The following is a 115,343-nucleotide window of genomic DNA, read 5'->3' as shown; positions in this document are numbered from 1 at the left end:
CACGCGGCGCCTGCCGACGGCGCTCGCGCCGTTCTACGTGCGGCGCGTCGAGGAATACATTCGCGCGCATCTCGACGAGCCGCTGACGATCGAACGGCTCGCCGATCTCGCCGGCGTCAGCCCGAGCACGCTGTTCGCCGGCTTTCGCAATCGCCACGGCATCACGCCGATGGGCTTCGTGCGGCAGTTGCGGCTGCAACATGTGCGCGACGAACTGCTGGCCGACGATACGCCGGGGCTCGCGTCGGTCACCGATATCGCGCTGAAATGGGGTTTCGCGCACCTCGGGCGGTTCGCGATCGAGTACAAGCGCGCGTTCGGCGAATCGCCGTCGGCGACGCTCAGGATGCGGCGCGTGCGGGGATGAACGCGACGGCGGGCGCGATGCCCCGCCGTGGCGACGGTCCATGCGGCTGCGCCCGGCCCGGCGGGCGTGCCGGGCGCAGCCGCTGGCCGGATCGTCTACGTCACACCGTGCCTTTCTTCAGATCGTCGATGCACGGGATGCCGGCGCGCCGTTTCGGCCGCAGGAATTTCGGCACCGAGGGCGCCTGGCCGACGCCTGCGTGACTTTGATCGGTCCTGGGCTTCAATGCGGCCGGCTTGACCTTGCGCGGCATCCGGCAGCCGCCGGCCGGCAGGTCGCCGTACGGATCGTCGTCGACGGCTGCCGCGGGGGCCGTCGGCATCGCCGGGGCGGCTGCCGCGACCAGCATCGGCGCGAACGGCAACGCATGCATCCGCTCGCCGGTCAGGACGAACGCACCGTTGGCCACCGCCGGTGCGATCGGCGGCACGCCGGCGTCGCTCAACCCGGTCGGATGCGCGTCCGACGGAACGAAGAAGACATCCACCGGCGGCGCTTCCTGCATGCGCACAGGTGGATAGTCGGCGAAACCGGCGTTGCGCACCGCGCCATGGTCGACGTCGATCGCGAAGCCCGGCTTCGTCGTCGCGAGGCCGAACAGCGCGCCGCCCTGGATCTGCGCTTCCGCGCCGGTCGGGTTGACGATGCGGCCCGCATACACGCCGGCCGTCACGCGATGCACGCGCGGTTGCTGCGCTTCGATCGAGACCTCCGTCACGTAAGCCACGACCGTCCCGGCCGATTCGTGCATGGCCGTACCCCATGCGTGCCCGGCAGGCAGCGTGCGCGTGCCGTAGCCGGATTTGTCGACGGCGAGCGCGAGCGCCTGGCGATGGGGCGCGTGCTCGGGACCGGACAGCCGTGCCATCCGATACGCGACCGGGTCCTGTCGCGCTGCGTGCGCGAGCTCGTCGACCAGCGTCTCCATCACGAATGCCGTATGCGTATGGCCGCCCGAGCGCCACGACTGGACCGGCACGTCCGCGTCCGTCTGATGGACCGACACCTGCATCGGAAAGCCGTACGGGCTGTCGGCGACGCCTTCGGTCAGCGCGGGGTCGACGCCACCCTTGCGAATCGTCGTGCGCTCGAGCGGCGAACCCTTCAGCACCGACTGGCCGACGACGACGTGCTGCCAGTCTCGCACGGTGCCGCTGCCGTCCACGCCGATGTCGACGCGATGCAGCACCATCGGGCGGTAATAGCCGCCGCGCAGATCGTCCTCGCGCGTCCAGATCGTCTTGACCGGGCCGAGGTGGCCGGCCGCCAGATAGGCGGCGGATACGCGCGCGGCTTCGACCACGTAGTCCGACGTCGGCGTCGAACGCCGGCCGTAGTCGCCGCCCGACGTCAACGTGAAGATCTGGACCTTGGCCGGCGCCACGCCGAGCGCCTTCGCGACCGCGGCGCGATCGGCCGTCTGCAGCGACGATCCGCCCCAGATCTTGATCCCGCACGCGCAGCTCGCCGGGCCGACGTCCACCGTACAGCTGAGCGGCTCCATCGGCGCATGCGCGAGATACGGAAATTCGTAATCCTTCTGAATTCGTGTTGCCGGGGGCGGCGCACTGCCGCTCGACGCTGTCCGCACCACGGTGCCGGGCGAGGCGGCGAGCTGCTTGTAAGCGCGTATCTGTTCCGCTGACGACACGCTCGACCCGCTGTCTTTCCATGTGACCTGCAGCGCATCGCGCCCGAGTTTGGCCGGCCAGTACCCATCGGCGATGACGGCCACGCCGGTGCCGCCGCGGTCGACCGGGATCTCGACGACTTCCACCACGCCCTTGACCGCCCGGGCCGCGGCCGCGTTGTAGCTCGCGACCTGCCCGCCGAAGCGTGGCGGGCGGGCGACCACGGCCACCTTCATGTCCGGCAGGCGCCAGTCCATCCCGTACTTGAGCGTGCCGTCGAGCATCGCGCGTGCGTCGATGCGCGGGGTCGGCTTGCCGATGATGCGGAACTGGTCCGGCGATTTCAACGGCACCCGCTGCGGCACCGGCATCGCCATCGCGTCGGGCGCCAGTTCGCCGTAGGTCGCGCTGCGGTTGCCGGCCGTCACGACACCGTTCGCGGTGCGGCACGCGGCGGGATCGACGTTCCAGCGCCGCGCGGCCGCGGCGACGAGCATCGCGCGGGCGGACGCGCCGAGTTCGCGGTATTGCGCGAACGAGTGATTGACCGACGTCGCGCCGCCGGTCATCTGGATGCCCGTCACCGGGTCCTTGTACGGCTCGCCGGCCGGTGCGAGCACGGTGCGTACGTTGCGCCAGTCGGCATCCAGTTCGTCGGCCAGTGCCATCGGCAGCGCGGTGCTGACGCCCTGGCCGGATTCCGTCCGGTTGACGGCGATCGTCACCGTGTTGTCCGGCGCGATGATCAGGAATGCTTGCGGTGGCGAAGACGGAAGGGCTTTGCCGGCTTCGGCCGTGGCCCGGTTCGGAGCGAAGCCCAGTGCAAGGCAGCCGCTCGCCGCCATCGTGAGCTTCAGGAAGCCGCGCCGGCCGAGCGACGGAGAACCTGTTCCGGCGACCGGCGAAGCGTCGGGGTGGGGGGCGTCGGTGCTCGCCGGGCGCCCGGCAGTGCGAATACGCATGGTCAAAGTCTCCCGGCAGGCTCAGGCAAGCGCGCTGGCCGCATCGTGAATCGCGGCGCGGATGCGCTGGTAGGTCGCGCAACGGCACAGGTTGCCGGCCATCGCGCGATCGATGTCGGCGTCGGTCGGTGCCTTGTTGCCGCGCAGCAGGGCGGCCGCGCTCATCATCTGACCGCTCTGGCAGTAGCCGCATTGCGCGACGTCGTGCCGGAGCCACGCGTCGAGGACGGCCTTGCCGAGCGCATCGTCGGCGAGATGTTCGGACGTCGTGATGCGCGCACTGCCGACCGCCGACAGCGCCAGCGTGCAGCTTCGGGCCGCCCGGCCGTCGACATGAACGGTGCAGGCGCCGCAGTCGCCAGTGCCGCAGCCGAACTTGGTGCCGGTCAGCCCGAGGTTGTCGCGCAGCACCCAGAGCACCGGCGTCGACGGATCGGCATCGATCTCGGCCGGCCGGTTGTTGATGTTCAACGTCACCATCGTGAAGTTCTCCCTTGGACACCTCGTTATCGCCCGCGAATCGGAAAGGCAATGCGGCGGATCTGAATCAATTAAAGCAGATCCGGTAAAAAGTCGGCATCCGGGAATTTGATTTTTTTGCCTTTCTTAATGATTTGCGTGATTTACTTAAAGAGAATCATTTTCATCTCGGGGGAAAATTAGTTAATCGAGATGAAAGAATGTTGAGATTTGCCAAAAAAATATCCGGCCCATGGAAAACGTTTGCGAGTCGAGCCTATATTTGTCTCGCGATCACGCCTGGAGACATGAGAATCGGACGGCAGGTACTGACGAACGGGTAGGCGGGGCGACGGCGGTACGGTTGTCCGACCGGGCAGGTCCGGCGTTTGATTGTCGGGCGGAAGGCTTCATACATACGGGATTTCGGCGGGGAGGCGGTGTTGGCCTGCAGGGACGAACGGGGCTCGACTGTGCTCCCCGGGGCAGTGCTTCCGGCTATATGAAAACAACTGTTTCTGATTAGCGAAAAACTTACCGGGTGACGAAGGGGACTTAAAAGTAAAATATGCCGATTCAATAATTCTCATCGATTCATTCTCATTTGTTTTTAATCCAGCCAACCACTCCGGATTGGTGGCGGGGCGGTATTTTTCGAAAAAAACATCGAATAGCGAATTCCAGTATTTGTCTTCGGCATTTTAAATGCGTCGAGGCAATACCCGGTGTCGTCGATTCTCTTATGGGAAGGTGTGATTATGCGTATGCGCATGGGCTCGAACAAAAAGCGCGCGGAAGCACGTCCGAAACTCCTCGTCCCGACCGGCATGCTGGTCGCGCTGGTCGGCGCCGGGATCGTCCCCGTTGACGCGCTGGCCGCCTGCACCGGAACGACGACCGTCAGTTGTACCGGAGCCACCACGTCCTATTCGAACGGCACCAATAATCTCAACCTGACCGTTGCGCCGCTCGCGACCGTATCCGTGGTGCCGTTGCTCGGCGGCACCGCGCTGTCGCTGACCGGCAGCGGCGTCACGCTGACCAACAACGGCAGGATCGACCCCGCGTTGTCCGGGTTGAGCCTCGTGTCGAACGGCACGGTGGTCGGCAATATCGGGTCGGCGAGCACCGTCAACGTCACGAACGCCAGCTCGGGCGTGATGATGGGGTCGACGAGCTCGCTGCTCAACGGGCCGGCGTTGACGGTATACAACGGCACGGGCGGCACGACGAACATCACGAATGCCGGCACGATCGGTACGACCGGCTTGCTGGGCTTCAGCGCCGGCCCGACCGCGCAGGTCGTGACCACGTCGGGCGGCGCACAGGTCAACTTCACCAACGCGAGCGGCGGCGCGATCAACGGTTCGGTGGTGCTCGCGCCCAGCGGGACGCCGGGCGCGGGGAACACGTTCACCAACGCCGGCACCGTCACCGGCAACGTGTCGCTGGGCGCGGCCCTCGGCACGTCGAACACGTTCAATGCGCAGACCGGGTCGTCGGTCGGGCTCGGCGTCGATGCCGGGCTGGGCGGCAACAACACGCTCAACCTGCAACTGAACACGACTGTCGGCAGCCCGGCGAACGGCACCATTGCAGTCGATACGTACGGCAACTTCAACAACCTCGGCGTGCAGGGCGGCACGTGGGACCTCACCGGCGCATCGACCGCGACGAACGCGTCGCTGACCGGCGGCACCGCGATCGTCCACGACGCCGGGGCCCTGGGCACCGGCACGATCGTCGCCGGCGGCGGCACGCTCGAGGCCGGCACGGCCGGCGTGAACCTCCTCAACAACGTGGCGCTCGGCACGAGCCTGACGGTCGACGGCGCGAACGGGCTCGCGTTGTCGGGCACGATCGGCGGCGGCGGTGCGCTGAACGCGAGCGGCACCGGCACGCTGACGCTGAACGGCGCCAATTCGTTCACGGGCGGAACGAATCTGACGGGCGGCGGCGGGCTCGTCGTCGGCACCGGCACGGCGCTCGGCACGGGCGCGCTGAACGTGAGCAGCGCGGGCGGCACGCTCGGCACCAGCATCGGCGGCACGTTGCTCGGCAATGCCGTGAATATCGACGCCGGCGTGACGCTCGGCCTGAACGGTTCGGCCAACCTCGGCCTCGGCGGCACGATCGCCGGCAATGGCGGTCTTGCGCAAACCGGCGCGGGGACGACGACGCTGCTCGGCGCGAACACGTTCTCGGGCGGCACCGCGCTGAGCGGCGGCGGGCTGATCGCCGGCACCGGCGCGGCGCTCGGCACCGGCGCGCTGCATGTGACCGGCGCGGGCGGCTCGCTGGGGACCAACGTCGGCGGCACGCTGCTCGGCAATGCGGTGAATCTCGATGCTGGCGCCACGCTGGGCCTGAACGGCGCGGCCGGCCTGAGCCTCGGCGGCACGATCGCCGGTAACGGCGGTCTCGCGCAAAGCGGCACGGGCACGACGACGCTGCTCGGCGTGAACACGTTCTCGGGCGGCACCGCGCTGAGCGGCGGCGGGTTGATCGCCGGCAATGGCGCGGCGCTCGGCACGGGGGCGCTGAACGTATCCGGCGCGGGCGGCACGCTCGCGACGAGCGTCGTCGGCACGCTGCTGGGCAATGCGGTGAACCTCGGCGCGGGCGCGACGCTCGGCCTGAACGGCGCGGCCGACCTGAGCCTCGGCGGTGCGATCGGCGGGAGCGGCAGCCTGGCGCAAACCGGTGCCGGCACGACGACGCTGCTCGGCGCGAACACGTTCTCGGGCGGCACGGCGCTGAGCGGCGGCGGGTTGATCGCCGGCAACGGCGCGGCGCTCGGCACGGGCGCGCTGAACGTATCCGGCACGGGCGGCACGCTCGCGACGAACGTCGCTGGCACCGTACTCGGCAATGCAGTGAATCTGGGTGCGGGCGCAACGCTCGGTCTGAACGGCGCCGCCGATCTCGGCCTGAACGGCGCGATCTCGGGCGCGGGCGGCCTGGCGCTCGGCGGTACCGGCGCGACGACGCTGTCCGGCGCGAACACATTTACGGGCGGCGCGAGCCTGACGGGCGGCGGCAGCCTGATCGTCGGCGGCAACACGGCGCTCGGCGTGGGCGGCGCGTTGAACGTGAGCGGCCTCGGCGGTTCGCTGAGCGCGGATCTGGCTGCCGGCGCGGCACTCGCGAACGGCATCAACCTGAACGGCGCATCGCTGACGCTGAATGGCGCGAACGACCTCGGCCTGAGCGGCGCGATCGGCGGCACCGGCGGTCTCGTGCTGAGCGGCACGGGGACGACGACGCTGTCCGGCGCGAACACCTTCGGCGGCGGCACGACGCTGAGCGCCGGCACGCTGCTCGCCGGCAGCAATACGGCGCTCGGCAGCGGCGCGCTCAACGTCGCCGGCGCGGGCGGTGCGCTCGGCGCGAGCGTGAACGGCATCGCGCTGGGCAACGCGATGAACCTCGGCGCGGGCGCGACGCTGTCCTTGACCGGCACGCACGATCTCGGCCTGAACGGCGTGATCGCCGGGAACGGCGGTCTCGCGCAAATCGGCTCGGGCATCACGACGCTGACCGGCGCGAACACGTTCTCGGGCGGCACGACGCTCGCCGGCGGCGGCATCCTCGCCGGCAACGGCGCGGCACTGGGTACGGGCGCGCTGAACGTGACCGGCGCGGGCGGCTCGCTCGGCACGACCGTCGGCGGTACGGTGCTCGGCAACGCGATCCAGCTCGGCGCGGGCGCGGCGCTGACGGTTGGCGGTGCGAACGATCTCGGGCTGGGCGGGATCATTTCCGGTAGCGGCGGCCTGTCCGTGAACGGCCCGGGTAGAACGACGCTCACCGCGGCCGAAACGTTTACCGGCGGCACCACGATCGGCAGCGGCACGCTCGCGATCGGCGCGGGCGGCAGCCTTGCCGCGTCGAGCCCCGTCAACCTGACCGGCGCCGGTGCGCAGTTCAATATCAGCGGTGCGACCACGCCGCAGTCGATCGGCACGCTGTCGGGTGTCGCCGGTTCGACGATCGATCTCGGTGCGAACCACCTGACGCTCGCGGGCAGCGGCAGCGGCGTCTTCGCGGGCAACATCGGCGGGGCGGGCGGGCTGACGCTTGCCGGCACCGGCTCGCAGGCACTGACCGGCAACAACACGTATGCGGGCGGCACCGCGCTGACGGGCGGCGGCCTGGTCGTCGGCAGCGGCGCGGCGCTCGGCCTCGGCGCACTCGACGTCAACGGCTCGGCGTCGCTCGGCGCCAGCGTGCCGGGCGTGACGCTCGGCAATGCGGTCAATCTCGGCGCCGGTGTCACGCTGGGGTTGAACGGCGCGAACGATCTCGGCCTGAGCGGCACGATCGCCGGCAACGGCGGGCTCGCGCAAACCGGCACCGGCACGACGACGCTGCTCGGGGCGAACACGTTCTCGGGCGGCACGACGCTGAGCGGAGGCGGACTGATCGCCGGCACCGGCGCGGCGCTCGGCACCGGCGCGCTGAATGTGAGCGGGGCGGGCGGCACGCTTGCCACGAACGTCGCCGGTACCTTGCTCGGCAACGCGGTGAACCTCGGCGCGGGCGCGACGCTCGGGCTGAACGGCGCGGCCGATCTGAGCCTGGGCGGCGTGATTGCCGGCAACGGCGGCCTCGCGCAAACCGGCAGCGGCACGACGACGCTGCTCGGGGCGAACACGTTCTCGGGCGGCACGACGCTGAGCGGTGGCGGCTTGATCGCCGGCAATGGCTCGGCGCTCGGCACGGGCGCGTTGAACGTGACCGGCGCGGGCGGCTCGCTCGGCACGAACGTCGGCGGCACGGTGCTCGGCAACGCGGTGAATCTCGGCGCGGGCGCGACGCTGACGGTCGGCGGCGCGAACAATCTTGGCCTCGGCGGCGCGATTTCGGGCGGCGGCAATCTGTCGGTCAGCGGCCCGTCGATCACGACGCTCACGGGGCGGGCAGCTACACCGGCAACACGACGATCGGCAACGGCAGCACGCTCGCGGTGGGTGCCGGCGGCAGCCTGTCGGGCGGCAGCCTGTTCGATCTGGCCGGCGCGGGCGCGACGCTCGACCTGAGCGCGGCCACGTCGCCGCAGACGACGGGCGGGCTGGTCGGTACGGCCGGCGCGGCGGTGAATCTCGGCGGCAATACGCTGACGCTCGGCGGCTCCGGTAACGGCACGTTCGGCGGCACGATCGGCGGTGCGGGCGGGCTGACGCTCGCCGGCACCGGCACGGAAACGTTGACGGGCACCAACACCTACACCGGCGGCACACTGATCAACAGCGGCACGCTGGCGATCGGCGCGGGAGGCAGCCTGGCGGCAGGCGGCGCGGTGAATCTGGGCGGCGCCGGCGCGACGTTCGACCTGAGCGGCGCGGCGCTGCCGCAGGCGATCGGCACGCTGTCGGGGGTGGCCGGTTCGACGGTGAACCTCGGCGGCAACGGCCTGACGCTCGGCGGCGCCGGCAGCGGCACGTACGGCGGCACGATCGCGGGCGCAGGCGGCAGCTTGACGCTGTCGGGCACGGGCACCGAAACGCTGAACGGGGCCAACACGTACACGGGCGGTACGAACCTCGCCGGTGGCGGCACGCTGGTCGCGGGCAACGGCTCGGCACTCGGCACGGGCGCGTTGAACGTCGCCGGCGCCGGCGGCACGCTGGCCGCGAGCATCGCCGGCACGACGCTGAACAACGCGGTGAATCTCGGCACCGGTTCGTCACTGACGCTCGGCGGCACGAACGACCTGGGCCTCGGCGGCATCATCGCCGGCGGCGGCAGTCTCGCGCAAACCGGCAGCGGAACGACCGCGCTCACCGGCGCGAACACGTACACGGGCGGTACGACGCTCGGCGCCGGCGGTCTGTCGGTCGGCAGCAATACGGCGCTCGGCACGGGCGCACTCACCGTCACCGGCAGCGGCGGCGCGCTCAGTGCGAGCACGGCGAACCTGCTGCTGGCGAACGCCGTCGATCTGGGCATCGGCTCGACGCTGCATCTCGGCGGCGGGTTCGACTTCGGCCTGAACGGGACGATTTCCGGCGCGGGCGGCGTGGTGCAGTCCGGCGCGGGCACGACCACGCTCGGCGGCGCGAACACCTACGGCGGCGGGACGACGCTGAACAGCGGCGGACTGAGCGTGGGCAGCAATACGGCGCTCGGTTCCGGCGCGTTGAACGTGACCGGCAACGGCACGCTGAACGCCAGCGTGAGCGGCACGACGCTCGGCAACGCGGTGACGCTCGGCGCGGGTGCGACGCTCGGGCTGAACGGCGCGAACGATCTCGGCCTGAGCGGCACGATTTCCGGCAGCGGCGGGCTTGCGCAGACCGGTGCGGGCACCACGACGCTCACCGGCACGAACACCTATGACGGCGGCACCACGTTGAGCGGCGGCGGGCTCATCGCTGGCAACGGCAGCGCGCTGGGCTCCGGCGCGCTGAACGTGACGGGCGCGGGTGGCTCGCTCGGCACGAGCGTGGCCGGCACGACGCTCGGCAATGCGGTGAATCTCGGCGCGGGTTCGACGCTGACGGTTGGCGGTGCGAACGATCTCGGGCTGGGCGGCGGGATTTCGGGCAGCGGCGGTCTGTCGGTCAGCGGCCCGTCGACGACGACGCTCACGGGCGTGAACACCTACACCGGCAACACGACGATCGGCGGCGGCAGCACGCTGGCGGTGGGCGCGGGCGGCGGCCTGTCGGCGGGCAGCGCGCTCGACCTCGCGGGCACGGGCGCGACGCTCGACATCAGCGCGGCGACCACGCCGCAGACGAGCGGCATGCTGTCCGGCGTAGCGGGCACGAACGTGAACCTCGGCGGCAACACGCTGACGCTGGCCGGCGCCGGCAACGGCAGCTATGCGGGGACGATCGGCGGCACCGGCGGGCTGACGATGGCCGGTACGGGAACGGAAACGCTGACCGGCACCAACACGTACACCGGCGCGACGACGATCAACAGCGGCACGCTGGCGATCGGCGCAGGCGGCAGCCTGTCAGGCAGCAGCCCGGTGAATCTGGCCGGTGCGGGCGCGACCTTCGACGTCAGCGGCGCGACCACGCCGCAGACCACGGGTACGCTGTCGGGCGTGGCCGGTTCGACGGTGAACCTGGGGGCAACAACCTGACGCTCGGCGGCACGGGCAGCGGCACGTACGGCGGCACGATCGCGGGCGCGGGCGGCAGCCTCACGTTGTCGGGCACGGGTACCGAAACGCTGACGGGCAACAATACCTACACGGGTGGCACGAATCTCACCGGCGGCGGCACGCTGATCGCGGGCAGCGGCTCGGCGCTCGGCACGGGCGCGCTGAACACGAGCGGCGCAGGCGGCACGCTCGGCACCAGCGTGGCCGGTACGACGCTGACCAACGCGATCAATCTCGGTTCGGGCTCGACATTGACGGTTGGCGGTGCGAACAACCTGGGTCTCGGCGGCGCGATCTCGGGCAGCGGCAACCTCGCGGTGAATGGTCCGTCGACGACGACGCTCACCGGCGCGGGCACGTACACCGGCAACACGACGATCGGCAACGGCAGCACGCTGGCGGTCGGCGCGGGCGGCAGCCTGTCGTCGGGCAGCGCGATCGATCTGGCCGGCGCGGGCGCGACCCTGGACGTGAGCGCGGCCACGTCGCCGCAGACCACGGGCACGCTGTCGGGCGCAGCCGGTTCGGCGGTGAACCTCGGCGGCAACACGCTGACGCTCGGCGGGTCGGGCAACGGCACGTTCGGCGGAACGGTCGGCGGCACGGGCGGCTTGACGCTGTCGGGCACCGGCACGGAAACGTTGACGGGGACCAACACGTACACCGGTGCGACGACGATCAACAGCGGCACGCTGGCGATCGGCGCGGGCGGCAGCCTGTCAGGCAGCAGCCCGGTGAATCTGGCCGGTGCGGGCGCGACCTTCGACGTCAGCGGCGCGACCACGCCGCAGACCACGGGCACGCTGTCGGGCGTCGTCGGTTCGACGGTGAACCTCGGCGGCAACAACCTGACGCTCGGCGGCACGGGCAACGGCACGTACGGTGGCACGATCGCGGGCGCGGGCGGCAGCCTCACGTTGTCGGGCACGGGCACCGAAACGCTGACCGGCAACAATACCTACACCGGCGGCACGACCCTGAGCGGCGGCGGCACGCTGGTGGCGGGCAACGGCTCGGCGCTCGGCACGGGGGCGCTGAACACGAGCGGCGCAGGCGGCACGCTGGCCGCGAGCACGCCCGGCACGACGCTCGGCAACGCGGTGAATCTCGGCGCGGGTTCGACGCTGACGGTTGGCGGTGCGAACAATCTGGGTCTGGGCGGCGCGATCGGCGGCAGCGGCAACCTCGCGGTCAATGGTCCTTCGACGACGACGCTGTCGGGCGCGAATACCTACACCGGTAGCACGACGATCGGCGGCGGCAGCACGCTGGCGGTCGGCGCGGGCGGCAGCCTGTCGTCGGGCAGCGCGATCGACCTGTCGGGCACGGGTGCGACGCTCGACCTGAGCGCGGCGACTTCCGCGCAGACGACCGGCGCGCTGTCCGGCGGCGCGGGCACGAACGTCAACCTGGGCGGCAATACGCTGACGCTCGGCGGCGCGGGCAGCGGCACGTACGGGGGCGTGATCGGCGGCACGGGCGGGTTGACGCTGTCGGGCACCGGCACCGAAACGCTGACGGGCACCAACACCTACACCGGCGCGACGACGATCAACAGCGGCACGCTCGCGATCGGCGGCAACGGCAGCCTGTCGTCGAGCAGCCCGGTCAGCCTGACGGCGGCCGGCGCGACGCTCGACCTGAGCGGCGCCGCGTCGCCGCAATCGACCGGCGCGATCTCGGGTGTGGCCGGCTCGACGGTGAACCTGGGCAACAACAACCTGACGCTCGGCGGGTCGGCCAGCGGTACCTATGCGGGCAACATCGCCGGCACCGGCGGCGTGACGATGTCGGGCACCGGCACGGAAACGCTGACGGGCAGCAATACGTACACGGGCGCCACCACGATCAACAGCGGCACGCTGGCGATCGGCGCGGGCGGCAGCCTGTCGGGGACGACGCCGGTGAGCCTGACGGGTGCGGGCGCAACCTTCGACCTGAGCGGCGCGACCACGCCGCAGACGACCGGCACGCTGTCGGGCGTGGCCGGTTCGACGGTGAACCTGGGCGGCAACAACCTGACGCTCGGCGGGTCGGGTAGCGGTACTTACGACGGCACGATCGCGGGTGCTGGCGGCAGCCTGACGCTCGGCGGCACGGGCACCGAAACGCTGACCGGAGTCAACACGTACACGGGCGGCACGAGCCTGACCGGTGGCGGCACGTTGATCGCGGGCAATGGTTCGGCACTGGGCACGGGCGCGCTGAACACGAGCGGCGCGGGCGGCACGCTCGGCACCAGCGTGGCCGGCACGACGCTCGGCAACGCGGTGAACCTCGGCGCGGGGTCGACACTGACGGTTGGCGGTGCGAACAATCTCGGCCTGGGCGGCACGCTCTCGGGCAACGGCAATCTGGCGGTGAACGGCCCGTCGACGACGACGCTCACCGGCGTCGGCACGTACACCGGCAACACGACGATCGGCAACGGCAGCACGCTGGCGGTCGGCGCGGGCGGCAGCCTGTCCGGCGGCAGCGCGGTCGATCTGGCCGGTGCAGGTGCGACGCTCGATCTGAGCGCGGCCACGTCGCCGCAGTCGACGGGTGCGTTGTCGGGCGTCACGGGGTCGACCGTGAACCTCGGCGGCAATGTGCTGACGCTCGGCGGCTCGGGCAGCGGCACGTACGGCGGCACGATCGCCGGCACGGGCGGCAGCCTGACGCTGGCGGGCACGGGTACCGAAACGCTCAACGGGACGAACACGTACACGGGCGGCACGACCTTGAGCGGCGGCGGCACGCTGCTCGCCGGCAACGGTTCGGCGCTCGGCACGGGCGCGCTGAACACGAGCGGCGCGGGCGGCACGCTCGGCACCAGCGTGGCCGGCACGACGCTGACCAACGCGATCAATCTCGGCGCGGGTTCGACGTTGACGGTTGGCGGTGCGAACAATCTGGGCCTGGGCGGCGCGATCGGCGGCAGCGGCAACCTGGCGGTGAACGGCCCGTCGACGACGACGCTCACCGGCGCGGGCACGTACACCGGCAACACGACGATCGGCAACGGCAGCACGCTGGCGGTCGGCGCGGGCGGCAGCCTGTCGGCCGGCAGCGCGGTCGATCTGTCGGGTACGGGCGCCACGCTGGATCTGAGCGCGGCCACGACGCCGCAGACCACGGGCGCCGTGTCGGGCGTGTCGGGTTCGACCGTGAATCTCGGCAGCAACACGCTGACGCTGGCCGGTGCCGGTAACGGCACGTACGGCGGCACCGTGGCCGGCACGGGCGGCTTGACGTTGTCGGGCAGCGGCACGCAAACGCTGACGGGCAACAACTCGTACACCGGTGCGACGACGATCAACAGCGGCACGCTGGCGATCGGCGCGGGCGGCAGCCTCTCCGGTAGCAGCCCGCTGAGCCTGACCGGTGCGGGCGCGACCTTCGACGTCAGCGGCGCGACGACGCCGCAAACGACAACCGCGCTGTCGGGCGTCGCCGGTTCGACGGTGAACCTGGGCGGCAACAACCTGACGCTCGGCGGGTCGGGCAGCGGCACGTTCGGCGGCACGATTGCCGGCACGGGTGGCAGCCTGACGTTGGGCGGCACGGGCACCGAGACGCTGACCGGTCCGAACACGTATTCGGGCGGCACGAACCTGACCGGTGGCGGCACGCTGGTCGCGGGCAGCAACACGGCGCTCGGTACCGGCACGCTCAACGCGAGCGGTGCGGGCGGCACGCTGGCAGCCGGCACGCCGGGCACGACGCTCGCCAATGCGGTGAACCTCGGGACGGGGGCGACGCTGACGGTGAGTGGCCCTAACAGCCTCGGCCTGACCGGCGCGATCTCGGGGAGCGGCACGCTCGCGGTCAACGGTCCGGCGACGACGACGCTGTCGGGGGCGAACACCTACACCGGCGGCACGAGCGTCACCGGCGGCGGCACGCTGCTGGCCGGCACGCCGACCGCACTCGGCAGCGGCACGCTGAGCGTCGGCGGCACCGGCGGCACACTCGGGGCCAGCGTCGCGGGCACGACGCTCGGCAACGCGGTGAATCTCGGCACGGGCTCGACGCTGACGGTCGGCGGCGTGAACAACCTCGGCCTGAGCGGCCCGATCTCGGGCGGGGGCAACCTGGCGGTGAGCGGCCCGTCGACGACGACCCTCGGCGGCGCGAACGTGTACACGGGCAACACGACGATCGGCAACGGCAGCACGCTGGCGATCGGCGGCAACGGCAGCCTGTCGGCGGGCAGCGCCCTGACGCTGGCCGGCAACGGCGCGACGCTCGACGTCGGCGCGGCCACGACGCCGCAGACGGCGAGCGCGTTGTCGGGCGCCGCCGGTTCGACCGTGAATCTCGGCGGCAATACGCTGACCGTGGCCGGTCCGGCGGGCGGTTCGTTCGGCGGCACGATCGCGGGCACCGGCGGCTTCGCGGTGCAGGGCGGCGGCACGCAGACGCTGACCGGCGCCAACACGTACACCGGCGGCACGACGATCGGCAGCGGCAGCATGCTCGCGCTCGCCGGTGCAGGCAGCCTCGCGCCGACGAGCCCGGTGATCCTCGCGGGCAGCGGCGCGACGCTGAACCTGGCGGCCTCGGCCGCGCCGCAGTCGATCGGCACGCTGTCGGGTACGACGGGTTCGACCGTGAATCTCGGCGCGACGCCGCTGACGGTCAATACCGCCGGCACCAGCTCGTTCGCGGGCACGCTGTCGGGTACCGGCCCGCTGACGCTGGCCGGCACGGGCGCGCAGGTGCTGAGCGGGACGAACACGCTGTCCGGGCCGACGAACGTGACGGGCGGCACGCTCGCCGTCACCGGTTCGCTGGCCAGCTCGCCGGTGACCGTCGGCAGCGGCGCGACCGTCACCGGGACGGGCACGATCGGCGGCCTGGTCGTGTCGGGCGGCGGTACTGCATCGGTGCTCCAGCTCGGGCAGCCGCTGAAGGTCGCGGGCAACGCGACCTTCCAGCCGGGCTCGACGCTGCAGGTCGGCGCCACGCCGCAGCAGAGCGGCGGCCTCGACGTGACCGGCTCCGCCACGCTCAACGGTGGGTCGGTGCAGGTCGTCGCGGCGACCGGGCAATACCAGCCGGGCAAGCTCTACACCATCGTGAATGCCGGCGCGGGCGTGCAAGGGCAGTTCAGCGCGGTGAACTCGACGTATGCGTTCCTCACGCCGACGCTCACGTACAACCCGGCGCAGGTACTGATGTCGCTGGCGCCGAACGGCACGCCGTTCTCGTCGGTGGCGACCACGCCCGACGGGCAAGCGGTGGCGGGCGCGGTCGGCACGCTCGGCGCCGGCAACCCGCTGTTCGATACGGTGCTGACGTCGGATGCGACGACCGCGAACCGCGCATTCACGCAACTGGCCGGCGATCTGTATCCGAGTACGCGCAGCGTGCTGCTGTCGGACAGCCGCTACGTGCGCGACGCGGTGCTCGATCGCGCGCGGCTCGGTTCGCAGCCGGGCGGCGCGTTGTGCGGATGCGAGGCGCCGGTGTCGGCGGACGACCATGCGGCGGCGCTCGACCGGCGCATGGCCGCGGAGAACGGCTGCACGCCGGCCAAGTCGTACAAGCCCGCGGTGTGGGGCCGGCTGTACGGCTCGCATAGCCGGTTCAACGGCGACGGCGTCGCGTCGATCGATCGCAACCTGTACGGCTTCATCGTCGGCACGGATGCGGAAGTCAGCAGCCACTGGCGCGTCGGTATCGCGGGCGGCGCGTCGCGCAGCCAGCTCAATACCGACCAGAACGAGTCGGCGAAGGTCAACGGCGGGACGATCGCGCTGTACGCCAGCGGCCGATACGACGCGTGGAACGTGCGCGGTGGCGTGTCGCAGTCGTGGTACCGCGTGCATAGCGAGCGCAATCCGTCGTTCGGCAGCTTCGCCGACCACGATACCGCCAGCTACGACGCGAACGCGACGCAGGTGTTCACCGAGATCGGCTACTCGACGGCCATTCGCAACGTCTCGCTCGAACCGTTCGTCGGGCTCGCGTTCGCGAGCCTGCACACCGGCGGTTTCAAGGAGAACGGCGGCGCGGCGGCGCTGCAGGGCGATTCCGACACGACGGGCCTCGGCTTCTCGACGCTCGGCGTGCGGGCCTCGACCGACGTCGCGGTCACGACGAAGGGCAAGGTCACGGCGTTCGGCACCGTCGGCTGGCGGCATGCATTCGGCAATACGCAGCCGGCGTCGACGCTGTCGTTCGCGAGCGGCGGTTCGCCGTTCAGCGTGACCGGCGTGCCGGTCGCGCGTGATGCCGCGGTGCTCGAGGTCGGCGTCGATGCGGCCGTGACCAAGAACCTGTCGCTCGGCCTGTCGTATAGCGGCCAGCTTGGCGGCCACATCAGCGATCACGCGTTGTACGGCAATCTGTTGTGGAAGTTCTAAAGGGAGGGGCGACGGCCGCTCGCGATGAAGTCGTCGTGAGCGGCCGATCGTTTATCGATGGTTATTGGTGGTTTGTTTTCAGATTCGTATTTCAGAAACTTCGTGATGCGAATCGTTTTCATGAAGCGCGTCACGCGGTGTTTGGTATCCCGTTGCATCGGTCTGTTCGAACTTGTTTCAACGCTTTGCCGTATCGGGCATTCCGCCAACGATTCGTGCCGCCTTCGGGCGACAGGGTCCACGCGTCATCGCTCGAGCTGTTCCGCGGTTGTCCAACCGAACTGAGGTTACTCATGAAAACGAAAATGAACGTGAAATTGACGGGTATCGCCCTGTCGGTCGCGGCTGTGTTCAGCCTGGCCGCCACGGCGTCCCAGGCGGTGGTCGTGACCGCCGTGCCGGGAAGTCTCAGCAACACCGACGGCTGGATCATCGAAGGCGCGTCGCCGGCGCCCGGGGGACTCGTCGGCACGGTGACGGGATGGGGGAATGGGGCGGTGACGGTCGGCAACCCGAATGCAGGCGGTATCTCGATCGGGCTGGCCGGGACGGGGACGGGAAGCGCGGCCATTGGTATCGGTAGCGGATTGCTCGAGCCGGTCGCGGGTGTGGCCGGTACGGTGACGGGGGCGCTGGGTGGTCTCGGCGGAAGTGGCGGTACGACCGGCGGGCTTGGTGGTGTCGTCGGGACGGTGGCGAACGCGGCCACCGGCGCGGTCGGTGCCGTGACGGGCGTGTTGGGTGGCATTGGTGGCAGCGGCGGTGCGACCGGTGGTCTCGGTGGCGTCGTTGGCACGGTGGCGAACACGGCGACGGGCGCAGTCGGGACGCTGACGGGCGCACTGGGGGGTGTTGGCGGCGGGACCGGCGGTCTCGGCGGCATTGTCGGGACGGTGGGCAACGCGGCAAGCGGCGCAGTCGGCACGGTAACGGGTGCATTGGGCGGTGTCGGCGGTGTCGGCGGTGGCGGGACCGGTGGTCTTGGTGGCGTGATTGGCACGGTAACCGGTGCACTGGGTGGCATCGGTGGTGGCAACCCGACTGGCGGTCTCGGTAGCGTCGTCGGCACGGTGGCGAACACGGCGACGGGAGCAGTCGGGACGCTGACGGGGGCGCTGGGCGGCGTCGGCGGCGGGACTGGTGGCCTCGGCGGCATTGTCGGGACAGTGGGCAACGCGGCAAGCGGGGCAGTCGGTACGGTGACGGGTGCGTTGGGCGGTGTCGGCGGTGGTGGCACTGGTGGTCTTGGTGGCGTGATTGGTACGGTAACTGGTGCGCTGGGTGGCATCGGTGGTGGCAATCCGACTGGCGGCCTTGGTGGCGTCGTCGGCACGGTAGCAAACACGGCAACGGGCGCAGTCGGGACGCTGACCGGCGCACTGGGCGGTGTTGGAGGCGGGGCCGGTGGTCTCGGTGGTGTTGTCGGGACAGTGGGCAACGCGGCAAGCGGCGCAGTCGGTACGGTGACGGGTGCGTTGGGCGGTGTCGGCGGTGGTGGCACTGGTGGTCTTGGTGGTGTTGTCGGCACGGTAGCAAACACGGCAACGGGCGCAGTCGGGACGCTGACCGGCGCACTGGGCGGTGTTGGAGGCGGGACCGGCGGTCTCGGTGGTGTTGTCGGCACGGTAGCGAACACGGCAACGGGCGCAGTCGGAACGTTGACTGGCGCACTGGGCGGTGTTGGAGGCGGGGCCGGTGGTCTCGGTGGTGTTGCCGGGACAGTGGGCAACGCGGCAAGCGGCGCAGTCGGCACGGTAACGGGTGCATTGGGTGGTGTTGGCGATCCGACCGGCGGGCTTGGTGGTGTGGTCGGTACGGTAACCGGCGCACTGGGTGGCATCGGAGGCGGGGCCGGCGGTCTCGGTGGTGTTGCCGGGACAGTGGGCAACGCGGCAAGCGGCGCAGTCGGCACGGTGACGGGTGCGTTGGGCGGTGTCGGCGGTGGCGGGACTGGTGGTCTTGGTGGCGTCGTCGGCACGGTAGCCAATACGGCAACGGGCGCAGTCGGAACGCTGACCGGCGCACTGGGTGGCGTTGGAGGCGTGACCGGCGGCCTCGGTGGCGTCGTTGGCACGGTAGCAAACACGGCAACCGGCGCAGTCGGAACGCTGACCGGCGCACTGGGTGGTGTTGGAGGCGGGACCGGTGGTCTCGGCGGCGTTGTCGGCACGGTGGCGAACACGGCGACCGGCGCAGTCGGAACGCTGACCGGCGCACTGGGCGGCATCGGTGGCGGGACCGGCGGCCTCGGTGGCGTCGTCGGCACGGTAGCCAATACGGCAACGGGCGCAGTCGGAACGCTGACCGGCGCACTGGGTGGCGTTGGAGGCGGGACCGGCGGCCTCGGTGGCGTCGTCAGCACGGTGGCGAACACGGCAACCGGCGCAGTCGGAACGCTGACCGGCGCACTGGGTGGTGTTGGAGGCGGGACCGGTGGTCTCGGCGGCGTTGTCGGCACGGTGGCGAACACGGCGACCGGCGCAGTCGGAACGCTGACCGGCGCACTGGGCGGCATCGGTGGCGGGACCGGCGGCCTCGGTGGCGTCGTCGGCACGGTAGCGAACACGGCAACGGACGCAGTCGGGACGCTGACCGGCGCACTGGGTGGCATCGGAGGGGGGACCGGTGGTCTCGGCGGCGTCGTCGGGACGGTAGCGAACACGGCCACGGGCGCAGTCGGAACGCTGACCGGCGCACTGGGCGGTGTTGGAGGGGGGGCGGTGGTCTCGGCGGCGTCGTCAGCACGGTGGCGAACACGGCAACGGGCGCAGTCGGAACACTGACTGGCACACTGGGCGGTGTCGGTGGCGCGACCGGCGGTCTCGGCAACATCGTCGGCACGGTAGCCAACACCGGCACGGGTGTCGTCAACGCCGTCACCGGTGTCGCGGGCAACGGCGGCGCGCTGATCACGCCGATCACGAGCATCGTCGGCAATCTCGGCGGATCGCTGCCGGTCGGTGCCGCCACCGGCGCGATCGGCGCAGTGTCCGGCGCGGTAACCGGCGTCGCCGGCAGCGGCACGGCGGCGATCACGCCGCTTGCATCGGCCGTCACGTCGTTGCTCGGATCGGCCACGAGCGGCGCGGGCGGCATCGCCGGCACCGGAACCGGCGTTCTCACGGGCGCAACCGGCGCGGCCGGCTCCCTCGCGGCGGTCACGACCGGCCTGACGGGTACGCTGGCGAACACCGTAACCGGCACGACGGGCGCGATCGCAGGCACGCTTCCGGCACTGAGTGTCGCGCTCAACGGCGGCACGGCGGCCGGTGCGGTCGGCGGCGCGACCAATGCAGTCGGCGCGCTCGTCTCCGGCGGCGCGACGATCGCCAACGCGGCGGTGCATTCGGTCGGTTCGGCTGTCGGATCGGTGGCCGGCGTGCTCCCGGCGCTGGCGGTTTCGCTGAACAGCGATTCCGCGCAAGGGGGCAGTGCCGGGGCAGGCGGCGGTCTGCTGGCGCCGGTGACGTCGCTCGTCAGCTCGCTGACCGCGCCGCTGCCGAGGAAGTAAGCGACGTGAGCGCCCGGCCGCCGCAGTCAATGGGTGGCCGGGAACATTCGGGCGCGTCACGTACGAGCACGGCGGGATCACGATTCGGGATTCCCGCTTGCTTGTTTCGCTGACGCGCCGCTTTGCATTCGACTGCAGATCGCCACCGTAGCGATGACGCACGACGTCCCACGCTAGATCGACCATCAGCGTAAGGAATGCGAAGAATCGGATTGACGCTCGCACGTCGAACCCGACGCAACGAGCGACTGCCGGCGCGCGACGCGCCGTGACACTACGACCGGTCGCGATTCCGGGCGCGCGTCGCGCCGGTGATGACCGCGATGCCGAACAGGATGACGGCCACGATCTCGATGATGTGCTGAGAGACGTGCAGCGTCATCAAGCCCCAGGCGACGCCGCCGATGAAGATGATCCATCCGACCAGATAGATAAGCAGGGTCATCGTTTTTCTCCTTGCAGTACTGGCCCATGATGCCGGTTGCCGGTCTTGCAAAATTTACCGGCGCGCGGCGAGCGCGATGAGGGGTAATCGTCCTTTTCGTGCAAAATCTGGCGGTTTCGCGTGAGAGTCTTGTGTAGCAAGGCTCCGCGACTGATTCCGACTATCGTCTGCAGTCTTGGCCGTGGTCTGAGGTAAGCTACCTGCCCGCAATTTTCAATTGCGACCGCGACGGGAGGCAGCAAATGCCAGGCCTGGAATTTCGGTATGTGGGCAAGATCGCTTGCCCGCGCGACTGTCGGAGTTCGACGTCGAGCGTCTGCAGGGCTACTGGCACGGCATCGTGACTCGCTGCCGCCATCCGCTCAATACCAGCATCGTTGAAGGCATCACAACACCATCAAGGTCATCAAGCGTCGAGCTTACGGGTACCGCGACGGCGAATACTTCTTCCTCAAGATTCGCGCCGCGTTCCCCGGTAATCCTCGATGAACCAAATTAAAGTCGGGATAGTAAGGACTATGTTCCCATTCATTTCGGATGTTCCCTGAACACGTGGATCGGATTGTCGACATGCGTGATTCAAGGCTATTAAGACAGGCGTTGCCCTTCTTTGCGCAAAGATCCTGTCAGATGACGAAGTTCGTCCAGCAGTTTGACGGCGGGCGTGGGTAGCGTGCCTCGCCTGCGCCGAAACGCCGTCAGAGTGCGTTGCGCATCCAGGCCTTCGATATCCAGGGCGTCGATGACGCCGGCTTTGCTTTCAGTGTCGTACATGGGTTCGGCCATCCAGGAGACAAAGCCACATCGTGCTACGAGGCTTTTGAGCACGGTGACCGAACGGGTCTCGACCGCGATGGCCGGCATCGGCAGACCGCGGGCCTTGAAGGTTTCCTGCATGTGGGCATAAGGTCCGGTTCCCTTGGGCGTGAGTGCCCACCGTTGTGTCAATGTGTCATCGAGTCGAAGACCGCGCTTCGCGCGTAGCGGATGATCGGGTGCCGCGACCACGAAACTCCTGTCGGTCCATGAACAATCGGAGAGCGCAGCGACATCCTCGGTTTCCACTCCCGATGTGCATAGCGCCAGGTCGATTTCATAAGCAAGCAAGCCCTCGACGAGACGATCCCACACGCCTTCGATCACCTCGACGCGCAGATTGGGCCATTTCTCGAGCACACATGCGATGGCCATCGGTAAGACGAGGCTCGCTATGCTGCCCACCGCGCCAACCTTGATCACCCCCTTCGCCAGGCCCCGCATCGCGTCCAGTTCCTCGCGCGCCTGTTCAGCCTCCCTTTGCAGCGACATCGCATGCGGCATCAATGCTTCGCCGAGCGCGGTCAGTTGCATCCCTTTGGTGTGGCGCTCGAAAAGCGGCGCCCCGACGGATTCCTCGAGCCGCTTGATCGATCTGCTCAGCGCCGGCTGCGTCATGTTCAGTATGGTCGCGGCTCGTCCCAGGCTACCCGCGGAGACGATCGTGGTGAACATCATCAACTGCTGCAGATTGAAACTCATCGTGGCGCACCAGATTCAAAGAAGGCAAAGGGATTGAACGAGATTCCGCGCTGTCCGGCGCCAGCTAGAGATCTTCCCTGAAAGGAGTCGCCGAGCCCGCTCGCTGCGGCTACAGAGGAGCCCGTGATGACGGCGGAGAGCCTTGTACAGCAGGGCTTCCGGGCGAAATCGGCCCATCCGGCAACATGATCGAATCATGCCGAAATGTAATGACTTTTGGCATATTTGGCAATTTTCAAACAAGGCATCGAATCCCATACTGCGGTTCATCCAGTCACCGCCAGCCTGAGTGGCGAACCGCAGAGGATTCGAGATGCAACGAAACACAAGTGGGCAGCCGACCGTTCGCGATGCCGTCGTGGACCTGATGCGGCGCCTCGAATTGACGTCCGTATTTGCCAATCCCGGCTCGACCGAACTGCCGATGTTCCGCGACTTCCCGGCGGACTTCCGGTACGTGCTCGGATTGCAGGAGGCAGTGGTGGTCGGTATGGCGGACGGGTATGCCCAGGCGACCGGCAATGCGGCTCTGGTCAACCTGCATTCGGCGGCTGGGGTCGGCAACGCGATGGGCAACATCTTCACGGCTTTCAAGAACCGGACGCCGCTGATCGTCACGGCCGGCCAGCAGGCCCGTTCGATTCTGCCGTTCGATCCGTTTCTGTCGGCATCGCAAGCCACCGAGCTGCCGCGGCCCTACGTGAAGTGGAGCATCGAACCGGCCCGTGCCGCGGATGTGCCGCTGGCGCTCGCCCGTGCTTACCACGTGGCGATGCAGGAGCCGCGTGGCCCGGTGTTCGTTTCCATTCCGGTCGACGACTGGGATCAGCCGGCGGACTTCGTCGAGGTGACACGGGTCAGCACCCGGTTCCGCCCCGATCCGGTACGTGTTGCGGAGATCGGTGACGCGCTGGACGCCTGCAAACGGCCGGCCATCGTCGTCGGCGCGGAACTCGATCGTGCGGATGCCTGGAGTGAGGCCATCCAGCTGGCAGAGCGCCACAACGCGCGGGTGTATGTTGCGCCGATGTCGTCACGCTGCAGCTTCCCTGAAGATCATCGACTTTTCGCCGGTTTCCTGCCGGCGATGCGCGAAAAAATCGTTCGGATGCTGAACGGGCATGACCTGATCTTCGCCGTCGGGGCGCCGGCGTTTGCGTATCACGTCGAAGGCAGTGGGCCGCATGTGCCCGATGGCGCGGCGTTGTACCAGCTCATCGACGATCCGGCTACCGCTGCTTGGACCCCGGTCGGCACGTCGGTGGTGGCGAACGTTCGCCTGGGGCTCACGGACCTGCTCGCCCGTCCCGCACCGCATGGCCGGCCTCTGCCGGCTCCTCGTGAGGTCGTCAAGCGAGCCGAGTCCGCGGCAGTCATGTCGGTCGCCTATGCGTTGCAGACGCTGTCCGAGGTTCGCGACGCAACGGATATCGTGGTCGAGGAGGCGCCCAGTTCGCGTCCCGTCATGCAAGGTTATCTGCCGTTCACGCGCAGCCAGACGTTCTACACGATGGCAAGCGGCGGTCTGGGCTACGGCATGCCCGCCGCAGTGGGCGTGGCTTTGGGCAAACCTGGCAGCCGCGTGATCGGCCTCATTGGTGACGGCTCGGCGATGTATTCGCCGCAAGCCATCTACAGTGCGGTCCAGCTCGATCTCCCGATCACATTTGTAATCCTGAACAACGCGCGCTACGCAGCGTTGCAGGAATTCGCGCCCGTATTCGGCTTCTCTGCGTCGGAGCCGGTACAGGGCACCGACCTCCCGGGGCTGGACTTCGTCGCTCTGGCCAACAGCATGGGTTGCAAAGGGATTCGGGTGAGCGACGCGCTGCTGCTGAAGCCCGCGCTGGAAGACGCGCTGTCTTCGGGCAAAACACGCCTCGTAGAAATCGTCGTGGCCTGATCGTGAGTCGGTGATTCGACAGGCTGGCTTTTCAAGAATATTCAAGGAGACGGTAATGAACCAGGTATCGATGCTGATCAACGGCGAGCGTACGATGGCTCGCGATGGGGCGATATTCGAGCGCCGCAACCCACTCGATGACACGGTTGCCTCGACGGCGCCGGCCGCGACTGTCGCCGATGCACAAGCGGCGGTGCAAGCGGCGGCCGCCGCGTTTCCCGCATGGTCGGCGATGGGCCCCGGCGAACGACGCGCGCTACTGAATCGGGCCGCGGATGCGCTCGAAGAAAAAGGCGACGCTTTCGCGCTAGCCATGGCAACCGAAACGGGCGCATCCCGCCTGTGGGCGGATTTCAACGTCAAGCTTGCGGCCGACGGGCTGCGTGAAGCGGCTGCGATGATCACGCAGATTTCGGGCGAGGTGATTCCGTCGGACGTGCCGGGCAGTCTCGCGCTCGGCGTGAGGCAGGCCGCTGGCGTCGTGCTCGGGATCGCACCGTGGAACGCGCCCGTCATCCTCGGCGTGCGTGCCATCGCATTGCCGCTGGCGTGCGGCAATACCGTCGTGCTCAAAGGTTCCGAAACCTGCCCCGCGACCCACGGCCTCATCATCGAGGCGCTGCAGGATGCCGGACTGCCGCGCGGCGTCGTGAACTTCGTCACGAACGCGCCGGCGAATGCGGGCGACATCGTCGAAGCGATCATTGCCGAGCCGGCGGTCAGACGGGTGAACTTCACGGGTTCGACGCGCGTCGGCCGCATCGTCGCGACCCAGTGCGCGAAATATCTGAAGCCTTCGGTACTCGAACTCGGCGGAAAGGCGCCGTTTCTGGTGCTTCACGATGCCGATATCGAAGCTGCCGTTCAAGGCGCGGCATTCGGGGCGTTCGCCAATTCCGGCCAGATCTGCATGTCGACCGAACGCATCGTCGTCGACACGAAGATCGCCGATGAATTCGTCGCGCGACTGGCGGAAAAGGCACGAAGCCTGCCGCTTGGCGATCCGAGAAAGGGGCCGGCCGTGCTGGGCTCCGTCGTGGACATGGCGACCGTCAGGCGGTGCAACGACCTGATCGAGGACGCGCTGGCGAAAGGCGCGACGCTGGTATGCGGAGGGAAAGCCGAGACCACGCTGATGCCGGCCACGTTGCTCGATCACGTGACGGCGGACATGCAAATCTACCGGGAGGAGTCGTTCGGGCCCGTCAAGGCGATCGTTCGCGTCAATGGCGACGAAGAAGCCATCGCATGCGCAAACGACAACGAATATGGTCTGTCCGCGGCAGTCTTCAGCCGTGACGTCGCGCGGGCGTTGACGGTAGCGAAGCGTATCGAGTCCGGGCTTTGCCACGTCAATGGCCCGACGGTTCACGACGAGGCGCAAATGCCGTTTGGCGGGATGAAGTCCAGTGGTTTCGGGCATTTCGGCGGCAAGGCGGGAATCGCGGAATTTACCGATTTGCGCTGGATCACCGTGCAAACGACGCCTCGTCACTATCCGTTCTGATCGTTGACGCGGCCCGCGCGCGTGTTTCGCCGTGGAAGCGATGAGCTTCCTGACGGTGGGCGCGAACAAAATAACAACCCTATATTGTTGGAAAGCCTTCGCTCCTGGAACGACGAGCGATCGGCTCAAGGAGACTGCAATGCCTGTCGTCAATGCCGAGTCGTCGCTCGATCGCACGCGGTTCGAGTTTGATCATCACGTTGGAAGGTGGATTAATCAGGACTGCAATTTTGAATTCGCCGATCCGGTCGGGGGAGCGAAATGAACGATCGCAATCCGCGTCTGCCGACCGTAGACATCGGCCGCACACTTGATGATGGACCGTTCTCGGCGTTCCAGCGAATGGTCGTCCTGCTCGCCGCGCTCGCGATCGTGATGGATGGATTCGATGGGCAACTCATCGGATTTGCCATTCCCAGCCTGATCAAGGAATGGGGCATCACGCGCAATGCATTTGCGCCCGCCGTTGCCGCCGGTCTTGTCGGCATGGGTATCGGCAGCGCGTTCGCCGGGCTTTTCGCGGACCGGTTCGGTCGGCGCTGGGCAATCATCGGGAGCGTGCTGGTATTCGGCCTGGCGACGAGTTCGATCGCGCTATCTCCGGACGTCATGACCATTGCGATCCTGCGTTTCTTCGCAGGACTGGGTATCGGCGGCGCACTGCCGAGCGCGACGACCATGACGGCGGAATTTACGCCTGCTCGCCGACGAACGCTCGCCGTGACCGCAACCATCGTTTGCGTACCGTTGGGGGGCATGCTTGCCGGGTTGTTCGCGAGCGTCGTGCTGCCTCATTATGACTGGCGCGGCCTCTTTCTGATTGGCGGCACGCTTCCCGTCGCGCTGGCGTTCCTGCTGTATTTCGTCATGCCTGAATCGCCACGTTATCTGGCCCGCCGTCACGAACGTTGGAACGAACTGCGTCACCTGCTGACCCGCATGTCCCGCTCGATTCGGCCGGACGCCGTGTTCGCCGATCAGAAGGAGCAGAAGGCAGGGCAGCGTCCAGGCTTTCGCGCGCTGTTCGCCGACCATCAGGGCCGAGACACGCTTGCGATCTGGGTCGCTTTCTTCATGAACCTGGTTGCGGTCTACAGCGCATTCAGCTGGCTGCCGACGATGCTTGCAGGCGAGGGGCTCAGTCCTTCGGTGGCGGGTTCGGGTCTTACCGCCTACAACCTCGGCGGCGTACTCGGCGCAATGGGTTGCGCGGTGGCGATCGGTCGATTCGGGTCGCGATGGCCTTTGCTCGTGTGCTGCCTGATGGCATCCGCGAGCGCGCTTTTCCTGCGCGGTCTCGACGTTTCCGCCCACACGACGCTGCTCGTGTTCGGCATCGGTTTGCACGGTCTGTTCGTCAACGCGGTTCAGTCGACGATGTATGCCCTTTGCGCGTATGTCTATCCCACTGAGATTCGCGCGACCGGGACCGCATCCGCGCTCGCGTTTGGGCGGCTCGGCGCGATTCTCAGCGCGTTCGCGGGGGCCTTCGTGATCACGCAGGGTGGAGCGTCTGCGTACCTGGGCATGCTGGGTGGAGCGATGGCGATGGTCTTTATCTGCCTGATGATCGTGCGTCGCCATATTCCGCCCATCAAGGGCGTCTGAGATTAGTGTCGAGGGCGACATATGTTACGAGCTCCGCGCAGAGCACGTAACGACGTCGCTCATGTTCAACCGAATGACGGAAAGCGTCTGACAGTACCTTCAGTTGGAGATAGCATGCGCACTCAAGTAGGCATTATTGGCGCCGGTCCTGCCGGCCTCCTTCTCTCTCATCTTTTGCATCTGAAAGGTATCGAGTCCGTCGTGCTCGAAACCCGCGGACGCGAGCAGATCGAATCGACGATCAGGGCGGGTGTACTCGAGCAGGGGACGATGGACCTGCTTGAAGCGTCTGGTGTCGGTGAACGAATGAAGGCGGAAGGTGCGTTGCATCACGGCTTTGAACTCGCGTTCGACGGAAAGCGGCGGCGCATCGACCTCAAGGCGTTGACCGGGCGGGCCATCACCGTCTATGCGCAGCACGAAGTCATCAAGGATCTGGTGGCGGCTCGCGTTGCTGCGGGCGGCTCTATCCTGTTTGGTGTCGCGGATGTCTCGATTCACAACATCGACACGCCAGCCCCGTCGATACGGTTCATGCATCAAGGGCAATCGCATACGCTGAACTGTGATTTCGTGATCGGATGCGACGGTTCGCAAGGGGTGTCCCGTTCGGCGATTCCCGAGAGCGTTCGGCGCGATTTCGAGCGCGTCTATCCCTTCGGCTGGTTCGGCATTCTGGTTGAAGGTGCACCGTCCGCCGACGAACTGATCTATGCACGTCATGATCGTGGCTTTGCATTGGTCAGCACCCGTTCGCCGACGGTTCAGCGTATGTATTTCCAGTGCGACCCGAAAGATTCCGTCGATATGTGGTCCGACGATCGGATCTGGGCCGAAATGCATGCACGCGTCGACTCCGCCGATGGTCAGCGCGTTGTCGACGGGAAGATTTTTCAGAAGAATATCGTCGGCATGAGAAGCTTTGTCTCGACGACGATGCAGCATGGCCGGCTGTTTCTTGCCGGCGATGCCGCTCATATCGTTCCGCCCACCGGAGCAAAAGGTCTCAACCTGGCGGTCTCCGACGTACGGACCCTGAGCGGTGGACTGGACGCCTATTACCGGACTGGCGATGAAGCGCAACTCGCTGCGTACAGTCAGTCCGCGCTGAAGCGGATCTGGCGCGCGGAGCATTTCTCCTACTGGATGACCCGCATGATGCATCGCCTCGACGATGCCTCGCCGTTTGAACAGCAGTTGCAGGTTGCCGAACTCGAACATGTGACTACGTCCGAGACTGCGGCGAGGTCCATGGCGGAAAACTATGTCGGCAGCGTTGTCGTTTAGCTTTCGACATTTGTGCCGTTGCTCGGTCGTCTTCCGGCTCGGACGGTCGACCGAGACGCGCGAAACCGGCGTGCAGCGCGTCTCGTGCTTTTTGCATCACGATTTACTCTGACAGTACTCCAATCATGACAACAGGATTTCCCGGAATTTTCTCCGTCAGCGACTATCGTGACGAAGCCAGACGGCGGCTGCCGCGCATGGTGTTCGACTATCTGGAAGGCGCGGCGGACGATGAATCGGGATTGACGCATAATCGTTCGGCGTTCGACAGGTTGCAGTTGTTGCCGCGCCGGCTGTCGGATGTCAGCACACGAGAGCAGTCGGTGCCGCTTTTAGGGCGGCGGATTCCATTACCGCTGGTGATCGCGCCGACGGGCCTCAATAGCACGTTCTGGCCGAAGGGCGACCTCGCACTTGCGCGCGCAGCGGGCAAGGCCGGTATTCCGTTTGCGCTATCGACGGCTTCCAACATGTCCATCGAAGAGGTGGCAAAAGGGGCCGACGGAGACCTGTGGTTTCAGCTGTACGTCGTTCATCGCAACCTCGCGAAGAGTCTGGTCAATCGTGCCCGTTCGGCTCGCTATTCGACCTTGATCCTCACCGCCGATGTTGCGGTGAACGGCTTTCGCCGACGCGATCTTCGCAATGGCTTTGCCATGCCGTTCAAGGCAAGTGCACGTGCGGCAGTCGACGGACTGTCGCACCCGCGCTGGCTTTGGTCCTATCTGATGAACGGCATGCCGGAGTTGAAGAATTTCGCCACGGACGATGCATCGGACACGGCCTCCCAGGCGGCGATTCTTCGCCGGCAGATGGATGCGAGCTTCAGTTGGGACGACCTGCGCCGTTTGCGGGACGAATGGCCGGGCAAACTCCTCGTCAAGGGCATCGTGACGGCCGACGATGCCGCGCGGTGCGTCGCGCTCGGCGCGGACGGCGTCATCGTTTCGAACCACGGCGGCAGGCAACTCGCCGACCTGCCCGCGACGGCCGACGTGTTGCCGGATATCGTCGAGCGCACCTCGGGCTCGACGGTCATTCTCGACAGCGGCATCCGGACGGGGACCGACGTCGTCAAGGCGGTCGCGCTGGGGGCCCACGCCGTGATGCTGGGCCGCGCCACCTTGTACGGGCTGGCTGCCAGAGGGGAAACCGGCGTGAGCGATGTCATCGACATGATCAAACGGGAAACTGACCGGACGCTCGCGCTCATCGGTTGTCGCTCGGTGGACGAGCTCGATCGCAGCTATATTTCGAAGCGGCCATCATAGGTAACTGCGCATTGACGGCGGATTCTGGATGCGCAATTGTTCGGGGTAACACTCCCGCGTATTTGCCGCCGGAACCTTGTGCCATGAATCAAGTGACGACCACGGATCATTACCATCGCGACGACCGGCTTTTGGCATGGGCGGATCAGGTCCGGGCCAGTTGCGTCCCCATGGTTTTCAGGACCAAATCCGATCAGGGATTTCGTGGCGAGATTTCCAGCGTGAACACCGGCGGAGTGTGTGTGTCGCGGATCTCGGCGGTCGATCACGTCGCGGCTCATGACTGGGACGACGTGCGGCGCACGGCGGACGACTACCTGCTCGTGTCGATACAGATCGAGGGGCGAGGTGCACTCGAGCAGGATGCCCGCACCGCGTTCGTCGACCCTACAGACATGGTGCTGTTCGACTCATCGCGCCATTTCGTCTGGCATTTTTCCGGACAACACTACACGATCCGCTTTCCCCGCCAGGCGCTGGAGAAACTGGTGCCGTGCGGCCGGCAGCACACCGCGGTGCGTATTCCTGCGGCCACCGGGATACGCCGTATCGCCGCGGACCATATCGCGTCGCTGCACCGAGTGCTTTCGTCAGACAAAGGCGCGATGACCGCTTGCGAGAGGCTTGGCGATGTGTCCGCCAACCTGGTCGCGCTGGCGTTGGCGGATTATTTCAACACGGTTCCGCTGCCCAGATCCAACGTGAAAGAGATGCATCTGCTTCGGGCACGTGCGTTGATCAAGGACCGGATTCACGAACCGGAACTGGGACCCGAACGGATCGCCGATGAACTGGGGGTGTCCAGCCGTTACCTCTACCGGCTGTTCGCCGAGGTCGGGGAGTCGATCGGCGAGACCATCTGTACGGCCCGGCTCAACGGGTGCGGCGAGTGGCTTCGGCAACGTGCGTACGCAAACCGCTCGATTACCGATATTGCGATGGCATGGGGTTTCAATAATGCATCGCATTTCAGTCGCACGTTTCGACGTCACTTCGGCATGTCCGCGCGCGACTACCGTGCGAAGCACCGCAGCGCTATTTGAATCGCCGCCGAGCGGGTTGCGCGGCGATCCCGCCTGCTGGCAGCATAAGTAAAAATCCTGTTCTGTCAGAGTCAAGCGTCCGCCATATTGACCCGGGACACTTTCTCTACAACGTTGCGGGCGCCCCGTCCCGCGAGTCGTGGAGGAGTATCTTGGCTCTCAACCATCCCCAATATAAGGCGGCTGTCGTGCAAGCCGCCCCGGCGTTCCTTGATCTTCAAGCCGGAATCGAAAAGTCCATACGCCTGATTGAAGAGGCGGCGCAGGCCGGCGCCGCCCTGATCGCATTCCCTGAAGTGTGGCTGCCGGGCTACCCGTTCTACATCTGGCTGGGTACACCGGCCTGGTATATGAGCAAAGGCTATGTTCAGCGATATTTCGACAACTCGCTGAGCTACGACAGTCCGGAAGCCGATGCACTGAGGGACGCGGCGAGAAAAAACCGTATCACGGTGGTGATGGGACTCTCGGAGCGCAAGGGCCATTCGTTGTATATCTCCCAATGGATCATCGGCCCCGACGGAGAAACCCTCCTGCAACGACAGAAACTCAAACCTACCCACCTCGAGCGGACGGTCTTCGGTGACGGGGAGGGCAGCGGCCTGACCGTAATCGACAGTCCGTTGGGAAAGCTCGGCGCGCTGTGCTGTGCCGAACACGTGCAGCCTTTGACCAAGGCCGCAATGTATGCGCAAGGCGAACAGGTCCACGTTGCGGCCTGGCCAAGCTTCTCGCTCTATGAATTTGCCAGCGCATTGAGTCACCAGGTGAACAACGCGGTTTCGCGGACGTATGCCGTCGAAGGAGGTTGCTTCGTCCTCGCGCCTTCGACAGTCGTGACCCAGGAAATGGTCGAGAGCCTTTGCGACACCGAGGACAAACGTCAGCTGTTGCGGGCAGGCGGCGGCCATAGCGTGGGATACGGGCCCGACGGGGCGGAACTGTTCGACAAGATCGACGAAACCGCGGAAGGCCTGCTCTACGCCGATATCGACCTCGGCCTGCAATCGCTGTCGAAGTGCGTGTTCGATCCGGTGGGGCATTACGCCCGGCCTGACGTTCTGCGTTTGCTGATCGACCGGCGACCGCGCCCCCTGTCGCCGAGATTTTCGACAGAGCGCCTGGGGAGGAGGTTGCCGATGATCAAACTGCATCGGACAACAGCTGCCCGTCCGAGCCAGCGAGAAGTGGCGGAGATCGGTAGTGGGATCGCCGGACTCGCCATGTCATTCGATGGCGAGCCGGTTGGAGACTTCGTGCCGCTGCCGTGTGGGCTTGATGCCGATCAAGGTGGGATGGCTATTCTTCGAAGCGATGACCATCCAGTCAAGACGATATAGTTAGGATATCGATATGAACTACAAAGAAAATAGAAGCTACGAATGGAAGATGGTTGTCTTGCTTGCGGTGCTGTTCGGCATCGTCGGTCTCGACCGTCTGGTCATCGTGTACCTGTTCCCGGTTCTTCTGCCGGAGCTCAAGCTGAACAACACGCAGGCCGGCGCCATCGCGTCGGTTCTCGCGCTGACCTGGGCCATTTCGACTTGGGTGCTCGGGAGTCTGTCCGACCGCCATGGGCGTCGCAAGATTCTTCTTGGGTCGTCAATCTTCTTTTCGGTGATGACCTCCTTTACCGGCGTCGCCAAGTCGTTCCACAGCATGCTGCTCGTGCGAGGCCTCCTTGGCGTGGGCGAGGGTGGCGTGTTCAGCGCCAGCGTTGCGACCATCGACGAAATATCGACGCCGAGCCGGCGCGGCCTGAATCTGGGCATTCATCAGTCGTTTTTCCCGCTTCTGGGTATCGGCCTCGGGCCGATCATCGCTACCCAGCTCGTGATGCACATGCACTGGGAGTGGGTGTTTTTCGTGCTCGGCATCCCGGGGCTTTTGCTGACGTTCCTGATCGGCAAGACCATGCGCAAGACGGAGGCCGGTCGCGACAAGCAGGTCCGATCCGCATCGGGCGGCCCGTTGACCGTGCTGAGATACAAGAACATCTGGTTGACCACGGTCATCGGATCGCTGTTCCAGACGGGCCTGTTCGTGTTCTCGACGTTCGTCGCGCTCTATCTGACCAAAGTGGTGGGCCTCAGCCTCGGTACGGTCGGCCTGATCATCTCCGGATGGGGTTTCGGCGGGTTCATCGGGATGATCGCCGTTCCGGCGATATCGGATCGGCTCGGGCGCCGTATCGTGCTCGTCGTCTCCGCGACCTGCTATGGCCTCCTGATGTTGGCGTTCGTGCTTTGTCACGCTTCCCCGATCGTGATGTTCGCCAACCTCTTTGCTGCCGGGATTTGTGGCTTCGGGATCGCGCCGCTCTTTCTTGCCGTGATTCCTTGCGAATCCGTACCCTCGACGCTGACCGGCTCCGCCGTGGGCGTTCCAACCGCTGTCAGTGAACTCATTGGCGGGGTCCTGATGCCGGTGGTGGCAGGCGGGCTCGCCGACACGTTCGGCCTGGGTTATCCGATGCTGATCGTCGGGTGTGTGTCGTTGGTGAGCGCGTTCGTCGGGATGTTTCTCGACGAAACGGTGCCCGTCGCGACGTCGAAGCATGCCGTCTCGAACGTCGACGCGGCCTGAACGTCCGGCGATGAGGCGACGCTGGCAGGGTTGGCTGCGTCGTCGTCATTTCTGACGATGCGCGACAAAAATGTCGGCGCGCAATCTACGAAGACCGACATGCACAAGAGACGTAGATGCCAACCCTGCCGCAGCTTTCAGTCGTCGACGCAAAAGGCGCGATCGATCGACGCGAGATTTCCTGCCTGGAATACGTTCAGGCGCTGGTCGATCAACAGGCCAGAACCGAGTCGCTGAACGGGTTCGTGTATTTCAACGCCGAGGCGCTGTTGCAAGCAGCGCGGGCGCACGATGAAGCGCTCGCAGCCCGAACCGGCCGGATGCCACTTGCCGGCATTCCGTTGGCCATCAAGGACAACATCGACTGTGCGGGCATGCCGACAGCCGCTGGAACGGCAGCGCTCCGCCACGCCGTACCGCGAGCGAACGCGCCGGTCGTGGCACGCGTGATCGAGGCCGGTGCGCTGGCAGCCGGCAAAGCCAACATGCACGAACTCGCTTTCGGCTGCACCAACGACAACGGATGTTTTGGCCCGGCCCGGAATCCGTATGACCCGTCCAGAATTCCCGGCGGAAGCAGCGGTGGGTCTGCCGTGCTGGTGGCGAGCGGTGCGGTGCCGGCGGCGCTCGGCACCGACACGGGCGGATCGGTACGGATACCGGCGGCGCTGTGCGGACTGGTCGGCTTTCGTCCTACGCATGGACGCTATCCGTCCGGGGGCGTCGTACCGATATCGCCCACGCGTGACACGGTCGGCCCGATTGCCCGCACCGTCTCCGACGTGATACTGCTGGACGAGATCCTGTCGGGAAGTGGTTCAGCGCTTCCCGTGATCGACGGCGAACGTGACTTTCGCCTGGCAGTCCCGTACTCGACGATGTGGGAGGGGCTGTCGCCCGATGCCCGGCCGGTACTCGAACGTGCGCTCCAGCAGCTCGAGGAAGCCGACTTCGAACTGGTCGACGTGGACCTGCGACGTTATCCGTTTTTCCGTGCGAAGAAGAACGCCACCATCCCTTTCTTCGAATTTGCCGGTGCCGTGGCGCGCTATCTGGAAGCAGGCGGCGTAGCCGTGACGTTCCCGGAGATCGTCGCCCGCATCGAGAGCCCGGATGTGGCCCGAATCGTCGGCCACATCCTGGGGGGCGGTGCGATTTCCGCGACCGAATACGCCGAAGCGCTTCTCGCGCGAGAGCAGTCGCGCACGTCGTACGTGGCGTGTCTTCGCGAAGTGGACGCAGACGCACTGCTGTTTCCCACAGTCCTGATTCCGGCCTGCAGCATCGGCGCTGAAACGGTGGTGGTCGGGTCCGAAGCGCTCGATGTCTTTGCCGCATACACACGAAATACCGAACCGGGCAGCAACGCAGGGGTACCCGGCATCACCGTGCCGGCAGGTCTGACCCAGGATGGGCTCCCGGTTGGATTGGCGCTGGACGGTGCTCCGTATTCGGATCAGCGAATTCTGCAGATCGGCAAGGAAATGGAGCGTGTCCTGTGTGCCGCGACGTTCCCGCGTCTCGACGCACCCGTTTGAACCATCCGGCAACGGCTTAACGAGAAAGGCAAGCAAATGAATCGTCGAAATGTCCTGAAGAGTATTGCGCTCGGTGCTGCAAGTGCCGCGGTGGGCGTTGGCGGGCTCGTGCCGGCATCGGCACGCGCGGCAAATCAGCCGCTGAAGCTGGCGCTGATGGCGCCAATGAGCGGGCCGGCCGCATTCTTCGGCCAAGCCTGCAAAAACAGCGCAGCGATGGCAATCGCGGAGATCAACGCGCGCGGGGCGTGTTGGGGCGCCCGCTCGAGTTGCTGGTGGGCGACGCCGGCGCAGCACCTTCCGAGTCGGCGCAGACGGCGCTCCGCCTCTGGAAGCGCGACAAGGCGGAGGTCTTCGTCGGATCGCACGACAGTGCCGTGCGCACGGCGCTGGAAAGTCTGTTCCGAGGCCTGGTGCCTTACTTCTATACGCCGATGTACGAGGGGGGCGATTGCGCGAAGGGGACGTTCTTCGTCGGCGAGACGCCCGCGCAGCAACTGACGCCGGTCATTCCGTGGCTGACCGCCCAACACCAGATCAAGCGCTGGTTCCTGATCGGCAACGACTACATCTGGACGCGCAAGTCGAACGAAGTGGCGAAGAAGGCGATTCAGGGTGCCGGCGCGACCGTGGTCGGCGAAGAGTACGTGCCGTTCGACGTCGACAACTTCGACGCGGTACTCGGCAAGATCCGGGACAGCAAGGCAGATGCGGTGTTCATCACGCTGGTGGGCGGCTCGGCCGTCACGTTCAACAGAAGTTTTGCGAGCTTCGGTCTCAGCGACAAGATGATCCGTTTCGGCACGATGATCGAGGAAAACACGTTGATCGGCATCGGTGCGTCCAACGCCAGGAACCTCTACTCGGCTTCCGGCTTTTTCTCGACGCCGACCGCCACGTCCGCGCAGTTTCTGGAGCGCTATCACAAGCAGTTCGGCGCTTCGGCGGTATTGAGCAGCATTGGCGAGTCGACATACGAAGGCATCCTGATGTATGACGCGATGGCCAGGAAGGCGAATGCCGTGTCGATCGGCGAGCTGACGAAGGCGTCCGATGGGGCCAGTTACAAAGGCCCGCGCGGCGTGGTGACGATGAAGTCCCGCAACGTGACGGCCGACATCTTCCTCGCGAAGGCATCGGGCGCCCGCTACGACATCGTCAAGACGTTCTCGCAACTCGGCTCGGCCGAGACCTGTGCGAGCGGAGCGGGTGCGGGTTAACGTCATGCTGCTTTCCTATCTTCTCAATCTCGGGTACGCGTGTGCGGCCCTCGCGCTCACGACGATAGGCCTGGCCATCGTGTTCGGCCTGCTGGGCGTGCTGAACATGGCGCATGGCGAGTTCATCATGCTCGGCGCGTACTCGGTTGTCGTCGTGCAGCGTCTCGGGTTACCTGCCTTGCTTGCCATACCTTTGGCGATCGTCGTATGCGCCGCCGTCGGATGGATCGTCGAACGCCTGCTGGTGCGTCCTTTGTATCAGCGGCCATTCGATACCTTGCTCGCAACCTGGGGCGTTTCGATCCTGCTGCGCGAAGGCGTGGTCGCATTGTTCGGAAAGGGTTACCAGGACGTGGCCGGTGTGGATGGCGCATCGATCGATGTCCTGGGCACGCCGTATCCGGCATTCCGACTCGCGATGATGTTCGCGGTGGGCCTCGCATTCGCCGGGCTCGCGGCATGGTACAGCCGCAGCCAGACGGGCGCGCGGATCCGGGGCATGGTCGCGAATCCCCTTCTTGCGAAGGCGGCCGGCATCAACACGACGCGACTGGCCAGCGGCACTTTCGTCACGGGTGTGGTGCTGGCCGGACTGGCGGGGGTACTGCTCGCACCGATCGTGCGGGTCGAGCCGTACATGGGCCTCGACTATCTGCTCAATTCGTTTTTCGTGCTCGTCGTCGGTGGCCTGGGCAGCTTGCTCGGTCTCGCGGTAGGCACGTTCGTCATCGGTGGAACGCAGGTCGCGGTGTCGAGTTTCATCGATCAGACGTCGGGTTATACGGCTGTTCTGATCCTGTCCATCTATTTCTTGTGGAGTCGCCCAAATGGCCTCGTCTCGCGCCGTTGAAACGGCCCTCCAGGTTGCCACGGCGGCGATTCTTCTGAGCTTGCCGCTGTGGGCCGGCGACTACAGCGCAAACCAGATCGGGCTGCTGTTGCTGTATGGAATGGCGACGCAAAGCGTTGCCTTGTGCTGGGGGAATTCGGGTTTCTTGCCGCTCGGCCAAAGTCTGTTCTTCGGGCTGGGCGCGTATGTCAGCGCGTTTGTATTGCGCTCCGCGGGCGCGGCCGGCGGCGAATGGCAGATCATTCTGCTTCCGCTTGCCATAGCGGCGCCGGCGGCGCTGGCCTATGCGATCGGATTCATCGTCTTTTCGCGCCGGATCGACAGCGGGCCGTTTTTTTCGTTGATTACTCTCGCGTTGTGCATGTTGGGGTTTCTGCTGGCCAATCAATGGAGCAGCGTGACCGGCGGTTTCAACGGGCTCACCGATATCCCCGATCTGCCGATGACCGACCGGTATGGAAATCTGTATTACGTGATCGCAGCGGCTGCGGTCGGGGTCACGGCACTGATCACTTGGCTGAACCGCAGACCGATCGGGACGCTCTGGGCAGCGATCTCGGAGAATGAAGATCGCCTCCAGTTTTTTGGATTTGCGACGCACAAGCTGAAGGCGGCCGCTTTCGGCCTCTCGGGCGCGATCGCGGGTTTGGGCGGCGCCCTGTATGCGCCGCACGAGGGTCTGGTCGGTCCGCAGGCGGTCGGCGTGGCATTGTCGGCGCAGTTCGTCATCTGGGCGGCCGTCGGCGGAAAGCGCAGTCCATTGGGCGCGCAACTCGGCGCCGTCGTGATCGGACTGCTCGCCGCGACGTGGCGTGACCTGTTCACCTATTGGGAAGTGCTGGTCGCGCTGATTTTCATCGGTGTGGTGCGGCTCTTTCCCGATGGCCTGGCCGGCGCGGCGGCCGCGCTTGCGCGCATGGCCGGTCTGCACGTCGCGAACCCCATTCCGGAGAAACGGATCGATGCGCACGACATCGCGACGATCGACCTGCGACCGGCTCAATCCACGCTGCTCAGTTTCAGGAAGGTGGAAGTCAGCCAGGGCGGCGTCAACATTCTCAACGGGCTTGATCTCGAGGTGGGAGCAGGGGGCGTCAATTGTTTCATTGGTCCCAACGGCGCAGGGAAGACGTCGACGTTCAACGCAATGACGGGCCGCTTGCCGGTTCGTTCCGGTGAAATCCACTTTCGCGGGGCCGAGATTTCGTCCTCGCCGGCGTGGCAGGTCGCCCGACTGGGCGTCGGCCGCAAGTTCCAGATTCCGTCGGTTTTTGCGCAGTTGTCCGTCAACGAGAATCTTCAGATCGCGCTGTGGGCGAACCGGATCCGTCCTCGAGAGATGATGGCCGCGGCGCCGCTGCATTGGAATTCGCTTCAACGCGTTCGCACACTCGAAAAATTCGGATTTCTCGAATCGAATATGGCCGTTCGTGCGGGGGATCTTTCTCAAGGGATGCGCCAGATGCTGGAGTTCGCGATGGTGGCGATCACCGAGCCGCGTCTTTTGCTGCTCGACGAACCGTGCGCCGGTCTCTCGGCGCACGAAACCCGTCACATGATGGACGCGATCACGTCGACCGTGAGCGAACTGGACGCGTCGGCCATCGTGATCGAGCACGACATGAGCGCACTCGAAAAGATCGCCGACAACGTGGTGGTCCTGCATCAGGGCAGAAGCCTCGCGGTCGGATCTTTGGCACAGGTCAAGATGTCGGAAGACGTCAAGGCCGTCTACTCGGGAGGAAGAAAGTGAGCGAGCGCCGGGGAGAAGCCATGCTGAGGTTTTCGTCGATCGTCGCTGGCTACGGCGACACGATGGTGCTCAAGGGGATCAGCGGCGAGGTGGCCGCAGGTAGCGTACTGGGCGTATTCGGCCGCAACGGCGTGGGCAAGTCGACGCTCATGCGCGCTTTGGCCGGCATCATCCAGCCCGCGTCCGGTACGGTCACCGTCAACGGCGGCGAAGTGGGCAAAGTGCCGTCGCATCAACGGCGACGTTTGGGGATGAGCTATGCGCCGCAGGAGCGGGTCGTCTTCGACAATTTGAGCGTCGCGGACAACCTGACACTCGGATTCAAGACCCGAAGCCTGGACGCATACGACGATCTCTTCCGGATTTTCCCGCGGCTGAAGGAACGCTTGTTCCAACCGGCCGGGAAGTTGAGCGGTGGTGAAAAAAAGTTACTTTCCTTCGCCAGGGTCATCGCAGAGCGTTCGCCTCTCACGCTGATCGACGAGCCGTCGGAAGGTGTTCAGCAGGAGAATCTGGAGCGGATGGTGTCGGTCATCCGGTCTCGAATCGCGGACGGAGCGGCGTTCGTGGTCGTCGAGCAGAATCTGACGTTTCTCACGTCGATCGCCGACCATTTCATCGGTCTGGATCATGGAGAGGTCGTGCTGTCGGGCGACTCGATTGATATGTCTCGCGACCGGCTCGAAGCCGTGTTGGCGGTTTAGTCTCCCGTTATCGGACGACTTGCCGCGTCGTGCGTACGTGGCCGTCGACCGCGCCGTTCAATCGTCATGACGGTGCGGTCGTTCCGGCCGCGGCGACGCAGGCAGCAAGCTCCGCGCGGTTGGAGAATCCCTTCTTGTCCATGATCCGCCGCAAATGGGTGCGCACGGTCGACAGGCTGATGCAGAGAAGACGGCCGATATCCTGATCGGTACAACCCTTTGCAACGAGTTGGGCGATCTCGCTCTCACGGTCCGTGAGCCCTGTCGTGCTGCCTGCCCGACGTTTGATCGCGCGGCAAAGGAACGGCTCGATCGCATCGAGCACGAGTTTGTCGCGCATCTCGAACTCAGGCCGATTCCTCGTTCGCCAGATTCTCAGGTCGCTGAGTTGGCGCTCGCCGTCGAAGACAAACACGTTGATCCCGTGATGCAAACCATCCTGCGCGAGAAACTCGTTGTAGAACTCGCTTTTCTCCAGTGCGGGCCGGTCCATCACTTCCTCCACCAACGTGGCCCTGCGTCTCTTGCAGAGCTGCGCCGTCATCGGGTCATTGTGCTGGTACCAGCTCGTGTAGCGACGCACGTGATCCGAGTCGACGTTGACCGCGATCGGGTCGACATAGGCTCCTTTTTCGGCATCCCAGTTGTAGGAGACGCAGAAATCGGATCGCAGCAGCCGGGTCAAGTCTGACAAAACGACGCGCCTGACGTCCACCACCGGTCCGAGCTCTTCGAGCCGTCCGATGATGTCGCCGAAAAGTCGGAGTTCGTCGAGCGTGAGATCGTGAACTTGTGGCTTCAAGGGTGCCTCATCGGTGGGAAGAATCAGGAGACAGCATGCGTGACAGCCTTGAAAGACTGGTTCGCATTACACACCAAGCATAGCAGCGCAAAAATTCCTGATCAGCAACGAACTTCGCTGCCTCTGTCCGTCCGTTGTATTCATGCCGCAGTCAGGTCCACTGCCTATTGCAGATCGAAAGGGATGCGGACCTCTGAGTGTCGTGAGCGCGGGCTCAGGCCAAGGTTTCCCTGTCGATATTTCTAACGATGGGGCTCAAAAAACGCTGCCCATAGAGTAGACGTGCAGTGGGAAGCGGACGTGCTGAGACGGTTCGTTGTAGCGAGGCAAGCGGGAGGATTCCCCGGAGACGCCTGCCCATTGACCAAACGATTCCGATGCATTTCCGGCGGGACGTTTTCCTCAGTCATTTTCGTCAACGAAAGCTACGCCATAAAATTAGGAAAACTATATGAATACGGTCATCAAGCGAAGCATGGTGGTGTGCGCCGCGGTTGGGTGTGGCGTGGCACATGCGCAGTCGTCAGTGACGCTGTACGGGCTGATGGATGCCGGCATCACGTACACGAACAATGCGAAATCGAGCACCGGACATGGTGCGCTCGTGCAGTTTACGTCTGGGTCCTCGCAGGGAGATCGTTGGGGGCTGACGGGTAAAGAGGATCTGGGTGGCGGGCTTAAGGCGATCTTCACGCTCGAAAGCGGTTTTCAACTTTCCAACGGCGCGTTGGCGCAGAGCGGGCTGTTGTTCAATCGCGCAGCCTTCGTCGGCCTCGATGGGCGCTTCGGCACGCTGACGCTCGGGCGGCAATACGACTTCATCGGCGATATTTTCCCGGCATACTCGATTGCGGGCAACACGGCGGCGGGCATTTTGGGCTGGGGAATCCCGGCGTATGCGGCTGGCGGGTATACGCTCGATAACCGACTGTGGGGCGACAACATCAATAACTCGGTGAAGTATCTGTCGCCCACGATTTCGGGTTTCAGTGTCGGCGCCATGTATGGTTTCGGCAATGTCGCCGGCTCGTTGGGCACCAACAGCTCGATGAATTTTCTGCTGAACTACAGCCAAGGCGGGCTCGCCGCATCGCTGTCGTATTTCAAGCAGCATAACGCGACGACTTCCGCGAATTTGACCGAGTACGCCGGTGGCGCAACTTACAGCCTGGGGAAAGCCCAGATATTCGGTGTAGTGACCGATGTCCAGCTGAGCAGCGGGACCCAGGCGCGGGCTCTGACCTATGACGGCGGCATGACTTACTTTGTCAGGCCCGATATCTCGCTCGGAGCAGGGTTCCAGTTTCAACAGCGCAACAACGGGGTTGGCAGCGCGAATCAGATAACCGTCGGCGCGGACTACTTCATTTCCAAGCGAACGGACGTTTATTTCGTTGGCGCGCTCGCACACGATCATGCACACGGCGCTCAAATCGAGGCAGCGCTTGGGTCGCCGTCCAGCACGAGTTTTCAGACCGCGGCGCGGATCGGCATTCGGCACAAGTTCTGACGGTTGCGGGTCGAGAACGATGGCGAACAGCGTGGGGCGCCGACTGGGATGTCGTGCGGCGGCTGATCGAACTCGGTGCCCGCACCGATACGCCCAAGGCAGCGGTCGGGCTGGTCGGGATATTCAAGAGTCCCCGCGCCACCTTGCCGGACAGCCCGATATACCCCTTCAAAGTGAAGGTATGGTTGGTCTCGATGGCGCGCCAGGACGAAGCGCCAGATTTTGCACCCGAAGGACACGGTTCCGCGAAATCAAAAACTTACTATGCCATTGATTCGCAATGAAATTTGTGACGAAGCCGCCCGATTTTGCACGAAAAGGACGATTACCCCGATGAAGGGCACGATCCGCGAGTGCAGGAGCATATTGCGCGCCTGCCCATGCGGCGGACGACATTCCCGATGGTCACAGCCTGCCGAGCGTTTCATTGCGGCGCCGCATCGTGTGTCTGCAGCCTGAGCCGATCCATCAGCCGCCCGGCGTCGAACGGCGCCTGCGTTTTCGTGTCGTTGTCGAAATAGCAGTACACGTCGCGCGTCGCGGCGCGCGGCGGTTGCAGCGCCGGCGCGGCGAGACGCGCATCGTCCGGCTGCGTGCCCCGGCTCCACGCTTCGATTCTGCGCGCCCATCGTTCGAGCGCCGCATCGGCGTATTCGCCCGAATACTTCGTTTCGGTGCCGTGCAGCCGGATGTAGACGAAGCGTGCGCTCAGATCCTCGAACTGCGGCCACGCCTCGGTCGAATCCGACACGACGAGCGCGACCTTGTGGCGGCGCAGCAGCTTCACGAACGCCGGGTCCACGAAGCTGTCGTGCCGCACTTCCACCGCATGACGCAACGCTCGCTTGCGGTCGATCTGCAGATACGGTTCACGCACTCGCGCATCGTGCCGTCGAGCGAGCGCGAGCGCCGCTTCCGTGTCGGGCGGCAGCAAGCTCAGGAAGCGTTCCATGTGCGCCGGATCGAAACGCAGCGACGGCGGAAATTGCCACAGCAGCGGCCCCAGCTTGTCCTTCAGTGCGAACAGCCCCTGAGCGAAAAAATTCGCGCACGCGGTCGTGGCCGTTTCGCCGCGAAAGCGCAGCATGTGCGTCAGGTAGCGCGAGCCTTTCACGCTGAACACGAACCCGGGCGGTGTGTCGGCGTACCAGCGTCGCCAACTGTCAGGTGCTTGCAAGCTGTAATGCGTGCCGTTGATCTCGATCGTCTGCATGCGGCCCGATGCATACCGCAGCTCGCTGGCCTGCTTCAGGTCGGCGGGATAGAACGTCCCTCGCCAGCCGGGGTAGCGCCAGCCTGAAATGCCGATGTGAATCCTGCCGGATGTGCGTGTCACGTCGATGCCCGGCTGCGCCGGGTCCCTGATAGCGGTCCGGGCGACGAGCAATCTGCGTGCCTCCGCCTTCGTCGATTTGATTTTTTTAAAGACCGCGCCACGTTCGGCCGGTATGATCGCTGCGCTCGCGAACGGCGCGACAGGACGGTGCATCCCGACGCTCCACGCATCACTGCCTTCGCCAGCACGGCAATCACGACACCACCGGACGGACCCCGGCGACCCATGGTCCGCCGATCCGGCCGAACGGGCCAACCCAGCACGACGGAGTATCGAAACGATGTGGATGGAGACAGGGACGGGGCGGCGCGCGCGGGCGATCGCGGCAGGCGGAGCGTGGTGTATGGCCGCCGCGGGCGCGGCGCACGCGCAGGCATCGGCGCCGGGCGCGGCGGTGGCGGTGCTGCCGACCATCGACGTGCGAGGTCCGGCCGATGCTGCTTCGTCCATCGGGCTGGTCGGGCGGCGCACCGCCACCGGCACCAAGACCGACACGCCGGTCGACGAGATTCCGCAAACGCTCAACCTCGTGACCGCGCAACAGATCGACATGACCGGCGCGGCCGACCTGAACCAGGCGTTGCGCTACGTGCCGGGTTTCGCGACGTTCGGCGCCGACAGCCGCACCGACTGGTATGCGGCGCTGCGCGGCTTCACGCCGACGCTGTACGTCGACGGACTGCCGGCGCCGAACACGGCCGTGATCGCGAACTGGCGCGTCGATCCGTACACGATCGACTCGATCGCGGTGCTGCGCGGGCCGACGTCGGTGCTGTACGGCGCGGGCGAGCCGGGTGCGATCGTCAACGCGCATACGAAGCTCGCCGACGGCGAGCGCGTGCGCGAAGCCGGCGTGCAGATCGGCAACGATGCGCGCAAGCAAGCCATGCTCGACGTCGGCGACAGGCTCGATCCGGATGGCAAGTACGCCTACCGATTCGTCGGCGTCGCGCGCGACGGCAACGCGGTGACCGGCCCGAACGGCGACCGCCGCGTCGCGCTCGCGCCGTCGTTCCGGTGGCGGCCGAACGCCGACACGTCGCTGACGCTTTCCGCGACGTTCCTGCAGGACAGCGGCGACATCTCGTCGAACTTCCTGCCCGCATCGGGCACGGTACTGCCGAACCCGAACGGCCGCCTGTCGCAGGACCTCTACATGGGCGACCCGTCGTTCAACGACTACCGCAAGAAGCAATGGTCGCTCGGCTACGCGCTGGAACACCGCGTGAATGCGATCTGGTCGTTGCACCAGGACGTGCGCTGGTCGCACCTGTCGCTCGACGATGCGACGGTGTTCGGCAACGGCCTCGCGCCCCGCAGCACGACGAACATGATGCGTTTCGCGGGGCTGTTCCAGCTCAACTACAGCCGGTTCGACATCGACAACCACGCGCAGGCGCGCTTCGGCACGGGGTCGCTCGAACACACGCTGCTGTTCGGCGCGCAGTTCGACCGGCAGACGACGACCAACAGCGTATGGCTCGCGCTCGCGCCGTCGCTCGACCTGTACCACCCCGTCTATCGGCCCGTGACGGCCGCGATCTTCGCCGGCCCGACGTCGCTCGGCCACGTCGATCAGTACACCGCGATGAACGGCGTCGGCGTGTACGCGCAGGACCAGATCCGCTGGCAGCGCTGGACGCTGACGCTCGGCGGCCGCGAGGATGTCGTGAATGCGCGCTTCGACGACCGCACCGCCGGCACGCACGCGCAGCAGGACGTCAGTGCATTCTCCGGACGCGTCGGGCTCACCTATCGCGGCGACGCCGGATTGTCGCCTTACGTCAGCTATTCGACGTCGTTCGATCCCGTCATCGGCGTGCGGATGTTCGGCGGCGGCTTGCCGAAACCGACCCGCGGCACGCAGACGGAGGCCGGGCTGCGCTGGCAGCCGCCCGGCCGGAACCTGATGCTGAACGCGGCCGTGTATCAGATCGACCAGACCAACGTCGTGACGCCGACGCCGGTCAATCTCGACCCGACCGCCACGACGTCGGTGCAGACCGGCAAGGTGCGCTCGCGCGGCATCGAGCTGAGCGCGGTCGGCAAGGTGACGCACGGGCTGTCGATCGTCGCGTCGTATGCGTATCAGGACGTCAAGAACGTGCAGGCGAACGACGTATCGCTGAATCACTGGCCGGTGTCCGTGCCGCTGCCGCGGCAGATGGCGTCGATGTGGGCCGACTGGACCTGGCATACGGGCGCGCTGGCGGGCCTCGGCGTCGGCGGCGGCGTGCGCTACCAGAGCGCGTCGGCGGGCGCGCCCGACAATTCGCTGACGGTGCCGAGCGTGACCCTTTACGACCTCGCGATCCATTACGACCTGCCGCGCTGGCGTTTCGCGGTGAACGTCGCGAACCTGTTCGACCGGCGCTATGTGAGCGGCTGCCAGTCGTACGCCGTGTGCGTGTTCGGCAACGAGCGGACCGTGCTGGCCAGCGCGAAATACAACTGGTAAGCGCACTCGTGTTGCATCGGCCTACGCACGGCGTTGCGGCTGCCGGGCCGCGGCGCGCGCGCCCGCGTGGCCCTGGCGGCGCCATTCGGTCGGCGTGATGCCGAACCGTTCGCGAAAGGCGGTCGCGAAATTGGCCGGCGTGGAAAAGCCGATTTCCTTCGCGATGCTGGCGATGCTGAGCGAGGTGGAATCCAGCAGATCCTGCGCGATCCGCAGCCGCTCGTAGCGCAGATACTCGAACACCGTCTGGCCGAGATTGTCGCGAAACGCACGCGACAAGCGTTTTTCGTGCGTGCCGACCGCACGCGCCAGTTCTTCCACCGTCGGCGGATCGTTCAGCGTGCGCGACAGGTGGCGGATCGCCGCGCGCACGATGATGTCGTCCTCCTTGCCGCCCGCGGGCGAGCCTTCCGCCGGTTCCGCCGCGGCCGGCCGTTCGCGTTTCGTGCGCGAGAGCTGCACGCGAATCCGCGCGATCACTTCCGCCGGCTCGAACGGTTTCACCACATAGTCGACGCCGCCGATCTCGAGCCCTTCGAGCCGCTCGTGCAATGCGTCGGCCACGGTCAGGAAGATGACCGGGATCGCGCACGTCAGCGGATCGGCGGCGAGCAGACGGCATGCGGTGAAGCCGTCCATGCGCGGCATGCGCACGTCCATCAGGATCAGGTCGGGCATCAGCGCCTGCGCGCGCTGGCACGCCTGCGTGCCGTCGAATGCGATGCTGATCCGGCATCCCGTGCTGCGCAGGATGTCGATCAGCAACCGTAGCTGGTCGGGTTGATCGTCGACGATCAGGATATGTGCGTCGCTTAATGCGGAGATCGATGAAGACATCGTGCACCTGTTGTGAAAAGGCGGTTGACTGCGTTTCCGCGGGTGGCCTGCCCGGTGCGGAGGAAACGTCGGAAGCCGCTCTGTGGCGATGCATCCATTGCATCGCATGCTCGCATCGAATCCGTACAGGGCGGAACCGCGCGGCAGGCAATCGCTCGGCGCATCGCACGGCTTTCGTTGTTTTGATCGCCGAGCCGGTCAAGACGCGAGGGATTGCCGTGCTCGCGTGGAAATGATCGCGACTGCCGGAATCGGTGCGAGCGGAATTGTAGGAGCATATTTCGAATCCGGCCAGACATGGCGGCCCTATTCGCACGATTCACCCTTCACGATTATCGAAAATGGCGGTTTGCGACAGGAGCGTGAAGCGTCGATGTGCGTCAATGCTCGTGGTTTACGCGTATATCCGGCGTAAAAGCGCCGAGTCGGCCGGTTTCGAGGTTGTCTTTTTCAGAAAGTTTTTTAATCGAATCCGCTTTGGCAAAGTATTTATCCGCCCGGTAAAAGATTTTGAATAACGGCGCGGGTGCGAAATCGTTTGCGAGATGAGTGTATTTTACGTAAGTCATTGAATATTTTAGATTTTACAATCTATAAAGAATGTCGGCTTTAATAATTTAATCTCGTGTCTCATAATTCGTCCGAACTTTGAATGACGGGTGGAGCAGGGCAGCGGAAGTGCCGCAAGCGGCGACGGACGTTGTCAGACCCGGGGCCTGCGCATCAATTGATGCTCGTCCAGGCACATGCTCGCCGCAGGGAAATGGAACCCGGTTGCCGGGGATGAAATAAAAGAAGCGTGGTGGGTCGCGGTCGGCGCGACGACAAATCGGGGATGTTCATGACGACGGGTTGAATCTCCGGATTCAGCCGGGGGAAGACTCGTCCATAAGAATCAATACGTATTCCTAATGCAATAGCCGGATTAGCGGAACGGGACGTCGAACCGACGGCATGCCCCGGGCTTTCGAACGCCCTGTCGAAACGAGCGTGCGCGATACGTGTCGTCTCGACAGGGCTTGTGTCCGGGCCGTGGAATTCACTTCCGAGAGAAGTCGCAACCGTAATCGAAGTCGAAGCTGTCAATAAAAGTAAGTAGTCCGTATTCAAACCAGACGCTACACAACGGAGCAGAAGACCATGAAGAGGAAGCAGATTTCGGCGCTCGCCGCCGCGATGTTCGCGGGTGCGGGTGTGCTGATCGCCGGCGCCGCCCACGCGGACAATTTCGTCGACCGCGGCAACCCCGACAACGCGCTGAACGGCCAGTGTATCGACGGCACCAACCCGCTATGCGTGGCAACGAAGAACGGCAGTTACGTGGCGGTCAGCACCGCGAACGTGACGCAGGGCACCAATGCGAAGGCCGGCACCAGCGGCATCGCGATCGGCGACCAGTCGAATGCGAGCAGCAAGGGCGGCACCAGCAGCGGCGGCGCGATCGCGATCGGCGTCGGCTCGCAGGCGCTGGCGAATTCGGCCACCGCGATCGGCACGGTGGCGGTCGCGCAGGGCAATACCGCGCTGGCGATCGGCCGTCAGTCGGCGGCGGTCGGCGATTTCTCGATGGCGCTCGGCAACGTCGCGGATGCGCACGGCACGAGCTCGATCGCGCTCGGCCACTCGGCGCTCGCCAGCGGTGACCGCTCGGTCGCGATCGGCGGCGCGAACCCGACGTCGAGCGACGGCGTATCGGCCGGCGCATCGTATGACGCGGCGACACAGACGCGTGCCGCCGGCACGCAGTCGGTGGCGATCGGCGCCGGCGCGCAGACGAACGACAACAATCAGGTGGCGATCGGCTCGGGCAGCGTCGGCGCGAACAACGGCGGCACGCCGGTGTTCGGCGGCACGGCCGCACCGGTCGGCGGCGCGGTATCGTTCGGCGCGCTCGGCAGCGAACGCCAGCTCAAGAACGTCGCGGCGGGCGCGGCCGATACGGATGCCGTCAACGTCCAGCAACTGAAGAACGTGAACAGTACGCTGAGCACGGGCGTCGGCAATGTCGATGCACGCGTGACGTCGGTCGGCAATTCGTTGTCGACCACGATCTCGAACGTCGACCAGCGCGTGACCAGCGTCGGCAACAGCTTGAGCACGAGCATCGTGACGGCCACCCGGAACGTCGTCAAATACACCGACGACTCGCATGCGGCGATCGCGCTCGACGGCGCCGCCGGCACGACGATCGGCGGCGTGGCAGCCGGCGTGGCCGATACCGACGCGGTCAACGTCGGCCAGTTGAAGGGCAGCCTCACGCCGCTGCAAACGTCCATTTCGACGGCGGCTTCGAACATCACGAACCTGCAGAACAGCGTGACCGGCATCAACGGCTCGCTGAGCACGGCGGCATCGAACATCGCCGGCCTGCAGGCGGCCGATACGCGCAACGTCAAGTACGACGGCGCGAGCGGCTTCGACTCGGTGACGTTCGCCGGCCCCAACGGCACGACGCTGCACAACGTCGCGGACGGCAAGGACACGCACGACGCCGTGAACGTCGGCCAGTTGAACGGCGGCCTTGCATCGCTCAGCACGAGCGTGACGAACAACCTCAGCACGACGCTCGGCAACCTGAGCACGTCGATCACCAGCCAGATCGGCAACGCGACGAAGAACGCGGTGCAGTACGACGACGATGCGCATGGCGGCGTCACGCTCGGCGGCAAGGGCGCAACGGCGCCGGTCGGCCTGCACAACGTCGCGGATGGCGTGGCGGCGGGCGATGCCGTGAACGTCGGCCAGCTCGGCAAGGCGACCGACGCGCTCAACCAGTCGATCACGACCGTCGGCAACCAGGTGACGACGAATACCGGCAACATCGCGGCGCTCCAGCAGGACGCGCTGCAATGGAATCCGGGCCTCGGCGCGTACGATGCGGGCCACGGCGGCCATGGTCCGCAACTGATCAGCAACGTCGCGGCCGGCAAGAGCGGCACCGACGCGGTCAACGTCGATCAACTGAACGCGGCGATTCACGACGGTACGAGCCAACTCGACGCGCTCGCCGTGAAATATGACGATGCAAGCAAGCAGCAGGTATCGCTCGGTGCAGGCAACGGCGGCAATCCGGTGCGCGTGACCAACGTCGCGGCAGGCAACGTCGCGGCCGGCAGTACCGACGCGGTGAACGGCGCGCAACTGCGGCGCGCGACCGACGGCACCGCGGCCGCGCTCGGCGGCGGCGCGACGGCGAACCCGGACGGCTCGATCGGCGCACCGAACTACAAGATCGGCGGCAGTGCGTTCAACAACGTCGGCGACGCGCTGACGAACCTCGACGGCCGGGTCGGCAGCAACACGACGACGCTCGCGAATCACGAAACGCGCATCGACAATGCCGAAACGAATATCGCGGGCAACACGGCGGCGATCGCCGGGCTGCAACAGGATGCGCTGCAATTCGACCCGACGCTCGGCGCGTTCAACGCCGCGCGCGGCGGTGCACCGACGAAGCTGACCAACGTGGCCGACGGCAACGTCGCCGCGGGCAGCACGGATGCGGTCAACGGCGGCCAGTTGTCGGGCGTGAAGACCGCACTCGAACAGCAGATCACCAACGTGTCGAACCAGGCCGGCGAAGCGGTGAAGAACGTCGTCAAGTACGACGTCGACGCGAGCGGCAACCGGCTGAATTCGGTGTCGCTCGTCGGCGGCGACGCCACCTCGGCGGTCGTGCTGAAGAACGTCGCGGCCGGGACCAGCGATACCGACGCGGTGAACGTGAAGCAGTTGAAGGACGTGCAGTCGAACCTGAACCAGCTCGGCGCGCTCGCGGTGCAGTACGACGACAGCTCGAAGAGCACGATCACGCTCGGCGGCGCGGGCGGCACGCGCATCACCAACGTGCAGGCCGGCACGCTGAGCGCCACCAGCACCGATGCGGTGAACGGTTCGCAGCTCTACGCGACCAACCAGCAGGTGTCGAAGAACACGACCGACATTTCCAGCCTGCAAGGCAGCGTGACCAACATCGCGAACGGCAAGGCCGGCCTCGTGCAGCAGCAGGACCCGAACGGCGCGATCACGGTCGGCAAGGATTCGGGCGGCACCAGCGTGAACTTCTCCGGCACGGCGGGCGACCGCGTGCTGACCGGCGTCGCGGCGGGCGTGAACGCGAACGACGCGGTCAACGTGGGCCAGTTCAACGCCGCGCTGCAGAACGTCGCGGCCAACGACAAGATCCGCGCGGCCGCGACCGATGCGAACACCACGTGGATCGCGCGTGCCGATGCGGGGGCGATCGGCTCGACGGCGACCGCGACCGGCAAGAATGCGGTGGCGGTCGGCCAGGGCTCCGTCGCCGATCGCGACAACTCGTTCTCGGTCGGCGCGAAGGGCAGCGAGCGCCAGATCACGAACGTCGCGGCCGGCACGGCGCCGACCGACGCGGTGAACGTGCAGCAGTTGAACGACAACCTCGCGACGGCATCGACGCAGGCGAAGGGGTATACCGACCAGCGCATCGGGCAGGTGTACAACTCGTTCAACGACCTGAAGAAGGACATGTACGGCGGTGTCGCGTCGGCGATGGCGGTGGCGGGCTTGCCGCAGCCGACCGGCGCGGGGCGCTCGATGGTGTCGGCGGCGACGTCGAACTATCACGGCCAGCAGGGCTTCGCGGCCGGCTACTCGTACGTGACGGAGAGCAACCGCTGGGTCGTCAAGGCATCGGTGACGGGCAACACGCGCTCGGACTTCGGCGCGGTGGTCGGCGCGGGTTATCAGTTCTGATGCAGCTCGCGCAGCGTTGAGCGATGCGCGGGTGCCGGGCAACGCATGTCATGTCCGGCACCCGCGGTCGAGCGGTGGCCCGGGGTTCGTTTGCGAATCCCGGGCCGTCGTCGTTTGGCGCCTTCGGCCGACCGGTCATTCCGTATCGACGGCGCCTGTCGCGAATGCGAGTGGCGCCGTCCGCCGCGATCGCCTTCATCGCTCGACTGCCGGCCCCGCAAGGGTTTCGCCCGCGTCCGGCGCAACGTCCAATGCGAGTTGTTGAATGTGAGCCCGCGCTCGTATTCTGAAGTCCTCGGGCGGCACGGCATGGGGCCTGAGCCCACCACCGCATCGGAGAGCACGACCATGACCGAAACGATACCCACGATGAAGCTCAACCACCTGAGCTTCCCCTCTGCCGACACGCTGGCGACGGCCCGATTCTTCGAGCGATACCTCGGCTTCACGATCGCGGGAAGCTGGGACAAATCCTGGATTCTCAAGCGCCCGGGCTTCGACGTCGTGATCGATCACGTCGGCGACGGCGTGCCCGCATGGCCGACCAATTTCCACGTCGGCTTCGAACTGCCGAGCCTCGATGCCGTGCACGCATTGTTCGCGCGCTTCAAGGAAGAGGGCGTTGCAATGGAGACGGACGTGTTCAACAACGGGCGCGGCTCGCGCTTCTTTTGCCGCGCGCCGGGCGGCGTGATGTTCGAACTGAACACGCGTGCGGATGCCGCGCCGGAATATCAGGGCACCTTCGACGATTGACGCGAGGTGGCCGTTGTCGTGCCGCGCTCAGCCGCAGAGGCCGGTGCGGGCCAGCATCTCGATGACTGCGCGGGTACGCGACGGCTTGGTGATTTCCATCCATTTCAGATGCGCGTATTTCGGGTCGTCGCGCAAACCGGCGAACTTGACGCGGTTTTTCGTGAACGTCGTGTACGACCACAGCAGCACCGAGTCGCGCGAACAGAACGCCATCCGCAGCGATTCCCGGTTGCCGTGAGAGAGCCGGGTGCGCATCAGCCCGCGGCCGATCGTGCGCCGCAGCACACGGGAAAACACCGTCCATCGGCCGAAGTTGAGCCACACGACGTGCGTGGCCCGCGACCACAGCACGTCGCGCACCGCGCTGTAGTTTCCGTCGGCGACCCAGCGGTCGCCGGCCGTCACCGCCAGCACCGCATGTTCGAACTGCGCGGGCGGCACGGCGGTCCAGCCCGGGCCCCAGTAGAGCCGATCGAGTTCGATGTATGGGCACGCTGCGGCGGTTGCCAGCGCGCTGGCGAAGGTGGATTTTCCCGATCCGCTCGTTCCGACGACGATGACACGCATGAGTGTGACCACCGGCAAAAAGGTGAGGGCGCGTATTGTGCCCGATGCGCGTGGATGGCCTCGCATCCGTAGCGGGAAAAGGCGCACCGATCAATCGAGCGGCGGCACCATACCATCCCGCAACATCGTGACGAGCCTTGCGCGCCGCTTCTCGAGATCGGCGATCTGGCGGTCGATCGCTTCGAGGCGTTCGCGCTGGACGTCGGTGATCTGATCGCACGAACGCGCACCTTCGATCAGCAGCATGCAGTCCGGAAAACCGCGAATGTCGTCGAGGGTGAAACCGGTCGCGATCATGCGCTGAATCTGCTTGACCTGCGTCACGGCCTTGTCGGGAAACAGGCGATAGCCGTTGTCCGCGCGCACCGACGCGAGCAGGCCGTGCTCGTCGTAGTGCCGGATCGAGCGCACGCTCGCGCCGGTGAGCTGCGCGAGTTTGCCGATGGTCAGCAGCGGCTGGGTAGGCGGATTTTTCATGAAGGGCAGGTTAGCACGATTCGCTTGACTCTCACATCAGTGTGAGGGTTGAGACTGAGCGTCCGTTCATGCCTGGAGGAAAGAACCCATGACTACCCGAGTACTGATCCGCTGGCTGATTGCCGTGATCTGGTGGGCGACGCCGTTCGCGTTGGCGTACGACGCGGCCGCCGCGCCGCTGACCTATACCGTGACGTCGACGGACGGCGTGAAGCTGGCCGTTCAGGAAAGCGGCGACCCCGACGGCGTGCCCGTCATCCTGATCCACGGCCTGCTCGGCAGCCGCCTGAACTGGGACGCGCAAGTCCAGAGCCCGGAACTGCGCGGCTTCCGGATCATCACGTACGACCTGCGCGGCCACGGGCTGTCGGACAAGCCGTCCGGCGCGCAGCCGTATCGCGACGGAACCCGCTGGGGCGACGATCTCGCCGCGGTCATCGACGGCGCGCATGCGCGCAAACCCGTCGTGGTCGGCTGGTCGCTCGGCGGCGTGGTGATCTCGAACTACCTCGCCAGGTACGGCGATCGCGCGATCGCGGGCGCCGTGTATGCCGACGGCGTGGTCGAGCTTGCGCCGGGCCAGATCGTCGATCATCCGGACGTGTATCGGGACATGAACGCGCCGGATCTGAAAACCCATCTCGACGGCGAGCGCACGTTCGTCGGCCTGTGTTTCAACCGTCGGCCGGACGCCGCCACGTTCGAGCGCTTGCTCGCGAACGCCGCGATGGCGTCGTGGGACATGCAAAAGGCCATCCCGACGATGTCGGTATTCGCCGCCGCGGGGCTCGGCCACGCGCGCGTGCCGTTGCTCTTCATCTACGGCGGTCGCGATGCGCTGGTCGATACGCACGCGACGCTGGCTCGCGCGGCCGAGCTGAACTCGCGCGTGGTCGGCAAGGTGTATGCGGAGTCGGGACACGCGCCGTTCATCGAGGAAGCCGAACGGTTCAATCGCGATCTGGCCGCGTTCGTCCGGTCGGCGTCCGCGCGATGAAGTGGCGCTGTCAGGCCGACGTGACGGGGATGCCTGCCGGGTCGCCCGCCGCGCGATCGTGAAAGCGCTGGAACGCATCGAGTAGCCGTGCGCGCTGCGCGGCCAGCGCCGGATCGCGCCGATCGCGCGGCCGTGCGACGTCGACCTGGATCTCGTCGTCGACGCGGCCCGGGTTCGGCGCGAGCATCAGCACGCGATCGCCGAGATACAGCGCCTCGTCGAGATCGTGCGTGACGACGATCGCGGCCATCCGGTGCCGGTGGACGACGTCGAGCAGCAGCGTCTGCAGGCGCATCCGCGTGATCGCGTCGACCGCGCTGAACGGCTCGTCGAGCAGCAGCAAATCCGGCTCGCCGAACAGCCCGCGTGCGATCGCGGCGCGCTGCGCCATCCCGCCGGACAACGTGGCCGGCAGTTGCCGCGCGACGCCGGCCAGGCCGACCTCGTCGAGCAACCGCGCGACGCTGGGGTCGTGGCCGCCCCGCGCGCCGGACGCGAAGCCGACGTTGTCGGCGATCGACAGCCACGGCAGCAGCCGCGGCTCCTGAAAGATCATGCCGACGCGCGCGGACGGCCCGGCCAGCGCGTTGCCGTCGAGCGTCACGCTGCCGCGGAAATCCGGGTCGAGGCCGGCGACGACCCGCAGCAGCGTGCTCTTGCCGCAGCCGCTCGGGCCGACCACGCAGACGATTTCGCCGCGTGCGACCTGCAACGCGATGTCGGCCAGGATCGTGCGATCGCCATACAGCTTGCGGGCGATCCGCAGATCGAGCAGCGGCGGGGCGATGCCGACGCCCCGGCGGACGGAAGGGGAGGCGCTCATTTCCCGCCCTCGCGCGATGCGCCATCGAACGCGTCGCGCCAGCCGAGCCAGCGCGACTCGATGCGGCGCATCGCGCCGTCGGTCAGCTTGCCGAGCAACGCGAGCAGCAGGATCGCGCCGAACACGAGATCGGGGCGCCCGGTTTCGCGACCGTCGCTCAGCAGGAAGCCGAGGCCGCGCGTGGCCGCGATCAGCTCCGCGGCGACCATGAACATCCACGCGAGACTGAGGCCGGTGCGCAGGCCGGTGACGATCTGCGGCAGCGCGGCCGGCAGCAGGATGCGGCGGAACAGCGCAAGCGGGCCGAGCCGGTACACCGCGCCGAGCTCGACGAGCTTGCGGTCGACGTCGCGAATGCCGGCGACCACCGCGAGGTGAACCGGAAAGAACGCGCCGATCGCGATCAGCGTGATTTTCGGTGCTTCATCGATGCCGAGCCACAGCAGCAGCACCGGCACCCACGCAAGCGACGGAATCGCGCGCAGCGCCTGGAACGTTGGTTCGAACAGCGCGTCGATCCGGCGGCTCAGGCCCATCGCCGCGCCGACGACGAGCGCGAGCCCCGCGCCGGCCGCAAACCCGGCCGCGACGCGCAGCGTGCTCGCGCCGACGTGACGTGCGACCCGCGTGACGCCCATTCGTGCCAAGGTATCGAGAATCTCGCTCGGCGCCGGCACGAGATGATCGGGCAGCCAGCCGTGCCGCACCACGAACTCCAGCAGCACGAGCGCGGCGAACGGCAGTGCGAAGCCTGCGATGCGCCAGGCGCGCAGCGGGTCACGTCGGGCCGCGGGAGGCGGCGATGCGGGTGGGTGTGACGCGAGCGCGTCGCCGCGCGCGGTGGTGTCCGTCATCGGCGGCACGCTCAGTGCGACGCGGCGACGATCGGGCGTGCGAACGACGGATCGATCAGCGTATCGACGATCTTCGCGGGATCGACGCCCGGTTTGGTCAACTGCTCGGCCGTCAGCACCGGCGCCGCGGCCTTCAGCGCCGCGCGCTGCGTGTCGCCCGGCACCGGGTCGCTGAAGTCGTTGCGCTGAAGCTGCAGCTTCGCGACCGGCAGCGACACCTTCGATTCGTCGGCAATGATCTGCGCGGTTTCGGCCGGATGCGCGACGATCCACTGGCGTGCGCGGTCGTAGACCTTCAGCACGCGCTCGACCGCCTGCGGATACTGGCTGGCGAACGCGTCGCGAACGTTCAGGAACCCGTACGTATTGAACGCGACGTTGCGGTACAGCAGGCGCGCGCCGTCGTCGAGCTGCGCGGCGGCCATGTGCGGATCGAGCCCGGCCCACGCATCGACCTGACCGTTCGCGAGCGCGGTGCGGCCGTCCGGATGCTGCAGGTTGACGATCTCGACGTCGTCGCGCGTCAGGCCAACGGTGTGCAGCGCGCGCAGCGTGAACAGGAACGGATCGGTGCCGCGCGTCGCGGCGATCTTCTTGCCCTTCAGATCGGCGAGCGAACGGATCGGCGAATCCTTGCGTACCACGAGCGCGGTCCATTCGGGGCGCGAGAACACGTAGACGGTATGGATCGGGTTGCCGTTCGCGCGCGCGAGCACCGACGCGAGCCCCGCGGCCGACCCGAAATCGACCGCGCCGCTGTTCAGGTATTCGAGCGCGCGATTGCTGCCGAGGCTCAGCACCCAGCGAATCGCCGTACCGTCGGCCTTGAACGCGTCGTCGAGCCAGCCGAAGTGGCGGATCACGAGACTCTCGGGCGAGTAGTACGCATAGTCGACGCGGATTTCCGCGGGCGTCGCCGCCTGCGCTTGCATGGACATGAGGCCGGCAAGCACGGCAACGACGAGGGCCGCGGATTGCCACACGCGGGACCAGAACGGCTTCATCGAGGATTCTCCGGAAGAGCGGCAACGCGCCGCGAACAGGCAGGTGACCGGCTAATGTAACGAAGCGCAGGCGATCCGTTAACGAAGAAATCCACGTTTGAACATGCGTGCGGCTGCTAAGCGCGCGCCGTGCAACTTTATGACGCACGCCGATTAATTTATCGGTTTATATCGCTTGGGATTGCCGGATCGAGGGAACAGAATTTCCGCTGCCGGAACCTGGCGACAGCGGGGCCCCATGCGCTCGACGCCGCGACGGTCGCGAAGGCGCCTGCCCGGTTCCCCGGCTTCACGATCACCTTGCCGTGCATTCGGCATCAAACTAAGGAATCCGATGAGTTCGATCGATCTTGGCTCAGTCACGCCGGTTTCTTCCCCTATCCGCTCGGCCAGCGACGTCGCTCGCCTGATCAATACGGTGGACAGTTCGGTGAGCCACGCACGGATGATCGTGCTGCTGGCGCTCGGCGGCGTGTTTCTCGATGCGTACGACCTGACGACGCTGTCGTACGGCATCGACGACGTGGCGCGCGAATTCGGGCTGACGCCCGCGCTGACCGGGCTGGTCGGGTCGGCGATCATGATCGGCACGATCTTCGGCAGCCTGATCGGCGGCTGGCTGACCGACCGGATCGGCCGCTACCAGGTGTTCATGGCCGACATGCTGTTCTTCGTGGTCGCGGCGATCGCGGCCGGGCTCGCGCCGAACGTCTGGGTACTGATCGCCGCCCGCTTCGTGATGGGGCTCGGCGTCGGCATCGACCTGCCCGTCGCGATGGCGTTTCTCGCGGAATTCTCGAAGTTCAACGGCCGCGGCAACAAGGCGTCGCGGCTCGCCGCGTGGTGCCCGATGTGGTACGTCGCGTCGTCGGTGTGCTTCCTGCTGATCTTCGGGCTGTATTTCCTGCTGCCGGCCGAGCATGCGGGCTGGCTGTGGCGCGCCTCGCTGATCTTCGGCGCGGTGCCGGCGCTCGTCATCATCCTGTTCCGCAACCGCTTCATGAACGAATCGCCGCTGTGGGCCGCGAATCAGGGCGACCTGGCCAACGCCGCGCGCATCCTGCGCGAGTCGTACGGCATTCACGCGCACGAAGCGGACGATGCGCGGCGCGAACCGAGCCCGCCGCCGGTGCGGATTCGCGTGCTGTTCCAGCGTCCGTATCTGGGGCGCACGATCGTCGCCAGCGTGATGAACCTGTGCATCCCGTTCGAATACACGGCGATCGCGTTCTTCCTGCCGTCGATCCTGTCGCAATTCCTCGGCGCGGGCGTGTTCGAGACGATCGCGGCGTCGCTCGCATTGAACGTGCTGTTCGCGTTCACCGGCGGCTTGCTCGGCATGCGCCTCGCGTATCGCTATCCGTCACGGCATGTCGCGATCGCGGGGTTTGCGCTGCAAACGGTCGCGCTCGTCGCGCTCGCGCTGGCGGGGCATCCGCACGGCGCATTGGCCGTCGGCGTCGTGCTGCTGATGCTCGGCACCTGGCTGTTCGCCGAAGGTTTCGGGCCGGGCGCGCAGATGATGATCTATCCGACGCTGTCGTATCCGGCCACGATCCGCGGCACCGGCGTCGGCTTCGGGCGGTCGCTGTGCGGGATCGGCCAGGCGCTGGCGCTGTTCGTGCTGCCGATCCTGCAGGCGCGTCTCGGCACCGACATGTTCTGGGTCGTCGCGATCAGTGCGGTCACGCCGATCGTGTTTCTGCTGATCGTTCGGTATGAGCCGACGGCGAACGACGTCGACGACGAAAGCGTGGCGTAACCGTCGACGCGAAGCGCTCGTTGTCCCCCGGCAAATACAAACGGCTTCATCAGACTGCACGAAGCCGTTTGTACTGAAGCCGGCCGCCGCGTGAATGCGGACAGACCGGTTTCGACGTCGCCCGACGCTACGCGCTGACCGCTTCCCGCTCGGCCGCGCGCTTGACCTGTTCGATATCGCGAAACTGCGCGGCCGGATGCTCGTCCGGCAGCCGCGCCGACCCGCCGAAGAGTTTTTCGCGCAGCGTGCCCGGCGCATACGCGGTCGGATACACGCCGCGGCGCTGCAGCTCCGGCACGAGATGGCGCACGACGTCCTCGAAGGTTTCATGCGCGACCGCATACGCGAGATTGAAGCCGTCCACGTCGGTCGCGGCCACCCATTCCTGCAGGATGTCCGCGACGGTCGACGCCGACCCGACGAACACCGGGCCCATCCCGCCGATGCCGCCCCAGGCCGCCAGCGCCTCGATCGTCCACGCGGTGTCGCCGCCCGACAGGTGTTCGACCGCCGACACGATCGCATTCGTTGCGACGCGCCGGACGGGATCGGTCGGCGCGTACTGGCCGAAGTCGATGCCGGTCCAGCCGGACATGAACACCAGCGAGCCGTCGTACGACACGTAGCGCCGATACTCGTCGAACTTCGCTTGCGCCTTCTCGTCGGTCTCGTCGACGATCACCGTCACGAGGTTGTAGATCAGCACCTTCGCCGGGTCGCGCCCGGCGGCCGCGGCCTGCGCACGCACGTCGGCCACGTAGCGCGCGAGCTGGTCGCGGGTCGGCGCGGCGACGAACACGCATTCGGCGTGCTGCGCGGCGAACGCCTTGCCCGGGCCCGACGCGCCGGCCTGGAACAGCACCGGCGTGCGCTGCGGCGACGGCTCGCACAGGTGATAGCCGGGCACGTCGAAGAAGCGGCCCTTGTGACCGATCTCGTGCACTTTCTCCGGATGCGTGAACACGCGGCCATCGCGATCGCGTACCACCGCGCCATCCTCCCAGCTACCCTCGAACAGCTTGTACAGCACCTCGACGTATTCGGCCGCGACCGCATAGCGGTCGTCGTGCGTGCGCAGCCCATGATCGCCGACGTTCTTCGCGCCGCTTTCCAGATACGACGTGACGATGTTCCACGCGAGCCGGCCCTTCGTGTGATGGTCGGCGGTCGACAGCCGGCGGGCGAACGTGTACGGGTGTTCGAACGTCGTCGACGCGGTGATGCCGATGCCGAGATGCTCGGTCGCCATCGCGATCGGCGCGGCCAGTTGCAGCGGATCGTTGACGGGAATCTGCGCGGCCTGGTGCAGCGCGTGATAGTTGCTGCCCTTGTACACGTCGTAGTAGCCGATCACGTCCGCGATGAAGATCGCGTCGAAGATCCCGCGTTCGAGCACGCGCGCGAGGTCGGTCCAGTAGTCGAGATCCTTGTACTGCCACGAGCGGTCGCGCGGATGGGCCCACAAGCCGGGCGACTGGTGGCCCACGCAGTTCATCTCGAACGCGTTGAAGCGAATGGTCTTGCTCATTGCGCGGCCCCCGCTTCCGCACCGGCGCCCGCGTGGGCGTCCGCCCCGTTGCCGACGCGCCAGACGAACGGCGGCGTGCGGCCGTTGATGATCCAATCGCCGACGATGCGCGCCTTGTACACGAGCGGATTGTGCGACGACACCGTGCGCGCGTTGCGCCAGTGGCGATCGAGCGCGGTCGTGCTGCGGGTTGCTGATGCGCCGAGCGCGTCGAACAGGCGCGTCGCCGCGCGCAGCACGAGTTCGGACACGACGAGCTGGCTCTGCGCGGATTCGATTTCGGCCGCGACGTTCGCCGCCTGCTCGGCCGCTTCGTCGCCGCCGAAGCGCGCTTCGTACGCGTGCTGAAGCGGCTGCGCGGCACGCAGTGCGAGTGCGTCGGCCGCGTATGCCCATGACGCGATCTCGCCGATCACCTGCTGAAGCTGTGCGTCGTCACCCGCGCGCGGCGCATTGCCGTGGCTGTACACGCGCGTGCGGTTGCGCACGAGCTCGCCCGCGTCGCGCACGATCGCGTGGCCGATGCCGGCCAGCGTCGCGACGTGGAACAGCTGGTAGAACGCGGTCTGGTACTTGAAGCGGCGCGCGAAATCGATCACGTTGTCCGCGTCGACCGCCGCATTCTCGAAACGCGTCGTGCCGCTGCCGGTGGTGGTCTGGCCGAAGCCGTCCCAGTCGTCCTCGCGGATCACGCCCGGCTGCGCGGTCGCGACGGCGACGATCACGTCGCTGCCATCGTGTGCGCGCTGCGCGAACACGTCGATCCAGTCGGCGAACAGGCTGCCGGTGCTGTAGAACTTCCGGCCGTTCAGCACGAGCCGGCCGTTCTGCTCCGACACCTTGGTAACGGTCTGGCCGAGCGGCACGTCGCCGGCCTCCGACCACGCATTGCCGACGAGCTGGCCGCTCGCGAAGCGGTCGAACCACGTCGTGCGCTGCGGCCCGGCCGGCGCGTTCAGCCAATCCTCGACGAACGCGAAATGCCCGCGCAATGCCTGCGGCAAATTGGAATCGGCGGCGGCCAGTTCGGTCAGCAGCCGGAACAACTGTGGCAGCGATGCGCCCGCGCCGCCGGCGCTCGCCGGCAGCCGGATCGCGCCGAAGCCGGCCGACTTCAGCCAGCCGATCGCCTCGTGCGGGAGTTCACGGTTGCGTTCGCGCTCGGCGGTGCCGGCGGCGATGCGCTCGAAGATCGGCCGGAACCGGCTCGCGAGCGCATCGTAATCGGTACCGGTGGAAAGGTCGGGAGCTGCGTGCGACGAAGTCATGCGGGTTTCCTCGAAGGGCGTGCGCCGGGAGCCCAGTATAGGAAGCGCCACGTGAGCGTTCCAATAACGGATTCTCGGATCGTTATCGTCGCTGCGTATTACCGCTACTGCGACCGCAACCGCGCGGGGACGCATCGACGTTCATGCATCCGTTACGACGTCGAAACGCCGATTCATCTGCGTCAGGATCGACGTCGTTTGTTCTCCAAAGGAATATCGTTCCGAGAATCGCTCGGTTTTCCGGCTCGCGCGGCGCTGCTAGATTGAACGCTTTCGCCATTCGACAGGAGAGCCCGATGTCAGACACGAGCGCGACGATTCAGGAGCGGCCGGCCGACGCACGACCGCAGGTGGCCCGCGTGATTGCGGACGATGCGGAAGCGATCGCGGTCGCGCATGCGCTGGCGCAACGCCTCGCGCAAGGGGCTGCCGAGCGCGATCGCGAGCGCCGCCTGCCGCGCGAGGAAATCGAATGGTTTTCGCAGTCGGGGCTGTGGGCGATCACGGTGCCGAAGGCATACGGCGGTGCAGGCGTCTCGCACGTGACGCTCACCGAGGTGATCAAGATCATCGCCGCGGCCGATGCGTCGCTCGGGCAGCTTCCGCAGAATCATTTCGGGCTGATCGACGTGATCACGCTCGTCGGCACCGATGCGCAAAAGCGTCATTTCTTCGCCGAAGTGCTGAGCGGCAAGCGGTTCGGCAACGGATTCTCGGAGAAGGGCACGAAGCACGTGCTCGACCTGAAGACGCGCGTGCGTCGCGACGGCGACGACTATGTGGTCGACGGCACGAAGTTCTACTCGACCGGTGCGTTGTTCGCGCATTACGTGCCGGTGCTCGGGCTCGACGACGCGCAGCAGGCCTGGCTCGCGTACGTGCCGCAACCGACGCCGGGGCTGACCGTGATCGACGACTGGTCGGGATTCGGGCAGCGCACGACCGCGAGCGGCACGGTCGTGCTCGACGCGGTGCGCATCCCGGCGTCGCACGTGCTGCCCGCGCAGCGCGTGTCGGACGTGCCGACGCTCAACGGCCCGCTGTCGCAGATCATCCAGGCGGCGATCGACGCGGGCATCGCGAAGGCGGCCATCGACGATACGCTCGCGTTCGTGCGGACCCGCACGCGGCCGTGGGTCGACAGCGGCGTCGAGCGGGCGGTGGACGATCCGCTGACGATTCGCGAAATCGGCCGCCTGCACATCCAGCTGCATGCGGCCGACGCGTTGCTCGAACGTGCGGCGCGCACGCTCGACGAGATCACGGCCAAGGGCGACGTGACCGAGGACGACGTCGCACGGGCGTCCGTCGCGGTCGGCGAAGCGAAGGTGCTGACGACCGAGGTCGCGCTGCTCGCCGGCGAGAAGCTGTTCGAGCTGGCCGGCACGCAGTCGACGCTCGCGGAGCACAATCTCGACCGGCACTGGCGCAACGCGCGCACGCATACGCTGCACGATCCGGTGCGCTGGAAATATCACCTCGTCGGCAACTACTACCTGAACGGCGCCCGCCCGGCGCGGCATGCGTGGAATTGAGCCGCCCACGGCAAACGGTCCGCCCGAGCGCTGCCTGTCTCCACGGCGGCGCTAGCGGTCGGACGCCAGCAGCGCGCGGATCAACCCCCGCGCGATGCCGTCGAGCGTGAAGCCGAGCGCGCCGATGACGACGATCACCGCCGTCAGTTCGGCATACGCGAGCCGGTCGCGCGTATCGAGGATCAGGTAGCCGAGGCCGGCATTGACGCCGAGCATCTCGGCCGGCACCAGCACGATCCACAGGATGCCGATCGCGAGCCGGATGCCGTTGAGCAGCGGCCCCGCGATCGCGGGCAGCACGATATGGACCAGCAACTCGCGGCGGGTGGCCGCGAGGCTCGCGCCGAGCTGCAGCCAGCGCCGGTCGATCTGCGTGACGCCGGCGGCCGTGCTCATCAGCACCGGCCACAACGCAGCGAACCCGAGCAGGAAGTAGATCGCGCGGTCGCCGATGCCGAACGACATGACCGCGAGCGGCATCCACGACAACGGCGACACCATGCGCAGGAACTGGAACGTCGGCGACAGCATCCGCTCGACCCATCGCACGCGGCCGAGCAACAGGCCGAGCGGGACGCCGGCCAGCAGCGCCGCACCGAGCCCGACGCCGATGCGTCGCAGGCTGACGAGCGCGTGTTCGAGCAACTGATCGTCCGCACACAGCGCGCGCAGGCTCGCGAACGCGCTATCCGGCGCGAACTGCCGGCCAAGTGAGCCGGGCTCGGTCAACAGGTGGATCGCGACCCACCAGACGGCGACCGTCGCCACGAGCCCGGCCACGCCGAGCCAGCCCGCGGCCGAGCGGGCCGGGAAGCGGACGCCGCCGCGCCGGCGCGTGTCGGGTGCGGACGAGCGGCGGGTGGCGAGCGCGTCAGACAACGATGATCTCCTCGCGGCGGAACCCGCCCGATTGGCCGAACGCGGTCAGGCCGCCGACCGCGTCGATGCTCTTGCGCACGAACCGGTCGTCGACGAGATCGCGGGCAGCGAACGCCGGGTCGAGCGATGCGAGGAAGGTGCTGTCGCCGTCGACCACCGTCCGCTTCAGCCGCTGAACCAGCGCCTCGGTATAGCTCGGGAACGGATACGGCTGGAAGTCGATCCGCTTCGCGTGCCAGTCGGCATGACGGATCGCGCCGCTCGCGCGATAGGTGTCGGTCAGCGACGCCGACGGCACCAGCACGCGGTCGAGCGACGCGAGCGTATGCGGCGAATAGCGGTGCGTGCCGTCTTTCGACAGCAGTTGCGCGGTGTCCTGCGGATGCGCGCGCGCCCACAGCTGCGCCTTCACGATCGCGTTGACGACCTTTTGCGACCACGCGGGGCGCTGCGTCAGATCGTTCTCGTGCATGAACACGACGCAGCACGCATGGTTCTTCCACACGTCGCCGGTGAAGCGCAGGATCTTGCCGATCTTCATCAATTCCGCGGTCGCGTTGAACGGCTCCGCGACGATGTACCCGGCGATCTGGCGCGCGGCGAGCGCGGGCAGCATGTCCGACGGCGCCATCACGACCAGGTTGACCTCGTTCGCCGCGGGCGTGCCGCGCCGCTTGAGCACCGGCGTAAGCCCCTGCTGGCGCAGCAGGTCCTGCAACACGACGTTGTGAATCGAGTACCAGAACGGAATCGCGACGGTCTTGCCGCCGAGATCGCGCAGCGAATCGATGTCGGGCGCGACCGTCAGCCCGGAGCCGTTCACGTGGTTCCACGCGACCACCTTCGCCGGCGCGCGGCTGCCGTAGCGCGCCCACAGCGTCATCGGCGACAGCAGGTGCACGACGTTGACCTGCCCGGACAGGAACGCTTCGACGAGCTGCGCCCAGCTGCGCAGCATCTTCGGTTGCTCGACCGTCAGCCCTTCGGACGCGAAATAGCCGTTGTTGTGGGCGACCAGCAGCGGGGCCGCGTCGGTGATCGGCAGGTAGCCGATGCGAACCGGCGCATCCGGTTCGGCCGCGGCGTGCGCATTCGCCATCGACAGCAACGGGGCGGCGCCCGTCGCGGTGAACAGGGCCGCAAGCTTCAGCCATTCGCGGCGCGACATCGGAATCTGGCACATGGATAGGGAGGTCAGTTCGAGGGATGGAGTTCGGACGCGTGCGGGCGCTTCATGCCGGCCTGCAACGCCTTCAGGATGTCGATGCGCATCGTGCCGAGTTCGCTGACGAACGCGTCGCGCGGATGCGGATAATCGACGTGCCACGCGTCGATGAAGCGGCCCTGCGTGCCGAGCAGCACGACGCGATCGGCCACCAGCAGCGCCTCGTCGATATCGTGGGTCACGAGCACCGTCGCACAGCGCGTCGTCGCGACGATGTTCACCAGCAACCGCTGCATCGCGGCGCGGGTGACTTCGTCGAGCGCCGAGAACGGCTCGTCGAGCAGCAGTGCGTGCGGCTGACGCGCCAGCGCGCGGGCGAGCGCCGCGCGCTGCGCCATGCCGCCGGAGAGCTGGGCCGGGCGCAGCGACACGGCGGCTTCGAGCCCGACCGCATGCAGCGCGGAGCGGACGCGCTCGCGTTGCTGATCGCGCGTGAGGCGCTCCTGATGTTCGAAGGCGAGCCCGAACGCGACGTTCCGTTCGGTCGACAGCCACGGCAGCAGGCACGGGTCCTGAAACGCGATCGCGATCCTCGGGTGCGGGCCCTGCAGCGTCGTACCGTCGATCGACACGGTGCCGGATTGCGGTCGCTCCAGCCCGGCCAGTGCACGCAGCAGGCTCGACTTGCCGGTGCCGCTCGGGCCGATCAACGCGACGATTTCGCCGCGCCCGACCGACAGCGAGACATCGGCGAGCACGGTATTGCGCCGCTCGCCGTCGTAGCTAAGCGTCAGATGGCGGGCGTCCAGCAGCGGGCGCGTCATGCGGCGATGCTCCGCGTCCGTGCGGCGAGTTGCGCCTTCAACTGCACGACGCTCGGCGTGACGATCGGGATGAACGCCGCTTCGCGCCAGCGTCGCTCGAAGCCGAGCCCCGCATCGCGCAGATAGCCGCGACCGCCGCTCGCCTCGAGTTCGAGGTTCACGGCCGTGCCCACGTGCGTCGCGAGCGCGATGCGCAACGCGAACAGGCGGTCGGGATGCAGGCGCAGGCTGCCGTCCGCGATGCCGGCCGACAGTTGCGCACACGCGGCAGCCAGTTCGGCCGCGCAGGATTCGACTTCGGGGCCGAGAATGCCGCGCGTCGTTTCCGCCGCGCGACGCGCTTCGGCCAGCGAGCGCCGCGCGAGCCCGATCGACAGCCCGCACTGCAAGCCGAGGAATGCCGGTCGCACAGCGGACAGGAAGGTTTGTGCGTCCGGATGGATCAGCCACGCGGCGTCGCCCGGTACGGCGTCGAGGTGCAGCGCGGCGGTGTTGCTGCCGCGCAGCGCGATCAGGTCGAGATCGGGGCTGCGCGTCAGGCCGGGCGCGTCATCCGGAATCGCGACGATCGCGGACGGCCGGCCATCGCCAAATGCCACCGCTGCCGCCACCACGAACCGTTCGGTGTGCAGGTTCGTCACCCACGCCATCCGGCCGGTCATCCGCCAGTCGTCGGCGCGTTCCGCGTGCGGCGTCGCGTCGATCTGAAGCGACTCGATGCCGGACAGATATTTCATCGCATTCGACAAGCCGCTTGCGCCGGCGCAACGGCCGTCGAGCAGCGCCGGCAGCCAGCGCTCGCGCAGCGCGGTATTCGGGCTTTGCAGCAGGTATTCGATGAAGCTGCGCTGGCCCCACAGCACGAAGGCGGCGGTCAGCGAATACTCGGCCACCGCGGCGATGCCGGCAATGGCGTCCGCGGTCGTGCCGCCCGCGCCGCCGAGGCTCGCCGGCACGCCGGTCCGGAACAGTCCGGCGTCCGCGAGGCGCGGCACGATTTCCGCTTTCAACGCGGCGCTCGTGTCGAGCTGCGTGGCGTTCGCGTCGAGCCAGTCGACGAGCGACGCGTCGAGCGCGGGCGCCGTCAGGCGGATTGTGTCCGGGGTTCCCATCGGTATGCCGCCAGTTCGGGGTTGAGTTCGTTGCGCGCCAGATTGTTCGCGAAGTTGCACAGCGTCGCGAGGCTCACGCCCAGCACCACTTCGAGTGCGTTCGCTTCGGTGAAGCCGGCGGCCAGGAACGCGTCGAGCGCGTCGTCGGTCACGGCGCCGCGCGTCGCGATCACGGCGCGCGTGAAAGCAGCGACGGCGTCGAGCCGCGGCTCGGCGACCGGCTCGCCGTCGCGCAGTGCGTCGACGTCGGCGCGCTCGACCTGGGCTTTTTTCAGTGCGGCGGCCGTGTGTCCGGCCACGCAGAATGCACAGCCGTGGACGGCGGCCGCGGTGATCTGCACGGCTTCGCGCTCGGCGAACGTGAGGCCCGCGCGGCCGTTGATCTCCGCGACGGTCAGATAGGTTTCGAGGGCGACCGGCGCATTCGCGAGCGAACGGACGAGGTTCGGCAGGAAGCCGTTCGCGCGCTGCGATTTTTCGAGGAAGGGCTGGCTGGCCGCGGGGGCGGTTTCGATGGTGGGCAACGGCAGGCGGCTCACAGGATTCTCCGAAAAGGGCAGTGAGATCATTGTCGAGGCGCTGCTGCCGCCGGACAATGCGCGAACATCCGCGATTCCTGTGCGTTCGTCCCGCGCCGCGCGTCGCGGTGTCGCGATGCCCGCTAGTGCAAGCGCGCCGCCGATCGCGACGCGTCGTCGCGCTCGCGGCGCCATGCGCCGGGTTGCATGCCCATCGTGCGCTTGAACGCGTGCGCAAACGCCGATTCCGACTGATAGCCGACGAGTTCGCCCGCCCGCGAAATCGGCAGGCCCTGCTGCAACAGGTCCGCCGCGAGCCGCATCCGCACCATCGTGACGAACTGCATCGGCGGATGGCCCGATGCTTCGCTGAAGTGCTTGCAGAACGCGGTGCGCGACATGTTCGCGAACGCGGCCATCGAGTCCGTGGTCCACGCGTCGGCGGGCGCGTCGATGATCGCGGCGACCAGCGTGCCGAAGCCGGTCCGCTGCATCAGCGTGGCGAGCCCGCTGGCCACGGTATCGTGCCCGGCGGCGTCCCGCACCGCATAGAACAGCAGCAGTTCGACCAGCTTGTCGATCAGCGGGGACGGCGCGTCGACGCCGTGACGACCTTCGGCGCGGATCAGGTCGAACAGCCCGTGGATGCCGCGATACGCGTCGTCGCCGCGCCGCACGATCAGGTACTCGGGAAAGAGCGATACGATCGCGCGCGACACGGTCGAGTGGAATTCGATGAAGCCGCACGCGAGCCCGACGCTGCCGTCGACCGACGGATCGAGCGGTTGCATCGACCCGCGCCGCTCGAGCGGATGGCCGCCCGCGACCGCGCAGGCCTGCGGGTTGACCGGGCTCGGCGACAACCCGTGCGGCACGTCGCGCAGCAGAAAGACGGCTTCACCCGCGGCGACCGGGATGCTGTCGCGCCCGTCGGCGAAGTGCAGCCACGCCGAACCATGCAGGATGACGTGGAAGCTCGCTTTCGCCCGGCCGGCGGTGGACGCCTGCCAGTCGCCGCAATACTGGCCGACGTGAAAAAGCTGGCTTTTCGGCTCCAGGCTGGACAGCAGCCAATGGACGACCTTGTCTGTTTGCGCGGACATTCCGATGCTGGAGGATGGGTGACGCGCCCATGCTACGGGCTGCGCCGCGCCGCTCAAACCAACGAATCGTAGAAAGCATTTTCCTGCCGTCGCAATGTCGCGCGACGCGGCGCGGCCTGGCGTTCGGCCGGGGTGCGCGCGGCGCTGGCCGGGTGCCGACGACACGGCACGCGCGCTATGCCTGAACGGCGATCCGATACCGCGTGGTCTGCCGATAGACGCCGCCCGGACGAACGATCACGTCGTCGCGCAGGCCGTCCATGTTGACCTGATCCGGAAAGCCGCCCGCCTCGACGCACAGCGCCGCGTGTGGCACGCAGCGCGTGCCGCCGCTCACGCGCAAGCCGTCGAGATAGTTGCCCGTATAGAGCTGCAGGCCGCGCTGGTCGGTCGACACGATCAGCTCGCGGCCGCTTTCCGGATCGTAGATCCGTGCGACGGGCCGGACCTCACGCGCGCCGTTGCCGACGACGTAGCAGTGATCGAAGCCGCGCGCCCGCGCCAGTTGCGCATGCGGCCAGTCGAGGCGCGCGCCGAGCGGCGCGCTTTGCCGGAAATCGAAGGCCGTGCCCGTTACGTCGGCCGTGCCGGTCGGGATCAGCGCGTCGTCCACTTCGAGGAAGGCATCGGCGTCGATATGCAGCAGATGGCCGCGCACGTCGCTGCCCGCGCGCCCGTTCAGGTTGAAGTAACTGTGATTCGTCAGGTTCAGCGGCGTCGGCGCATCGGTCCACCCCGAATAGTCGATCGTCAGCGTGCCGTCGTCGTCGAGCGTGTAGCGCACCTGCACGCGCACGTTGCCGGGGAATCCCGCGTCGCCTTCCGGCGAATCGAGTTGCAGCGTCAGCCCGCCGCCATCGTCGAGCACGTCCCACCGCGCGCGATGAAAACCGTTCGCGCCGCCGTGCAACAGGTTGCCGTTCTCGTTGCGGTCGAGCAGGTAGTCGACGCCGTCGAGCGTGAAGCGCGCGCCGGCGATCCGGTTCGCCCAGCGGCCGACCGTCGCGCCGAGATAGGCGCCGGATTCGAGGTACTCGGCCGGCGTGTCGTGCGCGAGCACGATATCGGCCAGGCGCCCGGTGCGATCGGGCGCGAGCCACGACACGACGGTCGCGCCGAGGTCGCTGACGACGACGCGCATCCCGTGCGCGTTGCGCAGCGTATAGCGCCGCACGGGCTCGCCGTCGGGCAACGTGCCCCACGGCTCGGAAAGCACGCGTGCCGCGCCGGGCGTCAGGTATGAGGAATCGGTATCGATATGCATGGATGGAGGTCGGATGGGCGGCGGGTGTCAGTGGGGGGCGGCCGCGCGTTCCTGGTATTCGCGCGGCGTACAGCCGAGTTCGCGCCGGAACACCGCGTACATGTATTGAAGCGACGTGAATCCGCAACGGATCGCGACTTCGGCGCTCGACGCCTGGCGGCCGGCGAGCAGCGCCTGCGCGGCTTCGAGCTTGTGGCGCAGGATCTCCTGGTGCACGGTGCGTTGCAGTTCGCGCCGGAAGTGCTCCTCGAGCAGCGAGCGCGACACGCCGACATAGTCGGCGACCTGTTCGGTCTTGATGCCCTGGCACGCGTACTGGCGGATGAAATGCCGGGCACGCATCACGTGCGGGCTCGCGAGCGGCTGGTGGCGCGTCGATTCGAGCACGTTGATGCCGACCGGCGGCACGAGAATGCGCTGCCCGGGAAAGCGCGCGCCGCGCAGCATCCGGTGCAGCAGGTGCGCGGCGGTGCGGCCCATTTCCTCGGTGCCCTGGATCACCGACGACAGCGGAATGCGCGTCAGCGTGCGCGTGAGCGGATCGTTGTCGATGCCGATGATCGCGACCTGTTCCGGCACCGCGATGCCGGCGATCAGGCACGCCTGCAGCAGATGCCGCGCACGCGCATCGGTCACCGCGATCACGCCGACCGGCTTCGGCAGCGCATGCAGCCAGTCGATCAGTTGCTCGATCGCGTGATTCCACCCGGACGCGCTCGTCGACAGCCCGCGGTAGATCGGCGCGTCGAGCCCGTCCGCGCGCGCGAGCCGGTCGAACGCGAGCTCGCGCTGCTGCGCCCAGCGGTTCTCCTGCGCGACCGGCAGGCTGTACATCGCGAAGTGCGCGAGTCCGGCGCCGATCAGGTGCGTATAGGCGAGCGACACGAGTTTCGGGTTGTCCGTCGCAATATATGGGACATCGGCCGGGTACTGCGTCGGGTCCTCGTACGACGATCCGATCGCGACGATCGGCAGCGGCGAACCGGCGAGCGCGTCGGCCACGGCCGGGTCGTCGAAGTCCGCGATGATGCCGTCGCCGTCGAAACGCTCGATCCCGGTGAGCCGGCAGCGGAAGTCGTCTTCGAGGAACAGGTCCCACACGACGCGCGTCGTGTGCAGGTACTGGCCGATGCCGCTGATGATCTCGCGGTCGTAGACCTTGTTCGCGTTGAACAGCAGCGCGATGCGGTGCGGTGTCTGGGCGGAAGGGGCGCGTGTCATCTGGGTGTCGGGTGAGCGCGTCGGGGCGCCGTGCCGTTGTCTCCGGGGCGCGCCCGGACGGCGGCGCGCGATATCTGGTGTACGTGGTGTACGGCGATTGTAGGACGGAACGCGCGCCGCACGTAGCGGCTGGCAAGAAACATCAAGCGCGCTGCGCAATTTCGCAATTGCCGGCCGATAGGCGCGCGGGCACGATCCAGTCAACCGAATTCGGCCGCGTGCGTCGTCGCGACGCGCGTTGCGCTGCAACAAGAACCCCCACGGAGACGCCATGTCGTATTTCGAGCACATTCCCGCGATTCGCTACGAAGGCCCGCAGTCGGACAATCCGCTCGCCTATCACCATTACGACCCCGACAAGCGCGTGCTCGGCAAGACGCTCGCCGAGCATCTGCGGATCGCGGTCTGCTACTGGCACACGTTCGTGTGGCCGGGCCACGACATCTTCGGGCAGCCCGCGTTCCAGCGGCCGTGGCAGCAGCCGGGCGACGCGCTCGAGCGGGCGCGGCAGAAGGCCGATGCGGCGTTCGAATTCTTCACGAAGCTCGGCACGCCGTTCTACACGTTCCATGACACCGACGTCGCGCCGGAAGGCGACAGCCTGCGCGACTACGCAGCCAATTTCGCGCGGATGGTCGACTATCTCGGCGAGCGTCAGCAGGCAAGCGGCGTGCGGCTCCTGTGGGGCACCGCGAACCTGTTCTCGCACCCGCGCTTCGCGGCCGGCGCCGCGACCAACCCGAACCCCGACGTGTTCGCATGGGCCGCGACCCAGGTGTGCCATGCGCTCGACGCGACCCACCGGCTCGGCGGAGAAAACTACGTGCTGTGGGGCGGACGGGAAGGCTATGAGACGCTGCTCAATACCGACCTGAAGCGCGAGCGCGACCAGTTCGCCCGCTTCCTGTCGATGGTCGTCGAGCACAAGCACCGGATCGGCTTCAAGGGCGCGCTGCTGATCGAGCCGAAGCCGCAGGAGCCGACCAAGCACCAGTACGACTACGACGTCGCGACCGTGCACGGCTTCCTCGTGCAGTACGGACTCCAGAACGAGATTCGCGTGAACATCGAGGCGAACCACGCGACGCTCGCCGGTCATTCGTTCCATCACGAGATCGCGAACGCCTTCGCGCTCGGCGTGTTCGGCAGCGTGGACGCGAACCGCGGCGATCCGCAGAACGGCTGGGACACCGACCAGTTCCCGAACAGCGTCGAGGAGCTGACGCTCGCGTTCTACGAGATCCTGCGCCACGGCGGCTTCACGACCGGCGGGATGAACTTCGACGCGAAGGTGCGGCGCCAGAGCATCGATCCGGAAGACCTGTTCTACGGCCACGTCGGCGCGATCGACGTGCTCGCGCTCGCGCTCGAACGCGCGGCGGTGCTGGTCGAGAACGACCGGCTCGACGCGCTGCGCCGGCAGCGCTACGCGCAGTGGGACGACGCGTTCGGCCGCAAGATCCTGTCCGGCGGCTATACGCTGGAATCGCTGGCGGCCGACGCGCTCGCGCGTGGGGTGAACCCGCGGCATGCGAGCGGCGCGCAGGAGCGGCTGGAGAACATCGTGAACCAGGCGATCTACGGGCTGCGCTGACGCCATGTACATCGGACTCGATCTCGGCACGTCGGGCGTGAAGGCGGTGCTGCTCGACCGCGACGGCGCGGTGCGCGCGAGCGCGAGCCGCCCGCTGACGGTGAGCCGGCCGCAGCCGCGCTGGTCCGAGCAGGCGCCGCGCGACTGGTGGGACGCCGCCTGCGGTGCGCTTGCCGCGCTGGTCGCGGATGCGCGCACGGCCGGCATCGACCCGCGCGACATCGACGCGCTCGGGCTGACCGGGCAGATGCACGGCGCGACGCTGCTGGATGCGCATGGCGACGTGCTGCGCCCCGCGATTCTGTGGAACGACGGCCGCGCGGATGCCGAGTGCGCGGAACTCGAACGGCTCGCGCCCGCATTGCGCACGGTGGCCGGCAACATCGCGATGCCTGGCTTCACGGCGCCCAAGCTGCTGTGGGTGCGTCGTCACGAGCCCGACGTGTTCGCACGCATCGCCTACGTGCTGCTGCCGAAGGATTATCTGCGCTACCGGCTGACCGGCGCGTTCGCGACCGATCCGTCGGATGCCGCCGGCACGCTGTGGCTCGACGTCGCGAAGCGCGACTACGACGACACGCTGCTCGCCGCTTGCGGGCTGTCGCGCACGCAGATGCCGCCCGTCGTCGAGGGCAACCGCATCACCGGCACGCTGCTGCCGGCCGTGGCGCGGGCGCTGGGCCTGCGCGAGATCCCGGTGGTGGCCGGCGGCGGCGACAACGCGGCCGGCGCGGTGGGCGTCGGGATCGTGCGGCCCGGCGACGCGCTGCTGTCGCTTGGCACGTCGGGCGTGTATTTCGCGGTGTCGGACGGGTTTCGCGCGAATCCCGAATCGGCGGTGCACAGCTTCTGTCATGCGCTGCCGGATACGTGGCACCTGATGTCCGTGATGCTGAACGCGGCCGGCTGCGTCGACTTCACCGCGCAACTGGCCGGCTACGACGGCGTCGCGGCGCTGCTCGACGATGCCGAGGCGAACGCACGCGCGAGCCGCCCGTGGTTCCTGCCGTACCTGAGCGGCGAGCGCACGCCGCACAACGACGTGAACGCGAAAGGCGTGTTCTATGGGCTCACGCCCGACACGCGGCGCGCCGATCTCGCGAACGCGACGCTCGAAGGCGTCGGCTTCGCGCTGCTCGACGGCATCGACGCGCTGCATGCGGCCGGGCTTGCACCCGACAGCATCACGGTGATCGGCGGCGGCTCGCGCAGCGCGTACTGGACGCAGATGCTCGCCGACCTGAGCGGTCGCGCGCTGACGCTGCGCGCGGGCGGCGAAGTGGGGCCGGCGCTCGGCGCCGCGCGCCTTGCGCATCTCGCGCTCGAACCGCATGCGCGGCTCGGCGACGTGTGCCCGCAGCCGCCCGTCGTCGCGGTGCGCGAGCCCGATCCCGAGCGGCACGCGTGGTATCGCGACGTGCGGCGGCCGACGTTTCGCGCGCTGTACCGTGCGCTCGAACCGGTGTTTGCGACGGGCGCCTGACGCACATTGCAGTGACTCGATGCGGGCGGTGCAATCCGGCGGCCGTCCGCGGTTCGTGAGGTGGTTCCATAACAAGGAGTCTGGAGACATGAAAACCGTGACGCGTCGTACCGTATTGCATTCCCTTGCCGGCGCCGCCGCGCTGGCGATCCTCGCGCTGGGCTCGCCGCTCGCCCACGCGAGCAAGGACAAGCCCGAGATCGGCTTCTGTATCGACGACCTGCGCGTCGAGCGCTGGTCGCGCGATCGCGACTATTTCGTCGCGGCCGCGACGAAGCTCGGCGCGAAGGTGTCGGTGCAGTCGGCCGATGCGAACGAGGCGCGGCAGATTTCCCAGATCGAGAACCTGATCTCGCGCGGCGTCGACGTGATCGTGATCGTGCCGTTCAACTCGAAGACGCTCGGCAACGTCGTCGCCGAAGCGCGCAAGGCCGGCATCAAGGTCGTGTCGTACGATCGCCTGATCCTCGACGCCGACGTCGACGCGTACATCTCGTTCGACAACGAGAAGGTCGGCGAGCTGCAGGCGCAGGGCGTGTTCGACGCGAAGCCGAAGGGCAACTATTTCCTGCTGGGCGGCGCGCCGACCGACAACAACGCGAAGATGCTGCGCGAAGGACAACTGAAGGTGCTCAAGCCGGCGATCGACCGCGGCGACATCAAGGTGGTCGGCCAGCAGTGGGTGCCCGAATGGAGCGCGTCGACCGCGCTGCGGATCGTCGAGGACGCGCTGACCGCGAACAACAACAAGATCGATGCGATCGTCGCGTCGAACGACGGCACGGCCGGCGGCGCGATCCAGGCGCTCGCCGCGCAGCATCTGGCCGGCAAGGTGCCGGTGTCCGGGCAGGATGCGGATCTGGCCGCGGTCAAGCGCGTGATCGCCGGCACGCAGACGATGACCGTCTACAAGCCGCTGAAGCTGATCGCGAGCGAAGCCGCGAAGCTCGCGGTCGATCTCGCGAAGGGCACGAAGCCCGCGTTCAACGCGCAATACGACAACGGCAAGAAGAAGGTCGACACGGTGCTGCTGCAGCCGACGCTGCTGACCAAGCGCAACGTCGACGTCGTCGTGAAGGACGGCTTCTATACCCAGGCCCAGCTGGCGAGCCAGTAACGGCACGACGCGCGGGCGGCTCACCGTCGCCCGCGCGCATCCTGCGAGGCATGAACGAATGACGGAACCCTTGCTGACGATGCGCGGCATCGTCAAGGCATTCGACGGCGTGAAGGCGCTCGACGGCATCGACCTGACCGTGCGCCCCGGCGAATGCGTCGGGCTGTGCGGCGAGAACGGCGCCGGCAAGTCGACGCTGATGAAGGTGCTGTCGGGTGTGTACCCGCACGGCACGTGGGACGGTGAAATCCGCTGGGAAGGCGCGCCGCTCGCGGCGTCCGGCGTGCGCGACACCGAGCGCGCGGGCATCGTGATCATCCACCAGGAACTGATGCTCGTGCCCGAACTGTCGGTGGCCGAGAACATCTTCCTCGGCAACGAGATCACGCTGCCGGGCGGGCGCATGAACTTCGCGGCGATGGTCCAGCGCGCGGAGGAGCTGCTGCGCGAACTGCGGATCGACACGATCAACGTCGCGCAGCCGGTGATGAACTACGGCGGCGGCTACCAGCAGTTGATCGAAATCGCGAAGGCGCTGAACAAGCACGCGAAGCTGCTGATCCTCGACGAACCGTCGTCGTCGCTGAGTGCGTCGGAGACGCGCATCCTGCTCGACATCGTGCGCGACCTGAAGCGCCGTGGGGTGGCGTGCGTCTACATCTCGCACAAGCTCGACGAGGTGGCGGCCGTGTGCGACACGGTCACCGTGATCCGCGACGGACGCCACGTCGCGACCGAGCCGATGGCCACGCTGACCACCGACCGGATCATCGCGATGATGGTGGGCCGCGAGATTCGCGACCTGTATCCGCGCGAGCCGCACGAGATCGGCGACGTCGTGCTCGACGTGCGCCACGTGACGTGCCGCGACGTGACGAACGCGCGCCGCAAGCGCGTCGACGACGTGTCGTTCAGCGTGCGGCGCGGCGAGATCCTCGGCGTCGCCGGGCTGGTCGGCGCGGGCCGCACCGAGTTGATGCAGGCGATCTTCGGCGCGTATCCGGGCGCGTGCACGGCGAGCGTGACGATGAACGGCAAGCCGCTGTCGATCCGCTCGCCGGCCGACGCGATCCGCGCCGGCATCGCGATGGTGCCGGAGGACCGCAAGCGCCACGGCATCGTGCCGCAGCTCGGCGTCGGCCACAACATCACGCTCGCGGTGCTGCGGCGCTTCGCGGCGCGCGGGCGGATCGACGCGGCCGCCGAACTCGATACGATCCGCACCGAGATGCAGCGGCTGTCGGTGCGCGCAGCGCACCCGTTCCTGTCGATCGCGAGCCTGTCGGGCGGCAATCAGCAGAAGGCGGTGCTCGCGAAGATGCTGCTGACCGAGCCGCAGGTGCTGATTCTCGACGAACCGACACGCGGCGTCGACGTGGGCGCGAAGGCGGAGATCTACCGGCTGATCTTTGCGCTGGCCCAGCGCGGCGTCGCGCTGATCGTCGTGTCGTCGGAACTGCCGGAGGTGCTCGGCTTGGCCGATCGCGTGCTGGTGATCGGCGAAGGCGAATTGCGCGGCGATTTCGTCAACCAGGACCTCACGCAGGAACAGATCCTCGGCGCCGCGCTGAAGCCCGCGCGGCTGCCCGCCGAACCCACCGCAACGAGTGCGACATGAATTCCGAACTTTCTTCCTCGACCCCGGCGACGCCGGATGCAGGCGCCGGCCGCGCGCCGCGGCTGCCATTGCGCCATGTCTTCACGCGCTACAAGGTGCTTGCGCTGCTGTTCGCGGTCGTCGCGATCTGGGCATTCTTCTCGGTGCTGACGGACGGCGCGTTCGTCACGCCCCGCAACGTATCGAACCTGCTGCGGCAGATGTCGATCACCGGCATGCTCGCGTGCGGCATGGTGTTCGTCATCATCGCGGGCGAGATCGACCTGTCGGTCGGCTCGCTGCTCGGGCTGCTCGGCGGCGTCGCCGCGATCCTCGACGTCAACCGCCACTGGCCGGTTGCGGCGACGGTCCCGGCCGTGCTCGCGCTCGGCGTGCTGATCGGGCTCTTCAACGGCTGGTGGTCGACCTATCGGCGCGTGCCGTCGTTCATCGTCGGGCTCGGCGGGATGCTCGCATTTCGCGGCATCCTGCTCGGCGTGACGGGCGGCTCGACGATCGCGCCCGTGTCGGACGGCTTCGTGTTCATCGGGCAGGGCTATCTGCCGCGCCTGGCCGGCGACGGCCTCGCGGTCCTGCTGTTCGTGGTCGCGACGCTGCTGGTGGTGCGGCAGCGCGGCACGCGGCGGCGCTACCGGCTCGCGGTCGCGCCGCTATGGCAGGACGTCGCGAAGATCGTCGGCGCGGGGGCGGTGCTGTTCGCGTTCGTCGCGACGCTCGACCGCTACGGCGGTATTCCGGTGCCCGTGCTGCTGCTGCTTGCGCTGCTCGGCGTGTTCTCGTGGATCGCGACGCAGACGGTATTCGGCCGGCGCATCTATGCGGTGGGGTCGAACCTGGAGGCGACGCGGCTGTCGGGCGTGGACACCGATCGCGTGAAACTCGCGATCTTCGCGCTGATGGGACTGATGTGCGCGTTCGCCGGCCTCGTCAACACGGCGCGGCTCGCGGCCGGGTCGCCGTCCGCCGGCACGATGGGCGAGCTCGACGCGATCGCCGCGTGCTTCATCGGCGGCACCTCGATGCGCGGCGGGTCGGGCACGGTCTACGGCGCGCTGATCGGCGCGCTCGTGATGGCGAGCCTCGACAACGGGATGTCGATGCTGGACGTCGACGCGTACTGGCAGATGATCGTCAAGGGCGCGGTGCTGGTGCTGGCGGTGTGGATCGACGTGGTGTCGCGCTCGAACCGGCGGTGACGCGCGGCCCGGTCGCGCGTCCGATAGCGGTGCGCGTCATGGCAGCGGCGTGCATCATGGCAGCGGCGCGCCCCACGCCGCCGTCACGTCGCCGCCGAGCCGCCATTCGCCGAACGGGCGGCGCGGCGCGATGATCGCCGGCAGGCGGCGATCGTGAAAGCGTGCGTAGTACGGCTCGACTCAGCTCGGTTCGTCGCGGAACGTCCACGGAAACAGGTCCTGCCTGATCGGCGTGATCTTCCTGAAACTCGCGGGATCTTCCACCGCGTCGATCACGAGGTTCGCGAGGCGGCCGATCGCGCCGTCGTTCTCGCGGTAGAGATCGATGTTGCGCCGCTGGACGAGTTCGGCCGCGAACACGAGCGGCAGCAGCGCGAAGGTGTGATAGTGGAGCGCGCGATTGCCGCGCTTCACCTCGCGCGCGAGCGAACCGTCCGGGCCGATGTCGCGAATGCCTTCGCGTACCCGCAGCAAGCCGGAATCGGGACCGAAGGCAGTCTAGCCCCGGGGCTTTCGCCAGGCTTTCCACGGCGAGCCGTTACCGTTCCGATCCGCCGGCCGTCGGTGTGACGCATGGCGGTCGTCGCGGCTTCGCATGACGTGCAATACGCTATTCTGTCGTCCTCGACCGTCAGCCCGATCCGATGAAGCGTCCGTCGTTCTCCACCCAACTCGTCATGCTCTGGGCACTCGTCGCGGCGCTGTGCGCGACGCTGGTCGCGGTCGTCTGGGTCACCGCGAGTTCCGCCGAGAGTCAGCAGGTGGCCAGCGCGAAGGCCGCCGGCGCGTCGGCCTGCGAAGCGGTCGCGTCGCGTTACAGCGCGTCTTCCGCGTCGGCGGGCGCCGGGCCCGCCCCGGATCTGATGCACGCGATCCTCGACATCGTGCTCTCGCGTGCGCCGGACATGGAAGGCGGGTTCTGGATGCCCGGCGCCGCGCCCGACGCGAGCGGTTTTCTCGCGTATTCCTTTCCCACTTATCAGGGCAGCGGCGTCAAACGCGACGTTCCGGAAGCGGAAACGCCGCTGATCCTCCGCACGCTGCATGCCGCGGCCGCGACGCATGCCGCGACGGCGAACGTCGTCGAAGGCGCGCAGGATGCCGTGATCGCGGCGGCCTGTCCGGTACGCGGCGGCGCGGGGCTGTACGTGTGGATGCTGACGCGTGCGCGCCCGCCGCTGGGCCGGCACGGGGAATTGCTGGCCACGGGCCTCGCCGCCGTGCTCGCGGTGATTCTGGCGATCGCGGCGGCGCTGGCCGTGGCGCTGCGCCGCTGGAAGCGCAATCTCGCCCGGATCGAGAGCGGGCTGGGGCCCGACGGTCGCGAACATCATTTGCCGTACGTTGGCGAACCGGATCTCGACCGCGTCATCGACGCGTTCAACGAGCGGGCGCGCCGCGCCGACCGGCTGCAACAGCAGGCCGACGAACTCCGTACGCGGCTCGCGCAGGCCGAGCGCTTCGGCATGCTGGGGAAGCTTGCCGCGCAGGTCGCGCACGAGATTCGCAATCCGATGGGCGCGATGCGGCTGAAGGCGGAAAACGCGCTGGCCGGCGACGGCCGGCGGCAGCAGGACGCATTGCGCGTGATCCTCGCGCAGATCGAGCGCATCGATGCGCAATTGTCGAGCCTGCTCGCGCTGACGCAGCCGGTGCGCCCCCATGCGGCACCCGTCGACGTCGACGCGTGGCTCGCGCAGGTCGTCGACGCGCACCGCGAGCTGGCGCAGCGGCAAGCGATCGATCTGACGGTGTCGCTCGCGGGGCAGGGCGAACGGCTCGCGTGGCCGTCGGATCGTCCGGCCTTCGATCCCGACCAGATGCGCCGGGCGCTCGACAACCTGCTGCTCAACGCGCTGCACCATGCGGGCGACGGCGGCGCGGTCACGCTCACCGCCGAGCGGCGCGCGCTCGCCGGGCGCGACTGGCTGTGCATCACCGTGTCGGACAGCGGCCCCGGGGTGCCGGCCGCGCAGCGCGAGCGGATCTTCGAGCCGTTCGTGACGGGGCGCGCGGACGGCACGGGCCTCGGTCTTGCCGTGGTCCGTGAAGTGGCGGCGGCGCACGGCGGACACGCGCGCCTCGACGGGGGCGCCGCATTCGTGATTGAAATTCCATGGCAAACATCCTCATAGTCGACGACGACGCGGCCTTTCGCGACGGCCTCGCCGAAACGCTGGCCGATCTCGGTCATCGGGCCGTCGAGGCCGCATCCGGCCGGGCGGCGCTCAGCGCGCTGCGCGGCGGCGGCATCGAATGCGTCTTTCTGGATTTCCGCCTGCCCGATCTGGACGGGCTGGCCGTGCTGGCGCAACTGCGTGACGATCCCGCGCTGGCCGCGATTCCGGTCGTCATGCTGACGGCCCACGCGACCAGCGACAACACGATCGAAGCGATGCGGCTCGGCGCATTCGATCACCTGACGAAGCCGATCGGGCGTCGGGACATCGCGCAACTGCTCGAACGCATCGTGTCGGCGAATCAGCCGCCCGCGCCGGCGCCCTCCGACAACGGCTTCGCGGGCGAACCTTCGGCGGACCGACCGCGATTGCTGGGCGTGAGCGCCGCGATGCGCGACGTGCAAAAGCAGATCGGCCGGGCCGCGATGAGCGATGCAACCGTGCTCCTGACCGGCGAAACGGGCACGGGCAAGGAGGTGGCGGCCCGCGTGCTGCATGCCGCATCGGCTCGCCATGCGGGGCCGTTCGTCGCGGTCAACTGCGCGGCCATCCCGGCCGATCTGCTCGAAAGCGAATTGTTCGGGCATCGTCGCGGTGCGTTTACCGGGGCGCATGCCGATCGCGCGGGGCGCCTCGTCGAGGCCGACGGCGGCACGCTCTTTCTCGACGAAATCGGCGACATGCCCGCCGCGATGCAGGCCAAGTTGCTGCGCGCGCTGCAGGAGCGCCAGGTGACGCCGCTCGGCGCGGACCGCGCGACGGCGATCGACATTCGCGTCGTGGCCGCGACGCACCGCGACCTCGCCGCGGCCGTCGCGGACGGCACATTCCGCGAAGATCTCTTCTATCGGCTGAACGTCATTCCGTTGCACCTGCCGCCGCTCGCGGAGCGTGTAGCCGACATCCTGCCGCTGGCCGCCCATTTCCTGGGCAACGCGGCACGCATGCGCGCGCTGCATCTGACGAACGACGCGCAGCGCGCGCTGCTCGATCACGGCTGGCCCGGCAACGTCCGCGAACTGCGCAACGTGATGGAGCGGGCGGCCGCGCTCGCCCCCGGGCCGGCCGTCAGCGCGGCCGATCTCGGCCTAGGCGCCGTGCCGGCGCGCCAGTCGGGCGCCGATGCGGTGCCGGCGCACCTGCTCGACATGCCGCTGCCCGATGCGCTCGCGACGGTCGAGCGCGCGGCGATCCTGCACGCGCTCGAGCGTGCGAACGGCAATCGCGCGGAAGCCGCGAGGCAGCTCGGGATCGGCCGCCAGTCGCTCTATGCGCGGATGGCGAATCTCGGGATCGAGCGGGACGACTAGCCACACCGCGTCGACTGTCGGGATCGACGACATCCGGCGAATCGACGTGTCGGGAAATCCGACAGGTTTGGCGCGCGTCGTCGTTCGGCGCACGGCCACGCGGTGCGCCGCAGGTTGGCACGGGTATTGCGGATACCGATGCATCGCAACCCGTTGCCGGAGCCCGCCATGAACTCGTGCCTGCCTGTCGTCCGATCGCGGCCGCGGCGCCGCGCTGCCGTTCGCCGCTCGTATCGCATGCTCTGCGCTGCCGCACTCGTTGCCGTCGCAACGGTCACCGTGGCGCAGGTGCCGCCCCCACCGCGCGCGGAAGACCCGGCCGGCGCCATGCCGCCTCCGCCGCCTCCTCCTCGGCCTCGTGCGCTTGTGCCTGCCGTGCCCGGAAACGACACCGCCTCCGACGCGCTGGCGTCCGGCACGCTGTCGCGCCTGACGATCAATCCGGAAGGGGCGGTCGACGGCTTCGTGCTGAGCGACGGCACGCTCGTCCGTCTGCCGCCGCATCTCGGTGCGCAACTGACCGCGCTCGTGAAAACGGGCGACCGCGTGACGGTAGCCGGCGAACGACGCGTCGACGATGAAATCCGCGCACGCGTGGTCCGCAACGACGGCACCGGCGCGTCGCTGTCCGATCAGCCGCCCGCGCCCGTCGCGCCCGTGCCGCCCACGCTGCGCGGGGTCAACCTTGCCCGCCTGAGCGTGTCCGGCGTCGTGCGCCGTGTGACGCACGCGCCGCGCGGCGAGCCGGACGGCGTGATGCTCGACAGCGGAGCGATCGTCAAGCTGACCGTGCCGGCCGCCCAGCAATTCGGTGCGCTGCTCGTCCCTGGCGAGCGCGTGGCCGCGGTCGGCTACGGCACGCGCAACGCCTACGGCGAAGCGCTGCAGGCGACAGCGTTCGGCGCGCCGGGCCATGTCGTGAATCTCTATGACGACGTCGCGCACTGATCGCGCGACGTCGTTCCTCAATCCATCGAAAGGAGTCCTGCCATGCATTGGATCGATCCCGCCTGCCTGCCCGAAACGCGCGGCCGCGTCACGCAGTTCCTGCTCAATCCGCACGGAGAAATCGACGGCCTGATCCTGAACGGCGACCTGCAGGTTCACGTACCGCCGCACTTGGGCCGCGAACTCGCGCGCCGTGTCGCGCTCGGCGACCGCATCCGCGTGCGGGGCGTCAAGCCGCGTCGCGCGGCGATGATCGCGGCCGTGCAACTGACCGGGCGCGACGGCGTCGACATCGTCGACGACGGGCCCGCGCACGCTGCACCGCCGAAGCCGGCGCACGCCGCTCGGCAGCCGATGGAATCGAGCGGCGAAGTCGCGTTCGGGTTGCATGGGCCGAAAGGCGAGCTGAACGGCGCGTTGCTGACGAGCGGCGTCGCGCTGCGGGTGCCGCCGCATGCGGCTGAAGCGCTGCACGATTATCTGCGTCCCGGTGTTCATGTGCACGCGTGGGGGCAGGGCGTCGTCACGCCGCACGGCACGACGCTCGACGTGAGCGAGATCGCCGAGCTCGTCGATGCGGATGCCGAATGATCACGCGACGGTGAGGCGACCATGAGGCCGGCACGCGCGCTCGAAGCGCTCAACTTCTTCCTGGCCGACGTGCAGGCCGGCATCGGCCCGTTCATCGGCGTCATCCTGCTGTCGCGCGGCTGGGGCGCCGATGCGATCGGTTCGGTCATGACGCTGGCCGGGCTTGCCGCGATGGCCGCGACGCCGCTGGCCGGCGCGCTCGTCGACGCGGTGCGCGCGAAGCGGGCGCTGATCGTCGTCGCGGCCGCCGCGACGGCACTGGCCTCGCTCGCGCTGATGTTCGTCCACGGTTATCCGGCGGTGGCGGCATCGCAAATCCTGGCCGCGGTCAGCGGCGCGGCGCTCGCGCCGGCCGTCGCGGGCGTGACGCTCGGCATCGCGCGGCGGCAGGGGTTCGACCGGCAGTTCGGGCGCAACCAGATGGCGAACCACGCCGGCAACGTCATCGGGGCGGCGCTCGCGGGGTGGCTCGGCTGGCATGTCGGATTCGATGCGGTGTTCGCGCTCGTCGGCGTGTTTACGGTCCTCGCCATCGTGAGCACGCTGGCGATTCCCGGGCATGCGATTGATCATGCGAGCGCACGGGGTCTCGATCCTGCCGGCGGCGCGCCGGGCACGGATGCCGCGCAGCCCGATGCGGTAGGCGCGGCGCCGACGTCGCGCGTCAGCGGTCTGCGCACGCTCGCCGAAAACCGGCCGCTGGTGCTGCTCGGTGCATCGCTCGCGCTGTTTCATCTCGGCAACGCCGCGATGCTGCCGCTCTACGGGATGGGCGTCGTCGTCACGCATCGCAGCAATCCGAGCGCGTTCACCGCACAGACCATCGTCATCGCGCAGTTCGTGATGGTCGCGGCGGCGTGGCTCGCGCCCCGGCTGATTCGCTCGCACGGGTACTGGCGGGTGCTGCTGTTCTCGTACCTCGTGCTGCCGGTGCGCGGGGTGGTCGCCGCGGCGTGGATGAGCGAAGCGGGCGTGTGGCCGGTGCAGGTGCTCGACGGCATCGGCGCCGGCCTGCAAAGCGTGGTCGTGCCCGCGCTCGTGGTTCGTTTGCTGCATGGCTCCGGCCGCGTGAATGCCGGGCAGGGCGCCGTCGCGACGGCGCAGGGTATCGGCGCGGCGCTCAGCCCCGTGCTGGGCGGCGTGCTCGCGCAGCACTTCGGTTATCCGGCCGCGTTCGTCGTACTGGGCGCCGTGTCGACGGGCTCGCTCGCGCTGTGGCTCGGTCATGCGCGCTCGCTGAGCAGCGTATGCGGCAAGCCGGCCGACCTGTCGGCGGCGTCGTCTTGAAAGCCCTTTCGATTCTCATGCCTCCGTTGACGTGCCCATGAATCCTGTTTCGCTTGCCTGGCTGATTTCCGCGCTCGCCACCGCGGGCGTCATCACGCGTCCGTTCGGCTGGCCCGAGGCCATCTGGGCCGTGAGCGGCGCGCTGCTGCTGGTCGTGTTGAACCTGTTGCCCGTCGCGCAGGCGCTGGACGCCGTCGCGAAAGGCGGCGACGTGTACCTCTTTCTGACGGGCATGATGCTGCTGTCCGAGGCGGCCCGTCGCGAGGGGCTGTTCGACTGGGTCGCGACGCACGTCGTCAATCTCGCGCAGGGCTCGCGGCGGCGGCTGTTCGCGCTGATCTACGCGGTCGGTGTCGTCACCACGGTGTTCCTGTCGAACGACGCGACCGCCGTCGTGCTGACGCCCGCGGTCCTTGCCGCCGCGCGCCGCGCGAAGGCCGATCCGATGCCGCTGCTGTACAGCTGCGCGCTCGTCGCCAATGCCGCGAGTTTCGTGCTGCCGATTTCGAATCCGGCGAACCTGGTGCTGTACGGCGCGCACATGCCGGCGCTCGGCGTCTGGCTCGCGCATTTCGCGGCCCCGTCCGTCGCGTCGATCGCTTGTACGTTCATGATGCTGAGGATCGTGCAGCGACGCGCGCTTGCCGGCCGTTGCGAGTCCGGGCTGCCGGTGCAGCCGTTGACGAGCGGCGGACGCATTGCGCTCGTGGGCATCGCCGCAACGGCCGTCGCGCTGATGGCGGTGTCGGTGTTCGATCGCCCGCTCGGGTTGCCGACCGCGCTCGCGGGGGTTGTCACGGTCGCGTGCGTGGTGATGCGGGATCGCGCGGCGTGCGTGCCGATCGTTCGCGCGATTTCATGGAGCGTGCTGCCGCTCGTCGCGGGGTTGTTCGTCGTCGTCGAGACGCTCGACCGGACCGGCGCGGTGCGCGTGCTGGCCGGGCTGCTGCATACGCTGATGCAAAGCGGCGAGCACGTCGCCGCGGCCGTCGCCGGCGTCGCGGTCGCGCTGGTGTCGAACGCGGTCAACAACCTGCCCGCCGGGCTGATCGCGAGCTCGACGATCCAGGCCGCGCACAGCCCGCAAACGGTGGTCGACGCGATTCTGATCGGCGTCGATCTCGGCCCGAACCTGTCCGTCACCGGTTCGCTCGCGACGATTCTGTGGCTCGCGGCGATCCGGCGCGAAGGGCTGCAGGTCGGTTTCCGCGCGTTCCTCGCGGTCGGCGCGTGCGTGATGCCGCCGGCGCTGTTGCTCGCGCTGGGCGCGCGGTTCGTGGCCGGCGGCTGACGGGCGATGCCGGTCAGCCGCCGCGGCTGCCCTAGAACGAGTAGGCGAGCGACGCGAACAGGCTGCGCGGCGCGCCCGGCGTGACCCACAGGCTGTTGTACGAGCTGACGTAGGTGGTGCGGTTGAACAGGTTGTTCAGCACGACCGACGCACGCAGGTGCTTGTTGACCTGCACGTAACCGTTGAGCTGCACGGTCGCGTAGGCCGGCAGCTCGAAGCCGTCCTGCGTGTTGGCCGTGTTGCCGGCGCGGCGCCCGACGTAGATCACGCCGGCACCGGCGCCGGCCTTGTCCGCGAACGGCAGGGTCGTCTCGTACATCAGCAGCGCGCTGCCGCTCAGCCGCGGTACGTCGACGAGGCGTGAACCGGGGGCCAGCACCGAATCGCGCGTGACCTCGGCGTCGACGTACGCGAAGTTCGCGATGCCGCGCAGGCCGTGACCGAGGTCGCCGCTCCACTCGAACTCGATGCCGCGGCTGCGCACTTCGCCGGCCGCACGCGAGAAGCCGGCATTCGCCGGGTCGGCGGTGAGCACGTTGCGCTTGGTGACGTAGAACGCCGAGACGGTCGTGAGCCAGCGTGCGCCGGCCCATTTCGCGCCGGCTTCGTAGCCGTGGCCCTTTTCGGGATCGAACGCGCGGCCGTTGATGTCGGCACCGTTGTTCGGCCGGAACGAATACGCGGTGTTCGCATACAGCGACCACGCGGGGCTCATTTCATACACGACGCCGATACGCGGGCTCAGCGCGGTCTGCAACTGGCTCGTCGTCACGCCCTTCAGGCGATTGTCGATCGACTGGTGGAAGCGATCCCAGCGCAGCCCGGCCAGGATTTTCCAGTGCGGCCCGAACGCGAGCGTGTCCTGCGCGTAGACGCCTTGTCCGTCGTCGCGTTCGAGCAGGTTGGTCGCGGTGCGCGGCGTCGGCGCGGGCTGCCCGTAGACCGGATCGAAGATGTCGATCGCATACGGCGCCGAAGCGCTCGGCGTGGAGCGCGTGACGAACTGGTCGTAGTTGAAGCGATACGCATCGACGCCCATCACGAGCGTGTGGCCGATGCCGCCCGTGCGGAACGCGCCCGCGGTTTCGAGACGCCCTTGCAGGTCGTTCGAGTGAAACGCGACCTGCCGGTAGCGACGCCACAGCGTGCGGCCGTCCGGCTGCAATGCAAATGCCTCGGACGAGTGCCCCGACAGGTCGGTGTTGCGTTGTGCTACGCCGGCATTGATCGACCAGCTTGAATCGATGCGATGCTCGAGCGTGAACTGGTGGCCCGTGTTGCGCACGTCGTAGTCGCCGTCGCGCGGCTCGCCGAGAAAGCGCGACGCGGGGATCACGCCGAGTTGCCCGTTGACCGCCAGCACGCCGCGATCGAGCGGCGCGCGCTGACGCGCGCTCTCGAATTCGTAGTGGAGCGTCGTGTCCGCGCCGATGTCCCACGTGAACGACGGCGAGAACAGGTAGCGTTTGCTCGATACGGTATCGCGAAAGCTGCCGTTGTTCTCGTTCATCGCGATGAAGCGGTATGCGAGCGATTTCGTGATGGGGCCCGTCGAATCGAGTGTCTGCCGCAACGCGCCGTAGCTGCCGGCCGACACGCCGATGGTGTTCGCGCGGGCGAACTGCGGCTGCTTCGTCGTATAGCTGATGATCCCGCCCGGATCGCCGCGGCCGTACAGCGCGGACGCCGGCCCCTTGAGCACTTCCATGCGCTCGAGGTTGACGGTGTCGCGCGGCACGCTCATCCCGCGATTCCACGAGAAACCGTTGACCAGGTAGTCGGTGCCCGACGTGTTGCCGTCGCCGGCGAAGCCGCGCACCGCGTAGTTGTCCCACAGGCCGCCGAAGTTGTTCTGGCGCGAGACGCCCGCGACCCAGTCGTAAAGATCGTCGCCGCGCGTGGCGGCCACGGTCTGAATCAGCTTCGTGTCGACGCTGCTGACCGCGAACGGAATCTCCATCACGTCCGCCTCGCTGCGCGTCGCACTCGTCGATTCGCGCGTGCGAAACGGCGCCGTCGCGCGTTGCGCGGACACCTCGATGGTGGGCAGCGCCGTTTCCTGCGCGTCGGCGGCGCCCACGCCGGTCGTGCCGACGACGATGGCCATCGGTGCGGCCGCCCAGTTCCTCCTGCTCATACCTCTCCCTTTCGTGTCGTTCGCGTTCGGGCACGGCGGGCGGCCTTGCGCCGACATCTGTGTTCCAAACAGTACATTTGCGCGGCAATTTAATGCAAATGAGAGGCATTTGCAATCGTAATTTTGAGATGGGTGATGGACAGGACTCCGGACGGCGCGGCGGCAGTCGCGGAATGCGCGGAATTGTGGCTTTCGCGGCGTCCGGGAGGGGGCTGTTCGTCGTTTAGGGGAACGCGCCGATCGGCAATGCCCGGTTCATTGCGGCCTGTATTGCTCGATTCGGCAAGGCGACGTCAAGCGACGTAACGCCGACGCGCGTGTCGCGTGGGCCGCGCGTTTTCAAAGCACGCATCAGCGGGTTGCATGAAGATCGACGCCGTTCGTCCCGTGATGCCGTCCGTCGTCGTGCGACGACGAGCGTGCCGGCGCCGGTACGCGGTCAATCCGGATCGGCTTTCAACCCACCCTCGATCCAGCGCGCTTCGGACGCACGAAGATGCGCGCGAATCGCCGTCTGGGCCGCGATCGGGTCGCCGGCCTGCAGCGCGAGCAGCACGTCCTCGTGCTCGCGCACGGCGGCGGTCCAGGTCTGCGGATTTTCCGCGTGACCGCGCATGGCGGCGGCGATCGGGTCGTGGCGGCTGTCGAACAGCTCGCCGACGAAGCGGGTCAGCACCGAATTGCCGGCGGCTTCCGCGATCAGCATGTGGAACTGCCGGTCGGCTTCGACCGGCGATTTCCCAGCCTCCGCGAGCCGCTTCATCCGCTGAACGGTGCGGCGCAGGCGCTCGAGCATCGCGGCCGTCATCCGCGCGGCGGCCAGCGCGGCGACGCTGCCTTCGACGGCCGCGCGGGCCTGCATCAATTCCGACGGACTGTCGCCGAGCGTGGCCATCGGGCCGACGTCGTCGGCCGCCGTGTCGCGCACATAGACACCGGAGCCCATCCGGATTTCGATCTGGCCGCCGATTTCCAGCGCGATCAGCGCCTCGCGCAGCGACGGGCGCGATACGCCGAGCGTCAGCGCCAGCTCGCGCTCCGGCGGCAACCGCTCGCCGATCGCGAATTCGCCCTGACGAATCAGCGCGACGATCTGGGCCGCGACCGATTGGTAAAGCCGCTTGGGTTCTGTCGATTTCATTCGATGGATCGGGATCAAGGCGCTTTGGGCGCAAGCGCGTGTCGCGGAGTCTATCACGCTTGCTGCATCGCCCCGTGCGGCGGCGCGTTCATCCGGATGTCCGGGTTTTCACCATTGGTAAGATCAGATGTGAATAGTTAAATTGGCTTGACCAAAATGAGTTTGATTGCTGTAATTCATCCAAATTGGACTGACCAGGTAGTGTCGAGGTCGATCCACCCCAAGGAGACGCAATGGCAATGCCTCGCAATCTGCCCGGTCAGGCCACGCACGACGAAGCCGACCGGGAGATCCTGCGCCTGGACGGGATTCGCAAGCGCTTCCCGGGCGTCCTCGCGCTCGACGGGATTCGCCTCGACCTGCGCCGCGGGGAGGTGCATGCGGTGTGCGGCGAAAACGGCGCGGGCAAATCCACGCTGATGAAGATCATCAGCGGCCAATACCTGCCCGACGAGGGTGTCGTTCACTATCGCGGCGCGCCGGTGCGGTTTCGTTCGGCCTCCGAAGCGCAGGCGGCCGGCATCTCGATCATCCACCAGGAACTCAATCTCGTCCCGCACCTGAGCGTGGCGGAGAACCTGTTCCTCGCGCGCGAGCCGCGGCGCGGGCCGTTCGTCGATACGAAACGCATGAACGCGGACGCGGCGCGCTGCATCGCGCGCATCGGCCTGAACGTCGCGCCGACGACGAAGGTCGGCGTGCTGTCCATCGCGCAGCAGCAGATGGTCGAGATCGCGAAGGCGCTGTCGCACGATGCGCGCGTGCTGATCATGGACGAACCCACGTCGTCGCTGACGGAAGCGGAAACGGTGCAGTTGTTTCGCATCATCGAGGAGCTGCGCGCCGACGGCGTGGCGATTCTGTATATCTCGCACCGGCTCGACGAAATGGCGCAGATCGTCGATCGCGTGACGGTGCTGCGCGACGGGCGTCACATCTCGACGGACGATTTCGCCGACGTGAGCATCGACGACATCGTCGCGCGCATGGTGGGGCGGACGCTCGACGACGCCTATCCGTCGCGGCAATCGGTGCCGACCGACGACATGCTGCTCGACGTGCGGGACCTGCGTCGCGAGGGTGTGTTCGGGCCGGTGTCGTTCGCGCTGCGCCGTGGCGAGATCCTCGGTTTCGCGGGATTGATGGGCGCCGGGCGCACCGAGATCGCGCGCGCGATTTTCGGCGCCGACCGCCCCGACGGCGGCACGATCGCGCTGCACGGCCGGGCCGTGACGATCCGGTCGCCACGCGAGGCGATCCGGCACGGCATCGCGTATCTGTCGGAGGACCGCAAGAAGGAAGGGCTCGCGCTGCCGATGCCGGTCGCGGCGAATCTCACGCTCGCGAACGTGCGCGGCATCGCATCGCGCTTCGGATTCCTGCGTTTCGACGACGAGATCGACGTGGCGCGCCGCTACGTGCAGGACCTGGCGATTCGCACGCCGTCCGTGCACCAGCGCGTGCGCAACCTGTCCGGCGGCAACCAGCAGAAGGTCGTCATCGGCAAATGGCTGTATCGCGGCTCGAAGATCCTGTTCTTCGACGAGCCGACGCGCGGAATCGACGTCGGCGCCAAATTCGCGATCTACGGGCTGATGGACCGGCTCGCCGCCGACGGCGTCGGCGTGGTGCTGATCAGTTCGGAACTGCCCGAACTGCTCGGCATGACCGACCGGATCGCCGTTTTTCATGAAGGTCGAATGACCGCCATTCTCGATACGAAACACACCAGTCAGGAGGAGATCATGCACTACGCGTCGGGGCGTTCCCATGCTTGAAATGACATCCGATCGAAGCCAGGCCGACGAACGGGCGGCGCGACAGCGGCGGCGCGACCTGATCCAGAAGTTCGCGGCGCTGGGCAGTCTCGTCGTGCTCGTGTTCGCGTTCTCGATATCGAGCGCGGCGTTCTTCTCGGTCGACAACCTGATGACCGTCGGCCTGCAGGTCACGTCCATCGCCTATCTGGGCGTGGCCGCCACCTGCGTGATCATCACCGGCGGCATCGACCTGTCGGTCGGCTCGGTGCTCGCGCTGGCCGGCGTCTGCGCCGCGCTGCTGGTCAAGGCCGGCGTGCCGGTGCCCGCCGCGATGGCGGCCGGCATCCTGGTCGGCGCGCTGTGCGGGCTCGTCAACGGCATCTGCGTGACGCAGATGGGCCTGCCGCCGTTCATCGCGACGCTCGGCATGATGCTCGTCGCGCGCGGCATCGCGCTCCAGATCACCGGTGCCCGGCCGGTATCGGATCTCGGCGACGCGTTCGGCGCGCTTGGCAACGGCGCGCTGCTGCGGATCTCGCGGATCGGCGCGGACGGGTTCCCCGACACGACCTTTCCCGGCATTCCGTATCCGGTCGTGATCATGGTCGTGCTGTTCGTCGTGGTGTCCGTGCTGCTGTCGAGAACGTCGCTCGGCCGTCACATCTATGCGGTCGGCTCGAACGCGGAAGCGGCCCGGCTGTCGGGCGTGAACGTGCAGGGCGTGAAGCTGTTCACCTACGTGCTGTCCGGCGCGCTCGCGGGCGTGACCGGCTGCGTGCTGATGTCGCGGCTCGTCACCGGGCAGCCGAACGAAGGGGTGATGTACGAGCTCGACGCGATCGCCAGCTCGGTCATCGGCGGCACGTCGCTGATGGGCGGCGTCGGCACGATTTCCGGCACGGCGATCGGCGCGTTCGTGATCGGCGTGCTGCGCAACGGCCTGAACATGAACGGCGTGTCGAGCTTCATCCAGCAGATCATCATCGGCGTCGTGATCCTCGGCACGGTGTGGATCGACCAGTTGCGCAATCGCCGGCCCTGACCGGAAGCAAGCAGTCCCTACCAACGAGAAGCGGAGCGAGACATGAACAAATCCATCCTGCTGGCGGCATCGGCGTGCGTGTTCGCGGTGTGCAGCAGCGGCGCGTATGCGGCGGGCGGCGAGATCGCGGTGATCGTCAAGACGGTCAATTCGAACTACTGGCAGAACGTGCAGAAAGGCGCGAAGGCGGCGCTCGACGGCGCCAAGGGCTACACGATGACGTTCCAGGGGCCGGCGGCCGAGTCGGACATCAGCGGGCAGGTCAACATGGTCGACAACGCGGTCACGCGTCATGTGGCGGGCATCGTGCTCGCGCCGTCCGATCCCGATGCGCTCGTGCCCGCGATCAAGAAGGCGTGGGAAGCGCACATTCCCGTCGTGCTGATCGACTCGGCGATCGCCGACGCCGGCAAACCGTACTACCAGGCGTTCCTGTCGACCGACAACGAGAAGGCGGGCGCGCTGTGCGCGAAGGCGCTGATCGACCGCGTCGGGCAGTCCGGCAAGATCGCGATCATGTCGTACGTGCCGGGCGCGGGGTCCGAGGTCAGCCGCGTCGGCGGGTTCCGCAAGTACATCGAAAGCCATTCGAAGCTGCAGGTCGTCGGCCCGTACTACTCGCAATCGCAAATGGCGACCGCGCTGAACCAGACGACCGACGTGCTGTCGGCGAACCCGGACCTGAAGGGCATCTTCGGCGCGAACGAGCCGACCGCGGTCGGCATGGGCCGGGCGCTGAAGCAGTCGGGCAAGGCGGGCAAGGTGGTGGCGATCGGGTTCGACGGCAACGAGGACCTGCAGGGCTTCGTGCGCGACGGCACCGTGCAGGCGATCGCCGTGCAGGGCTCGTGGCAGATGGGGAACCAGGGCGTGCGCACGGCGCTCGACGTCATCGAGCGCAAGCCCGCGCCGAAGCTGATCGATACCGGCGTCGTGATGGTCGACAAGCAGAACCTCGATTCGCAGGCAGCGAAGAACGTCCTGTACTGATCGCCGTGTCTCCTTCCCGTAACCGGTCACGCCTCATGAACGCAAACGATACGCGCACCTTGCCGCGCAGCGGGCTGACGGTGTCCGCACTCGGCCTCGGCTGCTCGCAGCTCGGCGGCCTTTATCGGCCGATGTCGGCCGCCGATGCCGCAGCCCTCGTCGATGCCGCGTGGGCGGCCGGCCTGCGCTATTTCGACACCGCGCCGTATTACGGCTACACGCTGTCCGAGCGGCGCGTGGGGGCGGGGCTCGCCCCGCGCGAGCGCGGCGCCTTCACGCTCAGCACGAAGGTCGGGCGGCTGATGCGCGCCGACGCGAGCGTGCGGCCGGGCGATGACGGCTGGGCCGAGCCGCTGCCGTTCCGGCCGGTCTACGACTACAGCTACGACGGCATCATGCGCTCGTACGACGACAGCCGGCAACGGCTCGGGCTCGCGCGGATCGACATGCTGTACGTGCACGACATCGGCGCGATGACGCATGGCGATCGTCACGCGCACTACTGGGCGCAGTTGACCCGCGGCGGCGGGTTTCGCGCGCTGGATGCGCTGCGCTCGGGCGGCGAGATCGGCGGGTTCGGTCTCGGCGTGAACGAATGGGAAGTCGCGGCCGACGCGTTGAACGAAGCGGTGCTCGACGCCGTGCTGCTGGCCGGCCGCTACACGCTACTCGAACAGACGGCGCTCGAACCGCTGCTCGACGCGTGCGCCCGGCAAGGGACGGCGATCGTGATCGGCGGCGTGTTCAATTCAGGCCTGCTCGCCGGCAACGGCAAGTTCAACTATGCGGATGCGAGCGCCGACGTGATCGACAAGGCGGCTCGGCTCGGCGCGCTGTGCAAGCGCTTCGACGTGCCGCTTCCCGCCGCCGCGTTGCAGTTCCCGTTCGGCCATCCGGCCGTCGTGTCGTGCGTGATCGGCGCGCGCAGCGTGGCGCAGTTGAAGCAGAACATCGACTGGTTCGAGCGCCTCGCGCCGGCCGAACTGTGGGCTGCGTTGCGCGACGAAGGGTTGATCGCGGCGCACGCGCCGGTTCCGGGAGCCTGCGCATGACCACGCGGATCGACGCCCATCAGCACTACTGGCGAATCGGCGCGCGGGCCGGCTGCTGGCCGCCGGCCGAACTCGATGCGATTCACCGGGATTTCGGCCCCGCCGATCTGGCGCCGCTGCTCGACGCCGCGCGCATCGATACCACCGTCCTCGTGCAATCGCTGCCGAGCGAAGCCGACACGCGCTTTCTGCTCGATCTCGCGGTTGACACGCCGACCGTCGGCGCCGTGGTCGGCTGGGTCGACCTGAAGGCCGACGACGCACCGGCGCGGATCGCAGCGTTCGCGGCCGCACCGAAAGCGCGCGGCTTGCGACCGATGCTGCAGGATCTGCCCGACGACGCATGGATCGACGATCCGCGCCTGGATCGCGCGGTCGCCGCGATGCTCGAGCACGGGCTGCGTTTCGATGCACTCGTGATGCCGCGCCATCTCGATGCGCTGCACGCATTCGCGCGACGCCATCCGGAGCTGCCGATCGTGATCGACCACGGCGCGAAGCCGTTCATCGAGCGCGGCGAATTACAGCCGTGGCTATCGGCGATGACCCGGCTCGCGCGCCTGCCGAACCTTCACTGCAAGCTGTCCGGTCTCTGGACCGAAGCGGGGCCGTCGGCCGGCCCCGATGCCGTCCGCACGCGCACGCGGCCGTATGTCCACGCGCTGGCCGAGCTGTTCGGGCCGACGCGTCTGATGTGGGGCAGCGACTGGCCGGTGCTGCGGCTGGCATCGGCATGCGGCGGCTACGGCGAATGGCTGGCCGCGTGCGAGGACGATTGCGCGCAACTGCTCGGCTCCGCGGCATTGCCCGACCTCTTCGGCGGTAACGCACGGCGCTTCTACCGGATCGACACCGCACGCCACGACGAATGAACCCGAACGAAAGGAAAACCGACATGCTCAGCGTGATCTGCGAATCCCCCGGCGTGCTGCGCGTGCAGCAGCGCGAACTGCCCGTGCGCGGCAGCGGCGAAGTGCTGTTGCGCGTGCAACGGGTCGGCATCTGCGGCACCGACCTGCACATCTTCACCGGCAACCAGCCGTACCTCGACTATCCGCGCGTGATGGGTCACGAGCTTTCAGCGGTCGTCGTCGAGGCGGAACCGGAGTCGGGTCTCGGCGCGGGCGACGCGGTGTACGTGATGCCGTATCTGTCGTGCGGACACTGCGTCGCCTGCCGTCACGGCAACACGAACTGCTGCGTCAACATCAAGGTGCTCGGCGTGCATCGCGATGGCGCGCTCGCCGAATACCTGAGCGTGCCCGCGCAGTTCGTTCACAAGGCCGACGGCATTTCGCTCGATCAGGCGGCGATGCTGGAATTCCTGGCGATCGGCGCGCATGCGGTGCGGCGCGCGGACGTCCGTGCCGGACAGCGGGCGCTGATTGTCGGCGCCGGGCCGATCGGCATGGCGGCGATGATCTTCGCGAAGCTGCGCGGCGCCGACGTCACGTGCCTCGATACGCGGGCGGATCGGCTCGCGTTTTGCCGGCAGCATCTCGCGGTCGATGCGACGGTGGAGGTGGGGGAAGACGATGCGGCGCGTCTCGCGTCGTTGACGAACGGCGAGTATTTCGATGCGGTATTCGACGCGACCGGCAACCTCGATGCGATGAATCGCGGCTTCGAATTCGTCGCGCATGGCGGCAAGTACACGTTGATCTCGATCGTGCGCGGGCATGTCGCGTTCTCGGACCCCGAGTTCCACAAGCGGGAAACCACGTTGCTCGCGAGCCGCAATGCGACGGCCGAGGATTTCGCGACGGTGCTCGACGCGATGCGTGCGGGGCGCATTCCGGACCGCGCGCTGAACACGCACCGGATGCGGCTCGAGGACGTGCCGGATGCGCTGCCGCGCCTGCTGGAGGCGGGGCAGACCGTCGTGAAGGCGCTCGTCGAATGCTGAACGATCGAATCCGGCACGCGGAGCGCACGCGATGACGCCGCCGATCCTGCAGTTCGGCACCAGCCGCTTCCTGCTGGCGCACGTCGACCTGTTCGTGTCCCAGGCGCTGGACGACGGCAACGCGATTGGGGGCATCGGCATCGTGCAGACGACCGGCAATCCGGCCAGCCGCGCCCGCATCGACGCGCTGCGCGCCACCGGTCGTTATCCGGTGCGAATTCGCGGGCGCGAGCGCGGCGGCGTGGTCGACGAAGTCGTCGAGTGCCGCGCCGTGCAGCGCGCGTGGGACGCCGAGCGGGACTGGGCGGAGATCCGCGCTGCCGCGATCGAGACGGTGCGCGTGATCGTGTCGAATACCGGCGACGCAGGGTATCGCCCCGATCCGCGCGACGCCGTGGACCTGCTGGCCCAGCCGGCGCACGTACCGCACGGCTTTCCGGCGAAGCTGCTCGCGCTGCTGCATGCGCGCTGGCAGGTGCGGCCCGACGATGGCATCTCCATCCTGCCTTGCGAACTGGTGACGAACAACGGCGAAACGTTGCGCGACATCGTGCTGGGTCTCGCGCGCCAGTGGCGGCTGCCCGATGCGTTCACCGACTATCTGTGCAGCCGCTGCGTGTGGGTCAACTCGCTCGTCGACCGCATCGTGTCCGAGCCGCTGCATCCGGTCGGCGCGATCGCGGAGCCGTACGCGCTATGGGCGATCGAACGGCGTGCCGATATGGCGCTGCCGTGCACGCATGCGCAGATCGTCGTCACCGACGATTTGCGTAGCCACGAGCGCCTGAAGCTGTTCTTCCTCAATCTCGGGCACAGCTGGCTCGCGGAGCAGTGGCTCGCGGCAGGGCGCGACGCATCGGAAACGGTGCTGGACGCGATGAACGATGCGCGGCTGTGCGACGGTCTCGAAGCCGTGTGGCGCGATGAAGTCGCGCCGGTATTCGTCGCGCTGGGCTTGCGGGACACGGCGGAACGCTACGTCGACAGCGTGCGCGAGCGCTTTCTCAATCCGTTTCTCGCGCATCGCATCGCCGATATCGCGGTCAACCATCGGGAGAAGGTCGCGCGGCGGATCGAGCCGCTGCTCGCGCTCGCGGATTCGCTGGCGGTGCCGACTGAACAGCTACGGCTACGGCAACTCGTCGCCCGCTATGAGCCGGCGGCCATCGCAATGACAGGGAGAGATGCATCGTGAAGCAACCGGCAATCGTGATCCTTCACGGCAACGACAACGTCGCCGTCGCACTCGACGCGCTCGCGCCGGAGGTGCCGGTCGACGTGCACGGCGCACCGCTGCGGCCGGCGGCCGCGATACCGGCCGGCCACAAGATCGCCACCGCGCCGATCGCGCGCGGCGACGCGATCGTCAAATGCGGGCAGCCGATCGGTGTCGCGCTGCGCGACATCGCCGCGGGCGAGCATGTTCACGTGCACAACGTCGGGATGCCCGAGCGGCACGCGCACGACGACGGGCCGGTCGGCGGCACGCACGACGTTGCCGCGGATCGCCGCGATACCTTCGACGGATTCGTGCGGCCCGACGGCAGCGTGGGGACCCGCAACTACGTCGGCGTGATCGCGAGCGTCAACTGTTCGGCGAGCGTCTGTCATGCGATCGCCGATGCATACCGGCACGGCGTGCTCGATGCGTTCGGTCACGTCGACGGCGTCGTCGCGATCACCCATCAGAGCGGCTGCGGCATGTCGGCGACCGGTGACGGCATCGAACTGCTGCGGCGCACGCTCGTCGGCTATGCACGGAACCCGAATTTCGCCGGCGTGCTGCTGGTCGGCCTCGGGTGCGAGGTCAACCAGGTCGGCGCGCTCGCGCAACGGCTCGATGCGGCAGCGCCGGGCACCGTGCGCACGCTGGTCATCCAGGACGAGGGCGGGGTGCGCGACACCGTGGCCAAAGGCGTGTCGATCGTGCGCGAGTTGCTGGAGCGGGCCGACGGCGCGCGTCGCAGCGCCGTGCCGGCCTCGAGACTGACGGTCGGCCTGCAGTGCGGCGGGTCCGACGGCTACTCGGGCATCACCGCGAATCCGGCGCTCGGCGCGGCCGTCGATCTGCTGGTCCGCAACGGCGGCACCGCGATTCTGTCCGAGACGCCCGAGATCTACGGCGCGGAGCATTTGCTGATCGCGCGGGCAGCCTCGCGCGAGGTGGCCGAGCGCTTGCTCGGCAGGTTGCAGTGGTGGGAGCGCTACGTCGCCGACAACGGCGGCGAAATGAACAACAACCCGTCGCCCGGCAACCTCGCCGGCGGCATCACGACGATTCTCGAGAAATCGCTCGGCGCGGTGTCGAAGGGCGGCCGCTCGCCGCTGCGCGCGGTCTACGACTATGCGGAGCCGGTGCGGCAAGCCGGGCTCGTGTTCATGGATACGCCCGGTTACGACCCGGTGTCGGCCACCGGGCAGATCGCCGGCGGCGCGAATCTCGTGTGCTTCACGACGGGCCGCGGTTCGGTGTTCGGCTCGAAGCCGGTGCCGACGATCAAGATCGCGACGACGACCGGCCTGTTCGAGCGGATGCAGTCGGACATGGATTTCGACAGCGGCGGGATCGTCGCCGGTTCGCTCTCGGTCGATGAAGCGGGCGAGCGCCTGTTCCGGCTGATGCTCGACGTCGCCTCCGGACGAAGGTCGCGAAGCGAGGACAATGGCATCGGCGAACGCGAGTTCGTGCCGTGGCTGCGCGGTGCGGTCATGTGACGCGCAAGGCGGCGTGCGACCGCGTGCGCAATCGGACAGCGAAGGAGAAGCCGCGATGGAAACCAGCATGAGCGAGCCGGTGATCGGTGAAATCAGTCACGACGGCTCGCTGTCGGAACTGGAGAAGGGCTTGCTCGGCGAGGCGCTGCGCTTGCTCGCCGAGACGCGCACGCGTGCGCTGGAACTCTGTGTCGAGGTGAGCCGGCGGCAGGGCGGCGCCACGCCGGACGTCCACGATTTCAACCTGCCGACGATCATCGAGTTGCAACGGCGCTTCGGTACGCGATCTGGCCCGGACGGCGCCGGCATGGCCGCCTCCGGTCGCTTCGCGTAGCCGAAGCCGAAGCCGCCCATGGTCGGCACCGTTGCAGGATCGATCGTCTGCGCCGGTTATGCCGCCGACAACGTGATCGACACGCCCGTCGCGGTGTACACCGGCGTGGCCTTGAACCCGTCGACCGTCACCGTCGCGAACTTCGCGGCAGCCGCCGCGCCGTCGATCAGCGCGATGGTGTCGCCGGCCTTCGGCGCGTAGCCGTTCACGAACTTCACGTGCAGCGTGCCGCCCGCGACGGTGAGCGGCCCGCCCACGCGCAGCCGCCCGCCGCCGTTGCCGTCGATGTCGAGTTCGAGCGTCGTGTTGTCGAGCTGCGTGTAGCGGTTCGCGATCGTCACTGGCGCGGCGGCCGCGATTCGCACGCTGCCGCCCGGGCCGACGTACACGTCGCCTTTGCCGAACGCCGTCGTCGACGCGGCCGCCAGCGTGCCGCCGCTCACCTGCGTGCCGCCCGTGTAGGCGTTGTTGCCCGCCAGCGTCAGCGTGCCGCTGCCCTGCAGCGTCAGCTTGCCGGCGCCCGCGACGTCGTTGCGCCACAGGTCGGCGGCATTGAGCCCGCCCTGCGACGCATCCATCGACACGATCACGTTGCCGTTGAATGCTCCGTAGCCGTCGGCCGCCGCGAACAGGTTCAGGCGCCCCCAGCCTTCCGCGTCGTCCATGACCGGATAGCCGGACGGCAGCTCGGTCGTCTTCAGCACGACGCGTCGCTGGTCGGCGCTCAGGTACGGGAAGCGCGTCTGCAGCAGGATCTCCGCGCCCTTCGGCACGACCGGCGGTGCGTTCGTCGATTCGATCGCGCCGAAGCCGAAGGTCATGCGGCGCAGGAACGCGGTCTTGTTCGCCGTGTAGTCGGCGAACCGGTCGGTGGCCGTCGTGCCCGAGTGCGCGAATGCGGAGAACGTGGTGGCGCTCGTGCCGGTCAGTTGCTGCAGCGTCTGATGCGCTTGCGTGTAGGCGGCCTGCGCGTCGCCGGCGTACGCGGTCAGGTTCGCCGCGCTGACCGCCAGTGCGAGCATGCGCCCGCCGATCACGTCGAGCGGCGAATGCATGCCGGCGAGAATCCGGTTCTCGCCCAGTTCGAGGCCGCGGCTCACCATTTCCTGAAAGCGTTCCGGCACGAGCCACGCCATCGTCGTCGCATCGCGCACGGCCTCGGCCGTGTGGCCGCTGATGAAGCCGCCGTCGGTCGCGGGCGTCGTGCTTTCGGCCGGCACGAGCGTCGGCGCGACGATCACGCTGGTGCTCCAGCGGTACGGGCGCGCGTATTTGAAGAAGCGCTTGGACGGTTCGGTCGACGCGTTGTTGCCCATTTCGTTGAGCAGGTCGACGACCTTCCCGAAGCCGGCGTTGCCGCCGCTGCTGCCGACGCCGACGTTGTTGCCGGCGTCGTTGTACAGCACGGTCGTCGCATCGGCGGGCACGCTGGTGATGCTGGTCGTCTGCTGGGCCGCGGTGCGCCACGCGGCGGTGAGCGGGCCCATGCCGTCGGTCACGCTGTATCCCTTGCCGCGCCGGTCGTCGTAGTACGCGGCATCGGCCTGTTGCGGCGTACGCGCGGTCGTCGCGTTGATCACGTACTGCACGTTGGCCGACAGCACCGCATCGTTCAGGATCGTGCCGCACGGCACGCCGCTGTTCGGCAGTCCGGAGCACGTCGACGGCGAGATGGCCGGGAACGCGCCGTTCGCCGGCGCGGTCACGCCCGCGTCGACCAGCATCGTCGCCGGCTGCCACAGATCGAGGAAACGGCTCAACACGCGCACCGCGGCGTTGGTCGACAGCGTCGCATAGCGCGCATCGCCGCGCTGGTTGGTCGCGACGTTGTCGACGAAAGCGGGTGCGCTCGGGATCGGCGCGCTGTCGACGAAGCCGGGGTCGGCGGGCGGCGCGGGAACGGCCGCGGCGATCGTGCCGGTCGACGTGACGTCGTCGCCGCCGCCGCAGGCAGCCAGTACGATCGCACTCGACAATGCCGCGACGTGCAGCGGGAAACGGCTTCGTGACGCAAACATGCAAGACTCCATCCTGATGGTAGAAGATGGAGGATTGTGGTGAGCGATCGTTACGCGGTCGTTACGGAATTGTTTCGCGTCGCACGCGACCGGCGAAAATTCCCACTATCTGGTTAATTTCCGATGCTTAACATGACGGACACCGGAATCCATGGCGTCCGTCATCGATACAGGGCGGCGGGCGCAGGCCTACGCGCCGGCCGTGCGCGTGTCCAGCCGGAACAGCGAGACGGCCTCGGCAAGCCGGTTTCCCTGTTCCTCGAGCGATTTCGATGCGGCAGCGGCCTGTTCGACGAGCGCCGCATTTTGCTGCGTGACTTCGTCCATTTGCGTGATGGCCAGATTGACCTGCTCGATGCCGCGGCTCTGCTCGCTCGACGCCGCGGCGATCTCGCCCATGATGTCGGTCACGCGCGAGATCGCATGCGTGACCTGGCTCATCGTATCGCCCGCGTTGTTCGCGATATGCGAGCCATCCTGGATTTTCTGGACCGATTGCGAGATCAGCTCGCGAATTTCCTTCGCGGCGCTCGACGAACGCTGCGCCAGACTCCTGACTTCGCTGGCCACCACCGCGAAGCCGCGGCCCTGCTCGCCGGCGCGGGCGGCCTCGACGGCCGCGTTGAGCGCGAGAATGTTGGTCTGGAATGCGATTCCTTCGATGATGCCGGTGATCTCGGCGATCTTGGCGGAGCTCGCGCTGATGTCCGTCATCGTGTCGACCATCAGGCCGACCGCCGTGCTGCCGCGCTGGGCGACCTCCGATGCATTGTTGGCCAGGCCGCTCGCCTGCTGCGCGTTGTCGGCGTTCAGGCGCACGGTGGACGTCAACTGCTCCATGCTCGACGCGGTTTCCTGCAACGAGGCGGCTTGCTGTTCGGTGCGGGACGAGAGATCCTGGTTGCCGGACGCGATTTCGCCGGCCCCGGTCGCGACGTTGCCCGATGCGGTACGGACTTCCGAGATCAGGCGAATCAGGTTCGCCTGCATGTCCCGCATGGAAGCCAGCACGCTGCCGGCCGGCGCGGCGCCGGTCGTGGATTCGGCGGCGAGGTTGCCGGCGGCGATATGGCCGGCGATCTCGCTGAGCGCGGCGGGCTCCGTGCCCAGCGCGCGCAGCAGGCCGCGGGTGATGAAGAGGCCCGAGATCGCGGCCGCCGCCGCGGCGGCGATGCAGATCGCGATCAGCATCAGCCGTCGCGAGGTATAGCGATCGTCCGATTCCTTCACCAGTTGGCCGGCCCGCAAGCGCGTGTACGTCGCATACGCGTCGGTGGCCGCGACGAGCTGGGCCAGCAGCGGTCGGCACTGTTCGTTGATCATCGTGATCGCCTGGTCGCGCCGGTTGTTCGCCGCTGCGTCGACGATGGCGCGCGCCACCGGGCCGTACTGCGCCTCGACCGCCCCGATTTGCCGAACCAGTTCGCGAGACTTGTCGGACGCGCCGCTTCCCTCGCGGACCGCATTCGTCAGTTCGCCCATCAGCGCGCCGACTTCGCGGTCGGCCTGCAGTGCGGCCTCCTTCTCGAGGTCCGCGTCGCGCGGGCTGGCCGCGAGCACCTGGTTGCGGGCGGCGATCGCGCGCCGGTCGACCGCGAAGCGAATCTTGTCCGCCAGGGTCGCACGGGCGTTGGTGCCGTTGACATAGTCGTCGAATGCCGCGTTCGCGTTGCCGAGCGAGACGATGCCGAGGAGGGAGACGAGCACGACCATGCACGTAAGCAGTCCGAAAGCCATCAGCAGCTTCGTACGAACCGTTAACCGTCGATCATTCATGGGAAAAGTCCAGTGGTTGATATCAAATAGCTTTCCTCATTATCGGAACGGTGAATGAACAATTTAGGATCGCTCCCCGGGGGCAATCGTTTGCGTGTTGCCTGTCGTCAAAAAAATCCGGCAGCGATCCGTATTTGCCACGATGAACGGGCGAACGGTGCCGTTTTCCGCACGACGCCCCAGGCCCCTGCGCTCCTCGCGATAGCGCGCCGTGTCGCCCTCTACGTGCCCGTGCCGGTCGCCGTCCTTCCGGCATCGCTCAACTTCCCGCTCCCGGTGCCGTTAAATGGATCAGGATCAGCCTGTTCACCGATCCAGTTCAATCACGCGGTAACGGAGACCGAAGTCATCATGCTGTCATCAATTCGCGCACGGATACTGGCGACGTGTGTCGCCATCGTAGTGACGGCGCTGGCCGTAACCGGGGGCTGGTCTATTACGTCGTCAAGACCCACAACGACGAGGCCATCGACCAGAATCACAAGTCGATCCTCGCCGGGCATGCGCTCGCGATCGACGAATGGGTGGCCAGCCGCGCGCGCGAAACCCAGGCGCTGGCGGACACGATCGCGATCGGCGAGGGCGACCCGGTGCCGGCGTTGAAGCTGCTCGGCAAGTCGGGCGGCTTCGAGGTGCTGACGCTCGGCCTGCCGGACAAGACGGCGTTCTCCAACGTGCCGCTCGCGCCCGGCTACGATCCGACCGCGCGGCCCTGGTACAAGCAGGCCGTCGGCGCGGGCCGTCTGGTCGTGACGGCGCTCTACCGCGATGCGACGAGCGGCAGGCCGGCCGTGGCGTTCGCGGTGCCCGTGGTGCGCGACGGCGCGGTGAAGGGCGTGCTGGCAGCCAGCCTGTTCATGGAGAACGTGAGCTCGATCGTGACTTCCGTTCACCCGACCCCGGCGAGCTTTGCATTCCTGGTGGACAAGGGCGGCCGCGTGATCGCGTCGGCCAAGACCGACCTGATCATGAAGCCGGCCACCGGTCTCTCGCCGGAACTCGATGCCGACCACCTCGGCGCGCTGCAGACGGCAGCCGCGCCCGTCGCGGTCGACATCGACGGCGCCGCCAAATTGATGCGCGCGCAACCGATCGTCGGCACCGACTGGTCGCTGGTACTCGCGCTCGACAAGGGCGACGTGACGGCCGGCATGCGCGCGGTCGCGACGACGACGCTGCTGGCGATCGTGATCGTCGCCATCATCGCGGCCGCGCTCGTCGGCGCGATGACGAACGCGGCTTTCAAGCGCATCCTGATGGTGCGCGATGCGCTCACGGACGTATCGAGCGGCAGCGGCGACCTGACGAAGCGCCTGCCCGCCGATGGCACGGACGAAGCCGCGCAGATCGCGCGGGCGTTCAACGCATTCGCCGAGAAGATCAGCGCGATCCTGCTGCAGATCCGCGCGTTCAGCACGTCCGTCAACCTCGCGAGCGCCGAGATCGCCCAGGGCAACCAGGATCTGTCGGCCCGCACCGAACACGCGGCGTCGAGCCTGCAGGAAACCGCCGCCGCGCTCGAGGAGATCGCCGGCACGGCCCGCAACTCGGCCGATGCGGCGAGCCAGGTGAACCGTCTGGCGGAATCGGCGTCGGATGTCGCGCTGCGGGGCGGCACGGTCGTGCGCGAAGTCGTGTCGACGATGAGCGACATCACGCAGGCGTCGGCAGAGATCGCCAACATCGTCGGCGTGATCGACGGCATCGCGTTCCAGACCAACATTCTCGCGTTGAACGCCGCCGTCGAGGCGGCCCGCGCGAACGAGCACGGCCGCGGCTTCGCGGTCGTCGCCGGGGAGGTGCGTGCGCTCGCGCAGCGCAGCGCGCAGGCCGCGCGGGAAATCAAGCAGCTGATCCATTCGTCGGTCGAGAAGATCGAGGGCGGCTCCGGGCTGGTCCAGACGGCCGGGGCGACGATGGACGAAATCGTCGACGGCGTGCGCAACATCACGAGCGTGATCGCCGAAATCAGCGTCGCCGCGAAGGAGCAGAGCACCGGGCTCGAGCAGGTGAATCAGGCGGTGTCGCAGCTCGACGATACGACGCAGCAGAACGCGGCGCTCGTCGAGCAATCGGCGGCGGCCGCGACGTCGCTGCGCGAGCAGGCGGCGCGGCTCGCGCAGACGGTCGGGGAGTTCAAGCTGGCGGAGCGTGCGGTGCCGGCGTGATGGTCCGGTTGACGGGGGCCGGCAAGCCTCGGCTTCATGCGACGCACTGTCGGAGCATGGCGGCGGCGCGAAGCCGCGCCGTGCAGGCGAGCGCCGCTTCTCACACAGGCGACGCCGAACGCCGCGCCGTCCCGCCTTTGCGATACAGCGACAGGGTCGCGCACAGCCCGCAGCATGCGGCGAAGCTGAGCCAGTAGCCGGGCGCGGCCTTGTCGCCCGTCACCTCGATCAGATAGGTCGACACCGCGGGCGTGAAGCCGCCAAAGACCGCGGTCGCGAGACTGAATGCAAGCGAGAAGCCGGCCACGCGAACGCTGGCGGGCATGATTTCGGTCAGCGCCGCGACCATCGCGCCGTTGTACATGCCGAAGAAGAACGAGAGCCACAACAGCACGGCCAGCATGCGGCCGAAGCTGGGCGCGGATGAAAGCCACGCGAGCGCGGGATACGACGTCACGATGGCCGCGACCGCGATGGCCACGAGAATCGGCTTGCGTCCGATGCGGTCCGACAGCGCACCGCCGACGGGCAGCCAGAAGAAATTCGACACGCCCACGCACAGCGTGACGATCAGGCTGTCCGCCGTGGACAGTTTCAGGACGGCCCTGCCGAACGTCGGTGTGTAGACCGTGATGAGGTAGAACGTCGTCGTGGTCATCGCGACGAGCAGCATGCCGGCAAACACGGTGCGCCAGTTCCGCAGCATCGTCGCGAACACCTCGCGTGCACGCGGATGATGGGTGCGTGCCTTGAATTCGTTCGTTTCCTGCAGCGTCCGGCGAAGCACGAAAATGACCGGCACGATCGCGCAGCTGATGAAGAACGGAATGCGCCAGCCCCATGCACCGATTTCCTGGCTCGTCAGCAGATGGTTCAGCAGATAGCCCAGGGCCGCCGCGATGACGATCGCGACCTGCTGGCTTGCCGACTGCCAGCTCGTATAGAAGCCCTTGTGCCCGGGCGTGGCCATTTCCGCGAGATAGACGGACACGCCGCCCAGCTCGGCCCCGGCGGAGAAGCCCTGCAGCAGGCGCCCCAGCAACACCAGCGCCGGTGCGGCGAGCCCGATCGTCGCGTACCCCGGCACGCACGCGATCAGGATCGTGCCGCTCGCCATGATCGAGAGCGTGACGATCAGCCCTTTGCGTCTTCCCACTTCGTCGATGTAGGCGCCGAGTAGGATCGCACCGAGCGGGCGCATCAGGAAACCGGCGCCGAAGACGGCAAACGTCAGTAGCAACGACGCGAACTCGCTTGCGGCCGGAAAAAAGACCCGCGAGATGCTGGTCGCATAGAAGCCGAACAGGAAAAAGTCGAATTGCTCGAGAAAATTGCCGCTGGTCACGCGCAGGACCGCGCCGAGCTTCGACGTGCCTGCGGCCGTGCTGTCCGGCGCGATCGACGGTGAGGGATGCATGGGGTGTCTCCGTTGGATGTATTGTGCGAAGCGGCCCGGAAGCGGACCGCTTCGATTGGCCCGATTCAGTCCGAGCCGAGTTGCAGGCGGTCGGCCTGGCGCTTTTCGATCGACGACTTGAGCAGCGCCGCGCAGCGAAAGATTCCGTGCGCGAATTTTCCGTACGGCAACGTGGCGAACAGCGCCATCACGATGCCGAGATGAACGGCGAGCAAGGTCGCCATCGCGCTGCTGTCGCGCCACGCGAGCAGCGCCAGTCCCGACGCGCTCACGAGCATCAGCAGCGCGATGAAGCCGCGGTCCATCGGGCGTTGTGCCGGATCGGTCCGCGCGGGGTCGCGCCGCAGGTTGAGCCACAAGAGGCCAGCAGGACCGATCAGCAGACCGATTCCGCCGGCCGTGCCGAGCAGCACGGGCAGGCTCAGGAACGCGTACGGCGCGTGCAGGTCCAGCGCGTAGTGATAGACGGTCGCCACGAGCGTGGCGGCAAAGCACAGCATGAAGCCGTAGAACGTGAAGTGATGAAACCGGCGCCGCGCGAGCGTGAACGCATCGTCCGATTCGTTGCAGCCGTCACCGTGGCCGCCGTCGAGATAGGTGAGCGCGAGCGCGTGCTTCGCCGCCTCGGCAACCGCCGGCATGCTTGCCGTGCCCGACGACACGTCGCGCCAGAAACGCGTCACGCCCACCCCGAGCGCGAGAATGGCGAGCCCGAACACCGAGCCGAACACTGCGGCGAGCAGGTTGTGCGGAAAGACCGCATAGAAACGGCCGCCCGACGGACCATTCAGCAGCGAGCCGTGCATCGCGACGCCGAGCATCAGGAAAAGCGCCAGCCCGATCGCGAGCGCGAGCGCGACGGTCAGGCCGTTGCGCCGGTAGAGCTTGCCCAGCGCGGCGGGCCACGCATATTCGACATACGTATCGAGCCGGACCTGCGCCATCGCCTTCGGCACATTCACCGCGAATTCGTGCGGCGGCGCATATTGGCAGGCGTGATAGCACGCGCCGCAGTTGTGGCACAGGTTGGCCAGGTAGTTGACGTCCGCCTTCGCGAACTCGAGCCGGCGCGTCATCGCCGGAAAGACCGCGCAAAATCCTTCGCAGTAGCGGCACGCATTGCAGATCTGCATCTGGCGCGCGACTTCCGCTTCGTGGTCGGTGACGGGCACGATGCGGATCACGGCGGCGCCGCTCGCGCGTGTCGACGGCCGGCCGGCGGGCGTGAGCGCGTGGGCGTCGCGAACTTGTTCTTCAATATCGTGCATGTTCAACTCCGGTCGTTTGCGCGGCCTTCGCCGCCTCGGTGCCCGCGATACGGCCGAACGCGGTGCCGATCGACATCCCGACGCCCGCCGTGTAACCCTTGCCCAGTACGTTGCCGGCCATCATCTCGCCGGCAACGAACAGGTTGCCGCTCGGCCGTCCGCCGAAGTGAACCTGCGCGCGCTCGTTGACCTTGAGCCCGAGATACGTGAACGTGATGCCGGGACGCAGCGCGTAGCCGAAGAAGGGCGGCGTATCGATCGGGCGTGCCCAGTGGGTTTTCGCGGGGCTGACGCCTTCGGTGCGACAGTCGTCGAGCGTCGTGTGATCGAACGTGCCTGCCCGGCATGCGGCGTTGTACGCGCGTAGCGTTTCCACGAACGCTCGTTCGGGCAGGTTCAGCCCGCGCGCGAGCTCCGGCAACGAATCGGCGCGGACACCCGGAAATACCGGTGGCATGAAGCGTCCGACGGCCTTGGCATCGATGATCGAGTAGGCGGTCTGCCCCGGCTGCTGCGCGACGAGGCGGCCCCAGATCGCGTAACGCTTCGGCCAGAAGTCTTCGCCTTCGTCATAGAAGCGCTGCGCATCGCGGTTGACGACGATACCGAGCGACACGCAATCGATCCGTGTGCAGATGCCGCCGTCGTAGAGCGGCGCGCGCGCGTCGATTGCGACGCAATGCGACTGCGACGGGTCGCCAATCGCATCCGCGCCGGCGTCGAGCATCGCCTTGAGCAGGACGCCCTGGTTGAACCGCGTGCCGCGGATGAGGAAATTATCGGCGGGCCATTCGCCACGCTCGTTTTGTCCCCACGCGTCGCGCAGCCATTCGCGGTTGGATTCGAAGCCGCCCGCCGCGAGCACGCAACTGCGCGCCTCGAAGCGCCGGTTTCCGCTACGCGCGGCGACGAAGCGTTCGCCGTCGAGTTCGATGGCGTCGACGGGCGTGTCGTAGCGAATCTGGACGCCCAGCGCTTCGGCGCTGCGGTAATACGCGTTCACGAGCGCTTTGCCACCGCCCATGAAGAATGCATTGGTGCGCGCCACGTGCAGTGCGCCGGACAGCGGCGGCTGAAACCGCACGCCATGTGCGCGCATCCACGAGCGACAGGTCGCCGATGCGCGGATCGCGAGCCGGGCCAACGCCTCGTTCGTGATGCCGCCCGTGACCTTCAGCAAGTCCTGCCAGTACTCTTCTTCCGGATAGGCGCCGACCAGCACGTCCTGCGGGCCGTCGTGCATGCAACGCAGGTTGCGGGTGTGCTGGGAATTTCCGCCGCGCCATTCGCGCGGCGCCGCTTCGAGCAGCAGCACCGACGCGCCGGCTTCGCGCGCCATCAATGCGGCGCACAGCGCCGCGTTGCCGCCGCCGATTACGAGAACATCGATCATCTGAGTCGTCTCCTTTGAGACGCACTCTACGGATTGGCCTCGCGTGCCGCCATCAGCGGAGCGGCAACACGTCTTCAGTTTTTGTGAAGAGGCGGCTCGCGCAGCGTGGCGCCGGGCCACCCGCGTGCCGCGACGATCTCGCGCGCCACGTCGGCGAGGACGACCCGCGCGGCGAGCCCGGCGGGCGACAACTCGTCGTCGGAGACGCTCGCGATCACGTTCGGCCGCGTCGCGTGGGCGTCCGCGACCGGGACGCTCGTAAGCGTGGCGTTCTCGAGCCGCGCAAGCGCCGCGCCCGGTTGAATGGTTGCCCCGAGCCCGCCGCGCACCGCATCCATCAACATCGCGAGGCCGTCGACTTCGGCGGCGATGTGCGGGGTGAAGCCGGTGCGGGCGAATGCGGCATCCAGCAAGGCGCGAAGGCCATGCGGGCCGCTCGGCAGGATCAGCGGCATGGCGCCGAGGTCCGCCAGACGGACGTGCGGGCCGTTGGGCATCCCCGGCAGGCCGGGGGCGCCGATCACGAACAGATGTTCGTCGAGCAACGGCATCACGCTCCAGCGCTGCGCGGGTTCTTCACGAAACAGGATCGCCAGGTCGATTTGGCGCGCACTCAGCATCGCGCCCAGATAGCCCGACAGGCTCTCGACCATGCGCAAGCGGACATCCGGATAGCGCTGTCGCATCGCCTGCATGAACGCGAGCCCGAGTACGCCGGTCGTACTGGGCGCAAGTCCGACGCTGACGTGTCCCGACAGGCGCGCCTGACGCGCGGCAAGCGCCGCATCGTCGACGTGGCGCAACGCGAGTTGCGCCTGTCTCCAGAAGGCAAGGCCGGCGTCCGTCGGCACGACGCCCGTGGAGGTGCGTTGCAGCAGGCGCGTGGACAACTCGCTCTCGAGCCGGCTGATCTGCTGGCTCAGGGCGGACGTCACCACGCCCAGTTCCAACGCGGCCTTGCCCATGCTGCCGTGTTCCACGACGCGGACGAAATAGCGCAGTTGCCTCAGTTCCATCGACACCTCGAATTGACTCAGCCGCGGTATTGTCGCAGCCGACGAGGCATCGGTGGGGCGAATCGCGTCCGCCGAGGCCGTGGAGCGCCGCCGGAAAGACTTCGGGATGGCGGGATCGACTGGCGGCGCCGTTCCGGCTCGGCGAGTGTTCGGGTCGCGCAGCGAAGGCCGGCTACGTGCATGCCGGCGCGAACGCCCATTTCACACCGCTTCGCCTACTGTCCGTCGACGTCGTTCGCGCAGGGCGTCATGTCGCCGCGTTTCCCGCTTTCATCCGGCAAGCACCCCGCGTGCGGCCAGATTCGCATACAGCGCACGCACGCCGAAGGTCCACGGCGCGATCTCCGTGCAAAGCCGCACGGTATTGACGAGCGCGCCGAGCGCGGGCGTGGAGATCGTGACGCGATCGCCCAGGTGATGCGTGAAGCCGCCGCCGGGCGCGTCGCGATCCTGGATCGGCGAGAACATCGTGCCGAGGAACAGCATGAAGCCGTCCGGATACTGGTGATGCGCGCCGCAGGTCTGCGCGACGAGGTCGGCCGGGTCGCGGCTGATCTCGCGCATGTGGCTGATGCCGTCGAGCACGAAGCCGTCGTCCGCGCCTTCGACGCGCAGCGACACGCTGCATTCCCGCACGCTGTCGAGCGTGAAGCCGTCGTCGAACAGCCGCACGAACGGGCCGATCGCGCACGAGCCGTTGTTGTCCTTGCATTTGCCGAGCAGCAGCGCCGAGCGGCCTTCGATGTCGCGCAGGTTCACGTCGTTGCCGAGCGTCGCGCCCACCGGTCTGCCGTCGCTGGCGACCGCCAGCACGATCTCCGGTTCCGGGTTGTTCCACACCGACACGGGCAACAGCCCGACGTCCGCGCCAAAGCCGACCGCGGACATCGGCTGCGCCTTGGAAAACACCTCGGCATCCGGGCCGATGCCGACTTCCATGTATTGCGACCACGCGCCGCGGCGCTCGAGTTCCGCCTTCAGGCGCAGCGCGGCTTCCGAGCCGGGCACGATCTTCGACAGGTCGGTGCCGATGGTCGCGGCGATCGTATCGCGTACCTCCCGCGCTTTCGCCGGATCGCCGCCGGCCTGTTCCTCGATCACGCGCTCGATCAGGCTGACCGCAAAGGTCACGCCGCACGCCTTGACGGCCTGCACGTCGCACGGCGCGAGCAGGTGCGTGGCGCCCGGCGTGCCGTCGAGCGCCGCCTGCAGCAGCGGCTCGACGCGGCCGAGCGATTCGCCGGCAGCGGTGCGCGCGAGCGCGACTGCGTCGGGCCGGTCGAACAGGTCCGCGGTGGTCGGCACGGTGCGCGTGATGTCGAACACTTCGCCGCCGCGCACGGCGACGACGCTCGGGCCCGCGTGGGCGCCGTCGTGCCGCCAGACGCGGCCGATCAGCAGCGCGTGGGCGAGGTCGTGCGGCAGGCAGTCGGAAACGGAAGGAGTACGCATGGTCAGCTCGGCAAGAGTCGGAGGCGGTGGGGTCAGTGCGAATGGCGCGGGTTGCCGCGCTGCTCGATCACCTTCAGGTACAGCGTGGCCGGTTCGAGGCAGCCGCCGGTGGACAGCTGGCCGACGAAGCGGCGATAGAGTTCCTGCCACGGCGTTTGCGCCTGCGGCACGGTGAAGCTTGCGGTCTCGCGGCGGCGCGCGAGTTCGTCCTCGTCGACGAGCACGTCGACGCTGCGGCGATTCAGGTCCACGCGAACGCGGTCGTTCGTGCGCAGCAGCGCGAGGCCGCCGCCGATCGCGGCTTCCGGCGACACGTTGAGGATCGACGGGCTGGCCGACGTGCCGCTCTGGCGGCCGTCGCCCAGGCACGGCAGCGACGTCACGCCGCGCTTCACCAGCTCGGCCGGCGGCGCCATGTTCACGACTTCCGAGCTGCCCGGGTAGCCGACCGTGCCGCAGCCGCGGATCACGAGGATGCAGCGCTCGTCGATGTTCAGCGCCGGATCGTTGATGCGCGCGTGGTAGTCCTCGGGGCCGTCGAACACGATCGCGCGCGCTTCGAAAGTGTTCTCCGCGCCCGGCTCGGAAAGATAGGTCCGGCGGAACGCGTCGCCCACCACCGACATCTTCATGATGGCGCTGTCGAAGAAGTTGCCCGACAGCACCATGAAGCCGGCGCCATGCTTGAGCGGCGCGTCGGGCGTGCGGATCACGTCGCGGTCGGCGTCCTGCGCGGTGTCGGCGATCTCGCCGATCGCGCGGCCCGACACGGTCAGGCAGTCGCGCCGCAGCAGCCCCGCCGCATCGAGCTGGCGCAGCACGGCGGGCACGCCGCCGGCGCGGTGGAAGCTTTCGCCGAGGTATTCGCCGGCCGGCATGCAGTTGACGAGCAGCGGCACGGTTTCACCGAAGCGTTGCCAGTCTTCCAGGCTCAGCTCGACGCCCATGTGGCGCGCAATCGCGATCAGGTGCGGCGGGCAGTTGGTCGATGCGCCGAGCGCGGACGCGACGACGATCGCATTCTCGAACGCCGCGCGCGTCATGATCGTCGACGGGCGCAGGTCTTCGCGAACGAGCTCGACCGCGCGCTTGCCGGTCGCGTAAGCCATCTGGCCGCGCTCGCGGTAGGCGGCGGGAATGCTCGCGCAGCCCGGCAACGACATGCCGAGCGCCTCGGCCAGGCTGTTCATCGACAGCGCGGTGCCCATCGTGTTGCAGTGGCCGATCGACGGCGACGAAGCCGTGGTCAGCTGCATGAAGCCTTCGTAGTCGATCTCGCCGGCGGCGAGCAGGTTGCGCGCATGCCAGATCACCGTGCCCGAGCCGACCCGCTTGCCCTCGTGCCAGCCGTCGAGCATCGGGCCGCCCGACAGCACGATCGCGGGCAGGTCGACGGTGGCGGCCGCCATCAGGCACGCCGGCGTGGTCTTGTCGCAGCCGGTCGTCAGCACCACGCCGTCCAATGGAAAGCCGTGCAGCACTTCCACCAGCCCGAGGTACGCGAGGTTGCGGTCGAGCGCGGCGGTGGGCCGGCGGCTTTGCTCGGCCAGCGGATGCACGGGGAACTCCATCGGAATGCCGCCCGCATCGCGGATGCCGGCCTTCGTGCGTTCGGCCAGCTCGATGTGATGGCGGTTGCACGGCGCCAGGTCGCTGCCCGTCTGCGCGATGCCGATGACGGGGCGGCCCGATTGCAGTTCCTCGCGCGTCAACCCGTAGTTCATGAAGCGCTCGACATAGAGCGCGGTCATGTCTGCGTGCGCGGGATCGTCGAACCATTCCTGGCTGCGCAGACGGCGAGGGGTGTGTGACATGGCAGGCTGTCTCCGAAGGGCCTTCTTGATTTCGCGTGCCGGATGGTACCGGTAACATCGATTGGATGTTAGCACGGGTTTTTTGCGTAGCGGAAGGATTTCGTGTGCGCGTGGCGCAGATGCAGGCCAGGGGGGGCGATGCGAGGCCGCGCACGTCGCGCGTCGGCGCGCGCCCGGCCGTCGGCCCGTCAGGCGCTTTCCCGCGCGATGATCGTGTAGTCGATCCGGATGCTTTTCGATGCGGCCGGCTCGCCGCCGTCACGGGCTTGCAGCGCCGCCAGCAACGCCTCGCCCGTGCGCAGCCCGATGCCGTACGCGTCGACCGACACGGTCGTGATGGTCGGGTGGCAGCAGGTCGCCACTTCGAAGTTCCCGAAGCCGGCCACTGCGATGTCGGCAGGCACTGACAGCCCGCGCCGGTGACATTCCATGATCGCGCCGAACGCCGACATGTCGCTCACGCACATTACCGCGTCGGTGTCGGGCCAGCGCTCCAGCAGCGCCGCCATCGCCGGCCCGCCGTGGCTCATCGTGATCGGCGATTCGCCGAGCCGCACGACGCGCGGTTCGCCCAGGCCCAGCGCCTTGATCTCCGCCTGGTAGCCCTTGAGCCGATCGAGGCCGCGGCGATCGAGTTCGCTCGCACCGACGAGAAAGCCGATGCGCCGATACCCACGCTCGGCCAGGTGGCGCACCATCGCACGGGCGGCCCGCACGTTCGAGAAGCCCACGGCAGTATCGATCGGGCGCGTGGGCAGGTCCCACATCTCGACCACGGGAATCGCGGAGCGCTCCAATACCTTGCGCGTCGCGTCGGTGTGCTGCGACCCCGTCAGCGCGATGCAGCGCGGCTGGTGCCGCAGCATCGAACGGACCAGCCGCTCTTCACGTTCGAGGTCGTAGTCGGTGTCGCCGAGCAGCAGTTGCAGGCCATGCGGTTCGAGCGCATCGGTCAGGCCGCGCACGGTGTCCGAGAAGTTGGAGCTCGACAGCGACGGCACCAGTACCGCGACGAATTCCGAGCGCCCCGACGACAGCGCGCCGGCGGCGGCATCCGCCACGTAGCCGAGCCGGTCGATGGCCTCGCAGACCCGTGCACGCGTCTCGGCGGCCACGCTGTGGCCCGCGAGCACGCGCGATACCGTCATCTTCGATACGCCGGCGAGGCGCGCTACGTCGGACATGCGGGGCGGCCCGGCGGGCCGGACGGCGGTGGGGCTGGGCATCGGAATCGCGATCGGGAGAGAGCCGGAAAGGCTACATCATACCGGTGCGGCATATCGTTCAGGCACGGTCGCGGCGTGCCCGTCGCGGTGAGGGTCGTACTAGGGAAACCACGCGTCCGGCGACACTTGTACGTGTCTGTTGCGACGTGCTACCTTCGATTTTGTTACCGGTATCAACGTGCTGATCGCTCCCGTCGCCTCGCCGGCTTTTTTTTGCCACCGGATGTTATCGGTAACATCGATGCGTCAAATGCACTCGCCGGTACGAAAAAGATCGACATAAACAGGAGACAGACCGATGCCATCCCTTACGCAGGCCGCTGCCGCACCGGCCGCGGCCGACTCGTCCGAAGACGCCCTTTATCGCAAGGTCATGCGGCGCATCCTGCCGTTGCTGCTGCTCTGCTACGTCGTGGCCTACCTGGACCGCGTCAACGTGGGCTTCGCCAAGCTGCAGATGCTCGACGACCTGAGCCTGAGCGACGGCGTCTATGCGCTCGGCGCCAGCATCTTCTTCTGGGGCTATTTCCTGTTCGAGATGCCCAGCAACCTGTTGCTGCACCGCTACGGCGCGCGCTTCTGGATCGCACGGATCATGATCACGTGGGGCATCGTGTCGTCGTCGATGGCGTTCATCGTGCCGCTCGCACAGTTCTTCCACGTGCAGACGACCACGATGTTCTACACGCTGCGCTTCCTGCTGGGGCTGTGCGAAGCGGGGTTTTTCCCGGGCGTCATCCTGTACATGAACTACTGGTTCCCCGCGCGGCGCCAGAGCGTGGCGATGTCGGGCTTCCTGGTCGCGATCCCGCTGAGCCTGACGCTCGGCAGCGTGCTGTCGGGCTGGCTGATGGAGCAGACGCACGGCTTGTCGGGCATGAGCGGCTGGCAGTGGATGCTGCTGCTCGAAGGGCTGCCGTCGATCGTGGTGGCGTTCATCGTGCTGGCGTGCCTGGGCGACGGCCCGCAGTCGGCGAAGTGGCTGTCCGCCGACGAAAAGGCGGTGCTGTCGCGCAACCTCGAAGCCGAGGCCGCGCACAAGTCGCACAGCATCGGCGCCGCGCTGCGCAGCCCGCGCGTCTGGCTGCTCACCTTCATCCTGCTGACCTTCAATACCGGCTTCTACGGGCTGG

78 protein-coding genes and 4 pseudogenes (2 of these 82 cut by a window edge) are annotated in these 115,343 nt (G+C 67.5%); 48 read left to right on the top strand and 34 right to left on the bottom strand.

Features of this window, described 5'->3' with window-relative positions:
• Positions 1-367: the end of an AraC family transcriptional regulator gene (locus tag SY91_RS30210; RefSeq protein ID WP_041489513.1), read on the top strand. The gene continues 659 nt to the left of window position 1, outside the view; the window shows 367 of its 1,026 coding nt (coding positions 660-1,026); its start codon lies off the left edge, out of view; it ends in the stop codon at positions 365-367.
• Positions 368-467: 100 nt separating this feature from the next.
• Here the strand turns inward: SY91_RS30210 and SY91_RS30205 are convergent, their stop codons facing one another.
• Together SY91_RS30205 and SY91_RS30200 are read right to left on the bottom strand one after the other, a co-directional pair.
• Positions 468-2,960 (bottom strand): xanthine dehydrogenase family protein molybdopterin-binding subunit, encoded by a 2,493-nt coding sequence (locus SY91_RS30205; protein WP_023477422.1) that lies wholly within the window; start codon positions 2,958-2,960, stop codon positions 468-470.
• 21 nt (positions 2,961-2,981) lie between these two features.
• Complete coding sequence (locus tag SY91_RS30200; protein ID WP_011549039.1) at positions 2,982-3,440, bottom strand: (2Fe-2S)-binding protein; 459 nt, start codon at positions 3,438-3,440, stop codon at positions 2,982-2,984.
• 737 nt (positions 3,441-4,177) lie between these two features.
• Here SY91_RS30200 and SY91_RS35545 point away from each other — a divergent pair.
• Positions 4,178-16,892: pseudogene (locus tag SY91_RS35545) on the top strand (autotransporter-associated beta strand repeat-containing protein).
• A 305-nt stretch (positions 16,893-17,197) separates the two neighbouring features.
• Positions 17,198-20,403: pseudogene (locus tag SY91_RS30190) on the top strand (beta strand repeat-containing protein).
• A 274-nt stretch (positions 20,404-20,677) separates the two neighbouring features.
• Here SY91_RS30190 and SY91_RS30185 read toward each other — a convergent pair.
• Positions 20,678-20,848: a hypothetical protein gene (locus SY91_RS30185; protein ID WP_006397039.1), complete on the bottom strand. Its 171-nt coding sequence runs from the start codon at positions 20,846-20,848 to the stop codon at positions 20,678-20,680.
• A gap of 310 nt (positions 20,849-21,158) precedes the next feature.
• Here SY91_RS30185 and SY91_RS30180 point away from each other — a divergent pair.
• Positions 21,159-21,337: pseudogene (locus SY91_RS30180) on the top strand (transposase); the annotation flags it as partial.
• 99 nt (positions 21,338-21,436) lie between these two features.
• On the opposite strand, the gene SY91_RS30175 reads toward SY91_RS30180, so the two are convergent.
• Positions 21,437-22,366 carry a LysR family transcriptional regulator gene (locus SY91_RS30175; RefSeq protein ID WP_023474656.1) on the bottom strand — a complete coding sequence of 310 codons (930 nt, stop codon included), beginning with the start codon at positions 22,364-22,366 and terminating at the stop codon, positions 21,437-21,439.
• Positions 22,367-22,679: 313 nt separating this feature from the next.
• Between SY91_RS30175 and mdlC the strand changes: the two genes are divergently transcribed.
• The 14 genes from mdlC (at position 22,680) to SY91_RS30105 (ending at position 39,636) form a co-directional block, all read left to right on the top strand.
• The gene (mdlC, locus tag SY91_RS30170; RefSeq protein ID WP_023474655.1) at positions 22,680-24,269 is read left to right on the top strand and encodes a benzoylformate decarboxylase; all 1,590 of its coding nucleotides are present in this window, start codon (positions 22,680-22,682) and stop codon (positions 24,267-24,269) included.
• Between the two features lie 55 nt (positions 24,270-24,324).
• Positions 24,325-25,776, top strand: coding sequence for an aldehyde dehydrogenase (locus SY91_RS30165; protein ID WP_023474654.1), 1,452 nt, complete (start codon positions 24,325-24,327; stop codon positions 25,774-25,776).
• Positions 25,777-25,816: 40 nt separating this feature from the next.
• Complete coding sequence (locus SY91_RS30160; protein WP_124476524.1) at positions 25,817-26,041, top strand: hypothetical protein; 225 nt, start codon at positions 25,817-25,819, stop codon at positions 26,039-26,041.
• Positions 26,038-27,384, top strand: a complete 1,347-nt coding sequence (locus SY91_RS30155) for an MFS transporter (RefSeq protein ID WP_023474653.1) — start codon at positions 26,038-26,040, stop codon at positions 27,382-27,384. Before SY91_RS30160 ends, SY91_RS30155 begins: the two co-directional genes overlap by 4 nt.
• Before the next feature lie 114 nt (positions 27,385-27,498).
• The gene (locus SY91_RS30150) at positions 27,499-28,671 is read left to right on the top strand and encodes a 4-hydroxybenzoate 3-monooxygenase (RefSeq protein WP_043886389.1); all 1,173 of its coding nucleotides are present in this window, start codon (positions 27,499-27,501) and stop codon (positions 28,669-28,671) included.
• Positions 28,672-28,796: 125 nt separating this feature from the next.
• A complete protein-coding gene (locus SY91_RS30145) occupies positions 28,797-29,942 on the top strand; it encodes an alpha-hydroxy-acid oxidizing protein (protein ID WP_043886388.1) in 1,146 nt (381 codons plus the stop codon).
• Between the two features lie 83 nt (positions 29,943-30,025).
• Positions 30,026-30,985, top strand: coding sequence for a helix-turn-helix domain-containing protein (locus SY91_RS30140; protein ID WP_052334977.1), 960 nt, complete (start codon positions 30,026-30,028; stop codon positions 30,983-30,985).
• 152 nt (positions 30,986-31,137) lie between these two features.
• Positions 31,138-32,325, top strand: coding sequence for a carbon-nitrogen hydrolase family protein (locus tag SY91_RS30135; RefSeq protein ID WP_185921497.1), 1,188 nt, complete (start codon positions 31,138-31,140; stop codon positions 32,323-32,325).
• A 13-nt stretch (positions 32,326-32,338) separates the two neighbouring features.
• The gene (locus SY91_RS30130; protein ID WP_023474648.1) at positions 32,339-33,571 is read left to right on the top strand and encodes an MFS transporter; all 1,233 of its coding nucleotides are present in this window, start codon (positions 32,339-32,341) and stop codon (positions 33,569-33,571) included.
• 116 nt (positions 33,572-33,687) lie between these two features.
• Positions 33,688-35,109, top strand: coding sequence for an indoleacetamide hydrolase (gene iaaH / locus SY91_RS30125; protein WP_023474647.1), 1,422 nt, complete (start codon positions 33,688-33,690; stop codon positions 35,107-35,109).
• Positions 35,110-35,225: 116 nt separating this feature from the next.
• Positions 35,226-36,329: a substrate-binding domain-containing protein gene (locus SY91_RS30120; RefSeq protein WP_260632531.1), complete on the top strand. Its 1,104-nt coding sequence runs from the start codon at positions 35,226-35,228 to the stop codon at positions 36,327-36,329.
• 4 nt (positions 36,330-36,333) lie between these two features.
• Positions 36,334-37,179 (top strand): branched-chain amino acid ABC transporter permease, encoded by an 846-nt coding sequence (locus SY91_RS30115; protein WP_043886386.1) that lies wholly within the window; start codon positions 36,334-36,336, stop codon positions 37,177-37,179.
• A complete protein-coding gene (locus SY91_RS30110) occupies positions 37,157-38,932 on the top strand; it encodes an ABC transporter permease subunit (protein ID WP_043886385.1) in 1,776 nt (591 codons plus the stop codon). The genes SY91_RS30115 and SY91_RS30110 overlap by 23 nt, the downstream gene beginning before the upstream one ends.
• A gap of 20 nt (positions 38,933-38,952) precedes the next feature.
• The gene (locus SY91_RS30105; RefSeq protein WP_023474643.1) at positions 38,953-39,636 is read left to right on the top strand and encodes an ABC transporter ATP-binding protein; all 684 of its coding nucleotides are present in this window, start codon (positions 38,953-38,955) and stop codon (positions 39,634-39,636) included.
• Between the two features lie 64 nt (positions 39,637-39,700).
• Here the strand turns inward: SY91_RS30105 and SY91_RS30100 are convergent, their stop codons facing one another.
• The gene (locus tag SY91_RS30100) at positions 39,701-40,438 is read right to left on the bottom strand and encodes a helix-turn-helix transcriptional regulator (protein WP_043886383.1); all 738 of its coding nucleotides are present in this window, start codon (positions 40,436-40,438) and stop codon (positions 39,701-39,703) included.
• Between the two features lie 451 nt (positions 40,439-40,889).
• On the opposite strand from SY91_RS30100, the gene SY91_RS30095 reads away from it, so the two are divergent.
• Together SY91_RS30095 and SY91_RS30090 are read left to right on the top strand one after the other, a co-directional pair.
• Positions 40,890-41,948 (top strand): porin, encoded by a 1,059-nt coding sequence (locus SY91_RS30095; protein ID WP_023474641.1) that lies wholly within the window; start codon positions 40,890-40,892, stop codon positions 41,946-41,948.
• Positions 41,949-42,001: 53 nt separating this feature from the next.
• Positions 42,002-42,232, top strand: a complete 231-nt coding sequence (locus SY91_RS30090) for a hypothetical protein (protein ID WP_185921496.1) — start codon at positions 42,002-42,004, stop codon at positions 42,230-42,232.
• A gap of 140 nt (positions 42,233-42,372) precedes the next feature.
• Here the strand turns inward: SY91_RS30090 and SY91_RS30085 are convergent, their stop codons facing one another.
• Positions 42,373-43,284 carry a DUF72 domain-containing protein gene (locus SY91_RS30085; protein ID WP_043886393.1) on the bottom strand — a complete coding sequence of 304 codons (912 nt, stop codon included), beginning with the start codon at positions 43,282-43,284 and terminating at the stop codon, positions 42,373-42,375.
• A 280-nt stretch (positions 43,285-43,564) separates the two neighbouring features.
• Between SY91_RS30085 and SY91_RS30080 the strand changes: the two genes are divergently transcribed.
• The gene (locus SY91_RS30080; protein WP_043886381.1) at positions 43,565-45,742 is read left to right on the top strand and encodes a TonB-dependent siderophore receptor; all 2,178 of its coding nucleotides are present in this window, start codon (positions 43,565-43,567) and stop codon (positions 45,740-45,742) included.
• 21 nt (positions 45,743-45,763) lie between these two features.
• On the opposite strand, the gene SY91_RS30075 is transcribed toward SY91_RS30080, so the two are convergent.
• Positions 45,764-46,579: a response regulator gene (locus SY91_RS30075; protein WP_023474637.1), complete on the bottom strand. Its 816-nt coding sequence runs from the start codon at positions 46,577-46,579 to the stop codon at positions 45,764-45,766.
• Positions 46,580-47,719: 1,140 nt separating this feature from the next.
• Between SY91_RS30075 and SY91_RS30070 the strand changes: the two genes are divergently transcribed.
• On the top strand, positions 47,720-51,313 hold the full coding sequence (locus tag SY91_RS30070; RefSeq protein WP_023474635.1) for a YadA family autotransporter adhesin: 3,594 nt from the start codon (positions 47,720-47,722) through the stop codon (positions 51,311-51,313).
• Between the two features lie 348 nt (positions 51,314-51,661).
• The gene (locus tag SY91_RS30065; RefSeq protein WP_023474634.1) at positions 51,662-52,069 is read left to right on the top strand and encodes a VOC family protein; all 408 of its coding nucleotides are present in this window, start codon (positions 51,662-51,664) and stop codon (positions 52,067-52,069) included.
• A 27-nt stretch (positions 52,070-52,096) separates the two neighbouring features.
• Here SY91_RS30065 and SY91_RS30060 read toward each other — a convergent pair whose 3' ends face one another.
• On the bottom strand, positions 52,097-52,636 hold the full coding sequence (locus tag SY91_RS30060) for a hypothetical protein (RefSeq protein ID WP_023474633.1): 540 nt from the start codon (positions 52,634-52,636) through the stop codon (positions 52,097-52,099).
• Between the two features lie 90 nt (positions 52,637-52,726).
• Positions 52,727-53,113, bottom strand: coding sequence for a MerR family transcriptional regulator (locus SY91_RS30055; protein WP_023474632.1), 387 nt, complete (start codon positions 53,111-53,113; stop codon positions 52,727-52,729).
• 88 nt (positions 53,114-53,201) lie between these two features.
• Here SY91_RS30055 and SY91_RS30050 point away from each other — a divergent pair, with 88 nt between their 5' ends.
• A complete protein-coding gene (locus SY91_RS30050; RefSeq protein WP_023474631.1) occupies positions 53,202-54,110 on the top strand; it encodes an alpha/beta fold hydrolase in 909 nt (302 codons plus the stop codon).
• Positions 54,111-54,120: 10 nt separating this feature from the next.
• On the opposite strand, the gene SY91_RS30045 is transcribed toward SY91_RS30050, so the two are convergent.
• The 3 genes from SY91_RS30045 to SY91_RS30035 are packed head-to-tail and all read right to left on the bottom strand — an operon-like array spanning position 54,121 to position 56,791.
• Entirely contained in the window at positions 54,121-54,933 is an 813-nt protein-coding gene (locus SY91_RS30045) for an ABC transporter ATP-binding protein (RefSeq protein WP_023474630.1), read from the bottom strand.
• Complete coding sequence (locus tag SY91_RS30040) at positions 54,930-55,787, bottom strand: ABC transporter permease (protein WP_023474629.1); 858 nt, start codon at positions 55,785-55,787, stop codon at positions 54,930-54,932. Before SY91_RS30040 ends, SY91_RS30045 begins: the two co-directional genes overlap by 4 nt.
• Before the next feature lie 11 nt (positions 55,788-55,798).
• Positions 55,799-56,791, bottom strand: coding sequence for an aliphatic sulfonate ABC transporter substrate-binding protein (locus tag SY91_RS30035; RefSeq protein ID WP_043886379.1), 993 nt, complete (start codon positions 56,789-56,791; stop codon positions 55,799-55,801).
• A 334-nt stretch (positions 56,792-57,125) separates the two neighbouring features.
• Between SY91_RS30035 and SY91_RS30030 the strand changes: the two genes are divergently transcribed.
• Positions 57,126-58,553 carry an MFS transporter gene (locus SY91_RS30030; protein WP_023474627.1) on the top strand — a complete coding sequence of 476 codons (1,428 nt, stop codon included), beginning with the start codon at positions 57,126-57,128 and terminating at the stop codon, positions 58,551-58,553.
• 127 nt (positions 58,554-58,680) lie between these two features.
• Here SY91_RS30030 and SY91_RS30025 read toward each other — a convergent pair whose 3' ends face one another.
• Together SY91_RS30025 and SY91_RS30020 are read right to left on the bottom strand one after the other, a co-directional pair.
• Complete coding sequence (locus tag SY91_RS30025) at positions 58,681-60,081, bottom strand: LLM class flavin-dependent oxidoreductase (RefSeq protein WP_023474626.1); 1,401 nt, start codon at positions 60,079-60,081, stop codon at positions 58,681-58,683.
• A complete protein-coding gene (locus SY91_RS30020; protein WP_023474625.1) occupies positions 60,078-61,349 on the bottom strand; it encodes an acyl-CoA dehydrogenase family protein in 1,272 nt (423 codons plus the stop codon). The genes SY91_RS30025 and SY91_RS30020 overlap by 4 nt, the downstream gene beginning before the upstream one ends.
• Before the next feature lie 296 nt (positions 61,350-61,645).
• Between SY91_RS30020 and SY91_RS30015 the strand changes: the two genes are divergently transcribed.
• Entirely contained in the window at positions 61,646-62,884 is a 1,239-nt protein-coding gene (locus SY91_RS30015) for an SfnB family sulfur acquisition oxidoreductase (protein WP_012336859.1), read from the top strand.
• Between the two features lie 51 nt (positions 62,885-62,935).
• Here the strand turns inward: SY91_RS30015 and SY91_RS30010 are convergent, their stop codons facing one another.
• The 8 genes from SY91_RS30010 to SY91_RS29975 all read right to left on the bottom strand — a co-directional run bounded on the left by SY91_RS30010 (position 62,936) and on the right by SY91_RS29975 (position 70,970).
• A complete protein-coding gene (locus SY91_RS30010; protein ID WP_185921495.1) occupies positions 62,936-63,763 on the bottom strand; it encodes an ABC transporter permease in 828 nt (275 codons plus the stop codon).
• A complete protein-coding gene (locus SY91_RS30005; protein WP_023474623.1) occupies positions 63,756-64,946 on the bottom strand; it encodes an ABC transporter substrate-binding protein in 1,191 nt (396 codons plus the stop codon). Before SY91_RS30005 ends, SY91_RS30010 begins: the two co-directional genes overlap by 8 nt.
• Before the next feature lie 11 nt (positions 64,947-64,957).
• Positions 64,958-65,752 carry an ABC transporter ATP-binding protein gene (locus tag SY91_RS30000; RefSeq protein ID WP_023474622.1) on the bottom strand — a complete coding sequence of 265 codons (795 nt, stop codon included), beginning with the start codon at positions 65,750-65,752 and terminating at the stop codon, positions 64,958-64,960.
• Positions 65,749-66,864: an acyl-CoA dehydrogenase family protein gene (locus SY91_RS29995; protein WP_023474621.1), complete on the bottom strand. Its 1,116-nt coding sequence runs from the start codon at positions 66,862-66,864 to the stop codon at positions 65,749-65,751. Before SY91_RS29995 ends, SY91_RS30000 begins: the two co-directional genes overlap by 4 nt.
• Positions 66,837-67,403: a carboxymuconolactone decarboxylase family protein gene (locus tag SY91_RS29990; protein WP_043886376.1), complete on the bottom strand. Its 567-nt coding sequence runs from the start codon at positions 67,401-67,403 to the stop codon at positions 66,837-66,839. The genes SY91_RS29995 and SY91_RS29990 overlap by 28 nt, the downstream gene beginning before the upstream one ends.
• Positions 67,404-67,525: 122 nt before the next feature.
• Positions 67,526-68,485: an AraC family transcriptional regulator gene (locus tag SY91_RS29985; protein ID WP_043886375.1), complete on the bottom strand. Its 960-nt coding sequence runs from the start codon at positions 68,483-68,485 to the stop codon at positions 67,526-67,528.
• Between the two features lie 175 nt (positions 68,486-68,660).
• Positions 68,661-69,749: an aldose epimerase family protein gene (locus SY91_RS29980; protein WP_023474620.1), complete on the bottom strand. Its 1,089-nt coding sequence runs from the start codon at positions 69,747-69,749 to the stop codon at positions 68,661-68,663.
• Between the two features lie 27 nt (positions 69,750-69,776).
• Positions 69,777-70,970 (bottom strand): XylR family transcriptional regulator, encoded by a 1,194-nt coding sequence (locus tag SY91_RS29975; RefSeq protein WP_023474619.1) that lies wholly within the window; start codon positions 70,968-70,970, stop codon positions 69,777-69,779.
• A gap of 271 nt (positions 70,971-71,241) precedes the next feature.
• On the opposite strand from SY91_RS29975, the gene xylA reads away from it, so the two are divergent.
• From xylA to SY91_RS29950, 5 genes are all read left to right on the top strand, one after another.
• A complete protein-coding gene (gene xylA / locus SY91_RS29970) occupies positions 71,242-72,564 on the top strand; it encodes a xylose isomerase (RefSeq protein ID WP_023474617.1) in 1,323 nt (440 codons plus the stop codon).
• Positions 72,565-72,568: 4 nt separating this feature from the next.
• Complete coding sequence (gene xylB / locus SY91_RS29965; RefSeq protein WP_023474616.1) at positions 72,569-74,047, top strand: xylulokinase; 1,479 nt, start codon at positions 72,569-72,571, stop codon at positions 74,045-74,047.
• Between the two features lie 88 nt (positions 74,048-74,135).
• A complete protein-coding gene (gene xylF, locus SY91_RS29960) occupies positions 74,136-75,164 on the top strand; it encodes a D-xylose ABC transporter substrate-binding protein (protein WP_011695050.1) in 1,029 nt (342 codons plus the stop codon).
• Positions 75,165-75,222: 58 nt separating this feature from the next.
• Positions 75,223-76,782, top strand: a complete 1,560-nt coding sequence (gene xylG / locus SY91_RS29955; protein WP_043886373.1) for a D-xylose ABC transporter ATP-binding protein — start codon at positions 75,223-75,225, stop codon at positions 76,780-76,782.
• Positions 76,779-77,978, top strand: coding sequence for a sugar ABC transporter permease (locus tag SY91_RS29950; protein WP_023474614.1), 1,200 nt, complete (start codon positions 76,779-76,781; stop codon positions 77,976-77,978). The genes xylG and SY91_RS29950 overlap by 4 nt, the downstream gene beginning before the upstream one ends.
• Before the next feature lie 180 nt (positions 77,979-78,158).
• Here SY91_RS29950 and SY91_RS29945 read toward each other — a convergent pair whose 3' ends face one another.
• The gene (locus SY91_RS29945) at positions 78,159-78,452 is read right to left on the bottom strand and encodes an alginate lyase family protein (protein ID WP_260632517.1); all 294 of its coding nucleotides are present in this window, start codon (positions 78,450-78,452) and stop codon (positions 78,159-78,161) included.
• A 170-nt stretch (positions 78,453-78,622) separates the two neighbouring features.
• On the opposite strand from SY91_RS29945, the gene SY91_RS29940 reads away from it, so the two are divergent.
• The 6 genes from SY91_RS29940 (at position 78,623) to SY91_RS29915 (ending at position 85,585) form a co-directional block, all read left to right on the top strand.
• Complete coding sequence (locus SY91_RS29940; protein ID WP_043886372.1) at positions 78,623-80,113, top strand: sensor histidine kinase; 1,491 nt, start codon at positions 78,623-78,625, stop codon at positions 80,111-80,113.
• On the top strand, positions 80,095-81,468 hold the full coding sequence (locus SY91_RS29935) for a sigma-54-dependent transcriptional regulator (protein WP_023474613.1): 1,374 nt from the start codon (positions 80,095-80,097) through the stop codon (positions 81,466-81,468). Before SY91_RS29940 ends, SY91_RS29935 begins: the two co-directional genes overlap by 19 nt.
• A 375-nt stretch (positions 81,469-81,843) precedes the next feature.
• A complete protein-coding gene (locus tag SY91_RS29930; RefSeq protein ID WP_023474612.1) occupies positions 81,844-82,416 on the top strand; it encodes a hypothetical protein in 573 nt (190 codons plus the stop codon).
• Positions 82,417-82,458: 42 nt separating this feature from the next.
• A complete protein-coding gene (locus tag SY91_RS29925; protein ID WP_023474611.1) occupies positions 82,459-83,007 on the top strand; it encodes a hypothetical protein in 549 nt (182 codons plus the stop codon).
• A gap of 21 nt (positions 83,008-83,028) precedes the next feature.
• Complete coding sequence (locus SY91_RS29920; protein WP_023474610.1) at positions 83,029-84,294, top strand: MFS transporter; 1,266 nt, start codon at positions 83,029-83,031, stop codon at positions 84,292-84,294.
• Positions 84,295-84,331: 37 nt separating this feature from the next.
• On the top strand, positions 84,332-85,585 hold the full coding sequence (locus tag SY91_RS29915; protein WP_023474609.1) for an arsenic transporter: 1,254 nt from the start codon (positions 84,332-84,334) through the stop codon (positions 85,583-85,585).
• A 31-nt stretch (positions 85,586-85,616) separates the two neighbouring features.
• On the opposite strand, the gene SY91_RS29910 is transcribed toward SY91_RS29915, so the two are convergent.
• Positions 85,617-87,722 (bottom strand): TonB-dependent siderophore receptor, encoded by a 2,106-nt coding sequence (locus SY91_RS29910; protein ID WP_043886391.1) that lies wholly within the window; start codon positions 87,720-87,722, stop codon positions 85,617-85,619.
• Between the two features lie 439 nt (positions 87,723-88,161).
• Positions 88,162-88,863: a FadR/GntR family transcriptional regulator gene (locus tag SY91_RS29905; RefSeq protein WP_011549869.1), complete on the bottom strand. Its 702-nt coding sequence runs from the start codon at positions 88,861-88,863 to the stop codon at positions 88,162-88,164.
• A 233-nt stretch (positions 88,864-89,096) separates the two neighbouring features.
• Between SY91_RS29905 and SY91_RS29900 the strand changes: the two genes are divergently transcribed.
• The 9 genes from SY91_RS29900 (at position 89,097) to SY91_RS29860 (ending at position 98,662) form a co-directional block, all read left to right on the top strand.
• A complete protein-coding gene (locus SY91_RS29900) occupies positions 89,097-90,641 on the top strand; it encodes a sugar ABC transporter ATP-binding protein (protein WP_023474606.1) in 1,545 nt (514 codons plus the stop codon).
• On the top strand, positions 90,634-91,665 hold the full coding sequence (locus tag SY91_RS29895) for an ABC transporter permease (protein WP_011549867.1): 1,032 nt from the start codon (positions 90,634-90,636) through the stop codon (positions 91,663-91,665). Before SY91_RS29900 ends, SY91_RS29895 begins: the two co-directional genes overlap by 8 nt.
• A 42-nt stretch (positions 91,666-91,707) precedes the next feature.
• Entirely contained in the window at positions 91,708-92,655 is a 948-nt protein-coding gene (locus tag SY91_RS29890; RefSeq protein ID WP_011549866.1) for an ABC transporter substrate-binding protein, read from the top strand.
• Between the two features lie 35 nt (positions 92,656-92,690).
• Positions 92,691-93,707: an aldo/keto reductase gene (locus SY91_RS29885; RefSeq protein ID WP_023474605.1), complete on the top strand. Its 1,017-nt coding sequence runs from the start codon at positions 92,691-92,693 to the stop codon at positions 93,705-93,707.
• Positions 93,704-94,579 (top strand): amidohydrolase family protein, encoded by an 876-nt coding sequence (locus tag SY91_RS29880; RefSeq protein WP_023474604.1) that lies wholly within the window; start codon positions 93,704-93,706, stop codon positions 94,577-94,579. Before SY91_RS29885 ends, SY91_RS29880 begins: the two co-directional genes overlap by 4 nt.
• Positions 94,580-94,602: 23 nt before the next feature.
• Positions 94,603-95,613: a zinc-binding alcohol dehydrogenase family protein gene (locus tag SY91_RS29875; RefSeq protein WP_043886390.1), complete on the top strand. Its 1,011-nt coding sequence runs from the start codon at positions 94,603-94,605 to the stop codon at positions 95,611-95,613.
• A gap of 31 nt (positions 95,614-95,644) precedes the next feature.
• Positions 95,645-96,808 (top strand): altronate oxidoreductase, encoded by a 1,164-nt coding sequence (locus SY91_RS29870; protein WP_023474602.1) that lies wholly within the window; start codon positions 95,645-95,647, stop codon positions 96,806-96,808.
• Complete coding sequence (locus tag SY91_RS29865; protein WP_023474601.1) at positions 96,805-98,328, top strand: UxaA family hydrolase; 1,524 nt, start codon at positions 96,805-96,807, stop codon at positions 98,326-98,328. Before SY91_RS29870 ends, SY91_RS29865 begins: the two co-directional genes overlap by 4 nt.
• A 67-nt stretch (positions 98,329-98,395) precedes the next feature.
• Positions 98,396-98,662 carry a hypothetical protein gene (locus SY91_RS29860; protein ID WP_226241413.1) on the top strand — a complete coding sequence of 89 codons (267 nt, stop codon included), beginning with the start codon at positions 98,396-98,398 and terminating at the stop codon, positions 98,660-98,662.
• Between the two features lie 56 nt (positions 98,663-98,718).
• Here the strand turns inward: SY91_RS29860 and SY91_RS29855 are convergent, their stop codons facing one another.
• Both SY91_RS29855 and SY91_RS29850 read right to left on the bottom strand, forming a co-directional pair.
• Positions 98,719-100,680 (bottom strand): phosphatase PAP2 family protein, encoded by a 1,962-nt coding sequence (locus tag SY91_RS29855; protein WP_023474599.1) that lies wholly within the window; start codon positions 100,678-100,680, stop codon positions 98,719-98,721.
• Positions 100,681-100,869: 189 nt separating this feature from the next.
• Positions 100,870-102,456 carry a methyl-accepting chemotaxis protein gene (locus SY91_RS29850; RefSeq protein WP_043886364.1) on the bottom strand — a complete coding sequence of 529 codons (1,587 nt, stop codon included), beginning with the start codon at positions 102,454-102,456 and terminating at the stop codon, positions 100,870-100,872.
• 351 nt (positions 102,457-102,807) lie between these two features.
• Here SY91_RS29850 and SY91_RS29845 point away from each other — a divergent pair.
• Positions 102,808-104,624 (top strand): annotated as a pseudogene (locus tag SY91_RS29845) (methyl-accepting chemotaxis protein).
• 100 nt (positions 104,625-104,724) lie between these two features.
• Here SY91_RS29845 and SY91_RS29840 read toward each other — a convergent pair.
• From SY91_RS29840 to SY91_RS29810, 7 genes are all read right to left on the bottom strand, one after another.
• Positions 104,725-106,041 carry an MFS transporter gene (locus SY91_RS29840; RefSeq protein ID WP_023474595.1) on the bottom strand — a complete coding sequence of 439 codons (1,317 nt, stop codon included), beginning with the start codon at positions 106,039-106,041 and terminating at the stop codon, positions 104,725-104,727.
• A 65-nt stretch (positions 106,042-106,106) separates the two neighbouring features.
• Positions 106,107-107,309: a tricarballylate utilization 4Fe-4S protein TcuB gene (gene tcuB, locus SY91_RS29835; protein ID WP_023474594.1), complete on the bottom strand. Its 1,203-nt coding sequence runs from the start codon at positions 107,307-107,309 to the stop codon at positions 106,107-106,109.
• Positions 107,296-108,702, bottom strand: coding sequence for an FAD-dependent tricarballylate dehydrogenase TcuA (gene tcuA / locus SY91_RS29830; RefSeq protein WP_023474593.1), 1,407 nt, complete (start codon positions 108,700-108,702; stop codon positions 107,296-107,298). The genes tcuB and tcuA overlap by 14 nt, the downstream gene beginning before the upstream one ends.
• A 74-nt stretch (positions 108,703-108,776) precedes the next feature.
• Complete coding sequence (locus SY91_RS29825; protein ID WP_023474592.1) at positions 108,777-109,718, bottom strand: LysR substrate-binding domain-containing protein; 942 nt, start codon at positions 109,716-109,718, stop codon at positions 108,777-108,779.
• 270 nt (positions 109,719-109,988) lie between these two features.
• Positions 109,989-111,170 carry a fumarylacetoacetate hydrolase family protein gene (locus tag SY91_RS29820; RefSeq protein ID WP_023474591.1) on the bottom strand — a complete coding sequence of 394 codons (1,182 nt, stop codon included), beginning with the start codon at positions 111,168-111,170 and terminating at the stop codon, positions 109,989-109,991.
• Positions 111,171-111,202: 32 nt separating this feature from the next.
• Positions 111,203-112,984, bottom strand: coding sequence for an IlvD/Edd family dehydratase (locus SY91_RS29815; protein ID WP_023474590.1), 1,782 nt, complete (start codon positions 112,982-112,984; stop codon positions 111,203-111,205).
• Positions 112,985-113,172: 188 nt separating this feature from the next.
• Positions 113,173-114,210 (bottom strand): LacI family DNA-binding transcriptional regulator, encoded by a 1,038-nt coding sequence (locus SY91_RS29810; RefSeq protein WP_124476496.1) that lies wholly within the window; start codon positions 114,208-114,210, stop codon positions 113,173-113,175.
• A gap of 298 nt (positions 114,211-114,508) precedes the next feature.
• Here SY91_RS29810 and SY91_RS29805 point away from each other — a divergent pair, with 298 nt between their 5' ends.
• Positions 114,509-115,343, top strand: partial view of an MFS transporter gene (locus SY91_RS29805; RefSeq protein ID WP_023474588.1) — the 5' portion only. The gene runs 512 nt beyond the window's last position; only the first 835 of its 1,347 coding nucleotides appear in the window; it begins with the start codon at positions 114,509-114,511; its stop codon lies beyond the right edge, outside the window.

The organism is Burkholderia cenocepacia (assembly GCF_014211915.1).
Lineage (GTDB): Bacteria > Pseudomonadota > Gammaproteobacteria > Burkholderiales > Burkholderiaceae > Burkholderia > Burkholderia orbicola.
The sequence above is the reverse complement of the archived record's forward strand: the minus strand, read 5'-3'. Positions and strand labels throughout refer to the sequence as shown.

Excerpts from the sequence above, each read along its gene's own strand:
- SY91_RS30015 (WP_012336859.1), top strand. The coding sequence starts at position 61,646 with ATGTCAGACACGAGCGCGACGATTCAGGAGCGGCCGGCCGACGCACGA.
- SY91_RS29840 (WP_023474595.1), bottom strand. The coding sequence starts at position 106,041 with ATGCATCCCTCACCGTCGATCGCGCCGGACAGCACGGCCGCAGGCACG.
- SY91_RS30175 (WP_023474656.1), bottom strand. The coding sequence starts at position 22,366 with ATGAGTTTCAATCTGCAGCAGTTGATGATGTTCACCACGATCGTCTCC.
- SY91_RS30185 (WP_006397039.1), bottom strand. The coding sequence starts at position 20,848 with ATGACCCTGCTTATCTATCTGGTCGGATGGATCATCTTCATCGGCGGC.
- xylB (WP_023474616.1), top strand. The coding sequence starts at position 72,569 with ATGTACATCGGACTCGATCTCGGCACGTCGGGCGTGAAGGCGGTGCTG.
- SY91_RS30105 (WP_023474643.1), top strand. The coding sequence starts at position 38,953 with ATGCTGAGGTTTTCGTCGATCGTCGCTGGCTACGGCGACACGATGGTG.
- SY91_RS29900 (WP_023474606.1), top strand. The coding sequence starts at position 89,097 with ATGGCAATGCCTCGCAATCTGCCCGGTCAGGCCACGCACGACGAAGCC.
- SY91_RS30045 (WP_023474630.1), bottom strand. The coding sequence starts at position 54,933 with ATGAGCGCCTCCCCTTCCGTCCGCCGGGGCGTCGGCATCGCCCCGCCG.
- SY91_RS30080 (WP_043886381.1), top strand. The coding sequence starts at position 43,565 with ATGTGGATGGAGACAGGGACGGGGCGGCGCGCGCGGGCGATCGCGGCA.
- SY91_RS30200 (WP_011549039.1), bottom strand. The coding sequence starts at position 3,440 with ATGGTGACGTTGAACATCAACAACCGGCCGGCCGAGATCGATGCCGAT.
- SY91_RS30050 (WP_023474631.1), top strand. The coding sequence starts at position 53,202 with ATGACTACCCGAGTACTGATCCGCTGGCTGATTGCCGTGATCTGGTGG.
- tcuA (WP_023474593.1), bottom strand. The coding sequence starts at position 108,702 with ATGATCGATGTTCTCGTAATCGGCGGCGGCAACGCGGCGCTGTGCGCC.
- SY91_RS29905 (WP_011549869.1), bottom strand. The coding sequence starts at position 88,863 with ATGAAATCGACAGAACCCAAGCGGCTTTACCAATCGGTCGCGGCCCAG.
- SY91_RS29980 (WP_023474620.1), bottom strand. The coding sequence starts at position 69,749 with ATGCATATCGATACCGATTCCTCATACCTGACGCCCGGCGCGGCACGC.
- tcuB (WP_023474594.1), bottom strand. The coding sequence starts at position 107,309 with ATGCACGATATTGAAGAACAAGTTCGCGACGCCCACGCGCTCACGCCC.
- SY91_RS29820 (WP_023474591.1), bottom strand. The coding sequence starts at position 111,170 with ATGCGTACTCCTTCCGTTTCCGACTGCCTGCCGCACGACCTCGCCCAC.
- SY91_RS30075 (WP_023474637.1), bottom strand. The coding sequence starts at position 46,579 with ATGTCTTCATCGATCTCCGCATTAAGCGACGCACATATCCTGATCGTC.
- SY91_RS29925 (WP_023474611.1), top strand. The coding sequence starts at position 82,459 with ATGCATTGGATCGATCCCGCCTGCCTGCCCGAAACGCGCGGCCGCGTC.
- SY91_RS30070 (WP_023474635.1), top strand. The coding sequence starts at position 47,720 with ATGAAGAGGAAGCAGATTTCGGCGCTCGCCGCCGCGATGTTCGCGGGT.
- SY91_RS29940 (WP_043886372.1), top strand. The coding sequence starts at position 78,623 with ATGAAGCGTCCGTCGTTCTCCACCCAACTCGTCATGCTCTGGGCACTC.
- SY91_RS30005 (WP_023474623.1), bottom strand. The coding sequence starts at position 64,946 with ATGTGCCAGATTCCGATGTCGCGCCGCGAATGGCTGAAGCTTGCGGCC.
- xylF (WP_011695050.1), top strand. The coding sequence starts at position 74,136 with ATGAAAACCGTGACGCGTCGTACCGTATTGCATTCCCTTGCCGGCGCC.
- SY91_RS30205 (WP_023477422.1), bottom strand. The coding sequence starts at position 2,960 with ATGCGTATTCGCACTGCCGGGCGCCCGGCGAGCACCGACGCCCCCCAC.
- SY91_RS29875 (WP_043886390.1), top strand. The coding sequence starts at position 94,603 with ATGCTCAGCGTGATCTGCGAATCCCCCGGCGTGCTGCGCGTGCAGCAG.
- SY91_RS29880 (WP_023474604.1), top strand. The coding sequence starts at position 93,704 with ATGACCACGCGGATCGACGCCCATCAGCACTACTGGCGAATCGGCGCG.
- SY91_RS30025 (WP_023474626.1), bottom strand. The coding sequence starts at position 60,081 with ATGAGCAAGACCATTCGCTTCAACGCGTTCGAGATGAACTGCGTGGGC.
- SY91_RS30020 (WP_023474625.1), bottom strand. The coding sequence starts at position 61,349 with ATGACTTCGTCGCACGCAGCTCCCGACCTTTCCACCGGTACCGATTAC.
- SY91_RS30055 (WP_023474632.1), bottom strand. The coding sequence starts at position 53,113 with ATGAAAAATCCGCCTACCCAGCCGCTGCTGACCATCGGCAAACTCGCG.
- SY91_RS30155 (WP_023474653.1), top strand. The coding sequence starts at position 26,038 with ATGAACGATCGCAATCCGCGTCTGCCGACCGTAGACATCGGCCGCACA.
- SY91_RS30115 (WP_043886386.1), top strand. The coding sequence starts at position 36,334 with ATGCTGCTTTCCTATCTTCTCAATCTCGGGTACGCGTGTGCGGCCCTC.
- SY91_RS30130 (WP_023474648.1), top strand. The coding sequence starts at position 32,339 with ATGAACTACAAAGAAAATAGAAGCTACGAATGGAAGATGGTTGTCTTG.
- SY91_RS29915 (WP_023474609.1), top strand. The coding sequence starts at position 84,332 with ATGAATCCTGTTTCGCTTGCCTGGCTGATTTCCGCGCTCGCCACCGCG.
- SY91_RS30095 (WP_023474641.1), top strand. The coding sequence starts at position 40,890 with ATGAATACGGTCATCAAGCGAAGCATGGTGGTGTGCGCCGCGGTTGGG.
- SY91_RS29920 (WP_023474610.1), top strand. The coding sequence starts at position 83,029 with ATGAGGCCGGCACGCGCGCTCGAAGCGCTCAACTTCTTCCTGGCCGAC.
- SY91_RS29950 (WP_023474614.1), top strand. The coding sequence starts at position 76,779 with ATGAATTCCGAACTTTCTTCCTCGACCCCGGCGACGCCGGATGCAGGC.
- SY91_RS30065 (WP_023474634.1), top strand. The coding sequence starts at position 51,662 with ATGACCGAAACGATACCCACGATGAAGCTCAACCACCTGAGCTTCCCC.
- SY91_RS30035 (WP_043886379.1), bottom strand. The coding sequence starts at position 56,791 with ATGAAGCCGTTCTGGTCCCGCGTGTGGCAATCCGCGGCCCTCGTCGTT.
- SY91_RS30030 (WP_023474627.1), top strand. The coding sequence starts at position 57,126 with ATGAGTTCGATCGATCTTGGCTCAGTCACGCCGGTTTCTTCCCCTATC.
- SY91_RS29855 (WP_023474599.1), bottom strand. The coding sequence starts at position 100,680 with ATGTTTGCGTCACGAAGCCGTTTCCCGCTGCACGTCGCGGCATTGTCG.
- SY91_RS29825 (WP_023474592.1), bottom strand. The coding sequence starts at position 109,718 with ATGGAACTGAGGCAACTGCGCTATTTCGTCCGCGTCGTGGAACACGGC.
- SY91_RS29995 (WP_023474621.1), bottom strand. The coding sequence starts at position 66,864 with ATGGGAACCCCGGACACAATCCGCCTGACGGCGCCCGCGCTCGACGCG.
- SY91_RS29815 (WP_023474590.1), bottom strand. The coding sequence starts at position 112,984 with ATGTCACACACCCCTCGCCGTCTGCGCAGCCAGGAATGGTTCGACGAT.
- SY91_RS30160 (WP_124476524.1), top strand. The coding sequence starts at position 25,817 with ATGAGCTTCCTGACGGTGGGCGCGAACAAAATAACAACCCTATATTGT.
- SY91_RS29935 (WP_023474613.1), top strand. The coding sequence starts at position 80,095 with ATGGCAAACATCCTCATAGTCGACGACGACGCGGCCTTTCGCGACGGC.
- xylG (WP_043886373.1), top strand. The coding sequence starts at position 75,223 with ATGACGGAACCCTTGCTGACGATGCGCGGCATCGTCAAGGCATTCGAC.
- SY91_RS29850 (WP_043886364.1), bottom strand. The coding sequence starts at position 102,456 with ATGAATGATCGACGGTTAACGGTTCGTACGAAGCTGCTGATGGCTTTC.
- SY91_RS29895 (WP_011549867.1), top strand. The coding sequence starts at position 90,634 with ATGCTTGAAATGACATCCGATCGAAGCCAGGCCGACGAACGGGCGGCG.
- xylA (WP_023474617.1), top strand. The coding sequence starts at position 71,242 with ATGTCGTATTTCGAGCACATTCCCGCGATTCGCTACGAAGGCCCGCAG.
- mdlC (WP_023474655.1), top strand. The coding sequence starts at position 22,680 with ATGCAACGAAACACAAGTGGGCAGCCGACCGTTCGCGATGCCGTCGTG.
- SY91_RS29975 (WP_023474619.1), bottom strand. The coding sequence starts at position 70,970 with ATGACACGCGCCCCTTCCGCCCAGACACCGCACCGCATCGCGCTGCTG.
- SY91_RS30040 (WP_023474629.1), bottom strand. The coding sequence starts at position 55,787 with ATGACGGACACCACCGCGCGCGGCGACGCGCTCGCGTCACACCCACCC.
- SY91_RS30110 (WP_043886385.1), top strand. The coding sequence starts at position 37,157 with ATGGCCTCGTCTCGCGCCGTTGAAACGGCCCTCCAGGTTGCCACGGCG.
- SY91_RS30060 (WP_023474633.1), bottom strand. The coding sequence starts at position 52,636 with ATGCGTGTCATCGTCGTCGGAACGAGCGGATCGGGAAAATCCACCTTC.
- SY91_RS29890 (WP_011549866.1), top strand. The coding sequence starts at position 91,708 with ATGAACAAATCCATCCTGCTGGCGGCATCGGCGTGCGTGTTCGCGGTG.
- SY91_RS29910 (WP_043886391.1), bottom strand. The coding sequence starts at position 87,722 with ATGAGCAGGAGGAACTGGGCGGCCGCACCGATGGCCATCGTCGTCGGC.
- SY91_RS30140 (WP_052334977.1), top strand. The coding sequence starts at position 30,026 with ATGAATCAAGTGACGACCACGGATCATTACCATCGCGACGACCGGCTT.
- SY91_RS29860 (WP_226241413.1), top strand. The coding sequence starts at position 98,396 with ATGAGCGAGCCGGTGATCGGTGAAATCAGTCACGACGGCTCGCTGTCG.
- SY91_RS30000 (WP_023474622.1), bottom strand. The coding sequence starts at position 65,752 with ATGACGCGCCCGCTGCTGGACGCCCGCCATCTGACGCTTAGCTACGAC.
- SY91_RS30145 (WP_043886388.1), top strand. The coding sequence starts at position 28,797 with ATGACAACAGGATTTCCCGGAATTTTCTCCGTCAGCGACTATCGTGAC.
- SY91_RS29885 (WP_023474605.1), top strand. The coding sequence starts at position 92,691 with ATGAACGCAAACGATACGCGCACCTTGCCGCGCAGCGGGCTGACGGTG.
- SY91_RS29870 (WP_023474602.1), top strand. The coding sequence starts at position 95,645 with ATGACGCCGCCGATCCTGCAGTTCGGCACCAGCCGCTTCCTGCTGGCG.
- SY91_RS29985 (WP_043886375.1), bottom strand. The coding sequence starts at position 68,485 with ATGTCCGCGCAAACAGACAAGGTCGTCCATTGGCTGCTGTCCAGCCTG.
- SY91_RS30150 (WP_043886389.1), top strand. The coding sequence starts at position 27,499 with ATGCGCACTCAAGTAGGCATTATTGGCGCCGGTCCTGCCGGCCTCCTT.
- iaaH (WP_023474647.1), top strand. The coding sequence starts at position 33,688 with ATGCCAACCCTGCCGCAGCTTTCAGTCGTCGACGCAAAAGGCGCGATC.
- SY91_RS30165 (WP_023474654.1), top strand. The coding sequence starts at position 24,325 with ATGAACCAGGTATCGATGCTGATCAACGGCGAGCGTACGATGGCTCGC.
- SY91_RS29810 (WP_124476496.1), bottom strand. The coding sequence starts at position 114,210 with ATGCCCAGCCCCACCGCCGTCCGGCCCGCCGGGCCGCCCCGCATGTCC.